This is a genomic window from Thalassospira sp. (assembly GCF_040218635.1).
GTDB lineage: Bacteria > Pseudomonadota > Alphaproteobacteria > Rhodospirillales > Thalassospiraceae > Thalassospira.
Genome location: NZ_JAVJRB010000005.1, coordinates 2501 through 117843, shown reverse-complemented (window position 1 = coordinate 117843; position 115343 = coordinate 2501). Strand labels below are relative to the sequence as shown.

General features: G+C 52.7%; 106 protein-coding genes, 1 tRNA gene, 1 other RNA gene and 1 riboswitch (2 of these 109 running past the window's edge). Of the genes, 55 read left to right on the top strand and 53 right to left on the bottom strand.

The genetic code is table 11. The annotated features are described in order from the left end of the window. The 3 genes from argF to RIC05_RS04000 all read left to right on the top strand — a co-directional run. On the top strand, nt 1-570 hold the 3' portion of the coding sequence (argF, locus tag RIC05_RS04010) for an ornithine carbamoyltransferase (RefSeq protein WP_350045253.1). Its footprint begins 348 nt before the window's first position; the window shows 570 of its 918 coding nt (coding positions 349-918); the start codon falls outside the window, past its left edge; the stop codon is at nt 568-570. Nucleotides 571-718: 148 nt separating this feature from the next. Continuing rightward, nucleotides 719-1702, top strand: coding sequence for an Hsp33 family molecular chaperone HslO (gene hslO, locus RIC05_RS04005; RefSeq protein ID WP_350045254.1), 984 nt, complete (start codon nt 719-721; stop codon nt 1700-1702). A gap of 157 nt (nt 1703-1859) precedes the next feature. Then, entirely contained in the window at nt 1860-2456 is a 597-nt protein-coding gene (locus RIC05_RS04000; protein WP_350045255.1) for a hypothetical protein, read from the top strand. Nucleotides 2457-2542: 86 nt separating this feature from the next. On the opposite strand, the gene RIC05_RS03995 is transcribed toward RIC05_RS04000, so the two are convergent. From RIC05_RS03995 to RIC05_RS03980, 4 genes are all read right to left on the bottom strand, one after another. Beyond that, nucleotides 2543-3397, bottom strand: a complete 855-nt coding sequence (locus RIC05_RS03995) for a universal stress protein (protein WP_350045256.1) — start codon at nt 3395-3397, stop codon at nt 2543-2545. Between the two features lie 32 nt (nt 3398-3429). Beyond that, the gene (locus tag RIC05_RS03990) at nt 3430-4920 is read right to left on the bottom strand and encodes a SulP family inorganic anion transporter (RefSeq protein WP_350045257.1); all 1491 of its coding nucleotides are present in this window, start codon (nt 4918-4920) and stop codon (nt 3430-3432) included. A gap of 286 nt (nt 4921-5206) precedes the next feature. Then, nucleotides 5207-5986 carry an SDR family oxidoreductase gene (locus RIC05_RS03985; RefSeq protein ID WP_350045258.1) on the bottom strand — a complete coding sequence of 260 codons (780 nt, stop codon included), beginning with the start codon at nt 5984-5986 and terminating at the stop codon, nt 5207-5209. Further along, a complete protein-coding gene (locus RIC05_RS03980) occupies nt 5986-6306 on the bottom strand; it encodes a nuclear transport factor 2 family protein (protein ID WP_350045259.1) in 321 nt (106 codons plus the stop codon). The genes RIC05_RS03985 and RIC05_RS03980 overlap by 1 nt, the downstream gene beginning before the upstream one ends. A gap of 102 nt (nt 6307-6408) precedes the next feature. Between RIC05_RS03980 and RIC05_RS03975 the strand changes: the two genes are divergently transcribed. Next, complete coding sequence (locus tag RIC05_RS03975) at nt 6409-7344, top strand: LysR family transcriptional regulator (protein ID WP_350045260.1); 936 nt, start codon at nt 6409-6411, stop codon at nt 7342-7344. A 117-nt stretch (nt 7345-7461) separates the two neighbouring features. Here RIC05_RS03975 and acs read toward each other — a convergent pair whose 3' ends face one another. Then, complete coding sequence (acs, locus tag RIC05_RS03970; protein ID WP_350045261.1) at nt 7462-9405, bottom strand: acetate--CoA ligase; 1944 nt, start codon at nt 9403-9405, stop codon at nt 7462-7464. A 512-nt stretch (nt 9406-9917) separates the two neighbouring features. On the opposite strand from acs, the gene RIC05_RS03965 reads away from it, so the two are divergent. Then, nucleotides 9918-11462 (top strand): DNA recombination protein RmuC, encoded by a 1545-nt coding sequence (locus RIC05_RS03965; RefSeq protein WP_350045262.1) that lies wholly within the window; start codon nt 9918-9920, stop codon nt 11460-11462. A gap of 115 nt (nt 11463-11577) precedes the next feature. After that, nucleotides 11578-12096, top strand: a complete 519-nt coding sequence (gene def / locus RIC05_RS03960) for a peptide deformylase (protein ID WP_350044488.1) — start codon at nt 11578-11580, stop codon at nt 12094-12096. Nucleotides 12097-12277: 181 nt separating this feature from the next. Here def and RIC05_RS03955 read toward each other — a convergent pair whose 3' ends face one another. After that, nucleotides 12278-13207, bottom strand: a complete 930-nt coding sequence (locus tag RIC05_RS03955) for a methyltransferase type 12 (RefSeq protein WP_350045263.1) — start codon at nt 13205-13207, stop codon at nt 12278-12280. 153 nt (nt 13208-13360) lie between these two features. Between RIC05_RS03955 and fmt the strand changes: the two genes are divergently transcribed. After that, complete coding sequence (fmt, locus tag RIC05_RS03950) at nt 13361-14287, top strand: methionyl-tRNA formyltransferase (RefSeq protein ID WP_350045264.1); 927 nt, start codon at nt 13361-13363, stop codon at nt 14285-14287. Then, nucleotides 14287-14844 (top strand): GNAT family N-acetyltransferase, encoded by a 558-nt coding sequence (locus RIC05_RS03945; RefSeq protein WP_350045265.1) that lies wholly within the window; start codon nt 14287-14289, stop codon nt 14842-14844. The genes fmt and RIC05_RS03945 overlap by 1 nt, the downstream gene beginning before the upstream one ends. A gap of 13 nt (nt 14845-14857) precedes the next feature. On the opposite strand, the gene RIC05_RS03940 is transcribed toward RIC05_RS03945, so the two are convergent. Next, nucleotides 14858-15850, bottom strand: a complete 993-nt coding sequence (locus RIC05_RS03940; protein ID WP_350044492.1) for a LysR family transcriptional regulator — start codon at nt 15848-15850, stop codon at nt 14858-14860. A 139-nt stretch (nt 15851-15989) separates the two neighbouring features. Between RIC05_RS03940 and RIC05_RS03935 the strand changes: the two genes are divergently transcribed. Continuing rightward, on the top strand, nt 15990-16172 hold the full coding sequence (locus RIC05_RS03935; RefSeq protein ID WP_350044493.1) for a hypothetical protein: 183 nt from the start codon (nt 15990-15992) through the stop codon (nt 16170-16172). A 187-nt stretch (nt 16173-16359) separates the two neighbouring features. Here the strand turns inward: RIC05_RS03935 and RIC05_RS03930 are convergent, their stop codons facing one another. The 6 genes from RIC05_RS03930 to RIC05_RS03905 all read right to left on the bottom strand — a co-directional run bounded on the left by RIC05_RS03930 (nt 16360) and on the right by RIC05_RS03905 (nt 24959). Beyond that, the gene (locus RIC05_RS03930; RefSeq protein WP_350045266.1) at nt 16360-17667 is read right to left on the bottom strand and encodes an MFS transporter; all 1308 of its coding nucleotides are present in this window, start codon (nt 17665-17667) and stop codon (nt 16360-16362) included. Between the two features lie 181 nt (nt 17668-17848). Beyond that, nucleotides 17849-19864, bottom strand: coding sequence for a TRAP transporter permease (locus tag RIC05_RS03925; protein ID WP_350045267.1), 2016 nt, complete (start codon nt 19862-19864; stop codon nt 17849-17851). Between the two features lie 5 nt (nt 19865-19869). Next, nucleotides 19870-20349, bottom strand: coding sequence for a DUF1850 domain-containing protein (locus tag RIC05_RS03920; RefSeq protein WP_350044241.1), 480 nt, complete (start codon nt 20347-20349; stop codon nt 19870-19872). A gap of 26 nt (nt 20350-20375) precedes the next feature. Continuing rightward, nucleotides 20376-21341, bottom strand: coding sequence for a TAXI family TRAP transporter solute-binding subunit (locus tag RIC05_RS03915; RefSeq protein WP_350045268.1), 966 nt, complete (start codon nt 21339-21341; stop codon nt 20376-20378). 490 nt (nt 21342-21831) lie between these two features. Then, nucleotides 21832-23229, bottom strand: coding sequence for a sigma-54-dependent transcriptional regulator (locus RIC05_RS03910; RefSeq protein ID WP_350045269.1), 1398 nt, complete (start codon nt 23227-23229; stop codon nt 21832-21834). Next, nucleotides 23226-24959: a sensor histidine kinase gene (locus RIC05_RS03905; protein WP_350045270.1), complete on the bottom strand. Its 1734-nt coding sequence runs from the start codon at nt 24957-24959 to the stop codon at nt 23226-23228. The genes RIC05_RS03910 and RIC05_RS03905 overlap by 4 nt, the downstream gene beginning before the upstream one ends. 297 nt (nt 24960-25256) lie before the next feature. Here RIC05_RS03905 and RIC05_RS03900 point away from each other — a divergent pair, with 297 nt between their 5' ends. The 9 genes from RIC05_RS03900 to RIC05_RS03860 all read left to right on the top strand — a co-directional run bounded on the left by RIC05_RS03900 (nt 25257) and on the right by RIC05_RS03860 (nt 33960). After that, nucleotides 25257-25973, top strand: coding sequence for a response regulator transcription factor (locus RIC05_RS03900; protein ID WP_350045271.1), 717 nt, complete (start codon nt 25257-25259; stop codon nt 25971-25973). Nucleotides 25974-26061: 88 nt separating this feature from the next. Continuing rightward, nucleotides 26062-27711 carry a sensor histidine kinase gene (locus RIC05_RS03895; RefSeq protein WP_350045272.1) on the top strand — a complete coding sequence of 550 codons (1650 nt, stop codon included), beginning with the start codon at nt 26062-26064 and terminating at the stop codon, nt 27709-27711. Nucleotides 27712-27822: 111 nt separating this feature from the next. Continuing rightward, nucleotides 27823-28263: an HPr kinase/phosphorylase gene (locus tag RIC05_RS03890; protein ID WP_350045273.1), complete on the top strand. Its 441-nt coding sequence runs from the start codon at nt 27823-27825 to the stop codon at nt 28261-28263. Between the two features lie 16 nt (nt 28264-28279). Beyond that, nucleotides 28280-29224, top strand: coding sequence for an RNase adapter RapZ (gene rapZ, locus RIC05_RS03885; RefSeq protein ID WP_350044249.1), 945 nt, complete (start codon nt 28280-28282; stop codon nt 29222-29224). Nucleotides 29225-29243: 19 nt separating this feature from the next. After that, nucleotides 29244-29648 (top strand): PTS sugar transporter subunit IIA, encoded by a 405-nt coding sequence (locus RIC05_RS03880; protein WP_350044250.1) that lies wholly within the window; start codon nt 29244-29246, stop codon nt 29646-29648. Nucleotides 29649-29711: 63 nt separating this feature from the next. Further along, nucleotides 29712-29987 (top strand): HPr family phosphocarrier protein, encoded by a 276-nt coding sequence (locus RIC05_RS03875; protein WP_350044251.1) that lies wholly within the window; start codon nt 29712-29714, stop codon nt 29985-29987. A gap of 87 nt (nt 29988-30074) precedes the next feature. Beyond that, complete coding sequence (gene ptsP / locus RIC05_RS03870) at nt 30075-31850, top strand: phosphoenolpyruvate--protein phosphotransferase (RefSeq protein WP_350045274.1); 1776 nt, start codon at nt 30075-30077, stop codon at nt 31848-31850. Nucleotides 31851-32173: 323 nt separating this feature from the next. After that, complete coding sequence (gene ahcY, locus RIC05_RS03865) at nt 32174-33469, top strand: adenosylhomocysteinase (protein WP_350045275.1); 1296 nt, start codon at nt 32174-32176, stop codon at nt 33467-33469. 116 nt (nt 33470-33585) lie between these two features. Further along, nucleotides 33586-33960: a 5-carboxymethyl-2-hydroxymuconate Delta-isomerase gene (locus tag RIC05_RS03860; RefSeq protein ID WP_350045276.1), complete on the top strand. Its 375-nt coding sequence runs from the start codon at nt 33586-33588 to the stop codon at nt 33958-33960. 20 nt (nt 33961-33980) lie between these two features. Here RIC05_RS03860 and RIC05_RS03855 read toward each other — a convergent pair whose 3' ends face one another. Further along, entirely contained in the window at nt 33981-34916 is a 936-nt protein-coding gene (locus RIC05_RS03855; protein ID WP_350045277.1) for a DUF294 nucleotidyltransferase-like domain-containing protein, read from the bottom strand. 161 nt (nt 34917-35077) lie between these two features. On the opposite strand from RIC05_RS03855, the gene RIC05_RS03850 reads away from it, so the two are divergent. Then, the gene (locus tag RIC05_RS03850) at nt 35078-35437 is read left to right on the top strand and encodes a DHCW motif cupin fold protein (protein WP_502989535.1); all 360 of its coding nucleotides are present in this window, start codon (nt 35078-35080) and stop codon (nt 35435-35437) included. Between the two features lie 9 nt (nt 35438-35446). Here RIC05_RS03850 and RIC05_RS03845 read toward each other — a convergent pair whose 3' ends face one another. Both RIC05_RS03845 and RIC05_RS03840 read right to left on the bottom strand, forming a co-directional pair. Further along, nucleotides 35447-36703 carry an HD domain-containing protein gene (locus RIC05_RS03845; protein ID WP_350045279.1) on the bottom strand — a complete coding sequence of 419 codons (1257 nt, stop codon included), beginning with the start codon at nt 36701-36703 and terminating at the stop codon, nt 35447-35449. Further along, nucleotides 36700-36888, bottom strand: coding sequence for a hypothetical protein (locus tag RIC05_RS03840; RefSeq protein ID WP_350045280.1), 189 nt, complete (start codon nt 36886-36888; stop codon nt 36700-36702). The genes RIC05_RS03845 and RIC05_RS03840 overlap by 4 nt, the downstream gene beginning before the upstream one ends. A 76-nt stretch (nt 36889-36964) precedes the next feature. Here RIC05_RS03840 and RIC05_RS03835 point away from each other — a divergent pair, with 76 nt between their 5' ends. Then, complete coding sequence (locus RIC05_RS03835; RefSeq protein WP_350045281.1) at nt 36965-39499, top strand: sensor histidine kinase; 2535 nt, start codon at nt 36965-36967, stop codon at nt 39497-39499. A gap of 81 nt (nt 39500-39580) precedes the next feature. Here the strand turns inward: RIC05_RS03835 and RIC05_RS03830 are convergent, their stop codons facing one another. Both RIC05_RS03830 and RIC05_RS03825 read right to left on the bottom strand, forming a co-directional pair. Then, nucleotides 39581-40537, bottom strand: coding sequence for a 2-hydroxyacid dehydrogenase (locus tag RIC05_RS03830; RefSeq protein WP_350045282.1), 957 nt, complete (start codon nt 40535-40537; stop codon nt 39581-39583). Nucleotides 40538-40583: 46 nt separating this feature from the next. Next, nucleotides 40584-41159, bottom strand: coding sequence for a hypothetical protein (locus tag RIC05_RS03825; RefSeq protein WP_350045283.1), 576 nt, complete (start codon nt 41157-41159; stop codon nt 40584-40586). A 214-nt stretch (nt 41160-41373) separates the two neighbouring features. On the opposite strand from RIC05_RS03825, the gene RIC05_RS03820 reads away from it, so the two are divergent. Continuing rightward, complete coding sequence (locus RIC05_RS03820; protein WP_350045284.1) at nt 41374-41991, top strand: DUF2057 domain-containing protein; 618 nt, start codon at nt 41374-41376, stop codon at nt 41989-41991. Between the two features lie 53 nt (nt 41992-42044). On the opposite strand, the gene RIC05_RS03815 is transcribed toward RIC05_RS03820, so the two are convergent. The 4 genes from RIC05_RS03815 to RIC05_RS03800 form a co-directional block, all read right to left on the bottom strand. Further along, the gene (locus RIC05_RS03815; protein ID WP_350045285.1) at nt 42045-43532 is read right to left on the bottom strand and encodes a DUF4139 domain-containing protein; all 1488 of its coding nucleotides are present in this window, start codon (nt 43530-43532) and stop codon (nt 42045-42047) included. A 199-nt stretch (nt 43533-43731) separates the two neighbouring features. Beyond that, nucleotides 43732-44217, bottom strand: coding sequence for a flagellar assembly protein FliW (gene fliW, locus RIC05_RS03810; RefSeq protein ID WP_350044263.1), 486 nt, complete (start codon nt 44215-44217; stop codon nt 43732-43734). Nucleotides 44218-44321: 104 nt separating this feature from the next. Further along, the gene (locus RIC05_RS03805) at nt 44322-45701 is read right to left on the bottom strand and encodes an adenylate/guanylate cyclase domain-containing protein (protein ID WP_350045286.1); all 1380 of its coding nucleotides are present in this window, start codon (nt 45699-45701) and stop codon (nt 44322-44324) included. Further along, entirely contained in the window at nt 45685-46419 is a 735-nt protein-coding gene (locus tag RIC05_RS03800; protein ID WP_350044265.1) for a Crp/Fnr family transcriptional regulator, read from the bottom strand. The genes RIC05_RS03805 and RIC05_RS03800 overlap by 17 nt, the downstream gene beginning before the upstream one ends. Before the next feature lie 449 nt (nt 46420-46868). Between RIC05_RS03800 and RIC05_RS03795 the strand changes: the two genes are divergently transcribed. The 7 genes from RIC05_RS03795 (at nt 46869) to aroQ (ending at nt 53774) form a co-directional block, all read left to right on the top strand. Next, nucleotides 46869-47894, top strand: coding sequence for a DctP family TRAP transporter solute-binding subunit (locus tag RIC05_RS03795; RefSeq protein WP_350044266.1), 1026 nt, complete (start codon nt 46869-46871; stop codon nt 47892-47894). A 103-nt stretch (nt 47895-47997) separates the two neighbouring features. Continuing rightward, the gene (locus tag RIC05_RS03790) at nt 47998-48480 is read left to right on the top strand and encodes a TRAP transporter small permease (protein WP_350044267.1); all 483 of its coding nucleotides are present in this window, start codon (nt 47998-48000) and stop codon (nt 48478-48480) included. Next, nucleotides 48477-49745, top strand: coding sequence for a TRAP transporter large permease (locus RIC05_RS03785; RefSeq protein WP_350044268.1), 1269 nt, complete (start codon nt 48477-48479; stop codon nt 49743-49745). Before RIC05_RS03790 ends, RIC05_RS03785 begins: the two co-directional genes overlap by 4 nt. Nucleotides 49746-49756: 11 nt before the next feature. Continuing rightward, on the top strand, nt 49757-50605 hold the full coding sequence (locus tag RIC05_RS03780; protein WP_350045287.1) for a shikimate dehydrogenase family protein: 849 nt from the start codon (nt 49757-49759) through the stop codon (nt 50603-50605). A 9-nt stretch (nt 50606-50614) separates the two neighbouring features. Beyond that, a complete protein-coding gene (locus RIC05_RS03775; protein ID WP_350044270.1) occupies nt 50615-51271 on the top strand; it encodes a GntR family transcriptional regulator in 657 nt (218 codons plus the stop codon). A 112-nt stretch (nt 51272-51383) separates the two neighbouring features. Further along, complete coding sequence (locus tag RIC05_RS03770) at nt 51384-53261, top strand: bifunctional sugar phosphate isomerase/epimerase/4-hydroxyphenylpyruvate dioxygenase family protein (protein WP_350045288.1); 1878 nt, start codon at nt 51384-51386, stop codon at nt 53259-53261. 66 nt (nt 53262-53327) lie between these two features. Continuing rightward, nucleotides 53328-53774 (top strand): type II 3-dehydroquinate dehydratase, encoded by a 447-nt coding sequence (gene aroQ, locus RIC05_RS03765; RefSeq protein ID WP_350045289.1) that lies wholly within the window; start codon nt 53328-53330, stop codon nt 53772-53774. A gap of 157 nt (nt 53775-53931) precedes the next feature. On the opposite strand, the gene recR is transcribed toward aroQ, so the two are convergent. The 4 genes from recR to ffs form a co-directional block, all read right to left on the bottom strand. Beyond that, entirely contained in the window at nt 53932-54525 is a 594-nt protein-coding gene (gene recR, locus RIC05_RS03760) for a recombination mediator RecR (RefSeq protein ID WP_350045290.1), read from the bottom strand. Between the two features lie 121 nt (nt 54526-54646). Continuing rightward, the gene (locus RIC05_RS03755) at nt 54647-54970 is read right to left on the bottom strand and encodes a YbaB/EbfC family nucleoid-associated protein (protein ID WP_350044274.1); all 324 of its coding nucleotides are present in this window, start codon (nt 54968-54970) and stop codon (nt 54647-54649) included. Beyond that, nucleotides 54967-56847, bottom strand: a complete 1881-nt coding sequence (locus tag RIC05_RS03750; RefSeq protein ID WP_350045291.1) for a DNA polymerase III subunit gamma/tau — start codon at nt 56845-56847, stop codon at nt 54967-54969. The genes RIC05_RS03755 and RIC05_RS03750 overlap by 4 nt, the downstream gene beginning before the upstream one ends. Nucleotides 56848-57004: 157 nt before the next feature. After that, nucleotides 57005-57099: signal recognition particle sRNA small type (gene ffs, locus RIC05_RS03745), an RNA gene on the bottom strand. A gap of 191 nt (nt 57100-57290) precedes the next feature. On the opposite strand from ffs, the gene nudC reads away from it, so the two are divergent. Both nudC and RIC05_RS03735 read left to right on the top strand, forming a co-directional pair. Then, on the top strand, nt 57291-58217 hold the full coding sequence (nudC, locus tag RIC05_RS03740) for an NAD(+) diphosphatase (protein ID WP_350044276.1): 927 nt from the start codon (nt 57291-57293) through the stop codon (nt 58215-58217). Nucleotides 58218-58316: 99 nt separating this feature from the next. After that, the gene (locus tag RIC05_RS03735) at nt 58317-59117 is read left to right on the top strand and encodes a substrate-binding periplasmic protein (RefSeq protein WP_350045292.1); all 801 of its coding nucleotides are present in this window, start codon (nt 58317-58319) and stop codon (nt 59115-59117) included. Between the two features lie 44 nt (nt 59118-59161). Here RIC05_RS03735 and RIC05_RS03730 read toward each other — a convergent pair whose 3' ends face one another. Together RIC05_RS03730 and RIC05_RS03725 are read right to left on the bottom strand one after the other, a co-directional pair. Further along, on the bottom strand, nt 59162-59530 hold the full coding sequence (locus RIC05_RS03730; protein ID WP_350045293.1) for a DUF1636 family protein: 369 nt from the start codon (nt 59528-59530) through the stop codon (nt 59162-59164). Between the two features lie 61 nt (nt 59531-59591). After that, nucleotides 59592-60470, bottom strand: coding sequence for a LysR family transcriptional regulator (locus RIC05_RS03725; RefSeq protein WP_350045294.1), 879 nt, complete (start codon nt 60468-60470; stop codon nt 59592-59594). A gap of 159 nt (nt 60471-60629) precedes the next feature. Between RIC05_RS03725 and RIC05_RS03720 the strand changes: the two genes are divergently transcribed. Continuing rightward, on the top strand, nt 60630-61238 hold the full coding sequence (locus RIC05_RS03720) for a glutathione S-transferase family protein (RefSeq protein ID WP_350044280.1): 609 nt from the start codon (nt 60630-60632) through the stop codon (nt 61236-61238). A gap of 137 nt (nt 61239-61375) precedes the next feature. Here RIC05_RS03720 and RIC05_RS03715 read toward each other — a convergent pair whose 3' ends face one another. After that, nucleotides 61376-62044: a glutathione S-transferase family protein gene (locus RIC05_RS03715; protein ID WP_350045295.1), complete on the bottom strand. Its 669-nt coding sequence runs from the start codon at nt 62042-62044 to the stop codon at nt 61376-61378. Between the two features lie 178 nt (nt 62045-62222). Between RIC05_RS03715 and RIC05_RS03710 the strand changes: the two genes are divergently transcribed. Beyond that, entirely contained in the window at nt 62223-62909 is a 687-nt protein-coding gene (locus RIC05_RS03710) for a TetR/AcrR family transcriptional regulator (RefSeq protein WP_350045296.1), read from the top strand. On the opposite strand, the gene dapE is transcribed toward RIC05_RS03710, so the two are convergent. The 3 genes from dapE to RIC05_RS03695 all read right to left on the bottom strand — a co-directional run bounded on the left by dapE (nt 62910) and on the right by RIC05_RS03695 (nt 65968). Beyond that, a complete protein-coding gene (gene dapE / locus RIC05_RS03705) occupies nt 62910-64049 on the bottom strand; it encodes a succinyl-diaminopimelate desuccinylase (RefSeq protein ID WP_350045297.1) in 1140 nt (379 codons plus the stop codon). 125 nt (nt 64050-64174) lie between these two features. After that, complete coding sequence (gene dapD, locus RIC05_RS03700) at nt 64175-65023, bottom strand: 2,3,4,5-tetrahydropyridine-2,6-dicarboxylate N-succinyltransferase (protein ID WP_350044284.1); 849 nt, start codon at nt 65021-65023, stop codon at nt 64175-64177. A gap of 249 nt (nt 65024-65272) precedes the next feature. Beyond that, entirely contained in the window at nt 65273-65968 is a 696-nt protein-coding gene (locus RIC05_RS03695) for a pyrimidine 5'-nucleotidase (protein ID WP_350045298.1), read from the bottom strand. 381 nt (nt 65969-66349) lie between these two features. Here RIC05_RS03695 and RIC05_RS03690 point away from each other — a divergent pair, with 381 nt between their 5' ends. Continuing rightward, nucleotides 66350-68032 (top strand): EAL domain-containing protein, encoded by a 1683-nt coding sequence (locus tag RIC05_RS03690; RefSeq protein ID WP_350045299.1) that lies wholly within the window; start codon nt 66350-66352, stop codon nt 68030-68032. 170 nt (nt 68033-68202) lie between these two features. On the opposite strand, the gene RIC05_RS03685 is transcribed toward RIC05_RS03690, so the two are convergent. The 3 genes from RIC05_RS03685 to RIC05_RS03675 all read right to left on the bottom strand — a co-directional run bounded on the left by RIC05_RS03685 (nt 68203) and on the right by RIC05_RS03675 (nt 71957). Continuing rightward, nucleotides 68203-68910, bottom strand: coding sequence for a substrate-binding periplasmic protein (locus tag RIC05_RS03685; RefSeq protein ID WP_350045300.1), 708 nt, complete (start codon nt 68908-68910; stop codon nt 68203-68205). Nucleotides 68911-69348: 438 nt separating this feature from the next. Further along, nucleotides 69349-70974: a phosphoenolpyruvate carboxykinase gene (locus RIC05_RS03680; protein ID WP_350045301.1), complete on the bottom strand. Its 1626-nt coding sequence runs from the start codon at nt 70972-70974 to the stop codon at nt 69349-69351. A gap of 218 nt (nt 70975-71192) precedes the next feature. Further along, entirely contained in the window at nt 71193-71957 is a 765-nt protein-coding gene (locus RIC05_RS03675) for a HugZ family pyridoxamine 5'-phosphate oxidase (protein ID WP_350045302.1), read from the bottom strand. Between the two features lie 531 nt (nt 71958-72488). Between RIC05_RS03675 and RIC05_RS03670 the strand changes: the two genes are divergently transcribed. Together RIC05_RS03670 and RIC05_RS03665 are read left to right on the top strand one after the other, a co-directional pair. Next, nucleotides 72489-74753, top strand: coding sequence for an EAL domain-containing protein (locus RIC05_RS03670; protein ID WP_350045303.1), 2265 nt, complete (start codon nt 72489-72491; stop codon nt 74751-74753). Beyond that, complete coding sequence (locus RIC05_RS03665; protein WP_350045304.1) at nt 74740-76698, top strand: sensor histidine kinase; 1959 nt, start codon at nt 74740-74742, stop codon at nt 76696-76698. Before RIC05_RS03670 ends, RIC05_RS03665 begins: the two co-directional genes overlap by 14 nt. Nucleotides 76699-76739: 41 nt before the next feature. On the opposite strand, the gene RIC05_RS03660 is transcribed toward RIC05_RS03665, so the two are convergent. Both RIC05_RS03660 and RIC05_RS03655 read right to left on the bottom strand, forming a co-directional pair. Next, nucleotides 76740-76946 (bottom strand): DUF1289 domain-containing protein, encoded by a 207-nt coding sequence (locus RIC05_RS03660; protein ID WP_350043402.1) that lies wholly within the window; start codon nt 76944-76946, stop codon nt 76740-76742. A gap of 139 nt (nt 76947-77085) precedes the next feature. Beyond that, nucleotides 77086-77283 (bottom strand): CsbD family protein, encoded by a 198-nt coding sequence (locus tag RIC05_RS03655; protein WP_350043401.1) that lies wholly within the window; start codon nt 77281-77283, stop codon nt 77086-77088. 247 nt (nt 77284-77530) lie between these two features. Here RIC05_RS03655 and RIC05_RS03650 point away from each other — a divergent pair, with 247 nt between their 5' ends. Then, nucleotides 77531-78148, top strand: coding sequence for an RNA methyltransferase (locus tag RIC05_RS03650; RefSeq protein WP_350043400.1), 618 nt, complete (start codon nt 77531-77533; stop codon nt 78146-78148). A 159-nt stretch (nt 78149-78307) separates the two neighbouring features. Here RIC05_RS03650 and RIC05_RS03645 read toward each other — a convergent pair whose 3' ends face one another. From RIC05_RS03645 to RIC05_RS03635, 3 genes are all read right to left on the bottom strand, one after another. Continuing rightward, nucleotides 78308-80563: an anthranilate synthase component I gene (locus tag RIC05_RS03645; RefSeq protein ID WP_350045306.1), complete on the bottom strand. Its 2256-nt coding sequence runs from the start codon at nt 80561-80563 to the stop codon at nt 78308-78310. A gap of 245 nt (nt 80564-80808) precedes the next feature. Further along, complete coding sequence (locus RIC05_RS03640; RefSeq protein ID WP_350043398.1) at nt 80809-81780, bottom strand: ion transporter; 972 nt, start codon at nt 81778-81780, stop codon at nt 80809-80811. Between the two features lie 102 nt (nt 81781-81882). Then, a complete protein-coding gene (locus tag RIC05_RS03635; protein WP_350045307.1) occupies nt 81883-82527 on the bottom strand; it encodes a phosphoribosylanthranilate isomerase in 645 nt (214 codons plus the stop codon). Between the two features lie 155 nt (nt 82528-82682). On the opposite strand from RIC05_RS03635, the gene ubiE reads away from it, so the two are divergent. From ubiE to RIC05_RS03620, 3 genes are read left to right on the top strand one after another with little or no spacing between them, the layout of a single operon-like run. Further along, nucleotides 82683-83456, top strand: coding sequence for a bifunctional demethylmenaquinone methyltransferase/2-methoxy-6-polyprenyl-1,4-benzoquinol methylase UbiE (gene ubiE, locus RIC05_RS03630; protein WP_350043396.1), 774 nt, complete (start codon nt 82683-82685; stop codon nt 83454-83456). A gap of 13 nt (nt 83457-83469) precedes the next feature. Continuing rightward, a complete protein-coding gene (ubiB, locus tag RIC05_RS03625; protein ID WP_350045308.1) occupies nt 83470-85032 on the top strand; it encodes a 2-polyprenylphenol 6-hydroxylase in 1563 nt (520 codons plus the stop codon). A 30-nt stretch (nt 85033-85062) separates the two neighbouring features. Next, nucleotides 85063-85503, top strand: a complete 441-nt coding sequence (locus RIC05_RS03620; protein WP_350045309.1) for a GNAT family N-acetyltransferase — start codon at nt 85063-85065, stop codon at nt 85501-85503. Between the two features lie 74 nt (nt 85504-85577). Here the strand turns inward: RIC05_RS03620 and RIC05_RS03615 are convergent, their stop codons facing one another. After that, entirely contained in the window at nt 85578-87236 is a 1659-nt protein-coding gene (locus RIC05_RS03615) for a methyl-accepting chemotaxis protein (RefSeq protein ID WP_350045310.1), read from the bottom strand. Nucleotides 87237-87777: 541 nt separating this feature from the next. Here RIC05_RS03615 and RIC05_RS03610 point away from each other — a divergent pair. From RIC05_RS03610 to RIC05_RS03595, 4 genes are all read left to right on the top strand, one after another. Further along, nucleotides 87778-89328 (top strand): tetratricopeptide repeat protein, encoded by a 1551-nt coding sequence (locus RIC05_RS03610; protein ID WP_350045311.1) that lies wholly within the window; start codon nt 87778-87780, stop codon nt 89326-89328. Between the two features lie 139 nt (nt 89329-89467). Further along, nucleotides 89468-89947: a xanthine phosphoribosyltransferase gene (gpt, locus tag RIC05_RS03605; RefSeq protein ID WP_350043390.1), complete on the top strand. Its 480-nt coding sequence runs from the start codon at nt 89468-89470 to the stop codon at nt 89945-89947. Nucleotides 89948-90008: 61 nt separating this feature from the next. Then, a complete protein-coding gene (locus RIC05_RS03600) occupies nt 90009-91166 on the top strand; it encodes a PQQ-dependent sugar dehydrogenase (protein WP_350045312.1) in 1158 nt (385 codons plus the stop codon). Nucleotides 91167-91259: 93 nt separating this feature from the next. Continuing rightward, nucleotides 91260-91333, top strand: a tRNA-Gly gene (locus RIC05_RS03595). A 34-nt stretch (nt 91334-91367) separates the two neighbouring features. On the opposite strand, the gene RIC05_RS03590 is transcribed toward RIC05_RS03595, so the two are convergent. The 3 genes from RIC05_RS03590 to RIC05_RS03580 all read right to left on the bottom strand — a co-directional run bounded on the left by RIC05_RS03590 (nt 91368) and on the right by RIC05_RS03580 (nt 93289). Next, nucleotides 91368-91949 (bottom strand): sigma-70 family RNA polymerase sigma factor, encoded by a 582-nt coding sequence (locus RIC05_RS03590; protein ID WP_350045313.1) that lies wholly within the window; start codon nt 91947-91949, stop codon nt 91368-91370. Between the two features lie 6 nt (nt 91950-91955). After that, a complete protein-coding gene (locus tag RIC05_RS03585; RefSeq protein WP_350045314.1) occupies nt 91956-92414 on the bottom strand; it encodes an ArsI/CadI family heavy metal resistance metalloenzyme in 459 nt (152 codons plus the stop codon). Nucleotides 92415-92566: 152 nt separating this feature from the next. After that, nucleotides 92567-93289: a thermonuclease family protein gene (locus RIC05_RS03580; protein ID WP_350045315.1), complete on the bottom strand. Its 723-nt coding sequence runs from the start codon at nt 93287-93289 to the stop codon at nt 92567-92569. A gap of 214 nt (nt 93290-93503) precedes the next feature. Here RIC05_RS03580 and RIC05_RS03575 point away from each other — a divergent pair, with 214 nt between their 5' ends. The 3 genes from RIC05_RS03575 to RIC05_RS03565 all read left to right on the top strand — a co-directional run bounded on the left by RIC05_RS03575 (nt 93504) and on the right by RIC05_RS03565 (nt 96618). Further along, a complete protein-coding gene (locus RIC05_RS03575) occupies nt 93504-94961 on the top strand; it encodes a TrkH family potassium uptake protein (protein ID WP_350045316.1) in 1458 nt (485 codons plus the stop codon). A gap of 141 nt (nt 94962-95102) precedes the next feature. Further along, nucleotides 95103-95285 (top strand): DUF3012 domain-containing protein, encoded by a 183-nt coding sequence (locus RIC05_RS03570; protein WP_350045317.1) that lies wholly within the window; start codon nt 95103-95105, stop codon nt 95283-95285. 325 nt (nt 95286-95610) lie between these two features. Then, on the top strand, nt 95611-96618 hold the full coding sequence (locus tag RIC05_RS03565; RefSeq protein WP_350043383.1) for an aspartate-semialdehyde dehydrogenase: 1008 nt from the start codon (nt 95611-95613) through the stop codon (nt 96616-96618). Nucleotides 96619-96712: 94 nt separating this feature from the next. Here the strand turns inward: RIC05_RS03565 and RIC05_RS03560 are convergent, their stop codons facing one another. Further along, nucleotides 96713-98149: a sensor domain-containing diguanylate cyclase gene (locus RIC05_RS03560; RefSeq protein ID WP_350045318.1), complete on the bottom strand. Its 1437-nt coding sequence runs from the start codon at nt 98147-98149 to the stop codon at nt 96713-96715. A 399-nt stretch (nt 98150-98548) separates the two neighbouring features. Here RIC05_RS03560 and RIC05_RS03555 point away from each other — a divergent pair, with 399 nt between their 5' ends. From RIC05_RS03555 to RIC05_RS03540, 4 genes are all read left to right on the top strand, one after another. Beyond that, entirely contained in the window at nt 98549-99997 is a 1449-nt protein-coding gene (locus RIC05_RS03555) for a TrkH family potassium uptake protein (protein WP_350045319.1), read from the top strand. A 151-nt stretch (nt 99998-100148) separates the two neighbouring features. After that, complete coding sequence (locus RIC05_RS03550; RefSeq protein ID WP_350045320.1) at nt 100149-100751, top strand: TetR/AcrR family transcriptional regulator; 603 nt, start codon at nt 100149-100151, stop codon at nt 100749-100751. Between the two features lie 23 nt (nt 100752-100774). After that, entirely contained in the window at nt 100775-101062 is a 288-nt protein-coding gene (locus RIC05_RS03545; RefSeq protein ID WP_350045321.1) for a YciI family protein, read from the top strand. A 3-nt stretch (nt 101063-101065) separates the two neighbouring features. Then, the gene (locus tag RIC05_RS03540; protein ID WP_350045322.1) at nt 101066-101674 is read left to right on the top strand and encodes a DNA-3-methyladenine glycosylase I; all 609 of its coding nucleotides are present in this window, start codon (nt 101066-101068) and stop codon (nt 101672-101674) included. A gap of 376 nt (nt 101675-102050) precedes the next feature. Here the strand turns inward: RIC05_RS03540 and RIC05_RS03535 are convergent, their stop codons facing one another. The 3 genes from RIC05_RS03535 to RIC05_RS03525 form a co-directional block, all read right to left on the bottom strand. Beyond that, the gene (locus RIC05_RS03535; protein ID WP_350045323.1) at nt 102051-103451 is read right to left on the bottom strand and encodes an ATP-binding protein; all 1401 of its coding nucleotides are present in this window, start codon (nt 103449-103451) and stop codon (nt 102051-102053) included. 160 nt (nt 103452-103611) lie between these two features. Beyond that, the gene (locus RIC05_RS03530; RefSeq protein ID WP_350045324.1) at nt 103612-105039 is read right to left on the bottom strand and encodes a dihydrolipoyl dehydrogenase family protein; all 1428 of its coding nucleotides are present in this window, start codon (nt 105037-105039) and stop codon (nt 103612-103614) included. Next, a complete protein-coding gene (locus tag RIC05_RS03525) occupies nt 105032-105826 on the bottom strand; it encodes a TVP38/TMEM64 family protein (protein ID WP_350045325.1) in 795 nt (264 codons plus the stop codon). Before RIC05_RS03525 ends, RIC05_RS03530 begins: the two co-directional genes overlap by 8 nt. Before the next feature lie 226 nt (nt 105827-106052). After that, nucleotides 106053-106127: riboswitch (SAM riboswitch) on the top strand. Between the two features lie 79 nt (nt 106128-106206). Here RIC05_RS03525 and metZ point away from each other — a divergent pair. The 3 genes from metZ to folE all read left to right on the top strand — a co-directional run bounded on the left by metZ (nt 106207) and on the right by folE (nt 108688). Continuing rightward, a complete protein-coding gene (metZ, locus tag RIC05_RS03520) occupies nt 106207-107409 on the top strand; it encodes an O-succinylhomoserine sulfhydrylase (RefSeq protein WP_350045326.1) in 1203 nt (400 codons plus the stop codon). Nucleotides 107410-107634: 225 nt separating this feature from the next. Beyond that, nucleotides 107635-108027: a Co2+/Mg2+ efflux facilitator ApaG/CorD gene (gene apaG, locus RIC05_RS03515; RefSeq protein ID WP_350043373.1), complete on the top strand. Its 393-nt coding sequence runs from the start codon at nt 107635-107637 to the stop codon at nt 108025-108027. Nucleotides 108028-108097: 70 nt separating this feature from the next. Continuing rightward, complete coding sequence (gene folE, locus RIC05_RS03510; RefSeq protein ID WP_350043372.1) at nt 108098-108688, top strand: GTP cyclohydrolase I FolE; 591 nt, start codon at nt 108098-108100, stop codon at nt 108686-108688. 89 nt (nt 108689-108777) lie between these two features. On the opposite strand, the gene RIC05_RS03505 is transcribed toward folE, so the two are convergent. From RIC05_RS03505 to RIC05_RS03495, 3 genes are read right to left on the bottom strand one after another with little or no spacing between them, the layout of a single operon-like run. Continuing rightward, a complete protein-coding gene (locus tag RIC05_RS03505; protein WP_350045327.1) occupies nt 108778-109227 on the bottom strand; it encodes a c-type cytochrome in 450 nt (149 codons plus the stop codon). A gap of 56 nt (nt 109228-109283) precedes the next feature. Continuing rightward, on the bottom strand, nt 109284-110150 hold the full coding sequence (locus tag RIC05_RS03500; protein ID WP_350045328.1) for a fructosamine kinase family protein: 867 nt from the start codon (nt 110148-110150) through the stop codon (nt 109284-109286). A 22-nt stretch (nt 110151-110172) separates the two neighbouring features. After that, nucleotides 110173-110649, bottom strand: coding sequence for a low molecular weight protein-tyrosine-phosphatase (locus RIC05_RS03495; protein WP_350045329.1), 477 nt, complete (start codon nt 110647-110649; stop codon nt 110173-110175). A gap of 214 nt (nt 110650-110863) precedes the next feature. On the opposite strand from RIC05_RS03495, the gene RIC05_RS03490 reads away from it, so the two are divergent. Beyond that, the gene (locus tag RIC05_RS03490; RefSeq protein ID WP_350043368.1) at nt 110864-111823 is read left to right on the top strand and encodes a helix-turn-helix transcriptional regulator; all 960 of its coding nucleotides are present in this window, start codon (nt 110864-110866) and stop codon (nt 111821-111823) included. Nucleotides 111824-111963: 140 nt separating this feature from the next. Further along, on the top strand, nt 111964-113229 hold the full coding sequence (locus RIC05_RS03485) for a hypothetical protein (protein ID WP_350045330.1): 1266 nt from the start codon (nt 111964-111966) through the stop codon (nt 113227-113229). A gap of 81 nt (nt 113230-113310) precedes the next feature. On the opposite strand, the gene RIC05_RS03480 is transcribed toward RIC05_RS03485, so the two are convergent. Next, nucleotides 113311-114738, bottom strand: a complete 1428-nt coding sequence (locus RIC05_RS03480) for an MATE family efflux transporter (RefSeq protein ID WP_350045331.1) — start codon at nt 114736-114738, stop codon at nt 113311-113313. 96 nt (nt 114739-114834) lie between these two features. Further along, nucleotides 114835-115343, bottom strand: partial view of a glycerophosphodiester phosphodiesterase family protein gene (locus tag RIC05_RS03475; RefSeq protein WP_350059738.1) — the 3' portion only. The gene runs 241 nt beyond the window's last position; the window shows 509 of its 750 coding nt (coding positions 242-750); the start codon falls outside the window, past its right edge — the gene reads right to left on this strand; the stop codon is at nt 114835-114837.

Below are 115343 nucleotides of genomic sequence, written 5' to 3'. Positions count from 1 at the left end.
TATGCCACGGTGCCTGTGATCAATGGCCTGACCGATCAAAGCCACCCGTGCCAGATCATGGCCGACCTTATGACGATCAAGGAACATAAGGGGAAGCTTGAAGGCCTTAAGGTTGCCTGGATTGGCGATGGCAATAACGTTTTGACATCCTTTGTCCATGGCGCGCCGAAATTCGGTTTCTCGCTTGATATGGCCTGCCCGGTTGGATATCGCCCGAATCAGGGTTTGATTGAAACCGCCAATGCCGAAGGCGGTAAAGTCCGTTTGACCGATCTTGATAGCGCGCTTGAAGGTGCCGATGTGGTCGTGACCGATTGCTGGGTCTCGATGGGGGATGAAGATTATGATTCCCGCATGGAAGCCTTGGCCCCCTATCAGATCAATGCCAAAACCATGGCACAGGCCAAGAATGATGCGATCTTTATGCATTGCCTGCCCGCACACCGGAACGAAGAAGTCACCGATGAGGTAATTGATGGTCCGCAGTCTGTGGTGTTTGACGAAGCGGAAAACCGTCTGCATGCGCAGAAAGGGGTTCTGCTATACTGCTTTAACGGCTTGCCATCCTGATTGCGCTGCCTAAATAAGGCATATCGAATTTGAAGGGCGGCTTTGGCCGCCCTTTGTTATGCTGTCAGGCACTTGATGAAAGCGCCTCGACAATCCGGGGTTGGTCTTGTTATACGGCCCCAAACACATAAACCATCGGAAGCCGAACATGCAGATCGCTGTCGATTTTTGCCAGCCCTTCACGCTGGATCATTCCAATATCCGTGGCCGCTTTACGCGCCTTGGCCCGACGGTGCAGACCATCATCGGTCAGCACAGTTACCCGTTACTTGCCAACCATCTGTTGGCCGAGATCATTGGTCTTGCTGTTCTTTTGTCGTCGGCCCTGAAATATGAAGGGTTGTTCACCCTTCAGACATCCTCAGACGGCCCGATCAGCATGCTGGTGGTCGATGTGGATAGTGATGGCAATATTCGCGCCTGTCTTCGGGTCGATGAAGAACGCCTCACTGCCATGATCGCGGCTGAAGAAGGCGGGGAAGAAGCCCTTCGTGGGCAGGTTCATAAACTGATGGGCAGCGGGCATATTGCCTTTACCGTCGATCAGGGCGATGAGCATGAACGCTATCAGGGGATTGTTTCGCTTGAGGGCGAGACGCTTGCGGAATGTGCCGAATCTTATTTCCGTCAGTCCGAACAGCTTGAAACCAATTTCAAACTCGAAGTTCACCGGGGTGAAGCCGGCACCGATTGGTGGGTTGGTGGATTGTTCTTACAGCGCATGCCGGTCAGTGCATCGGGCGATGCCGCGACCCCGGAAGAGGCCGAAAAGGTATCTGAGGACTGGAACCGTTCGACCATTCTGATGTCGAGTGCGACCGAGACCGAGCTTGTTGATATTTCGCTTTCGGCGCATGACCTGATCTGGCGTCTGTTCCATGACGAAGAACCGCGTGTCTATGAACAGGCCGCCCTTCAGTTCAAATGCCGCTGTTCGCGTCATAAAATCGAAGGCGCGCTTGCAAGCTATCCGCTTGAAGAATTGCTGGCGATGCGCGAAGCCGATACTGGCGAAGTCGGTGTATCGTGCCAGTTCTGCAACACGCGATATGGCTTTAACGAGGCAGACCTTCGGGCGTTCAAGGCAAGCGAAGCGGATGCTGGAGCCGAGACTGAAGGCAAGAGTTCCTAAAAGTTTCAGGGTCTTAAAACGCTTTTGCGCTGTCATAGCCTTGCCTTAATCATCAAGCAACGTCACCATGGAACCAAAGGGCCGTGGTGGCGTTATTTGTATGGCAAGTCATACACTGTTTTGAATATGGATCTGCGTGGCAGAGGAGTTTGAAGTCATGAAGCTATTGTCCGTCAATGGTTTGCGTACCGCACTGGCCGGAGCTGCGATTGCGCTTTTGGCCGCATGCACAAGCGGGCCGGTCGCGACCTATCCGGATGTGACATGGCGCCATTTGCCGCCGATCGTTTTTGCCGCCGGTCCGATTGAAAAAGTCGCGGCCTGGAACGGGTCGCCGGACGGATCGATTGCATCGGATGTGCCCTTTAGCCTGGGCAAAATGGCAATGAACTGGCCCGATGACCGCCTTCAGACGGCAGGCACCAGCGATATGCTGCGCTATTCGGTGACCGAAGCATCGATCACGTCAGACAGCCTTAAAACCACCAAGGGCATCAAGGGCGTTTTCACCGATGATCAGTCCGACAAGATTGATCTGAAGGTTGCCGCCAAACTTGAACTTCTCGATGCCAACGGTGTTCAGAAGGGCGAAGTTCAGGCCATGGCAGAAAGGTCACGCACCTTATCCGAATCGATGTCGGTATCTGAACGCGAACAAGCGATCTATGAAGAAACATCTGCCATTTTGATGGATCTCGACCGCGAACTTGAACGTCAGATCAACGCCAATCTCGGGCGTTTCATGCTGCGTTAATTACGCATTTCGTATTTGTATGACAAAAGCCCGGCAGGTCATCTGCCGGGCTTTTTATTGTCTGATGATTGCAGAAATGAGCGCTGTTAGCGGAACATCATCACCGGCACCTGACAGGAGCGCACCATTTCGGTGGTGGTGCTGCCAATGATCAGGTTGCGAATGCGCGAATGGCCATAGGCCCCCATGACCAGAAGATCGATATTGTCTGCTTCGATCTTGGCCTTGATGACGTCTTCGGGCTCACCCTGTGCGAACCCGGCATCAACTGTATATCCGGCCTTGCGCAGGATTTCGGCCGCCTGATCAAGCTTTTCCTGCAGGCTGTCGGTCGGTTTGCCAACACATAGCAAGGTGCAGGGCAAATCGGTAAACAGCTTGCCCGATGCGATATGGCGCACGGCCTTCATCGCACTTTCGCCGCCATCAAAGGCGATCAGGAATTTATGGATCGGCTTGAAAGCACGGGATGCCACCAGAACCGGTTTGTGGGCGGCGCGCACCACCCGTTCAAGGTTGGAGCCCAGATGCAGCTTGGCGAAATCGGCGGCTTCACCGCGTTTGCCAATCAGGATCAGATCAGCATCGCCTTCGAACTCGGTCACGCTGTCAATCAGATCACCATGGCGAAGCTTGGTTCCGACCTTGGCAAGGCCTGCATTTTCAAGTCCGGCCTTGGCGTCTTCAAGCAGCAAACGGCCACGTTTGAGTTCAAGCTTGTTCTTCTGTTCATCGAGATCAGCCAGTTCGGCCAGCAAGGCTGAGCGTGCGCCAAGTTTGAGATTGCCACTGAGGTCGGCGGATTCGGAGCCAACGCCCCGACGACCCAGCACATGCATCAAATCAACCGAGGCATCGGTGCGTTCCGCAACCCAACGGGTCAGGTCACAGACACTTTGCGAATAGCTTGATCCGTCTATCAGTGCGATCAGATGTGTCATTGATCGTTTCCCTTTTCCCTTGCCCTGTGGGCTTAGTGGCCCATCAGGCGTTCAAGCGCGCCGGGCTTGTCGTGGATGGCCAGTTTATCGACGATTGTCTCGCTGGCTTCATTGAGACCGATCAATTCGACCTCGGCCCCTTCACGGCGGAATTTGAGCACGACCATATCAAGGGCCGCAACACTTGAAATATCCCAAATGTGCGCGTGGCTGACATCGATGGTGACTTTATCAAGTGCTTCGCGGAAATCGAATGCCTTGGTGAAGTCTTCGACCGATGCAAAGAAAATCTGACCACGAACGTCATAGGTGCGGTGCGTGCTGTCTTCCGATAGTGTGCTGGTGATGCGGAAAATCTGCGCGATCTTCCAGGCAAAGAAGATCCCCGAAAGCAACACACCGACCAGAACACCAATCGCAAGATTGTGCGAGCCAACCACAGTAATCACGGTTGCCAGCATCACGATAGAGGAGCTGCGCGGATGATGTTTGAGATCCTTGATCGATGACCAGCTAAATGTCCCGACAGACACCATAATCATGATGGCAACAAGGGCGGCCATCGGAATGATCGCCACCAGATCGCCCAGAACCACAATCAGGATCAGAAGGAAGATACCGGCAAGGAAGGTCGACAGACGACCACGACCACCTGATTTTATGTTGATCACGGACTGACCAATCATCGCACAGCCTGCCATACCGCCAATGAAGCCGGTAAAGAAGTTGGCAATGCCCTGACCATAGCATTCGCGGGTCCGGTTCGACGTGGTGTCGGTCAGATCATCAACGATCTGGGCGGTCATCAGACTTTCGAGAAGACCGACCGCTGCCACAGCTGCCGAATAGGGCAGAATGATCAGGAAGGTATCAAGGTTCAGCGGAATGTCGGGGAAATAGATCGCCGGGAAGGCATCGGGCAATGCACCCATATCGCCCACTGTGCGTAAATCTGCATCGATAAACAGCGAAAGCCCGGTCAGAACCACGATGCAAATCAACGGTGACGGGATGACCTTGGTGATAATCGGGAACAGATAAATGATGGCAAGACCACCAGCAACCATCACATAGGTCATGTAGCTGACATTGGTCAGTTCAGGCAGCTGGGCCATAAAGATCAGAATGGCGAGCGCGTTGACAAACCCGGTCATGACCGATTTGGACACAAAGCGCATCAGATTGCCAAGGCGCAACGCGCCGGCCAGCATCTGAATGACACCGGCAAGAACGGTTGCGGCCAACAGATAATCAAGCCCGTGTTCACGGACAAGCGATCCCATCAAAACAGCCGTTGCGGCCGTTGCGGCCGAAATCATGCCCGGTCGTCCGCCAAAGATTGCAGTAATCACGGCAATCGAGAAGGAGGCATACAGCCCGACCTTCGGATCAACACCGGCAATGATCGAAAAGGCAATTGCCTCTGGAATAAGGGCGAGTGCCACAACAAGGCCCGAAAGCACATCGCCGCGAATATTGCCAAGCCATTCAGCCCGCAAGCGCGGAAGAAAATCGCTGTTCACAGAAAATCTCCGTATCCGTAAGCCCACTATATTCACGGGGCTGTCCCCGGGGCAGGAATGTCATCAGGTGGTATCTGCAATCCCGTCAGCCGTCATGCATGGCGACCGGGCGCAGATCCATCCTAGAGGGTGCTGCATCGCAGCAGGCTGTACCTATACCAATTTAAGTTTTTACACAACCACGGGGAGGAGCATGGGGGCTTACGGACCGGAGCATCGAGACAAGAAGGTTATGTGATCTAATTGGTTTGCACGGGTGAACGCACGCTCTGCGTCATTTATTCCGTCAAACTGTAGGGACAGTACCCCCATCAATGAGATATTCCGTGCCGGTTATCGCACCGGCGCGATCAGATGCCAAAAACGCAATCAGATTGGCTACTTCGTCGGGTTTTGCCGGGCGACCCAGCGGTATTCCGCCAAGAGCCTCCATGATGATCTTTTTGCCACCGTCATAGTCGGTGCCTGCTTGTTCGGCCAGGCGTTCGGCCAAGTGCACGGCGGCTTCTGTTTCTATCCAGCCCGGTGAGACGCGCACAACACGAACACCTTTGGGTGAGACTTCTTTTGAAAGCGCTTTGCTATAGGTCGACAAAGCAGCCTTTGCGGCGGCATAGGCAGTTGTTGAGTCTGGCAGCGGGAGTTCTCGTTGGATTGAGGTCACATGAATAACTACGCCCTGTCCTTGCGTGATCATCTCAGGAACCAAATGCCGATCAAGTCGAACGGCGGGAAACAGGTTCAAGTTCAGTTCGTGTTGCCAATCTGCATCTGAAAGGGCGCTATATCCACCGGCGGGTGCTGATGAACCGCCAAGCATATGAACGATGATGTCTACGCCACCAAGGCGCTGCCGTGTTGCTTTTGCTAGTGCATTGCAACCGTCTTCAGTTGTCAGATCGGCAGCAACAAAGGCATTCTCGGGGAAAGTTTCGGGGCGAGAGCGTGCTGTCGTTAAAACATCAGCACCAAGGGCGCGAAACAGCTCGAAGGTCGCAAAACCTGCGCCCTTCGTTCCACCCGTGATCAGGACACGTTTTCCAGTCAGTTTAAGAAAGTCTGTCATCATTTCACTCCCATCTCGACGACCTTGCCGCCTTTGACAAGGAAGACATAGTTCAGCGTGACAGGACTGTTCGGGAATTGGCCGCTCACCTTTGCCCGGACGGAAATTTCATCGCCGTTTCTTTCTGTTTCGAAAGGCTCGGCAACATGGTCGTACTTTGCCTTTGCCACCAGCCACCATTTACGGATTGCGCTTGATCCTTGGTGTCGCTCCCCCTCATCGTGGACCACGGCTTCCGGCGAGAATACCTTGGCCAAAAGGTCCGGATCTTTGCCTTTATCGGCGTCGAAATAGGCCTTTACACTTTCGGGCATATCCATCGTCTGTCTCCTTACAGGTGATTTGTAACTCGACAGATAATCCTTATTTATTGTACCAACAATGGGGATAATGTTGGATGACAAGTTGAATGGATCAGGATAATGGATCGCGTTGTACTGAACGATCTGGATGCTGTTATTGCAATTGCCAGGCGGGGAACATTCCGTGCTGCGGCTATTGATATGGGGGTGTCGACAACGGCACTAAGCCATGCAATCGGCAAGCTTGAGGCAGGTCTTGGTGTTCGGCTGTTTAATCGCACAACACGCAGTGTATCGCTTTCAGATGCTGGCAAGTTGTTCGTCGATCAGGTTGGGCCTGCTCTTTTGAACATACATGGTGCCTTGGACGAAGTGCGCTCACAGCGTGAAACACCTTCTGGAACAATACGCATTAATGCGGCTCCGTTTGCGGCGCGCGAAATTATCTCGCCGCTTGTCTTTGAGTATCTCCGACGATTTCCCGAAATGCATATTGATTTGGTCACCGAAGGGCGGCTGGTCGATGTTGTCGCAGAAGGTTTTGACATGGGGGTGCGTGTCGCGGGCTTGATACCCAGTGACATGATCGCGGTACCGCTGGGCAATGTGCAAAAATATGCCATCGTGGCATCACCGGCATATTTCGAGCGTCATGACATGCCAAAGGTCCCGCCTGATCTTTTGAACCATAAATGTGTTCGTGTGAGATTGCCCGATGGGGCCATATTCAGATGGCGGTTTGAAAAGGACGGGGATGCTGTGCAGATTGACGTGCAGGGCCCGGTAACGCTTGACGAAGCAAGTCTGGCCCGGGCCGCTGTTTTGGAAGGTGTGGGGATCGGCTGTTTCTTGGAACGTGATGTGCTGCCTGACATAGGATCAGGGCAACTTGTTCGCGTTCTTGAGGATTGGACGGCCCCTTTATCCGGGCTTTGTCTTTATTATCCGGGACGCCGTAACTTGCCAGCCGGACACAAAGCGTTCGTGGCACTTGCCCGTGAGCTTGGAAGAAAAACTGTTTCGGGAAAAATTGGCGTTAGTCCGATTGCGTTGTGAATAGCGGTGGGCTGTTGCGTCATATCTGGGCCGCCTTTATCAATTCACAGGTTGAGCAATAAAAAAGCCCGCCGGATTCCGGCGGGCTTTCTGTGTCGATCAACTTAGATGATCGTCTTAGCGGTTCTGACGGTTATCGATCAGATCATCGACAACGCCCGGATCGGCAAGGGTCGATGTATCGCCCAGCTGGTCATATTCGTTCGCGGCAATCTTGCGCAGGATACGGCGCATGATTTTGCCCGAGCGGGTTTTCGGAAGACCCGGCGACCATTGCAGGAAGTCGGGGCTGGCGATCGGGCCGATTTCTTTGCGGACCCATTTGACCAGCTCAAGGCGCAGCTCTTCGCTTGGTTCTTCGTCGGCATTCAGCGTGACATAGGCATAGATGCCCTGACCCTTAATGTCGTGCGGCACGCCAACCACGGCGGCCTCGGCGACTTTTGGATGAGCAACAAGTGCGCTTTCGACTTCTGCCGTCCCCATGCGGTGACCCGATACGTTGATCACGTCATCCACACGGCCCGTGATCCAGTAATAGCCATCATCATCACGGCGCGCGCCATCGCCTGTCGTGTAGACATTGGCGAATGTGCTGAAATAGGTCTGGATAAAGCGTTCATGATCGCCGTAAACCGTGCGCATCTGGCCAGGCCAGCTGTCCTTGATCACAAGGTTGCCGTCGGTCGTGCCTTCAAGTTCCTTGCCTTCATTGTCATACAATGCTGGCTGCACACCAAAGAACGGAAGGGTCGCCGAGCCCGGTTTCAAATCGGTCGCACCCGGAAGCGGGGTGATCAAGATGCCGCCGGTTTCGGTCTGCCACCAGGTATCGACAATCGGGCAGGTGCCCTTGCCGACATGCTGGTTATACCATTCCCAGGCTTCGGGGTTGATCGGTTCACCGACCGAGCCAAGGATGCGCAAGCTTGAAAGATCGGCCTTGTTGACCCAGCTTTCGCCTTCACGCATCAGGGCCCGGATGGCGGTTGGGGCGGTGTAGAAAATATTGACCTTGTGCTTTTCACAGACCTGCCAGAAACGCGATGCGTCCGGATAGCTTGGAACACCTTCGAACATCAGGGTCGTGGCACCATTGGCCAGCGGGCCATAGACGATATAGCTGTGACCGGTGACCCAGCCGACATCGGCCGTACACCAGTAAATATCGCCATCATGGTAATCAAAGACATATTCGTGGGTCATCGAGGCATATACAAGGTATCCGCCCGATGTATGCAGAACGCCTTTCGGCTTGCCGGTCGAGCCCGAGGTATAAAGAACGAAAAGCGGGTCTTCGGCATTGACCTCGGTCGGGGGGCAATCAGGCGACGCTGCGGCACAGGCTTCGTGATACCAGACGTCGCGGGCATCATTCCAGGCAACGTCTTTGCCGGTACGTTTGACCACAACCAGTTTTTCAACCGATTTGACACCCGGATGCGACAAAGCTTCGTCGGCATTGCGTTTAAGCGGAACCGCACGACCGCCGCGCAGGCCTTCGTCAGATGTGATGACAACCTTGGCACCACAATCTTCAACGCGACCGGCAAGGGCTTCGGGTGAGAAACCGCCAAACACGATGGAATGGATGGCACCGATACGGGCACAGGCCAGCATGGCAACGGTTGCCTCGGGGATCATCGGCAGATAGATGACAACGCGGTCGCCTTTGCTCACACCCATTGATTTCAGGGCATTGGCAAAGCGGCAGGTGCGCTCATACAGATCGCGATAGGTGATGTGTTCGGAAACGCTGGGATCATCGCCTTCGAAAATGATGGCGGTTTGATCGCCACGTTTTTCCAGATGACGGTCAAGACAGTTGGCCGAAACGTTCAGCGTGCCGTCTTCATACCATTTGATGTACAGGTCTTTGGCGTCATAGCTGACATTTTTGACCTTGGTGTATGGCTTGATCCAGTCGATGCGCTTGCCATGTTCGCCCCAGAAGCCGTCCGGATCTTCGACCGACTGTTTGTACATGGCGTCGTATTTCGACTTGTCGATCAGGGCGCTCTTTGCGATGTCGCCGGGGACGGGATAAACGTTCGCAGACATATGTGGCCTCTTGTTCGTTTCCTGTGGTCTTTCCATTCACATCCGACAGTGGCTTGTTGTTCTGACACAGATCAGAAACGGGCCCTTTGCCGATGCGATATTTCGGTGCGGTTCAGAGATCATACATTTTTCGATGCAAGCAGTTCCGTAGCGGAAACGCAGCACCCTAACGGTAATCCTGTCGCTTGCGCCCTATGCTAGTGCGCAGAAGATGTTCAGGAAATACAACTTAAGACGGGGGCCGCGATGTGGAAACCGGCGGGTTGCTTGCCGAATTTCGGTGTTGTGTGTTGCGATAAGTCAGGTTGATGGGTGTTTTAGAAAAGTTCAACTTTGGCGCGATGGTGGGGCTAATTTCAAGTATCTATTTGATATATAGCGGAAATTTCAGTTCTTGCCAGTCATCACGGACATAAAATCAGACGGGTCTTGCGCGACATTTAGGCTGTTCGGTTGTGGATTTGATGGAACAAAACAGATACAAAGAACGCAAATGATCATGGAATGGTGGGATGATGGATCCGATATATTTGGGCGCAGGGGCTTTGGTGGTTGCTGTGGCGGCGATTATCTATGGTGTGGTGGCGGTAAAGCGCGTCAAGGATGCGGCCGAAAAAGACATAGAGTCGCGCACAGCCCTTTTGGCCGCCCAGCTTGAACAGACCGAAGCCACCCGGCGCGATCTGGCCTCAGAATTGGCCATGACCCGCGACAAGTTGTCCGAGACGTCTGAAAAACGCGCCATTGCCGAAACCACGGCCAACCGTGTCCCGGTTCTTGAAACCGAGATGAAAGAGCTTCGCGTTACGCTTGATCATTGGCGCGAAAAGGGATCGGAGCTTGAAACCGCGTTGGAAAAAGAACGCGAAGCGGCGGCAGAAAAGCTTGCGATGCTGGAAGACGCCAAGATCAAGTTGCTTGATAGTTTCAAGGCCCTGTCATCCGATGCGCTTAAGGTCAATAACGACGAGTTCATGAAGCTGGCACGGGAAAACTTTTCGCGTCTGCAGGAAGGCGCCAAGGGCGATCTTGAAAAACGCCAGCAGGCAATTGACGGGATCGTAAAACCGATCAGAGAACGGCTTGAGGCCTTTGATACCAAGGTTAATGAACTTGAAAAAAACCGCAAAGAGGCCTACGGCGAATTGCGCGAACAGGTCGGGACCCTTGTGCAATCCCAGACCCGCCTGACCAAGGAAACCCAGACGCTTAGTTCTGCCCTTCGGTCGAGTTCATCGGTGTCGGGCAAATGGGGTGAGTTGCAGCTTAAACGTATTGTCGAGCTGGCCGGGATGCTCAAACATTGTGACTTTGACGAACAGGTGCATTTCAACACCGACGAAGGCGTCCAAAAGCCCGACATGGTCATTCACCTTCCGGGCGGAAAAAACATCGTTGTCGATGCCAAGGCGCCGACATCGGCCTATCTCGAAGCAATTGACGAAAAATATGACGATGACCGCCGCGAAGCATTGATGGGAACCTATGTGACCAATGTGCGCAAGGTGATCACGGATCTTTCGAAAAAATCCTATTGGAAATCGGTCGATAGCCCGGAATTCGTTGTGCTGTTCTTGCCGGGTGAGAGCTTCTTCTCGGCCGCCCTTGAACGCGATCCGCGCCTGATTGAAGACAGTTTCCGCGACGGGGTGATCCTTGCGACGCCGACAACCTTGCTTGGTTTGCTTAAGGCCGTTTCGTATGGCTGGCGACAGGAAGCCTTGGCCGAGAATGCGCGCGATATCAGCGAGATTGGCCAGCAATTGTTTGACCGCCTGGGCACGCTTGCCAAAAACTTCAGTTTGATGGGTAAATCCCTTGAAAGCACGGTCAAGAATTACAATAAAACGCTTGGATCGCTTGAAGGATCGGTTCTGGTGTCTGCGCGTAAATTGAAGGAAAAGCATATTGTTGCCGATGATCGCATGATCGAAGAACCAGCCCCTTCTGAAACCCATGTCCGCGATGTGACCAAGCTGGAATTGCTCGCCGGGCCGGACGATGAGGGTACCGATGGTACAGATGATGAAAGCCCGAACGCGATAGAGCATGACTGATATCTCTGTCCGATTGGGCAGTTTGCTTGACTTGGGTGCGGGGAAACCTTATCTCGAAGCGCGAAATTTGCTATTATTGTGTACAGAATTTAGTTCGAAATCGGAATAAAGACCCATGGCCCTGCGTGAAATTCTTATCGTTCCAGACCCGCGCCTGAAAAAGGAATGTGAGCCGGTCACGGACGTGAATGATGAGATCAGACAACTTCTTGATGACATGCTTGAAACCATGTACGCGGCGCCGGGCATTGGTCTGGCCGCACCGCAGATCGGTGTGATGAAGCGCGTTGTGGTCATGGATGTTTCTGATGAAGAAGAAAAGTCAAAACCGCTGAAGATGATCAACCCGGAAATTATCTGGGAATCGGAAGAAATGGCGGTTTATCAGGAAGGTTGTTTGTCGATCCCGGATCAATATGCCGATGTCGAACGCCCGGCCGAAGTTGGCATGCGGTATCTGGATGAAAATGGCAAAGAGCACGAGATCGAAGCAGACGGCTTGCTTGCCACCTGTATCCAGCATGAGATCGATCATCTTGACGGGGTTTTGTTCACCGATTATCTCAGCGCGCTTAAACGCAATATGATCCTGAAAAAAGTCCAGAAGCTGCAGAAAACCAAAAAGTCTGCCTGAGACGTCTGATTTCGGACGGCTCGGTTTGCTCTGACGACGGTTAACATCGTCATTCCGGGCGGAGCGAAGCGCAGACCCGGAATCCATAACTTGTTGAGATGGTAATGGATTCTCGCCTTCGCGGGAATGACGATCCGAATGGACGATCTGAGTATTCGGAGGGGCCGGTTTTCCGGCCCTTTTATTTTGTCTGGTCTTTTGACTGGTGTTTGATCGTGTCGGCATCCATGCCAACGATCCAGCCTTCGCGCTTTGTAATGGTCGGATCGGTCGGTAGATGTTCGGGGCGTTTGCCATCGGCAATCCGGATCAGCCCCATCACCCCCACCAGCGCGTCAAAGGCATCATCCTTGCCCTGTTCCGGACCAAAGCCGGATGCGATGTCGGTTAATACGGCCGGGCTGATTTCAATCGCGTTTTGCGCGGCATAAACACCAAGCTGTTTGACGGCATCTTTCCGGCTTTCCTGATTTGATTTAGTCAACTCACTTATATTAAGCCAGCGATAGATTTCGCCGGGATAAGTTTCAATCAGGGTCACACCGGGGCGTTGTGTGCAGGTGGCAAGGTTGCCGGAAAACGGCCAGATGTGAAAGCCGTCTTGCTGTCCGGGAATGATCAGGTTTTCAAGGCCATGCAACATGCCTTTGCCGACCTGATTGGCACCCAGTGTCCAGAAGGACGGGCAGGCGGCATTGCGATCAATGGTCGCAAGCTCGCAACGGCGATGTAATTCGCGGAAATCGGTAAGGTGGAGGGCGGTTAAAAGATGCTCACGCTTGACGCTGCCCTTTATGCCGGAATTTTGCGGGTAAAAGGGGCGCTGATAGGTGATTTCATCGGGTGTGCTGCAAACATCAAAGAATTTTTGCCAGTTATCGCCGTGAAGCAGGCCAAGCAGTGTCTTAAAGTCTTTAACATTCGCGCCATCATACCAGAAATCGACAAAGCCGATCGGCATATCAAGGCCAAGCCAGATGGTCTGATCACGGCCAAGATCGGATAGGGATTGGCGAAATTGATTGAGCATCCCGACGGGTTCAATCGCGTGGATTACCCAGCCGTGATCGGATCGCCGGGCCTTGGCGACCCAGCGGCCTTTGGCCGACATGCTCCAATCGGCGTGCCAGATGTGGTCTACGTTGTATTTGCTCGAATTGCTGGTTTGGGTGCAGGCTTGGCTTGTCATTTGATCAAGATAGCGCCAAATTGCCGGCAGAAGATCAAAAATCACCGCCGACCTGATGATGAATGGACCAAAATCATGACCAAGCTGCGCATTGCCTTTATGGGAACCCCGGATTTTGCCCTTGTGGCGTTAAAGGATCTGGTCGCAGGCGGGCATGATGTTGTGTGCGTTTATTCCCAACCGCCGCGTCCTGCCGGGCGTGGGCAAAAGGAAACACCAAGTCCGGTGCATGCATGGGCGCAAGATCACGGCATTGAAGTCAGAACGCCGGTGTCGCTTAAGTCGGATGCGGAAAAGCAGGCGTTTGCTGATCTTGATCTGGATGTTGCGGTGGTTGCGGCCTATGGCCTGATCCTGCCCAAGGCGATTTTGGATGCGCCGAAATATGGTTGTCTGAACATTCACGCATCGCTTTTGCCGCGTTGGCGCGGGGCGGCCCCGATCCAGCGGGCGATTTTGGCCGGGGATGACGCAACGGGTGTGACGATTATGCAGATGGATGTCGGGCTCGATACCGGCGATATGTTGCTGATCGGTGAAATCCCGATTACGGCGGAAACCTATGCCAATGCCCTGCATGATGATTTGGCTGCACTTGGCGGGAAAATGATTGTCGAGGCCTTGGAAAAATTGCCCAAGGGTGCGTTGGTTGCAACCAAGCAGCCAGAAGATGGGGTGACCTATGCCGCCAAGCTGGAACGGTCCGAAGCCAAGCTTGATTTTAGCGATGATGCAGAAGCGTTGGAGCGCAAAATTCGCGCCTTTACCCCCTGGCCGGGGGCCTATTTCGAACTGGGCAAGGAACGGATCAAGGTGCAGGCCGCCCTTGTAACCGATCAATCCGGCCCGGTTGGCGAGATCCTTGATGATGCGCTTAGCATTGGCTGTGGCAGTGGGGCCTTGCGCCCAACCCGCATTCAACGCCCCGGCAAATCGGTGATGGATGCCGATGCGGTGTTGCGCGGCTATGACAAGCTTGCCAAGGGTGTGGTTCTGGGCTGATGAGCGGATCGAACGTCGTAAGACCAAATTCGGGAAGCAGTAACGGTCTGACCATTCGGCCGGCCTTTAACCCCGATGGCGACGGGATTGCGGCCCTGATTGACGCAGTGTTTGGCGAATATCCGGGGTGCGTGTTTGACCGCAACGGCGAATTTCCCGAACTTGATGCCATTGCTGATGATTTCAAAAATGCCAATGGCCGGATTTGGGTCGCCGTGAATGATGCGGATTGCATTGTTGGTTGTTTCGGCGTGAAATATGACGACCAGTCTGCGGAAGCCGAACTTCACAAAGTTTATCTTTATAAAGATACCCGCGGGCAGGGGATGGCCCAGCGCATGATGGCCAAGGCCTTGGCGTGGCTTGGGCAAAATCATCCAGATTGCGCAACTGTGATGCTGTGGACCGATACACGGTTTGAGGCCGGGCATCGATTTTATGAAAAATGCGGCTTCGCCCGGACTGGCGAAAGCCGCATTCTTGATGATCTTAGCAAGTCATCCGAATATCAGTTCCGGTTTGATTTCAGCGCCTATCAAAAGGCACTTCGTTTCTAAGGGGCAAACCCTATCAAGTCGCGTTACGTTCGGCGTCTCTGGCCGTGGTCCGGGTATCGGTCGAGCCATCCGGGTTTCGTTTGACTGCACGGGCATCGCGGAAGCCAAGCTCCCACGGCGGGACCGGGGTGAATTTTTCAGCCAGAAAATCAACAAAGGCGCGGACCTTGGGCGACAGGTGGCGTTTATGCGGATACACCGCTGAAATCCACGCCTGATCATGGACATATTCGGTCAGAACCGGGGTCAGGCGACCTGTGCGGATATCTTCATGGACAAGATATTCCGCCAACCGCGCCATGCCCAGACCGGCCAGAACGGCTTCGTGCAGAACGTCCCCGTCATTGGCGGAAAACGATCCTTGTGCCCGGAAGGCAACGTGACCGTTCGGGGTTTCAAAGTGCCAGTCATTGAAGCTTTCGCGAGATGACAGATGCAGACAGTTATGGTTTTCCAATTCCTGCGGTTCGCGGGGAATACCATTTTTTTCGAGATATTCCGGCGATGCGACGATCATGCGGCGGTTGACGGCATATTTACGCGCAATCAGCGATGAATCTTCAAGTGCGGACAGGCGAATGGCCAGATCATAGCCATCGTTGACCAGATCGGTGAATTTATCATCGAGTGTGAGCTCGATCCGTACATCGGGGTAACGGGCAAGAAATTCCGGGATCAGCGGCACCACCTGCATTTTGGTAAAGGCCACCGATGCGTTAATGCGCAGCGTCCCACGCGGGGCGGCATAAAGCTGGGTGACGACTTCTTCGGCTTCTTCGATCTCGGTCAGGATCGTGCGCGCCCGTTCGTAAAAGGCGCGGCCTTCTTCCGTCAGGCTGAGCTGACGGGTGGTGCGCATTAAGAGACGGGCGCCAAGGCGATCTTCCAGTCGGGAAATGTATTTTGACACCGCAGAGGGTGACAGACGCATGGTCCGGGCAGCTGCGGAGAAGCTTCCTTCTTCAACAGCATGGACAAAGATTTCCATTTCCGCGGCGCGATCCATATCTCGGCATCCTATTTATGACGTTACTTCACAAGTAATGTGCATATTGAGGTAATTCTCTTTCCCCGTAAAGAAAATTAGATTGGGTTCATCGAGAGCGACGAGGTTGTCGCAAACACCGAAATTTAAGGAGGTCATCATGGCCACTTACGAAGAAATCGCTACCCGTTACATCTCCACCACCGAAATCGAAGCTGGTGTGCGTAAAGGTCAGCAGCTCCGCGCTGAGTTCGTAGGTTCCTTCATCCGCAGCCTGTTCAAAGGTTCGGACAAGGTTTCCGACATCAAACATCCGGCCGGTACCGTTGGCGGTGCTGCCTGATCAGCTTTGATAGCCGGTTGAGCGCCGATTGATTTTCCTCCCCAAGAGGTGCTCCCGCGAGCTGATTGAACTGTTTCTATCTAGCGTCTTCCTCCCAAGTTTTGACGCTGTTTTCCCGACTGGCCCGGACACTTTTGTGTTCCGGGCCATTTTTTTGCGCGGGTGGCAGGATAGATCGCGATCTGATCTATTGCGCGTCCTGCGGGGTCACACCCGGCGGGACATAAAAGCCCGGCCGTTCCGAAACCCAGGACATCAACGTGATCACGGCCATGACAATCAAGGTTATGATCAGTATCATCTCGATGCGAATGTCAGCGGCAAACATCCAGCCATACATCGCCGGACCCATGGCCGATGCCAGGACCATGACGGCGGTGAGTGTGCTGCGCGCAGCACCGATTTCATCCAAGGGCACCAGTTCCGGAATGATGGCGGTGCGCAAGGTGGTTGCGAATCCAACCGTAATGCCGACCAAGCCCATATAGATCAAAATCACATAGGGCTGGTGGGTGGTGGCAAGGACAGCTATCCCGGCCATCATCGGGATTAAATGCCAGGGGAAAAGACGTCGGGCGGAATGTTTGTCAATTAAAGGTCCACTGCCAAATGCACCCAGGACCGATGTAATGGCAAAGACGGTAAAGCCCGCGGCAAACCAGCCAAGTTCAATGCCCTTATGGGTGGAAATGGCACCCTGATGGAAGAAAAGCGCGGTCATGATCAGGGGCGGTGCGGCCAACATCGGCAAGCAAAGCCAGACATAAAACGATTTAAACAGGCGCGGATGGTCGGTTGCGGGGTGGGGTGTGTCGGTTTGATCGGTGTTGCCGGTGGAGTCTTCGGCCGTGCCGGTCTGGCTTGCGGCTGATGTTTTTGCCGACTCGCCTGATCTGGTCGGGGCGTTGCGGAATTTAGAATCCCCGCGGATCAACAAGATCGCCAAGGGGATAAGAACAAGCAGGATAAAGACCCCTGATCCGGCATAGGTATATCGCCAGCCAAAAGCCGCAATCAGCGCCAGAAGGGTGGCGGGCATGATGGCTTCGGCCAAAGGAAAACCAAAACTGGCAATCGCCAATGCGCGCCCGCGATTGCGGCTGAAATACCGGGCAATGCCGGTCATGCTGACATGGGTCATCAGGCCTTGCCCGGCCAGACGCAGGATAAACAGCGCGCCAATCAGCATCCAGACATTGGTGGCAAATGAAATCAGCAAACAGCCAACGGCGAGCAAGACCATTGTCGCCAAGCTGTAAGACAGAATATCGACCTTATCGATCCAGCGGCCGACGATGGGCAGACAAAGGGCACTTCCGATTGTGATCCCGGCATAGATATTGGCGAACTCGGTTTCATTCAGCGCCAAGCTTGCCGAGATGAACGGCACAAACAGCGCGACCAAAAAGGTCTGCCCGAAGGACGACCCGAAACTGTGCAATACGCCAAAGGCAAGCTGCCTTGGGGCTTGGCGCAACAAATGAATAAACTGCATGGGGAATGACGTATCCAGATTTGAATGGCGTCGTTAAATGTATCGATTCAATTGCTGTTGGTCTACTGCCCGCCCGGATAGGGAAAACTGGTCGGTAAAGGTTCGTGATCAAACGCGAATCGGCAAAGAAAAAAGCCCGCAACCAATGCTGCGGGCTTTTGAAAGTGTTGGGCAAGGGTGCCTAGCTGGCGGCGACGGCCGGGGTTGGGCCGTTGCTTTTGCCTTTCCACCAGTTAAAGCCAAGAATAACCAGTAGGACGACGGTGCCTGCGATTTCGGCTGTCAGGTCCGGATAGAACACACCGATTGTCGCCGGAACGATCAGAACCCGTGATAGAATGTCCATATGGGCAAACAGATACCCTTCAAGGGCAGCTGCAAAGGCCACCAGACATAGGATGGCGGTAAAGCCGGTCCAGAGAACAATCTCGATCGAGCCACCTTCGATGATTTCCGGATTGAACACCATGAATGCCGGGATCAGATACAGGCCCTTGGCAAATTTCCAGGCCTGGAAACTTGTTTCCATGGGACTGGCCCCGGCTATTGCGGCCCCGGCAAAGCCGGCCAGTGCAATGGGCGGTGTAACGTTACTATCCTGCGAGTACCAGAACACCACCAGATGGGCGATCAGAAGCGGAATGCCAAATTCGTTTGAAAGGGCTGGACCAACCAGAACGATCAGAACGATATAGGACGCGGTGACCGGAAGGCCCATGCCAAGGATCAGGCTGGCGATCAGGACCAGCACGAGTGCCAGAACAATGTTGCCACCCGAAAACGCGATCATCATTGACGAGAATTTCAGTCCAAGACCGGTCAGGCCGACAACACCAACAATGATGCCGGCAACCGCACAGGCCATCGACACGGCAACGGCGTTTTTCGCACCAAGTTCAAGGGCGGCGATGGTGATGTGGATGCCCTTGAAGATTGCTTGTTTAAGGGCATCGTGGCTTGGCTTTTGACCATTTTGCGGTGCGACGATGAAGAACCACAACGCATAGCGCAGGGCGGCAACCGCCATCACCGATATGATCGCCCAGAAACCAACGCGCATGGGCGAGATATTAAGGACAAGCAGATAAATCAGAATGCCAAGCGGCAAGATGAACTGCCAGCCTTCTTTGAGAACTTCGCGCCAATTTGGCAGTTCTTCAATTGGCATGCCCTTCATGCCGTTTTTCAGGGCAACGATGTGGACAAACAGGTAAACCGTGCCGAGATACAAGATCGCCGGGAAGATCGAAACCATGACGATTTCGAGATACGGCACCTGGGTATATTCGGAAATCAGAAACGCACCTGCACCCATCAATGGCGGGGTAATCTGGCCACCGGTTGACGCGGCAGCTTCAATGCCACCGGCCTGTGCCGGGCGATAGCCAAGGCGTTTCATCAGCGGAATGGTAAAGGCACCTGTGGTCACCACATTGGCGATGGCCGATCCACTGATCGATCCCATGCCAGCGGATGCCAAAACTGCGGCCTTTGCCGGGCCGCCGGGTTTTCTACCCGTGGCGGCATAGGCCATGTCGATAAAGAACTTGCCAGCACCGGTGACTTCAAGGAACGCACCAAACAGCACGAACATGAAGATATAGGTCGCAGCAACCCCCATCGGTAGGCCATAGATGCCTTCCTGACCAAGGTAAAGTTGACCAACAAGACGATCCACATCTGCACCGCGATGGGCCAGAATACCGGGCAACCATTCGCCAATCCAGGGCAGCGCACCGCGCGGACCCGACAGGGCATAAAGGATGGCGACAATGCCAATCACGGTCATGCCAAGGCCAACTGCACGACGGCTTGCCTCAAGCACGGTGACGGTGGCGATGATGCCAATGATCAGGTCGGCCTCGCTCCAGAAACCGGCACGGTTGATAATCGCGTCGAGATAGAATGTCAGATAGAACCCTGTGGTAAAGGCACCGGCAAGGAAGGCGATATCAATCAGCCACCCCAAAGCACCGCGCTTTTTGCTGCTTCCGAAGGCCGGGAACATCAAAAAGGTCAGGAACATAATGAACGCAAGATGGATGCTGCGTTGATAGAACAAACCAAGTGGTTCGATCCCTGCGCCATACATCTGGAAAAGCGACAGGGCGACAGCAACAATCGAAATCGCCCAGACAACCATTTTTGGCTGTGGCAGTTTGTCCACCATGGACGGTAGCGGTGCCGGTTCAGACATTTAACTTATTCCCCGGTATCAAGGCGGATGGTGACACGGGTGTGTTCAGCCATCTTTGAAAGATAGATTTCGTCACCATCGGTTGTGACGATACGATGGTCAACGGCAAGACTCCCGACGCGCAAGACATAGGCATTGCCGCGAACGGGTTCATCAATATCTTCGATCCAGTATCCACCCCCTTCTGCGCTGGTCAAAATTCCGCGGCCGGGAAAATGGCCAAGACCTGCTGCAAAGTCGGGTTGATAGGCGCGATGGAGAACCATTTTGCCAAGATCGTCTACATAACAGTCGATCACTCCGTCGCCGGTTACCGAGTGGTTCCAATACAGGCACCAGCCAGTTTGGCGCGGAATATCGGTTCTGGCCAGAACCGACCCGTTGGCGGCAATCACCTCTAGATGATCGACCACTGTTCCGGGTTTTGTTTCGTGATGGCCGTTCGGGCCAGCACAGGCCGTGATCGAGAGAAGAAGGGCGGCCATAATAGGCCGCCCAAATTCACGTAAAATCATGGATAAAGCTTCGGCGGGATCGGTGAACCCGTTTCTTCGTAATAACGAAGCGCACCCGGATGCATCGGAATCGGGGTGGAGTTCAGCGCGAAGTCAACGGTGGTGTCGTTGGCTGCCGGGTGAATGGCGATCAGTTCGTCAACCTTGTCAAACAGGGTCTTGGTGATCTGATACGCCAGTTCGTCGTCCATTTCTGCGCTTACGAACAGAACGTTCGGGGTCGAAATGGTGTTAACCGGTGCCGTAACGCCGTCATAGATACCGGTGCGCAGGGCATAAGGTGCAAAGGTCGGTTCTGCATCAAGTGCGGCAACGATTTCTTCGTCGGTCAGTGCGATCAGCTTGATCTCGCGGGTTGTTGCAAGGTTAAGGATCGAGCTGGTCGGTGGGCCAACACTCCAGAAACCGGCATCGATGTCGCCATCGCGCAGCGCATCAGCGGTTTCGTTGAAGTTCAGGCGCTGTTCTTCGATGTCATCATAGGTGATGCCATTGGCAGCAAGCAGGGTCTGCGCTGAAACTTCGGTACCCGAACCCGGTGCACCAACAGAAACGCGTTTGCCTTTAAGATCGGAAAGGCTGTTGATGCCGCTGTCGGCCATGGTCACGATCTGAACCGCATTCGGATAGATCGATGCCAGTGCGCGTACGTTATCAAGGGTGCGGCCTTCGAATTTGCCCGTGCCGGTGTAACCGGCATAGACAGTGTCAGCCAGACCAATTGCAATGTCGCTGTCGCCACGGGCAACAAGGCCCATGTTTTCAACAGATGCGCCGGTAACTTCGGCAACGGCGCTTGAACCGTCAATATATTTGGAAATCAGTTCCGCAAGGCCACCGCCATACGGATAATAAACGCCACCGGTACCACCGGTTGCAATTGAAAGCTGCTGTGCCGAAACAGGTGCGGCGGTCAGCATCATGGCTGCGGCTGCTGCTGTAAGCAGAGTACGAAGCTTCATGGTAGTCCTCCCTAGGGTTAACAGTCTTTAAATCGAGATGATCAAAAGATCGTTCAAGAAAACGGTCTTAAGGGTCTGTATCGGCCATTTGTCATGACCTGTTGTTTTTGGATTTCATGCGCAATGCTAAAACGGAGCCGTCTGTAAGATCGGCGAAAGTTTCAGAACCCTGCTGGCGCGACATGCAAAATACAGTCAGCGACCAGCAGATTGATGAAATCTTATTTCGTTAAAGGTGAATTGCAATACAGCCATATCGAGCAGCCCGGATGGGCCGGCTGATTGGTATCCTCCCTTAGTTTTTTCATTTTATCATTTTGGGATTCGAATGTGCAATGAGTATGCCAGAATGAAAATAAAAAAGAGTGTTAAAAATCAAATGCTTAACAAGTTCTAATTTGGCAAATCAGCATAATCTTGCCGATTTACCGAAATTGATCGGCGGATTTCCGCCGATTGAGGCCGCATAATGGATGCCAAGGTGGCGGCGTTAGACCGGTTTGTCGCGGCGGATATTCAGCTTTTTCATTTTTTCATTGAGTGTCCGGCGCGGAATGTCGAGTTCTTCCATCACGGATTTGACATTGCCGTCATGGCGGTCAAGGGCATCGCGAATGACGCGTTCTTCAAAACCACGGACCTGATCGGCAAGGGCAAGATCGGCGGGGCCGGATGTTGTGGAATCAAACCCACCTTTAAACAGACGTTTGAACCGTTCTTCGGGGCTTCCGACCAGCAGAACATAGCGTTCAGCCATGTTTTTAAGTTCGCGCACATTACCCGGCCAGTCGTGGGTTTTGATTTGGGCGGTCAATGCCGGGGTGACCCGTTCATAGGGACGCTCAAACCGTTCAGCCGCCCGTTCGGCAAAGATATCAAACAGCAATGCCACATCATCCTTGCGATCACGCAAGGGGGCGATGGCCAGTTCAAAGGTGTTGATGCGAAATAGCAGGTCTTCGCGGAAACGACGTGCGGTGACGGCCTCGCTCAGGTCTTCGTTGGTCGCACAGATCAGCCGGAAATCGACTTTGACCGGTGCATTTGATCCGACCCGAACCACTTCGCGCTGTTCAATCACACGCAGCATTTTGGCCTGCAGAGCAAGCGGCATGCTGGAAATTTCATCCAGGAACAATGTGCCGCCAATGGCATGTTCGATCCAGCCGACGCGCTGTCCTGCAGCCCCGGTAAAGGCGCCCTTTTCGTGGCCAAACAGTTCACTTTCGGCAGTACCTTCGGGAATGGCGGCACAATTGACGGCAACGAATTTGTCGTTGCGGCGATCACTTAGATCGTGGATGGCGCGCGCGACAAGTTCCTTGCCCGTGCCGGTTTCCCCGGAGATCAGAACCGGGACTTCGGTCGGGGCAATATTGGCGATTTCGTCCTTAAGGGCGCGCATCGGCAAAGAGTTGCCGATCAGGCGGCTGTCCAAGCTGCCGCGATGGGCGATTTGCCGACGCAAATTGCGGTTTTCAATGACCAGACGGCGTTTTTCAATCGCACGTTCGAGGCTTTCGACAATGTCGGTGGGCTCAAACGGCTTTTCGACGAAATCATAGGCGCCACTTTTCATCGCCTCGACCGCCATGGGCACATCCCCATGACCGGTCATAAGGATGATGGGGATATCAGGGTCGGCGGCCAGAACCGATTTGGTGAAGGTGATGCCATCAAGGCGGGGCATTTTCACATCGGTCAGGATCACACCGGCAAAATCGGGATTGATATCGCGCAGGGCCTCGCGGGCATCTTCATAAACTGTGACGGCAAAGTCAGACAGCTCCAGCCATTGTGACAGGGCGATGCGCATTGCTTCGTCATCATCGACAATGATGATGTGGGCCTTGTGATCGGGTTCGTTGGTCTGGCTACTGGTCGTCACGTTGTCTTACCTTTAAGCAGCGGCAGGCGAACTTCAAAACAGGCGCCACCAGATGCACTGTTATAGGCTTTGATGGTGCCGCCGAAGTCCCGCACAATGCCATAAGTTACCGAAAGTCCCAATCCCACACCCTGCCCCGGGTCTTTGGTGGTGAAGAACGGATCAAACAGAAGCGCAAGCGTTTCGTCATTCATGCCTTGTCCTGTATCGGCAATGCGCATGATAACGTCATCGTCGCTTGTGGTCAGATCAATTCGAATGCGTTTGGTCGGGCTGCTTTCCATGGCATCAAGCGCATTGCGGATGATGTTGACGCAAATCTGTTCAATCCGCACCAGATCGGCATGAACGATCAGGGGCGTGTTTAGTTCATGGCGTTCAACGGTGCATTCTTCGGCATCCAGTTGCGGGCTGAGCAACTGAAGGGCGTTATCAAGGGCGACTTTCAAATCAACCGGTTCAAGCACGCCGGTTGATTTGCGCGAGAATGTTTTCAGTTGGCCGGTAATCGCGCCCATGCGTTCGGTCAGCGATGAAATCTGGCGGATATTCTGATCGAGTTGTTCGGTTTTGCCGCGTTCGATCATAAGCTTTGCACTGGCGCAAAATGTTCTGATGGCGGTAATCGGCTGATTGATTTCGTGCGCAATCGCGGCCGACATTTGCCCAAGGGCGGCAAGTTTCCCGGCCTGCACCAGTTCATTTTGGGTGCCGCGCAATTCGTCTTCGGTTTTGCGGCGTTCGGTGATTTCTTCTTCCAGGCGGGTATTAAGGGCCTGAATGTGGGCGAATTCGCGGGCTTCGCGTTGGGATGCCAGTTTCAATTCACGTTCGCGCAAGAACAGAATGACCAAAATGATCATGCCGCCGCCAATGATCGCGATCAGCATGACCGCCCCTTGACGGTCGGTGACCTGATCCATCGAGGTCAGATAGTAAATGCGCCAGTCGCTGCCGCGGATTGGCTTGCTGTCAAACAGGAAGCGTTGGGAGCTGATGGTGACGATCCCCGATCCCTTTGCCAATTGACGCCCGACATCAAGGGATGTCAGCTCGCGGCCGGAATATTGGCGGTTGCGGACAATGCGATCACGATCAGAATCAGAAAGGGGTGAAACCGTCCGGTATTTCCAGTCGCCCCGACTGGTCAGGGTAATGACACCATCGGCATCGGCGACAAAGACGGTTTCCCCACCTTCTTGCCAGTTCTGTTCAAGTTCATCGAGTTCAAGTTTGACAACGACAACCCCGATGGCCTCGCCGTCCTGACGAATGGGATTGGAAATAAACAAACCAGCCCGCCCGGTGGTGACACCGATGCCAAAAAAGAACCCTTCGCTTCCGGCAATCGATTGGCTGAAATAAGGTCGGAAAGAATAATCTTCGCCCACGAAGCTATCGGGCGTGTTCCAGTTGCTTGAAGCGACGGTTTGCCCGGTTCGGTCGAGAATATAAAGCGCGGCCGCACCGGATCGTTCATTGACCCGTTGAAGATACAGATTGGCGATGTGGGCAGTACCCTGTTTCAGGATGGCCTCGATGACCTGATGATGGCGGGCAACGACATAGGGCAGATAGCGATAGCGATCAATTGCGGCCCGCAAGGAGCTGTCATAGAGGGCCAGGCGCGCCTGTCCGGTATTTTCAAGCTCGCGGATGGTCAGATTGCCGGTCGAACTGACGGCTAGCCAGACGAGCAATGCTGAAATCAGCGTGCCGACAAAGGTCAAACTTGCGCGGCTGAAATTGCGTAACCAGTAAAAAATCGCGGCCTCCCGTATGATCAGGGATCAATTTCGCATCCCGCGCGTTTCGATTGGATTGGGTGATTTACCTGATCAAGGTGATTGTTATTGGGCGAGGTGGCGGAAAGTCAACACATTGAGCGAAGTCGGGCAAAAGCCGTCCGTGTATTCGCTTAGCCTTAATTATGACGCAAGTGGTTATTTTTTCGCCACATTGGAATGTAAATTGTATAGTCACCAAACTTTAGAACAAATTGTATCTGTCCAGATGACGAGGTCCAGGTGAGTAAAATCGCACTTGTAGATGACGACCGGAATATCCTGACGTCCGTATCCATGGCGTTGGAAGAAGAAGGATATGAAGTTCTGACCTATTCTGATGGTTCAGAGGCGCTACACGCCCTGACCAAAGAAGAGCCGGATCTAGCGGTGCTCGATATCAAGATGCCACGCATGGACGGACTGGAACTTCTGACCCATCTGCGCAAAAAGACCGAAATGCCGGTCATTTTCCTGACATCGAAAGATGACGAGGTTGATGAGCTGACCGGGCTTCGGTTGGGTGCAGATGATTATATCAAGAAGCCGTTTTCCCAGCGTCTGCTGATCGAACGTATTCGCACATTGCTGCGCCGTTCTGAAATCATGCGGGCCGGTGGTGTACGGCCCAGTGGATCCGATGATGTCGTGCAGCGTGGGGATCTTGTTTTGGATCCATCGCGCCATATGTGCAGCTGGAAAGGTCAGCATGTTAACCTGACCGTGACCGAGTTCCTGTTGATTCAGGCACTGGCAAAGCATCCGGGCCATGTGAAAAATCGTGACCAGTTGATTGATGCGGCGTATGGCGAGCATATCTATGTTGATGACCGTACGATTGACAGCCACATCAAACGCCTGCGCAAAAAGTTCCGTGAATCCGATAAGGAATTCAAGGAAATCGAAACCCTGTATGGTGTCGGATATCGTTATCGCGATACGGCCACTGTCGCGGGCTAAGGGGTGGAGTTTTAGTGCCGGGGCGGATACGTTCCGGCACATTTCGTTTTTGCAGACCCCTTTCAAAGGGTCAGTTACGCAGGTTTGAATGAGCGATCTAAGTGCTGGCGACAATGACCAGACAACCGGCCAGTCCGAAACACGGACAGCACGGATAGAGGAACGCCACGGGCTGTTTTCCCCTTTGACCTGGCGCATTCTGGCAGTGAATGCGCTGGCTTTGTTCGTGCTGGTGGCCGGTATTTTGTATCTTGGCCGCTACAAACAGGAACTAATTCATTCCGAACTTGAAGCAATGGCGGTGCAGGCGGAAATGTATTCTGCCGCCCTTTCGACGTCTGCGGTGAGTTCCGGTGATGATGCGACCAATCAGGTCAAACTTGAAGTCGCCCGCGAAATGGTGCGGCGACTTGTCGGCATTACCGGTGCGCGCACACGTTTGTTTGCCACCAATGGCAAACTGATGGCCGATAGCCGCAATATCCAGTCCTTTGGCGCGGGAACCATTCAGGCCGAAGAACTTCCCGCACCCGGCGATGAAGATGCCTTTGCCGATATCATGCGCGCGCTTACCGACGGGTTGCTGACCCTGTTTGAGGGCGAACAGCCCTTACCCTTATATGTTGACCCACCCGTGGCCAGTGCGGCTGATTACCCGGAAGTCCGCGCGGCCTTGGCCGGCTATTCGCGGGGCGTTGTTCGCGTTGATAGTCAGGGACGTCGGGTTTTGTCGGTTTCGGTTCCGGTAGCGCGGTTCAAACAGGTTCTGGCATCGGTGATGTTGACCAAAAACGGCGATGCGATTGAAAATGCACTGCATGCGGTGCGGCTTGATATCCTGAAAATCTTTGTCTTTGCCTTTGGCATTACCGTGTTGCTGTCGATTTATCTGGCCGGGGTGATAACCCGCCCGCTTAACCGGCTGGCACGGGCGGCAGAACGGGTTCGACGCAGCAAAAACCGCCAGTTTACCATTCCTGATTTGTCGGGTCGCCGCGACGAGATTGGCGATCTTTCGACCACCTTGCGCGATATGACCGAAACGTTGTGGGACCGGATGGATGCGATTGAACGGTTTGCCGCCGATGTTGCCCATGAAATCAAAAACCCGCTGACGTCGCTGCGCAGTGCGGTGGAAACCGCAACACGGCTTAAAGACCCGGAACGTCAGCGCCGTCTGATGGAAATCATTGCCGAAGACGTGCAGCGACTGGACCGGTTGATCAGTGATATTTCCGATTATTCGCGGATGGATGCTGAATTGTCGCGGGCCGAAAGCGAAGAAGTCGACTTGTCGATTTTGCTTCGGACCTTGGGCGAGCTTTACAATGCCGACCCCAAAGGCCCGCGCATCCGGGTTTCGGCATCGGAAGATCTTAATGTTCCTGCCCTTGAAAGCCGTTTGACGCAGGTCTTTAGAAACCTGATTTCAAATGCGATCACGTTCAGCCCGGAAGGCGGGGAAGTACGTGTCCGGGCTTGGCGCGACAAGGACTGGGCCGTGATCACGATTGAAGATGACGGGCCGGGGATTCCGCCGGGCAAGGAAGAAGATATCTTTAACCGGTTCTATACAGAACGTCCGGCGAGTGAAAAGTTTGGTCAGCATTCCGGGCTTGGCCTGTCGATTTCCAAACGGATTATCTCGGCCCATAATGGTGAGCTTTCGGCACAGAATCGGACGGTTGATGACGCGGTAAAAGGGGCGGTCTTTACCATTCGTCTGCCGCTGGATTAAGATTTCATACGGTGCAAATCGGCGAAACGCCTATGCGTGAGGTTAGGTCTTTGCGCATGGGGACGTTTCGGATTTGACAAGAAACCTTCTGCCAAGCATCGTTTTCCCATTATGTCCCAACTTCATGCAAACTGTGTCCAGATCGGCGCCCATGCGGTGTTGCTGCGCGGGCCATCTGGATCCGGAAAATCCAGCCTGTTGCTGCGCCTGATCCATGCGGGTGGTTTTCTGATTTCAGATGACCGCACCGATCTTGTTGCGCGTGGTGCGGACCTGATTGCCACAGCACCGCAACCGATTGCCGGTTTGTGCGAAGTGCGCGGGATCGGGATTGTGCATGGTTTACCCGTTCGCCAGGAAGGTCTGGTCAAGGTTTTGATCGATCTTGTCGATGATGCCGAACTGGTTGAGCGGATGCCCGAGCCGGAATACGAAGAGATTTGTGGCATTCCCATTCCACGTTGGACATTATGTGCATCCGATTTGGCGCTTGAGGCAAAAATCAGCGTCACCTTGGCGCTTGCCACTGGTGAGATGCGACTTGAATCTTAATCTACAGGACCCTGTTTTGCAGAAAAAATCCGTCACATCCGCAGATAAACCCGCCGATAATCCAACGCCGGCACTTGGTGCTTTTGATGGCAAAAGCGGCCTTGTTCTTGTGACGGGTGTTTCAGGGGCCGGTCGGACAACGACGTTGAAAATTCTTGAAGATTTCGGGTTTGATGCGGTTGATAATTTACCACTTCGCATGCTTTCAGCCTTGGTGCCCAGTGATTGCCGCCCGGAACAGCCGATTGCCATCGGGGTTGATATCCGCACCCGGGATTTTGGCATTGACCAGTTTGTCGAGATTGTTGGCAAGTTACGCACCCAGACCGGCATGGACCCGTTGATGATCTATGTCGATGCGGACACAACCGTTTTGCAGCGCCGGTTTACCGAGACGCGCCGCCCCCATCCGTTAAGCCATGATCGACCTTTGGTTGATGCGATCGAGCATGAAAAACGCCTGATGGCGCCGATTGCGGCCACGGCAGACATGCGGATTGATACATCGCGTTTGAAGTCAGCCGAGCTTCGCAAGATCCTTCAGGACCAGTTTGATATTGGCGAAAACGAAGGCATGGCGATTTTCGTTAAAAGCTTTTCCTTCCGCCAAGGTGTGCCGGCAGAAGCCGATCTTGTTTTTGACGTTCGCTTTCTGCGCAACCCGCACTATGATCCCGAGCTTCGCATTTTGACCGGCATGAATGCGAAGGTGGGCCAATATATAGAAGAAGACCCGGATTATGCGGGGTTCATCACCCGGCTTAAGGCGATGTTGGAACCTGTTTTGCCGCGATATGCGCAAGAAGGAAAAAGTTATCTGACCATCGCCATTGGCTGTACGGGTGGACAACACCGTTCGGTTTATACCGCACGGATACTCAATGACTGGATTGCCGAACTGGGATATGACACTCATCTCAGTCATCGGGATAAGCCAGACGAACCGACCTCGGGGGAGTGAATAAAATGGAGAAAACTGCATGATCGGAATGGTGCTTGTCACCCATGGCGATCTCGCGAAAGAGTTCGTTTCTGCCTTGCAGCACGTCGTTGGCGAGCAGGAAAATGTCGCAGCGGTCTGTATCGGGCCGGATGACGACATGGAACAACGTCGCGCAGACATTCTTGCCAGCGTTGAAAAAGTCGATAGCGGCAAGGGTGTAATCCTGCTGACCGACATGTTCGGCGGAACGCCGTCCAATCTGGCGATTTCCATTATGGAACAGGCAAATGTCGAAGTGATCGCAGGGGTTAATTTACCTTTGTTGATCAAACTGGCATCTGTCCGCATTGACGGGACCTTGGCCGAGACGGTCAATGCTGCCCAGGATGCGGGGCGCAAATATATCAACGTTGCGTCGCGTTTGCTGAGTGGCGAAGAATAAGACAGAAACAAGAAAAACAGGCCGGATGCACGGAGACTGCGTATCCGGCTGGCGGGGACATAGATGGCGCAGAAGGAAAAACGCATTTTAACAATCAGCAACCAACGCGGATTGCACGCGCGGGCGGCGGCGAAATTTGTTAAACTTGCAGGCGAATTTGAATCCAGCATCATGGTGCGCAATCGCGGTACCGAAGTATCTGGTGTTTCCATCATGGGATTGATGATGCTGGCAGCATCTATCGGCACCGAGATTGAAGTTGAAGCAACCGGACCGGATGCCAAAAAGGCGATAGAAGCCCTGAACGAACTGGTCGATGACAAGTTCGACGAAGAATAATCAAGGCGCTTAGCGCGCTGACTGATCGCTTTCGGGAAACAACAAGAATAGGTCCTGACCCCAGGTTTGCAAGTTCCTCCAAAAACAATGACCACATCAGATGAAGATTCCGCGGGCGTTCGCCGGGTGATAACCGGGTTGGGCGCATCGGGCGGGATTGTGATTGGTCGGGCTTTTGTGATGGACCGGCAATATATCCAGATCAGCCGCAAACCCATTGCCGAGGACGCGGTTGGTGCCGAAACCAAGCGTCTGCATGACGGTGTTGCCGAAAGTATTGACCAACTCAGACGTCTGAAATCCCAATCATCAACAGCCGACAGTGCCGCATCCGAGGAGCTTGGCTTCCTTTTGGATGCCTATATCCACATGCTGACCCAATCGCGGTTGGTGCGCGGCGCCGAAGATTTGATTGTAACGCGCAAACTCAATGCGGTGCATGCGGTAAGCGACGTGATTGACGCCATTGCCGAGCAGTTTTCCGGCATGGATGATCGTTATATTGCCGCACGTGCGACCGATATCCGCGAGGTTGGTTTGCGCCTGATGCGCTGTTTGATGGGGGAAACCGACCGGGTTGTCGATAAGGCCCCCAAGGGTGCGATCCTGATTGCCGAAGATGTCAGTCCGGCCGATATGGCCCGGTTCCAGCCGGGACAGCTAACGGCATTTGTTACCGCCCTTGGCGGGGCAGAAGGCCATACTGCGATTATGGCAAGATCGCTTGGCATTCCGGCAGTTCTGGGGGCTGCGGATATTATTCGCGGCGTTGCAGGTGGCGATCAGATCATTGTTGATGGTGGTCGCGGTGAAGTCATCCTGTCGCCGACTGACGCCGATATTGCCCATTACACCCAGCGCCGCGCAGATTGGCTGGCGGCACGCGATAAACTGGCAAGTTTGCGCGATGTGCCATCGGCCACGCGCGACGGGGTCGATATTGACCTTCATGCCAATATTGAATTGCCGATCGAGCTTTCAGCCGCCCTTGAAAACGGTGCCGGTGGTATAGGTCTTTTGCGCAGTGAATTCATGTTTATGAACAAGGATTACCTGCCCGATGAAGACGAACAATATGGTGAGCTTGCCGACATCGTAAAACGGATGGGCGGCAAACCCGTGACCATTCGTACCCTTGATATCGGCGGGGAAAAGCTTGCCGTTGCCTTGCAGGCGGATATGGGGACCGGACCAAACCCGGCCCTGGGCCTGCGTGGTGTTCGGTTGTCCTTGCGCAAACCGGAATTGCTTGAAGCCCAGTTCGGGGCGATTTTGCGGGCATCCTTACATGGGCCGGTCCGGGTTTTGATCCCGATGGTGGTTGGCGTTCACGAAATGACCCGTGCGCGGCATATCTATGAGGCGGTGGCAAAACGGTTGCGCAAAGAAGGCCATGCCATTCCCGAAACATTGCCCCCCCTTGGCGCGATGATCGAAATTCCGGCGGCAGCCATTGCGATAGATACCCTTGCGCGGGAATGTGATTTCTTTGCGATCGGGACCAATGATCTGACCCAATACACATTGGCGATTGACCGGACAGATGATCAGGTGGCGGGGCTTTATGATCCGTTGCATCCCGCTGTTTTGCGGTTGATCCGCGATGTTATCCGGGTGGCGGGCGAGCGTGGCATACCCGTCAGTGTTTGCGGCGAGATGGCCGGTGATCCGCGCTATGTGCCGCTATTCATCGGATTTGGCCTGCGCAATTTGTCGATGTCGCCGGTTAATCTGTTGTTGGTCAAGCAACGGCTGCGCCGACTTGATACCCGTAATTCCGAACATCAGGCCAACCGGGTGATGGAGCAATGGGATTCCGCACGGATCGCCATGATGCTTGACGATTTCAACGACCTTGCCTGACGGGTCTTGCCGCAAGCGGCAATCATCCCGACATAAAGCATGCTGAATTTAATGGACAGCCTTTGTCCCGAATTTTTCTCTGACCTTCGTTGCGGGTGATATCCGCGTGGAAACCTTTGGGAATTCAAAGCTATCAGGCTTTGGAGCGTGATTTGAAATGCCCGCTTGGCAAAATTGCGCAAGAAAAGACTTGAAATCCATATAAAGAAATCTTTATATGTGTCCCATCGCGGTCAGACGCATGACCGCAACAGAATTTATCGGCGTATCGGCAAGGCAGATGTCTTTGGCGGATGCGCCATTCCTGTTTGATTGGAGACGACATGTCGAACTTTACCGATTGCAAGGTCGCTGACATCTCGCTGGCCGCTTGGGGCCGCAAGGAAATCGCGATTGCCGAAACCGAAATGCCGGGCCTGATGGCGCTGCGCGAAGAATACGGCGCAGCCCAGCCGCTTGCTGGTGCGCGTATCGTTGGTTGCCTGCATATGACCATTCAGACCGCAGTTCTGATTGAAACATTGACGGCACTTGGTGCGGAAGTTCGTTGGTCTTCATGCAACATCTTCTCGACTCAGGATCAGGCTGCTGCGGCGATGGCTGCTGCTGAAATTCCTGTTTTCGCTTGGAAAGGCGAGACCGAGGAAGAATTCTGGTGGTGCATCGAGCAGACCATTACCGGCCCGAACGGCTGGAAGCCGAACCTTATTCTTGATGATGGCGGCGACGTTACCCAGCTGATCCACGAAAAATACCCGGAACTTCTTGAAGACATCAAAGGTCTGTCGGAAGAAACCACGACCGGTGTGCATCGCCTGTATGAAATGGCGAAAAAAGGCACCCTTAAGGTTCCGGCGATCAACGTCAATGACTCGGTCACCAAGTCGAAATTCGACAACCTGTATGGTTGCCGTGAATCACTGGTTGACGGCATCAAACGCGCAACCGACGTAATGGTTGCCGGTAAAATCGGTGTTGTTGCCGGTTTTGGTGATGTTGGCAAAGGTTCGGCTGCATCGCTTCGCAGTCAGGGTGCCCGCGTTCTGGTAACCGAAATCGATCCGATCTGCGCATTGCAGGCCGCGATGGAAGGTTACGAAGTCACCACCATGGAAGACGCAGCACCGGTTGGCGATATCTTTGTAACCACCACGGGCAACATCGACATCATCACGCTTGACCATATGCGTGCGATGAAAGACCGCGCCATTGTGTGCAACATCGGTCACTTTGATTCCGAAATTCAGATCGGTTCGCTTAAGAACTTCAAATGGGACAATGTTAAGCCGCAGGTCGACGAAGTCGAATTCCCGGATGGCAAACGTCTGATCGTTCTGGCCGAAGGTCGTCTGGTGAACCTTGGTTGCGCAACCGGTCACCCGAGCTTTGTGATGTCAGCTTCCTTCACCAACCAGGTGCTGGCACAGATCGAACTTTGGAAAAACTTCGCCAACTACAAAAACGAAGTTTATGTCCTGCCGAAACACCTTGATGAAAAAGTTGCAGCCCTGCACCTTGACCGTCTTGGTGTGAAACTGACCAAGCTGTCGAAAGAACAGGCTGATTACATCAGCGTCCCGCAGGCTGGTCCGTTCAAACCGGATCATTATCGCTACTAATCGACAATCATCGATTTTCATCAAAGCCGGCCCGATTAAACGGGCCGGCTTTTTTGTGTTCAGAGATTGGCAATTGCTGGTAAAACGGATCGCCATCCCCAACCGGACCAAAACAAATGCCCCAAATTGAAATCGAATATTCCGCCAAACTTCCGATCCGTGATGAATTGTCCAAGCTTGCAGTCGATCTGCATTATGTCATCGCCCGGCAGGCCGATGCCGAACTGGCATCGTTCAAAACCCGCATTTCGCCGTTGGAAAATGTTGTGATTGCCGATGGGGATGACAAAAATGCCATGGTGCATCTTGATATTCGATTGTTATCGGGCCGCGGTGATGCGGTGAAATTTGCGACAGGCGAGGCTGCCCTTGCGGTGCTACGCGATCGGTTGGAATGGCTTGTCGGGGACTATGCTGTGCAGTTCACGGTCGAGGTTCATGACCTTGATCGGGCCAATTACCATAAGCATGTGACGGATGCTTCTTCGTAACTGCGACGGATGGACGTTCGTTACATCAAAAGGGCTTCGTGGATCGGATGATCCGGGCCGTAACGGTCATTCAGCAGTTTGATCAATTCGCGTGAGAAACCTTTGCCCGCATCCAGAAGAGATCGTAATTCGGCATCGTTGCGATCATGGGGACCGACACCTTCAAGCCGTTTGCGCACATCCGGATCGGATAATTCACGCAAGAAACGATCATAAAGTTCCAGTGCAGGCAGGCTTTTTTCACCAAACACAGTTTGTAATCGTGTTATGGGAGGCAGCTGTAAAAGTTCCGATAATTGTTCGCGTTTACCAGCATAATCGTGGCCCGCGGTTTCTGCAGCCGCGATAATGCCGCCAAAATAAAGCATCTTCCGCGAAAACACGAGTTTCAGACGGCGCGGTGCCCAAGCCTTGCTGGCGTCGCCTTCGCGGGTTTTGATTTCAAAATCGACACTAATGGTGCGGTAATAGCGGATCACGTCATTGACCAGGAACCGTGCGATTGATTCACGGGTGACGGATGTTGTGACGTAATTGGCAATCAGATCGTCAAAGAATTTGCGTTTACCCGCCTCGTTATAAAGCCATTCACATTCAAGCAAGAACAGCAACCGGCGGGTTGTGATGGAATTGGTATCGCCATCAAGCCCGATGCGGTTCACCAGTTCTTCGGCGGTGACATAGGATGAAAACGGGCCGTTTTCGGCAGGTTTCTTTGTCACCATCTTGCCAAGGATTTCGGCGACTTGTTGGTGTGGTGCCTGCCTGCGTTCGGCTTCGCGCCCGATGATGAAGTAATCAAGATCGGACTGATCGGATGCTTCGTGACGGCCATAAGACCCGGTGACCACCACACAAAACGTATCGCCGCTCAGGCGTTTACCCAATGCATCACGCATCTCGGCCAGACGGGCGGCCGAGTATTGCTGATTGATGGCGATGGTTTTCGGTAACAAGATGGATCAGTCCTTTGGCGCGACTCGTTGATCATCAAGTATCTGCCTATAGGGTAAAGATTAATACCGCGTTTATCTGATATGGGTGATCGCCAATGCGAAGCAATTGACCAGCGTTTGAGCGGGGCATAGTTTGGTCTGGTTATCCGGCCCCGGATTACATGCCCCACATTTCATCGAAAGCAATCTTTATGGATATTGCCAATTTACCGTTCGGGACGACGGACTGGTCCGCAATTGAGCCAACCGAACATCGTGGCGAAACCGGGATGGCCACCTGGCGGACACAACAGTTTGGTCCGATCCGGGTCCGGATGGTGACATATTCACCGGGTTATCTTGCCGATCACTGGTGCAGTAAGGGCCATATCCTGTTTTGCCTTGAAGGCGAATTGGAGACCGAGCTTGAGGATGGCCGGACGTATGCGCTGCGCTCAGGGATGAGTTATCAAGTGGCAGACAATGCCGAAGCCCATCGTTCATCGACGAAAGCCGGGGCGACGCTGTTTGTCGTGGATTAAGGATCAGCCCTAGTCAAACAGACTTGCCGCAGCCGCCTGTTGGGCCGGGTCGGTCAGGCTGCCGACACGGCGCAGGAACGAATTTTTTTCTTCGTAATAGCGTTTTGACAGGTCGGCAAAACAGCGGACTTCGACATCTTTGTTGATGTGAAACTCGCGTCTGGGCACCTTGGCTTCGTTCAGATCAAGGGTGCTGGCCGATGCGCTGATATGGGTGTCGACGGCATCGGCAACGCCGTCCAGCTCAATGCGGTTTTTGAGGCTGTGGAGGAATTTCTTGAAGGCCGGATGGCTGTTCAAGAACGCCTTTTCGGTTAGCAGGAAATCATCGGCGGCAAAGTCCGGGGCATTTTTGACAACGAATTCGCGGCACAGATGGTCGGTGGCAAAGCACATCGGACCAAAGATGAAATTGCGATAGATGTCTTCTTTCAACTGCCAGAACTTATCGAGCCGTTTGAGCGAGTCGGCATCAAGCTTTACCGCAGCTTCAAGCAACAGACGCGGGTGACAATGAACATGGTTGGGATGGACATATGTCTTGGTGCGGCTGATGCCCTCTAGCGTGTCGATATTGACCGGGCCGGAAAACAGGCTGGCATGCGGATGGGTCGATTTTTTTGACAGAAGTGCAATCACTTCATCAGGGTCAACATCATGTTTGACCAAAAGATGATTAACCGACAGATCAAGCTGGACTTCGCCGGTGATGATCTGATTGGTCAGTTGATGGTGATTGCGGTTAAACCGTCGGGCAAATTCCGGTTCCAGCGTATGGGAAAAAGGCCCGTGACCGATATCGTGCAAAAGGGCTGCAGCACCAAGCAAATCGCAATCGGCATCCGATAACCCCATCAGGCGGCAATAGCGCTGTGAAAGCAAGGCAACGCCGATGGTGTGATCATAACGCGAATGACGGATATTGGCGGGCTTGCCATTGGGATGGAACAGATAGTCGATCGCGCCAAGGAACGATATTTCACGCAGGCGTTCAAACGCATGCGAGGCAATCAGCTTTTTATGCAGCGGACGGTCAAAGGCGGATGCGATCTGGGCGCGTTTGAAATGGTAGTTATATTGCGGGACATCGCGAAACAGCAGTTCCCATTCGGCGATATCAGCGGCATTGAAATTGGTATCAAACAGATCGCCGATTTCAGGTGATTCGTTCTGGGCGGCCTTGAGCGCGGCAGACTCCTTTTGCGGCGCGGCGGGCTTGGTCGCTGCGCGGGGGGCAAAAAGATCTAGCTGCGGTTTGGGGCTCATCTTCGGACAGGTACGCTGTATCGGTTGTTAATGACAGAACCGCAGGCATAGCCCGATTCAAGGGCTGTGTCATCGCGGTTTTTCCACAGGCGTGCCCCGTGAAACGCGGCTTTAGACAAGGCTGTTGCCGAGATGATGCGAAACGGTGGTAAAAGCGCACCGTTTTCACCATAATAATAGCTCATAAACACAAACGGTTAACAACACGTGACACGGCGCACATCCGAGCAAGCTTCAAAGCAGGGTAAGGGAAAGAAACAGGTGGGGGCATTTTTGTCCAAATTGCCCAAAATTCGGCTGTCCGCGTTCCTCCAGGGCAGCGTTGCGACCTGTGCCACGTTGATTCTTGGTACCAGCTTGCATGCACAGGAAAAGTTTCGCGTTAATCAGGCGCCCGAGGCAACCGGACCTGATGGCATTGGTGCGACCATTTTTGGAAGTCTGGCCGGGTTAAGTGATCGTGATTGGCTGGTTGTTGGATTGGCCGCGATTGGTGGCGCGGCGATTGCGGGGTGGGTTGGATGGCGATTGTCGTTGCGGATGAAGCGCCATCTTGAGGAAGTCGAAGATCACGAACATGAACTGGCCGGTGAAACCGAACTTTTCACCCATCTTTTGTTTGCCGGTCCTGATCCGGTTTATTATTGGAGCCAGAAGGGCTTTGCCGAGGGGGCGAGCCCGTCTTTGCGGCGCGCCTTTCAATTGGGCAATGATGGACGTTTTCCTGATCTTCTTGATCTTTTGCGCGATGACGATGCCAAGGCGCTTCAAGACCGCGTGCGCAACCTTAAATCCGGCCATGACCGGTTTGAATTGTGGATTACCACCCTTGATGAACGCAAATTCCATGTGACCGGCATGGTGGCGCGCAAGGATCGTTCCGCAGCGGTTCTCGCCCATGCATTATGGTTCCGCGATGAAACCCGCCATACCCGAGAACGCGAAAGCCAGTTTGGTGATTTTCAGGCTTTAAAGCATGAAGTGTCCGGGCTTCGGGCGTTACTTGATAGTCTGCCTTTCCCGGTATGGCGCCGTGATGGTGAATTGCGCCTGATTGATTGTAATGCGGCCTATGCCGATGCGGTGGAACAGGACAGCATCGAAGATGCCCTTGCCAGCCAATCGGAAATCGGGGCGGGGATAATCCCCGATCAGGGTCGGTCCCTGGCGGCATCCGTGCAGCGCAACGGGGAACGGTTGACGCGCGATTATCATGTGGTCATTCGTGGTGATCGCAAGTTAATGCGCATTACCGAGATGCCATCGCGTCAGATTGACGGGGCCGACGGGCTGTTCGGGTTTGCCATTGATTGCACACCGGTCGAAGAATTGCAGTCCGATCTGTCGCGCCATATTCGCGCCCATGCCGAGGTTCTTGAAAACCTTGGCACGGCGATTGCGATTTATGGTGGGGATAAGGGGCTTATTTTCTTTAACACCGCCTTCACCAAGCTTTGGGATCTTGATGACGAATGGCTGTGGACCGAACCGGCACATGATGATGTGTTGCGGCGGTTGCGCGATGAACGCAAATTGCCCGAGGTCACCGATTTTGCCCAATTCCGCAATACAGAAAATCAGCGTTTTACCGATCTTCTGAAATCTGAAGAAGATTTGATGCATCTGCCCAATGGCATGACATTGCGGCGCTTTATCTCGCCGCATCCGTTTGGCGGGTTGATGTTTGTTTATGAAGACGTCACCGACAAGCTTGTGCTTGAAAGTTCCTATAACACCCTGATTGCCGTGCAGCGTGAGACGCTTGAAAGCCTGCATGAGGCGGTTGGCGTGATCAGTGGCGATGGGCGTTTGCGGCTTTATAATCATGGGTTTGCCGATCTGTGGGGGCTTGATGCGGCCTTCCTTGATGCCGCACCGCATTTGGCGGAAGTGGTTGAAAAATCCAAGGATTATTGGCGCGACCGGGAAGACTGGGACAAGTTCAAAAGCCGGATGGTGGCGCGTATCACCAATCATGAGCCGATGAATGGCCGGTTGGAGCGATCTGATAACACCATCATTGATTTTGCCATTGTGCCACTGCCCGATGGGGCGGTGATGATGTCTTATATTGATGTGACCGATACGATCCGGGTTGAACGCGCCCTTCGTGAACGCAATGAAGCATTGCGCACCGCCGATCAAATGAAGTCGGATTTTATTTCGACTGTGTCGCGTGAACTGACCAAGCCGCTTGATCATATCAATGGTGAGTCTGATCGATTGATCCCGCATCTGACTGGCAATGTTGCGCGCTCGGTCGAAACCATCCGGGCAGAAGCACAAAGCATGCTGGCCCTTGTTGACGATATGCGCGATCTTGCCACCCTTGGATCAGGGCAGGTCGCCCTTGAGCTTGATACGGTTGATCCACGGCGGTTGTTAAGATCGCTTGAAGCATTGACCCGTGCACGTCTGGCCGAATTGAATGTGTCGCTGCGGCTTTATTGTTCGCGCAATATTGGCTGGATGGTGGCGGACGAGCGCCGCCTGAAACAGGCCTTGTTCATTCTTGTGACCAATGTTTTGCGCACAGCACCGGAAGGCAGCGAGGTTTCTGTTGTTGCCAGAAGGCGGGGTGAGAATATCGAAATTTCCATCTCGCTTTCAGATGAAGCCCCGCAACCGATGTTGTTTGAAGGATTGCGCGATGGCGAATCCCCATCGGCACGCCGTGCCCTTGGCATGGCGATGGTGCGTGCCGTGGTCGAAATCCATGGCGGGCGGGTCAAGATCAGCCGCGATGGCCGCGAGATTACCTGCATCCTGCCTGCGGGCGAAGAAAGCGATCTGTAAGAAGCATCCCGAGACGTCTGAACACGAAAAAGGCGCCAATTGCGGCGCCTTTTGTTTTGATTGGCTATGTAAGACGCGTTTTTAGACGGTAAAGGGCACGTCTTTGCCCGCGACAAAGGCATCAATGTTATCAAGAGCGCGAAAACCCATGGCATTGCGGGATTCAACTGTTGCCGAGCCGAGATGCGGCAACAAGAACGTGTTGGTAAGGTCCCGGTAATCCGGTTCGATATTGGGTTCACCGGCAAAAACATCGAGGCCCGCTGCGGTCAGGCGACCTGATTTAAGGGCGGCAATCAGATCGGTGTCATTGACCACATCGCCGCGTGCGGTGTTTACAATGATCGCGCCTTTGGGCAGCTTGGAAATGAAGTCGCTATTGACCATGCCGCGCGTTTCCGGGGTTGATGGGCAATGAAGCGACAGGAAATCACAGTGGGGCAGTAGGCCGTCGATGCTGTCATGGTAGGTCGCCCCAAGTTCCTGATCGGCGGGCAACTGACGGCGGTTGTAGTAATGGATATCCATATCAAACCCGCGCGCGCGTTTGGCAACCGCCTGACCAATCCGGCCCATGCCGATAATGCCCAGTTTTTTGCCGGTAACCTGTGTGCCCATCAGATGGGTGGGCCGCCAGCTTGACCATGTGGCGTTGCGGACTTCGGCCTCGCCTTCGCTGGCGCGGCGTGCGGCACCTAGGATCAAAAGCCATGCGATATCGGCCGTCGCATCTGTTAAAACACCCGGCGTGTTACCAATGATAACGCCCTTTTTCCTGGCCGCAGCCAGATCAATATGATCTGTCCCGACCGAGAAGGTGGCAACTATTTTGACACTGTCGGGCAATTCTTCAAAGAAGGTCGCATCAATCGGATCACCAACCGAGACAAGGGCGGCATCCGCGCCATGGCACAGGGTCAGGATTTCATTGCGCGACAGCGGATCGTCACCTTCCTGGGTTTTGATATCATAGCTTTGGGCAGCGCGTTTCGCGACGGCATCTGGTAGTCGGCGGGTCACGACAAGGACAGGTTTCATGATGTGTTTCTCCCTGATAAGGATGCGTTTTTTATGGTTTCTAGGCTTAGAAAAGCTGGCCGATTGCGAGACGGATACCAATTGATGTGATCACCATGGATAGCAGGAAATCGGCCATGACAATGGCACTTGCCGTTGGCAGCGGTACAGAAAGGGTCAGCCGCGCAATATAGACGCCGTAAACCAGCATCGCGATGACGGCGACCATAACAAATCCGCCCGCCCCAAGGGATGGAAACAGAACCCCGAATGTGAGGGCAACCAGATAGACAGCCATTTGCAGAACGCTTGACCAGTTATAGACCGTGATAAAATTGATATAGCGTTCGGCGCGGCCCAGCATGGGCAGGATGTGAAGCATCACAAGGGGAAAGGCGACCCATTTGATGACATACGCAATCACCTCGACCGTCATATAGCGCCCGACCGGGAAGTCTTGCGGTGCCTCGCCCAGATCATGCCAGCGCAAGAAGGCGAAGGCCGGAAAAACGATCACGGCGGCAAAGAAGGATCGCCAGAATCCGTTGATCGAAAATTCAAAAAATCCAAGCCCGTTTGCATCGCCACGGGCAATACGCCAGGTGCCGTAAAGGGCGCGCAGGGTTTCGGTTTGTATGCTCATGCGGGGCTGATGTCCGGGCTGTGGGGCAAATACGATTGGGGTTTGACCCATTTTAAACATTCTATTGGGTCCCGAACCTAGCAGGCTGGTCGGTGCCGGGAAACAGCTTATCCTTGATTGTCCATCCTTCACAAGACACCCGCAAGGAACGTCTTTCTGTGCATGGCTGAAACAGTCATGTGCGGTCATGGTGTAAAAGAGGTGCAGGATCAGGATGGGTGACAAATCGGACGAATATGCGTTGCGTTTGTCCTATCTTGAACAGACAGATGCCGATTCTTTGGCGGTGGCGCGGCTGTATCTGGAAATGGCCAGCAATCAGCATTACAGCGAACGCGACTATGCGCTGAGCCTGTTTGACAAGGCCGATGCGCTGTTTGCCCTTCATCTGCCAACGGCACGCGATGCGGCGGTGGCGGGATTGGCACTTAGCCTGAACAATCGGGCAGCCCTTGAGATTGAAGCACAAGAATGGGATTGGGCGATTGATGCAGCCAGTCAGGCGGTGTCATTGCGCCAGGACAGGTTGCGTAACTGTGTCGGGCGCAAGGATGATACCGAACGGCTTGATCTTGGATATTCTCTTGCGGCCTTGGTCCTGGCCACCCGGGGAGCCGGGAAATATGACCTTGCCTGTGCGGCGGCCAGCGATGGGATCAAAGTGCTGGGCAAGTTTGCCGGGATGGGCAATCAGGAAGCATTTGTTTTGCTGACCAAGCTGATTTGTATTTATGCCGATCTTTGTAGCGAAACCGATCAGTTGCCAGATGCGAGTTTGTTGCTGCCTTTGGCCAAGGCGTTTTACAGCACGCGTTCAAACGGGAAATCGTAAAACGGCTATAAAACAGTGTGCTTTATAGCCGTTTTAAACAATGGGCATGTGGTTTAGCGGGTGCTGTCGACGGACCAGGTCAGGGTCACTTCGCTCTTGGCGGGAACGTCGATTTCCCATGTGATCAGGCCAGGTTGCGGGCGTTCATGTTTATGACTTTCCGACGTTACCGACCAATCACTTGGTACATTTTCTCGGATGGTGATGGTTTCCGCGCGTGAACTGGTGTTTTCAACCGTCCATTTCAAATCGGCACTGACGTCATCGGGAAGGTTTGGCCGGGCTTTGCGCGAGAAAGACGTCACTTCGCGGATGCCAGACATCTCGCTGGCTTTGCCGAGGCGTAATGTTGCATCCCGTCCGACCGGGGTCAGAGAAAGATTGTCTTCGGCAAGGAAGCCGGTGTTACCATCTGGTGTTTGGGCAAAAATGCGAACGATGCCATCGGGCCAGGGGCTTTTGCTATCTTTGCCACCGTCATTGGTGATTTTGATTTCCAGATCCGGGCGAACAAAATCAGGTTCGCCACTTGCATTCATGCCATAGGGATTGCTGAGCCCGTTAAAGATCAAATGGCGGGTAACAGGCAATGTTTGCGCATCAATCAATGGCAGAATGACCGTATCGCCATCCTTCATGCTCAGGCCGTCAAACGGGCCATAGACATGCAGGTTTTCGAAATTTGCCCGATCTGGTCCGCTGGCGGCCGACCCTGCAGAATCGGCCATTGCCGACATCATCATTTCAGTGCGCGCAGCCTTGACCATGGGGGCGTTCTGCACGCGGTTTTGGTCCCCTGCGATCAGACGCAATTGTGCGCCGTCATATGCACTGCCGGAATGATTGGTGATCCGCGCAATGGCGGAAAGATTCAATTTATTTTCAACGCTGTCGTAAGCGGCAAGATAAGATGTGCTCCAATCAATTCCGCCGAACAAATATGCCATGGAGATATGATCAAGCGGGGTGCCGGTTGCGATGTCCGCATCAATGAAGGGCATCGCGCTGAAACCTTCGGGAAGGTCGGAAATAATGATCTGATCGACCGGTACCTGTTCAATCCCGGCACCGGTTTGAACCAAGGCAAAGTGGGTCAAGGCGATAAGTGTACCTTCAATCAGGTCATTATCATCGCGCCGGATGGTAACCGTTTTACCAATCTGGTCTTGCAGCAAAGCTTCCAGTGCGTTGTAGCCATTGGCCCGGTTGCGCAAGGATGACCATACGAGATCGCTTTCCCTGGCCGTGCCAATCAGAAGCGAATCGTCAATCAGGGTACTTGGCAGTCCGGCAATGCGAAGCGTGCTTTGGCCGTCTGGAATGGCAATATTGCGTTGCTCGGCGATCATGGCGAGATTGCCGGGATAGACGGTTAATTGCAGCTTGCTGCGGGCATCCGCCGAGAGCGGGATGACAGGATTGGCATTGTTGCGGTCTTCAACCGAACTTTGCGCAACGGCAGTTTCAATATCCGGTCCAAAAAATACCGCTGTTCCCAACAGTGCTGCCAGTGCAAAACGGTTTCGCAATGCTGCAGTCATGCCCGATCCCTTATTTGGTTTTCAAAATACGCTGATGCTACTCTCACGCGAAAAAGTGGCAGGATCAAGGACGTAGCAGGACGATTTCAAGGGAGGAAGGATTGCGCGGCAAATCGCGCATAAATGCAGCAAACCTGGACCGGAAGGGATCCACATTTTTTGCTTTGCCAGTCTCGCGGCGAATAGCTGAAGAGTGACCCTAGCTTACGACGTGATGGTAGGAATAGCCACCAGCTTCGGGCAGATGATGCTGATAGGCCGACTGACGGGCGGTATCGATAATGATCGGCGCACGTAGATTGACCGACATAATGACATCGCCATCATCTGGTTTATGCAATGTGACAATCAACAGAACCGCGCCATCATTCTTTCCGATACCATGAATGTTAAAGGCTTGTTCAAGATGTTCCGGATTGATCGTATCGCTTTCAAGATTGTAGGGGGCAACGATAAAGGCCAGTTCCGGCTCGGTCAGGCATTGCATCAGGATGAAGGCGCTTTGATCTTCGCTGGGGAAGCTGGCAAGGGCAAAGACATTGTGATCAGGAAAGCCTTTAAGCCCTGCGGGGAAATAGATCGCCTTGTCCCAGGCAAATTCACGTTCGCCAAACAAGGTAGATAACTTTACGGCGGTCGGGACGGTACCCGCGGCCGGTGGGTTTGAGTCTGACGTCGTTACCATCGCTTCCTCCTGTTAGCTCTCATGTTAGAGCGTAGTAGCAATTATGGAAAGCATTTTGGATTGGTATGCCCAAATTTCAAGGGTTTGTCAGACTGGTTCGGGTTTTATAACCGGTTTTGTGTCTCTTTATGGAACAGGACCGCAACCGGCTCGCTAAACCCTTTGACTTGAATGGTTTGCGTTTGCGCATATCGTGCCAACAATATCGCCGCACCTACCGGCGTTTCGAGATGCATTTTCTGGGCAAATTGTCCGCTCATGACGGTATCGCTATCAAGTTCGCGGGTGGCTTGTTCAAGGCGGGCTGCCAGATTGACACTTGCGCCAATGACCGCAGATGTCACCGCCTCGCGTTGGCCGATGTCACCGACAACGGCGGGGCCAAAATTCAACCCAACCCCGATTTGAAGCGGCCTATCCCCATCGGCCGGATCACGTTCCTGCCATTCGGCGACATGGGCAATGATTGCCTGTGCTGCGCAAAAGGCATTTGCCGCAGGTCGGTCAAGATCGTCAAAGGCAGCAAAACTGGCCATGACCGCATCACCGATATATTTCTCGACAATCCCGCCATAAGCACCGATTTGCGATGTTGCAATTTGGTGGAAATGATTGAGAAAGCGCATGACTTCCTGAGGATCACGTTTTTCGGCAAAACGCGAAAAGCCGATGATATCAGCAAATAAAATGACGCATTCGCGCCGTTCGCCAACCCGGATCGGTTCATCACGATCGGCAAGTTGATCGGCAAGGACGGTGGGGAAATAGCGTGCCAGATTGCCATGCGCACGTTCGGCGGCGGCAAATTGATTGATCAGAACACGTAGTCGCGACACCATCACGGCACAGGCAAGTGTGAAGACAATGACGATGACGACCTGTTCGGCCAATGCCGAGATATCGACAAATTCGGGCAGGTTATAGGTATCGATCGATTCTTGCTGGGTCGGGTTCCACTCATCACCAAAATGTTGCGAGACAATCACACCCGGTCGGGTCATCAGCCACCAGATTGCCCCGCACCATGCAGTAAACAGCCAAAAGCCAAACCACAAGATCAGGCGCGGTGAAAACGTCATGATCACAAGGGCCATCATGATCATGGAAAACACAACGCCGCGGTCACGCACGACAAAACCATAAAGCCATGCCGGATGATCGATCAGGGGATTAAGCGGATCAGGAACGACGGAGACATAGACAATCAATCCGGCATCAATCACAGCAAGGAGATAGATCATCCAGTAGGATTTTTTACCGCGCATCGCGACAAACAGCTGGATGAAAACACCGGGAATGAACCAGCCAAGGACTTCCAAAAGCGTATAAAGCTTGCCCGTCGGGGAATCCGGTTTGCTAAACAGCAACAGGATGAAGGCCAACATGCATATGCGTAAAAACGCAACGACGATCAGCCCACGCTTTTCTTCGCGCGCGACAAGGCGGTCAAATAATGAATCCGAAGGTTCAGTTTTTGATGGCATCAGCAAGAAGTTGTTTGAGCCCGTCGCTATTTTTGATGACCAGACGACCGTCACGACGCGTGATCATGTCCTGTTTTTCAAGTTCACGCAGTTTCTTGTTTACCGCTTCGCGGGTCACGCCAAGCATCAAGCCAAGTTCCTGCTGTGACAGGGGAAGTGCGATACGAATGCCTTCGGGATCCGGTCCACCATGACGTTCGGCAAGCCATAGAATGCGTTTGATCAAACGTGCAGTCAGATCAAGGAAGTTGGCATCTTCCAAAAGATCACTGACCCAACGCAGGCGACGGCACAAAAGGGCGGTGATGTGACGGCGCAGCGGTGCTTCGCGGTCAAAGATTTCAAAGAAATCATCGCGTGAAATAAACAGGGTCCGGGTCGGACCAACGGCACGCGCGGTTGCGGTGCGCGGTTCGCCATCAAGCAGGGCAATTTCGCCAAACACAGCACCCGGTGCCAGAACATTCAGCACGATTTCCTTGCCGGTTTCAGAAACGGACGAAATGCGGATTTTGCCCGCCTCTACCGCATAGAGCCCGTCGGCAGCCGCACCTTTTTCAAACAGCAATTGACCATCTTCAAACCGACGCACGGTTGCCTGATTTGATAGCTGTTCAAGCAGTTCGGGATCGAGATCCTCAAACAGGAAGCTGCCTGCTAAAATGCGCGACGCGATTTTTGCGAGCTGTGGGGATGTTGGGCCGTTGACACTGTTCACGGGATTCACTTTGGAAATAGCGTTATTTCAAGGGTCGAATCGATAAATTTCACAGTTAAAGTAGCACAAATAACCAGATTTACAGCAAGCTGTTTTCGCATCCTCGGTTATCGCGGCTAGATGCAACCGATCTGGTACTTATTATGGGATTCTCGCATTCTACACGGCGTTCTAGGGATCGCATCTGATGGGACGCGTACCAATGTTCATTTTGTGAATTGATCGAACTTTACGACCTGTTTTGGGTTTTTGAGGCGCAAAAACAGATGGTGCGCATTTTGGTTGGTGGTCAAATGGCGCATAAACTGCTGATTTCCCCAAAAATATAGAATGTTTGACAAAATCTCCTATGTTTTTTAAATTATCCTAATTCCGGGCACAGACTGCTCAAGAACAAGAGTGCTTCATGCAACCACGGTCTGCGGAATTCGTTCAATCGGGAGGAAGTAATGAAGATGATTTCTAAAGGCGCCTTGTTCGGTGCCGTTTCTATCGCTGCTGCATCGTTTGGTTTTTCCGCGCATGCTGCTGATGTGACCTTGAACTTTGCTCATGTTGATCCGGCAGAGTGGACCACCTCGAAAAAAGGTGCAGCATCGCAGGTCTTTAAAAATATTGTCGAAGCAGAATCGGCCGGCCGTATTGAGGTCGCCCTTTTCCCGGCTGGCTCGCTGGGTGGGGAAACTGATCTGCTTCAGAATACCCAGGACGGAACCCTGGCCATGTCCATGGTTTCAGGTCCGTTTTCGAAAGTCTGCCCTGAGGCAGCTGTTCTTGATATCCCGTATGTTTTCCCGAATGCCAACGTCGCGTGGAGCGTTCTGGACGGTGATTTCGGTAAAGAACTTGCCGCACATTGTCAGGAAAAAACCGGCCTGCGTACGCTGGCTTATGGTGAAACCGGTTTCCGTAATTTCACCAACTCCAAACGCGCTGTTGCCGAACCAAAAGACATGGAAGGTCTGAAAATCCGTGTCATGACCGTTCCGCTTTTCGTGGAAATGGTCAAAGCGCTTGGTGGCGATCCGACCCCGATTCCTTGGCCGGAAGTTCCGACCGCCCTTACCACAGGTACGGTCGATGGTCAGGAAAACCCGATCAGTGTGATCTATGCCAACAAATTTTATGAAATGCAGAAATACCTGACCCTTGATCGTCACGTATATGGCACCGATTTCATCGTGATCAACGAGGCCATCTATCAGGATCTTTCGGATGCTGATCAGGCGCTTCTGCGCCGCGCAGCAGGCATTGCTTCGAATGTCGGCCGTGCCATTCAGCAGTTCAATTCTGCAGAAGGCGTTGCCAAGCTGGCAGAGGAAGGCATGGAAGTCACCACGCCGACCGCCGAACAGCTTAAGGCCTTCCGCGACGCTGCACAGCCAGCTGTCATCAACTGGCTTTCCGGTCAGATTGATGCCGAGTGGATTGAAAAACTGCAGGCAGCCGTATCGAAAGCTGAAGCTTCGATGTAATCGGCATTGGCAGGCCGGGTGCTCCTCCTTGCATCTGGCCTGCTCTTTTTCCCGCCACCGTGCTTGTCAAAGCACTTGAATTTTCCGCGATCCGGGGGAACCCATGCAACGCGCCGAGAATGCTTTTAAGCGTTTGCTCGCCGGACTTTCGGGGCTCAGTATCCTCGTTGTCTTTGGTGTTGTTTTTGCTGGCAGTGTCAGCCGCTATCTCTTTTCTGCCCCGCTGCAATGGAGCGAAGAAGTCGCAAAATACGCGATGATCTATGGCTGCATGTTTGGTGTGGCATATGCCTACCTGCAGGGTACCCAGATTACGTTTAGCATCGTGATTGATACTGTTCCGGCAGCCATGCGCCGCAAGCTTGCCGTGCTGGTTGATGCTGCGACACTGATCCTTGGCGGTGTTCTTGCCTATGCGGGTTGGATTTTTGCGGCAAAGCGCGGCGGCATTGTTGCATCGGGCATCGGCATTCAGATGTATTGGGCCCAGATCGCCATTACAATTGGCGGGGTGTGCCTTGTGATTGCGGCGATCCTGCGGCTTGTTTCCTATTTCAAAACCGATCCGAGCGAGGGTGAAGCATGATTACCGGCGTGACCCTTGTTGTGCTGCTTGCCATTGGCGCACCGGTTGCCTTTGCGATTGCACTTGGCATTGTTGCCTATATCTCGACCGGGACGTTTGGCATTGATCTTTTGCCGCAACGTATTTTTGCCGGGATGGACAGCTTTACCATTTTGGCGATCCCGCTGTTTGTTCTGGCAGGTGAATTGATGAATGCCAGCGGCATTACATCGCGCGTCATCAATCTGGCCAATGCGCTTGTCGGGCATGCAAAGGCCGGTCTGGCACAGGTCAATATCTGGTCATCCGTGATCTTTGCCGGTCTGTCAGGATCGGCTGTTGCCGATACATCGGCCATTGGTCGTATCTTTATTCCATCGATGGAAAAAGAAGGCTATCCGCGTGATTTTGCCGCTGCCTTGACTGCGGCATCGTCGGTTATTGGTCCGATCATTCCGCCCAGCATTCCAGTTATCATCTATGCGCTGATCACCACCAACGTATCGGTGCCTGCCCTGTTCCTTGCCGGGATAGTGCCGGGGGTTTTGTTGGCGATTGCCTTGTCGGTTTATGTGCGGTTCTTTGTGAAGAACTACGCAAAACCGCGTGAACGCATGAATATGGCGGAAAAGCTTAAAGCGGTCTGGAATGGGTTGATCCCGCTATTTATGCCGGTCTTTGTCATTGGATCGATCCTAGCGGGGATCGTGACACCAACAGAGGCCGCAAGCTTTGCGGTATTTTATGCGCTGGTTGTTGGTCTGTTTGTCTTTCGCGAATTAAAACCGGGCGACCTTCCGGGTATTTTTTCCGGTGCGATGCGTGATTCTTCAAGTATCCTGATCATTATGGCAACGGTTGCAGCGGCCAACTGGTTCATGACTTTTGCCGGAATTCCACAGGCGGTCAGCCAATTTGTTCTGGGCTATGTCGACAGCCCGGTCACCTTCCTGCTTTTGATCAATGTGATGCTTCTGGCGGTTGGTCTTGTGCTTGAAGGCATCGCAGCGATGCTGGTTCTGGTTCCAATCCTGCACCCGATTGCAATCAGCCTCGGGATCGACCCGACGCATTTTGGCATCATTGTTATCTTTAACCTGATGATCGGGTTGATTACGCCGCCAATGGGCTTGTGCCTGTTTGTTGCGGATGCGGTTGCCGGTGTCGGGATGGCGCGCATGATCCGGGCAATTATGCCGTTCTTCTTTGTCGAACTGCTGGTGCTTTTGATCATTACGTTTGTTCCGAGCATCGTCACCTTCTTGCCTAACCTGTTTGGATTTTAGGATACCATTCCATGTTGAAACTTGGTCTTATCGGTAAAGGCATTTCACGCAGCCAGTCAGCACGACTGCACGTGTTGCTGGGCCGTATGTGCGGAATGGATGTGACATACGATTATCTCGACAGTGAACAGATCGCTGATTTTGATCTGATCAGACAGCTAACGACATGTTCGGAAACCGGCTATGCCGGGGTCAATGTTACCCATCCTTATAAAACCAGTGCCCGCAAACTGATCACGCCGCGTAAACGCCTGCCAAGTGCGCTTGGTTCGGTGAATACGGTGGTTTTCCGTGAAGATGGTTGGCGGGGTGATAACACTGATTTTGTCGGGTTTATGCGGGGCTACGGCCAGCAATTTGGCGATGCCAAGCCCGGGACTGTTTTACAACTGGGGGCTGGTGGTGTTGGTCTTGCAACGGCCTTTGGCCTGCGTGGGCTTGGTGCGGACAAGATCCTGATTCATGACAAGGATATTGCGCGTGGCGAAGAGCTGGTTGCGACCCTTGTTGCGGCGGATGCCAATGCGGCATTTGTTGGTGAAGATGATCTTTCCGATGCGGTGCGCACTGCAGATGGTTTGATCAATTGCACACCGGTCGGCATGAACCAGTATCCGGGCAGCCCGTTTGATGACAGCCTTCTTGGCGGGCAAAGGTGGGCCTTTGATGCCGTTTACACCCCGGTTGAAACCGCATTCCTGAGATCTGCTGCGAAATCAGGGATTGAAGTCATGACTGGCTTTGAACTCTTCTTCTTTCAGGGTATTGAAGCATTCGAGGTTTTCAGTGCGGCAGAGATTGATGCCGATGCTGCAAGAAAAGAATATTTCAATGCCTATCCCGAGGCATTGACAGGCTAGGGGAACGTCATGAGTAGCAGCAGTACAGTCGCCGAGACAGTCTATAACGAAATTCGCGATGATGTTTTGTATGGCGAATTGCAGCCGGGCTCCAAGCTTAAGCTTGAAGTGCTGCGCGAACGTTATAGCGTTGGCGTCAATACGCTGCGCGAAGTGTTAAACCGCCTTGTCGCATCCGGATTTGTTTTTGTCGAAGGGCAGAAAGGTTTTCGTGTCGTCGAAACATCGTCGTCCAATTTCATGGAATTGACGTCGATGCGGCTTTTGCTGGAACGCGATGGGTTAAGCGCATCAATCAGGCATGGTGATGTGGAATGGGAAGCCCGCGTTGCAGGCGCCCACCACAAACTGGCGGCGACCGAAAAGAAAATGATTGCCGAAAACAGCCGCGAATTGACCGCGCGTTGGAGCCAGTATGACCGTGAATTCCATCAAGCGCTGATTTCGGCATGCGGTTCGGACCTTCATCTCCGCCTTCACCGCGAGATTTTTGATCAGTTCCGACGCTATGTCGTGATCGAATTGAAAACCCATGGATTCCGTGGTCAGGAAATCATCGATGAGCATCGTGAGCTTTGTGAGCTTGCGCTTGCCCGCGATGTTGACAATGCGATTGCAAGATTGACGGACCATATCGAAACATATCGGCATCGTTCACAGGATTGAGCTTCTGACGCGGGCGAATATCGCTTTGTCCAATGCTTCTGGCATTTGGCACGTCGCAGCATCTTTTCCCTGAAGTGCCGGTGATCTATTTTGAACGCCCCGGAGGGATAAAATGCTGACCTCGATTGCCACAGTTTCACTGTCTGGCGACCTTCAGGAAAAACTCGACGCCATCGCCGCTGCTGGCTTTGACGGTGTCGAGATTTTTGAAAACGATCTTTTGTCCTTTGACGGATCACCCGCTGATGTCGGCAAGACGATCCGCGATCTTGGCTTGAAACTTGTGACGTTTCAGCCATTCCGCGATTTCGAAGGCATGCCAGAACCGCAGCGTACCCGCGCGTTTGAACGGGCAGAGCGAAAATTCGATCTGATGGAACAGCTTGGAACCGACCTTTTGATGGTTTGTTCGAACGTTTCCCCACACTCGTTGGGCGGGCTTGATCGAGCGGCCAAGGATTTGGCGGAACTTGGTGATCGCGCGGCAAAACGCGGATTGCGGATTGCGTTCGAGGCCCTGTCCTGGGGCAAGCATATCAGCGACTATCGCGATAGCTGGGAAGTTGTGCGCCGGGCCAATCATCCGAATGTTGGTTTGGTTCTTGATACTTTCCACATCATTGCGCGCAAGGTGCCGCTTGATGCGATTTCATCGATTCCGGGCGACAAGATTTTTCTGGTTCAGGTTGCCGATGCACCGACGTTAGAAATGGATGCGCTTTCCTGGAGCCGCCATTTCCGATGTTTCCCGGGGCAGGGTGATTTCCCGCTTGATGACTTCATGCGCAATCTTGCGATGACCGGATATGACGGACCGCTGTCACTTGAAATTTTCAACGATCAATTCCGGTCCAGCTCCACCAAGAACGTTGCCAAGGATGGTTTACGGTCGTTGATTTATCTCGGCGATGGCATCGACGGTGTCAAAGTTGGCGAAAAGGCAACCGTTCTTCCGCCCAAGGCGCATGCGCAGGATGTCGGCTTTGTCGAGTTTGCGGTTGAAGAAGAAACAGCTGAAAAGCTGGGTAAACTGTTTGCCGGTTTGGGGTTTGAAAAGCGCGGCAGTCACAAATCCAAGGCCGTGACATGGTGGAAGCAGGGTGACATTAACCTTGTGATCAACTGCGACAAGGATGGTTTTGCCCATTCCTATAACATCGTCCATGGGCCGTCGGTTTGTGCGGTGGGGCTGAAGGTCGAAAATGCCAAGGCAACCCTTGATCGTGCGCAATCATTATTGGCTGCACCGTTTAGCCAGGCGGTTGGCGAAGGCGAAATTGAAATGCCGGCCATTCGTGGCGTTGGTGGCAGTCTGGTTTATTTCCTGGACGATCACAGCGAGTTGTCGCGCATTTGGGATGTTGAATTTGATCTGACCAAGAATGCTGATGCGGGGGCAGCCAAGGCCAAGCTTCGGTCGGTCGATCACGTTTCCTATTCGATGCAGTATGAGGAAATGCTGACCTGGCTTTTGTATTTCACGTCGATCTTTGATCTGACCAAGATGCCGACCCTTGATATTCCCGATCCGGGCGGGCTTGTGCAAAGTCAAGTGGTGCAAAGTGGTGCGGTGCGTTTGATCCTGAATGGTTCACAAAGCCCGCATACCCAGCATTCCCAGTTCTTGAACGAGTTTTTCGGCAGTGGGGTTCAGCATCTGGCATTTTCAAGCGATGATATCTTTGCGTCCCTTGATTATTGTGCCGAAAACGGGGTCGAGATCCTGCCGATCCCGGAAAACTATTATGACGATATCGAAGCCCGTTTCGATTTGGCGCCGGAACTGCTTGATCGTTTGCGTGCACGTAATATTCTTTATGATCGCGACGATGAAGGTGAATATTATCAGGCCTATACGCGCACCTTTGCCAACCGTTTCTTCTTTGAACTGGTGGAGCGTCGGGCGTATCGTGGGTTCGGGGCGGCGAATGCACCGATCCGACTGGCATCGCAAACGCGGATGAACCGCCGCGGTGATGCCGCGAAATAGACTGACGACATAAACCAGACGATGTAACCAGACCTTCTAAATACTGGGCTTCAGGGGAAAAAAGAAATGAGTGCGCCGGAAATTCTTGTCATCAATGGTCCGAACCTGAACCTGCTTGGACAGCGTCAGCCGGAAATTTATGGCTATGACACGCTGCAAACCATCGAAGCAAAGTGTGCCGAACTGGCCAAGGATTTGAATGTTACCGTTCGGTTCGGTCAGTCCAACCATGAAGGTGCGATCATTGATCTGATCCATGAAGCCCGCGAAAAGTCTGCGGCGATCATTATCAATGCCGGTGCTTATACCCATACATCAGCTGCGATCCATGACGCGCTTAAGACGTTTGATGGCTATATCATCGAGTTGCATATTTCCAATCCGCATGCCCGAGAAGAATTCCGCCATAAAAGCTGGATCAGTCCTGTCGCGGATGCGGTGATGGCCGGGGCGGGTGCCTATGGCTATGAACTGGCAACGCGTTTGGCATCCGAGAAAATCAAAAGCAGCTGAAATCAGGCTGAAATTATTCAATCCTATTTCCATTTTTCGATGTAAATTGTGCAGAAAATGGTTTGAATAATAGCGACAAATGAAATTCCAAAAACCAAGAAGGGCAGCACAAGCTGCCCTTTTTCAATTGGATCGAAGTCATGCCAAACGTCTGGATTTAGACCGAGCTACGTGATCGCAGGGCTGCGGCCAGAGTTCCATCATCAAGGTAATCCAGTTCGCCCCCGACCGGGACACCGTGAGCAAGTCGGGTGACCTTTACCCCGGTTTCGATCAACCGTTCGGTGATGTAGTGGGCTGTGGTTTGGCCATCGACCGTGGCATTGGTGGCAAGGATGACTTCAATCACGGTTTTATCGCGGGCGCGATTGATCAATTGATCAATTTTCAGATCATCCGGGCCGACACCATCAAGCGGGGACAGGGTGCCGCCCAGAACATGATACTGGCCCTTGTAAGATGCACCGCGTTCGAGTGCCCAAAGGTCCTGAACTTCTTCGACGACGCAGATGATATCGATCCCGCGGTTCTGATCGGCACAGATATGGCAAGGGTCGGTCACATCAATATTGCCGCAATTGGCGCATGTGGTCATGGCTTCGGCGGTTTCGTGCAGGGAATTTGCCAACGGGATCATCAGGGTTTCGGGTTTTTTGAGCATCTGTAAAACCGCGCGGCGTGCCGAACGCGGGCCAAGACCCGGAAGGCGCGACAGAAGCTTGATCAGATTTTCGATTTCCCGTCCGGTCATTATAATCCCGTCCCTGATGATGGCGTCTTGTTAGCTTGTATCAAAAACAAAGGGCGGCGCAATGCCACCCTTTGTTCGGCACTTTGGACAAGTGCAAAATTTTTAACGGCGTGTGGCCAGATCAGAATGGAAGCTTGAAGCCTTCCGGCAGGTTCATACCGCCGGTGACGTCTTTCATTTTGTCCTGAACAGCGGCCTCTACCTTGACCTTGGCGTCGTTATAAGCCGCCACGATCAGGTCTTCGAGAACCTCGGTATCGTTGGGGTCAACGATGCCTTTATCCAGCGAAAGGCCGCGCATTTCGCCTTTGCCGTTCAGCAAAACTTTGACCATGCCCGCACCGGACTGGCCTTCGATTTCAAGTTCAAGCAGACCTTCTTGCATTTCCTGCATTTTGGTTTGCATTTGCTGGGCCTGTTTCAGCATCCCTGCGAGATTCTTCATAGCTCGTCGTCTCCTTCGAGATAAAATGCGTCGTCATATACTGAACCGCTTTCGTCTTCTTCGCCCTCAGTAAGTTCCTGACCGGGTGGCAGATGGACGGCAACGATTTTGGCTTTGGGTAATCCATCAAGAATGGCCTTGACCAGCGGGTCTAGCGAGGCATCTGCCTTGCGCTGTTCAAGGGCTTCAAGTTCCTGTTCTTTAAGGGTCGGCGCCCCTTCTTCGCGTTCGGAAACACTGACCAGCCAGCGATGTCCGGTAAGGCCGTTCATTGCTTTGATCAGTTGGGTGGAAAGATCCGAACGTGCACCGCGTGCCGGACGGAATTCGATCCGGCCCGGTTCGTATTTCACAAGGTGCATATAGTTTTTAACCTGCATCGCAATGCCGGTGGTTTCGCGGTCCTTGCTTAGAAGCTCGGCCATTTCGGCAAAGCTTTCCGGCATTTTGGCATAGACCGTCTGTTCAACCTGTTCCGGTTCGCCAAGCGGGTCGGGCCGCCGTTGTGCTACGGCGGATGCACCGCCACCACCGCCACTGACAACCTGCATGCGTGGGCCGGGTCCGTTTCCGCCCCCATTGCCACCACCTTGCGGGGCATTTCCGCCATTTCCACTGCTGGCGTTGGCCATGTGCTGACGTAGCTTTTTGATCAGATCGCCTGGGGGCGGCATTTCTGCTGCATATGCCAGACGGATCAAAATCATTTCAGCTGCCTGAATCGGGGATGGCGCAATCCGGGTTTCTTCCAATCCCTTAAGCAACATCTGCCACGACCGGGTAAGCTGCGGCATGGCGAGTTTGGCAGCAATTTCCTTGCCGCGTTCGCGTTCGATTTGCGACACGCTGGGATCGTTGGCGGCATCGGGTGAGAGTTTCACACGGGTCAGCCAGTGGGTCAGATCAAGCATGTCTTGCAGCATTACGGCCGGATCGCCGCCAAGTGCATATTGGGCGCTTAGAAGTTCAAGTGCCTCGTTGATTTCGCCTTTCATGGTGAAATCAAACAGATCGAAAATGCGTGATCGATCCGACAGGCCGAGCATGTCACGGACCTGTTGGGTGGTGACTTTGCCCGCACCATGCGAAATCGCCTGATCAAGCAAACTCATGCCATCGCGCACCGAACCATCGGCGGCACGGGAAATCAGGGTGACGGCTTCTTCTTCGATCTCGGCCTTTTCCAGCCCGGCAATGCGGGTGTAATGGGCATTGAGTTCTTCGGTCTGGACACGGCGCAGGTCAAATCGCTGACAGCGTGACAGAACCGTGATTGGGATTTTGCGAATTTCGGTGGTGGCAAAGATGAATTTCACATGCTCTGGCGGTTCTTCGAGCGTTTTGAGAAGCGCGTTAAACGCGCTTTTCGACAGCATGTGCACTTCATCGATGATGTAGATCTTGTAACGCGCTGATGTCGGGCGATAGCGCACCCCTTCGATCAGTTCGCGAATGTCATCCACACCGGTGCGCGACGCGGCATCCATTTCAAGAACATCAACATGGCGGTCTTCGGCGATTGCCCGGCAATGTTCGCAAACACCACACGGATCGATGGTCGCGCCACCTTTGCCGTCGGCCCCAATACAGTTCAGCGCACGGGCAATGATACGGGCCGTGGTGGTTTTACCAATCCCGCGCACCCCGGTCAGAACAAACGCATGGGCCAAACGACCGCTTTCAAGCGCGTTTGACAGCGTTTTGACCATCGGGCCATGACCGATCAGTTCATCAAAGGTTTTCGGGCGGTATTTCCGCGCAAGTACCTGATATTCGCTTTTCGGTGTTGCTGCAGCGACGGCTGTTTCGGGCGCAGGCGCACCTGATGCGTCACCTTCGGGCGTATCTTGGCTGGCGGTCTCGATCTGATCCGTCATTCATCCGGTCCGACATGTTATAATCTGGTTAGGTTTTAACAGCTTCGCGCCCGCATGGGAAAGGCCAAGTGGGAAATTTCCCACACAAAACCATATCATGCCCGACGATGTCGATTGCATGGTGGAAAACGGCAATTTCAAGGGGGAATGTAAAAGGGTGAGAGACTGAACCGTGACCCGGAAAAACTCGTTACGGCTGCTACCTTCCGGTCCTGACCGGGTTGGCGAGCGGTCCGTCCACGGCCAGCCTCTCGCCCCCTATATCGCGCAAGGTGCGATAAAACGCAAGCCTTGGCTGGGAATTTTTCAATCATCGCGCAATCGTGGCTTTTGGCATCGCTTCATGCGCGTTAATGTCTTGGCCCGCCACCACAGAAAACCCCGGCGTCTCAGTGAGTTGATACCGCCCGAAACCTGGAATGAATTTAAGGAAGCCCACCACCATGAACAGGCAGTTCTTTGAGGCCATCGACCTTGATCGCGATGCTTTGCTGCGCAAGACTGAGAATTGGCAACAGATTCTGTTGGCTGAGGAGTCGTTGCGCATCCTGATTTGTCATGCAGGCGATCCGCTTTTTGCATGGCCCGAAGATATCGATGCCCATGAATTGGTGGTGATGGGCGCACCGGCTGTGCCCCATCTGGACGTTGATTTAAATGGCGGGCACTGGATTTATCTTGGCCGTGATGCAAATGGACCGGTGATTGCAGTTGATATTGCACCGGTTGTTTCAGATCGGGATGATGCGGTCCGGCGGCTGGGTGGTGGGTTTGGCGATATGCGCACTCGCATGGCCGCCCTTTCAAGTGATGAAGCAGCCTTGGCGGCACAGGCACGTGCGATATTTAACTGGCATCGCGGGCATCAATTTTGCGGGGCGTGCGGGCATGCCAACAAAATTGTCGAAGCCGGGTATCGATTGCACTGCACCAACCCCGATTGTGGCAAGTCCCATTTCCCGCGCACGGATCCGGCTGTGATTATGTTGATCCATCATCAGGACCATGTGTTGCTGGCCAGATCACCGCAATTCTTGCCCGGAACGGTGTCGGTTCTTGCCGGTTTTGTTGAACCCGGAGAAACGTTGGAGCAGGCCGTCGCGCGAGAGGTTTATGAGGAAGTCGGGGTTAAAATCAAACGGGCGCAATATGTCGCGTCACAACCTTGGCCGTTTCCGGGGTCACTTATGTTGGGGTTCATTGCAGAGGCCGAAACGACCGAGCTTTCCCCTGATAATGAAGAAATTGAATATGCCATGTGGGTACATCGTGATGAGGTTGCGGGCCTGCCTGAAAAGGGTATAAACCTGCCGCGTCCGATCTCAATTGCACGCTTCCTTCTGGAAAATTGGTGCGCGGGTCGCATATAGAAAGAAGGTGCATGTGATGCGCTTCCTGCTGATTAGGTAAGGAATATCTTTTGATGTTCGATCTGTTGGGGGGAGTGGTCTGGAAGGAGAGTTTTGCCGATGCCCAAAACGTTTGCGCGACGATATCGCTGTTTTGTGACGATACTGGCAACACTGGCGGTTTCGGTGTGTTTTTTGGGGGCCGGTGCGCAGGCAGAAGAACGGACCCGTATCAAGGTCGCATCCTATGAATTCGGGGTGGTGTTTTTCTACGATGAAGATGCGCGGGCCGGCATGGCACCGTATCTTGTGTCTGTACTTAACGAGATGCAGGACAAGTATGTTTTTGAATTTCATGAAACATCTTCACGCCGTCGCTATCTCGACCTGACGTCGGGTGAAGTGGACATCGTTTTGCTGGAAAGTCCGACCTGGGAATGGCCGGACTATAATGTGAAATTCTCTGATCCGATTGTAAGCGAACGTGATTTGTATGTTGCCCGCAAAGGGCAAAGCAATGTTGCCTCGATGTTTGCCAATGTGACGGATCATTCGCTGCTGGCTGTTCTTGGTTTCCATTATGCATTCGGGGATTTTAATTCCGACCCGCAATATCTAAATGAAAACTTTGATGTTTTGCTGCGCTATAACGAAAAAGAAGTCCTCAATGACTTGCTGGCCGGGCAAGGGGATCTGGGTGTGATATCTGCGGGGTTTCTCGCCCGCGAATTTGAACGAAACCCGGATTTACGTGAGCAGCTGATTCTTGGTCCGGCGGATTCGACCTATGACCTTGTATCGATCATTTCTGATGATGCCCCCATTTCGCTTTCCGAGTTCAATGAATTTGTCGCAAAGCTGAAAAAGGATGCGAAGATCGAACGATATTGGCGCCAGTTGCATGGCGATGTGTCGGGTTAACGAACCTTCCCACTGAATGATCCAATCTTGGGCCGTAGCCGTTCTTAATCCAGTGGCGGTATGCGGGCAATGACGTTGCGGCGTAAGGTTTCCGGGCGTTCACGCCATGCAACGATGCCCTGTTCGCTATCGGCATAGCGGATCGCAAGATCGCAAAGATCATCGATCATGCTTTGCGGATCGACATTGCCGTAAACATATCCCCATTTTCCGGCACCGCTCAGCGCAACCGAACAGCCCGATTTGCAATTGGTCAGACATTCGGCGGGATGCAGATCAAAAGGCAGATCACGCTCAGCACAGATTTCCTGCATACGATCAAAAAGCTGTTTTCCGTGGCGGGGATCGGTTTGGCCGTCGGCGGTGGACGCGGTGCAGGTAATGCAAATGTTCAGGCGGGACTTGGTGGTCATAAGGTCGATCTTTGTTTGCGAAGGTTGATAGGACAACCATGATTACGGGGTGCGCATCCAATCAGCTTGCGACCTGTCGGGTCAAGGCATCATCGAGATTTTGACTGACATATTCCTGAATTTGGCTTGCCAATTGGCGGGAAACCAGCGGATGGCTGTTTTCCGTCAGCATCAAGGCAACGCCGACGGCGGGCAAAGGCGGGAAGCCATCATGGCTGTCTAGAATTTGAAATTCATCTGTGACACTGGCCGCCGCCAAGGCCGCAACGCCCAGACCATCGCGCACCAGATGTAAAAGTGATGCGGCCTGCCGGGTTGTTGCAAACAGGGTGAAGGGGCGATCGGACTTTGAAATAGCATCAATTGCCCATGCATGAAATTTGCAATCTTCGGCAGGTAGAACCAAAGGCAATGGATCAAGTTTATGTTGCTTGTGGATGGGGGATGTGACCCAAACGCCGGGTTCGTGGCGAAGAAAATAGCCTTCTTCGCCCATGGCAGAACGACTGACGAGCGAGATATCAAGCTCCCCCTGATCGAGCATACGTTGCAGCAAGATGGTCGGGTTTATTGAAATGAAAAACTTGGCATCCGGGATGACCTTGCGGATGGCGCGCAGAACAACGGGCAGGATTTTGTGCGCATAGTCATCCGGGCAGCCAATGCGGATCGGGCGGGATGCATCCTGTGTGCGCAATTTGTACATTGCTTCGTCCTGAAGCGATAAAATGCGCCGGGCATAGCCGACAAAGGTGATGCCATCATTGGTCAAAAGGACATTACGACCGTCCCGTTCAAACAGCTTGTTATCAACAAGTTCTTCCAGCCGTTTCATCTGCATTGAAAAGGCAGACGGTGTGCGACCAATACGGTCAGCAGCACGGTTGAAGCTGCCACATTCGGCAAAGGCGACGAAGCTTCGCAACAGATCGGAATCCATGGGCATCCCCTTTGATCAGAAATTATGATCAATTATATTGAACAATGGGGTCAAAACTATTCGATTGTTTGAAAATCATCCAGCGGCAAATATCACCCCCGGCCGGCCAATGCTTATAACGCCAATGCTTTTGATGCATGTGCCACAAGGATACTGAAGATGATTTTGAACGACTATTTGCTTTCCGGGAACGGATATAAAATCCGTTTGCTGCTGTCTATGATGGGTCAACCGTTTGAATATATCGAACGTGACATCATGAAGGGCGAAACCCGCACCCCGGAATATATTGCAAAGATCAACCCGAACGGAAAAATTCCGGCACTTGTGCTTGATGACGGGCGGGTATTGGCCGAAAGCAACGCCATTTTGACCTATTTGGCGGAGGATACAAATTTCATCCCGGTTGATCGGTTCGAGCGGGCTGAAATGATGGGTTGGTTGTTCTTTGAACAATATGACCATGAACCGAATATCGCGGTTCTGATTTCATGGCATGCCTTTAAGGGATTGCCGGAAAACGCAGATATTTTTGTTCCGATGAAAGAAGCAGCCGGCAAGCGTGCGCTTGATCTGATGGAAAAACGTCTGTCTGGGCATAACTGGCTGGTGGGCGAGTCTTTGACCATCGCTGACATCTCGCTTTATGCCTACACGCATCGGGCAGAGCTGGGAAAAATCAGTCTGGAACCCTATCCCGGTATTCGTGCGTGGCTTGATCGGTTTGCGGCCCTTCCCGGCTATGTGCCGATCACTTGGACGCCGTAATCAGAATTAAAAAAGCAGCCACCACAGGCAAGAAACCCGCCGTTCACATTGGGGATGGGGGAGGGCGAATTCCCGACCTGTGGTGGCGAAAGACCCTTGTGCGATTAAGGGGAACACAAGGGAAGCGGTTAACGCGATCAAGCAGATTTTAGAACCTGTTCGGGCAATAGCGGATCGGTTTGGGATGCGGAGCTCCGCGCTTTAAACCGTTGATAGGCACCCAATACATTTGGCGCGTCGCCCAACATTTCCGGACCACCGGGCATGGCATTTAGGTAATGCAACATTGGCATGATCATCATGTCGGGGATGGTGAAGCGTTCGCCAAAGAGCCAGCCTTCATCATAAGCCGGGTTTAGAACCGACAAATCATGCCGGATCACATCGGCCAGTTGGTTCATATGGATCGAAAAACCCGGATCATGGCGTTGCTGAGAATCGGCAAATACCATCGGGATGACGAATTTTCGAATGATGTTTTGATCAAGCCGCGTCATCGCAAGGCTGATCCATTGGTTCATCCGGGCAATCTTTTTTCCCGCGACCGGGCGCAAAAGGGGACCGGGGAAACTGTCATCAATGTAGCGGCAAATCGCAGCGGTTTCATAGAGAACGAAGGATCCATGCTTTAGGACCGGCACCTTGCCGAACGGGTTGTGTTTCAGGACCGCTGATGTGGGTTCTTGCCCGGGGTTTTGCACATTCCGGCTGCTGAAATCAAAGCGGATTTCTTTTTCGATACAGGCAATTCGAACGGTGCGCGTCAGGTTGCTGCGCGGCATTCCGACAATGGTGACATCCGACATGGCGGGGTCCTTTGCTGCATGACTTCCGATCCCTGTTTGCCTGCTCCGGTGTGGTGCAGGTTGGGTAGTCGATCTGCAGCTAGAATTACGTGCATCATAATATGTTCAAGAACATATTATAAAGATGTGTCATATTTTCCGAAACGACAGTCCAAAACACCGCCTGGCGGAGTAGAAAATGCCCTATAGCGCCGACCATAAAGCCAAAACCCGCATTCGTGTCATCAATGCCGCAACCGCCTTGTTCAAGAAGGAGGGGTTTGAAAACATCACGATTGATCAGGTGATGGCCGCAGCCGGATTAACCCGCGGCGGGTTTTATGCCCATTTCAAAAACAAGGAAGACTTGTTTGTTGCCTGTGTTGAAAATGGCATGTCGCTTTTGTCATCGCCGCTTCTGGCAGAATTGCGTAAGGCCGAGCGTGGTGGCAATGACTGGATAACGTCCTTTGCCGAGCTTTATCTATCGCGCATCCATATCGAAAACCCCGAAATGGGATGTGCCTTGCCGACATTGTCGACGGAAGTGGCGCGATCCGGGGATAAGGCACGGGTGGCCTTTTCCAAGCTGATTAATCAGGCTACTGAAAAGCTGGCATGGAAACTGGCGAAAGAAGACGCCATTCCGGGCATTGATCGCCATATCAATGTTGATGGCGACCAAAAACCCCGCAATGTCCCTGCGGAATATGAACGGGACTCAACGGCGATGCTGGCAATGATGGTCGGGGCGGTGGTGTTAAGCCGTGCAGTTGATGACGACACAGCCGACCGTATCCTTAAATCAACCCGCGACAGCATTCTCGACGGATGGGAAAAAGGATCGGGAAATACCAACATCCCCGGGATCAAAAAGACCGGTTAATCAGTCAAAAAAGCCGCTAAGGACTTCGGCATAGATGCTGACAAGGTTTTCGATGTCATCGACCATGGCATGTTCATCGACCTTGTGCATGCTCTGCCCGACAAGCCCGAATTCGGCGACTTCGGTATATTTCTGGATAAAGCGTGCATCGGATGTGCCGCCGGTCGTGCTCATTTCCGGGCGCTTGCCGGTTACTTTTTCCGAAGCATCGGCAATCAGGCCGGCAAGTTTTCCGGGCGTGGACAGGAATGCCTCGCCGGAGATTTTGACTTTAAGATCATGTGCGCCTGCGTGATCAGAACAAACATCTTCGATCCATTTTTTCAGATCCGCCCCGGTGTGCTGATCGTTAAAGCGGATGTTAAAAGCGGCACTGACTTTGGCGGGAACCACGTTGGTTGCGGTATTGCCGGCATCAATCGTGGTGACTTCAAGGTTGCTGGGCTGGAAGTGGTCTGTGCCGTGGTCAAGTTCGCAAGCGTTTAACACATCAAGCGTTTTGATCATGCGCGGAACCGGGTTATCCGCCAGATGGGGATAGGCGACATGGCCTTGTGCGCCATAGACTGTTAGCCAGCCAGTGATCGATCCGCGACGGCCGACTTTCATCATCTCGCCCAGATATTTCGGGTTGGTGGGTTCACCGACAAGGCAACAATCGAACTTCTCACCTTCCTGATCGCACCATTCGACCAGTTTGACCGTGCCATTGATCGCATCGGCTTCTTCATCGCCGGTAATCAGGAACGAAATGGATTCGTCGAAATTCGGATGTGCTGCCAAAAACGCATCAACCCCACCCACAAAGCAGGCAATACCGGTTTTCATATCAACCGCACCACGGCCAAACAGACGACCATCAATGACTTCGCCGCCAAATGGATCAACAGTCCATGCCGCACTGTCACCGGCCGGGACAACATCGGTATGTCCGGCAAAACAGAAATTGCGGCCCTTGATCCCAAGGCGGGCATAAAGGTTATCGATGGCGTCACTGTCATCGCCGTCAAAGACCTTGCGCTTACACTCAAATCCACGGGCTTCCAGTGCCTTTTGCAAGACATCAAGCGCGCCTGCATCTGCTGGTGTGACAGACGGGCAACGGATCAGGGATTGGGCAAGTTCAAGGGCGGCAGACATCGGCAATCTCTTGTTTGGTTGGCGGATGGGCACGGTGCCCTTCTGCACAAAGAATGTATGGAAAAGGGCAAAACAGCCATGCCGTTTTGCCCTTTATAAATCAGGATCAACTTTGGTGACAGAAATCAGTCACGCAGCAATTCGTTGATCGAAGTTTTCGAACGGGTGCGTTCATCAACACGTTTGATGATGACAGCGCAATACAGGCTTGGTCCTGGCGTCCCATTGGGAAGCGGTTTGCCCGGAATGCTGCCCGGAACGACAACCGAATATGCCGGAACGCGACCGATAAAGGTCTCGCCGGTGGTGCGGTCAATGATCTTGGTCGATGCGCCAATGAAGACACCCATCGAAATGACGGCACCTTCTTCGACGATAACGCCTTCGACGATTTCCGAACGTGCCCCGATAAAGGCATTGTCTTCGATGATGACCGGACCGGCCTGAAGCGGTTCAAGAACACCACCGATGCCAGCGCCACCTGAAAGGTGAACGTTCTTACCGATCTGTGCGCAGGACCCAACAGTTGCCCACGTATCCACCATAACGCCGGTATCAACATAAGCGCCAAGGTTCACAAAGCTTGGCATCAAAACGGTGCCCGGTGCGACATATGCCGAACGGCGCACGATGCTGCCTGGAACGGCACGGAAACCGGCGGTTTTAAACTCGGCTTCACCCCAACCTTCGAATTTTGACGGGACCTTATCCCACCAGTTGGTGTTTTCGCCCGGACCACCTGCAATGGTGGTCATGTCATTGAGGCGGAAAGACAGCAGAACCGCCTTTTTGGCCCACTGATTGACAACCCATTTGCCATCAGTCTTTTCGGCAACACGCAATTCGCCGCGATCCATGGCGTTCAGCGTCTGGTCAACGGCCTTGCGGATTTCGCCCTGTGTGGTGGCGGCGCTGATTTCGTCGCGGTTTTCCCAAGCGACGTTAATCACGCCTTCAAGTTCAGTTTTGTTCATGTTCGAAGGTCCTTGCGGTCAGCCTTAAATCTGTCGGGCGGAGAATGGTCAATGCAGACCATGAAGTCAACTCCGCCAGTTTGCGTAGAAATGCCCATTTCAGGCAGTTCCCGTTCCTGATCCCTTAGCGGGCTAGACATAGCGGATCGGGCGGCAAAGCTCAATCGTGGAACCATGACAAATCAATCATGTGGGGGCATTACCCAATCGGCGGGGGCCAGCATTTTGCGGGCAGGGAAGTTCACGATGTCAGGATGCGGCAGCAAGGCTGCGTAAAAAACCAATGATATCATTGGTTTCATGATCGATGCGCGGGTCATCCCGGCCGTTTCGCGCCCATTCAAGATCGGTATTAATCCACACCGTGGTCATGCCCATATCCTTGGCCGGTAGCAGATTCTTGGCCATGTCTTCAAAATAAACCGCACGGGTTGGATCAATTCCGTCACGGCGCAGCAGCAGGTCATAGGGTTGTTGCTGTGGCTTGGGAATATAATCAGCATCGACAATGTCAAAGATGGTTTCAAAGCGATCAGCAATGCCAAGCTGATCCATAACCCGTTCCGCATGGCCACGCGAGGCATTGGTGAAAATCAGTTTCCGTCCGGGCAGGTCATCAAGGGCCCGTGCCAAGTCAGGTGCCGGTGCGACCACCGAAACATCGATATCATGCACCTTGGCAAGATAATCGGCCGGGTCGATATCATGTTCGGTCATCAAGCCGCGCAAGGTCGTGCCATAACGATGGAAGTAGTCTTTTTGGACCCGATGGGCGGCATCGGGTTCAAGTTTCAGCATGTCGCGGACATATTTCCCGATCAGATCGGACACCTGTGAAAACAGATCGCAGGTCGATGGATAAAGCGTGTTGTCGAGATCAAAGATCAGGACAGAATTCGGATCAATCTGGGGCAGCGCAGAACGCTTTATCGAAGACGTGGTCATGGTGATGGCCTTATCGCGTGAAACTTTGAGTAAATGGCTGCATTCAGTTGTAAGCGATCAGCACGTGCTTGCAAACATCTGAGCGTGGGTGAGGCGCGAATAGATAAAGTATCGCGCTCAGGGGTTTAAAAAACTTATCCACAACAAAGATATTATCCTAGGACCTGTACGAAAAACGCCGATTTCGATGAGGATAACCGGACAATTTCCTGCGAAGTTGCCTGTCAGTGAACGCGTCAGGCCATGAATTATTGACGTTGTAAAAGCCTTGTTAAGCAAAAAGAGCAGATTATGAAGAAAAGCAGAAACGACTAAGACGACAATTTTCTTGTTCGGGGGAAGTGGAAATTGTCGGGATCATGGGCAGCTTGAGAGGGCGCTTTGAATAAACTTATACAAGCTCGAACAACTGAATTGCGAAACGAACGTAACCGTTTTGCAGCACTGGCCTTCGTATGGGGGGACCTTCTTCTGGAGCTGGATGGCGATTTGCGGATCGTCTTTGCATCAGGGGCAGCCGACGGGATCATTGGACGACGGCAGCAGGATCTTGCGGGGCATCTGTTTACAAGTTTTCTGGCCAAACAATTCAAGCCATTGGTCACCGAGATGTTGCAAGTCGCACGCCGGCGCGGCCGAATGGACAATATTCAGGTCCGATTTTCTCAGGAAGACGATCAGCTTAGCCCGCCTGTCTCCATGAGCGGTTATTTCCTGCCTGATCTTGGCGATCACTTTTTTGTCGCACTTCGTGTTGCGATCAATGCCTTGCCGCCGGAAATTGTGGCCTCCATCAGACGTGACAATGCCAGTGGGCTTCTCGATGAAGAAAGCCTGTCAAAGGTGGTTACCGAACGGCTGGTTGCGCAACGTGAAACCGGGGTAGAGCACAAATTCACCCTGATGACGCTGAACGCCTTTGATCCGTTGTGCAAGCGCATGGGACAGATTGAACGGGCTGAGCTGATGGCAAGTGTGGGGGCGTTTTTGCGGGCCCATTCGGTTGCCGGTGATACCGCCGGGCGCCTTAGTTCCGAACAGTTTGGCATGTTGCATAAACCCGACATCCCGATCGGGGCGCTTGAAAAGCGGATCGAGGAATGTATTCGCGATGCTGACCCCAAGGGTATCGGAGTTGAAGTCAGCTCGACCGCAACCGATTTCACCGCCGAGGTCATTCCGCCGGGCGACTTGACCCGTGGCGTGTTGTATTCCATCCGCCGGTTTTGTGACCGTCAGGACCACGGGTTCACATTCTCGCGGTTGATGGGGCAGGCCAATAATCTGGTGAACAGCACTTTTTCGGCGATGCAGGATTTTGGAACACGGGTCGATGAGCTGAAATTTGATGTGGTGTATCAACCCATTGTCCGTCTGCCGACGGCGGAAATTCATCATTTTGAAGTTTTGGTGCGGTTCAATGATGATGATGGAAAGCTGATCCCGACCCAGGAGCTGATTGCCTTTGCCGAGCAGGTCAATATGGTCCATCGGCTTGATTTGGCGATGTTGCGACGGACCCTTAAATGGATCAAATCGCAACTAGAAACCGGGATTACGGTGCGGGTTGCAGTGAATGTTTCCGGTCATTCGCTTGAAAATCCGGACTTTTGCCGTTCAGCCATCGCTTTGTTTGAACGTAATCGTGAAACACTTGGTCAATTGATGCTTGAAGTCACCGAGACGTCCGAGATCAAGGATGTCGAAACAGCGGCCAAATGGATCAGCCGGTTCCGTGAATTCGGGATCGAGATTTGTCTGGATGACTTTGGCACGGGGGCGTCGAACTTCCGATATCTGAGTGCGATGGAAGTCGATTATGTCAAGATCGACGGGATATCTATTCGTCAATCCATGAAGACCGGCAAAGGCAAGGCCTTCATGCGATCGCTTGTTGATCTGTGCCATGAAATTGGCGTCGAGGTTGTCGGTGAGATGGTTGAAAACGATGCCATGCGCGATCTGATTACCAAAGCAGGGTTTGATTACGCACAAGGCTATCTGTTTGGCAAACCCGAAGCCGACATTACCCTTTATTGGCGGGATGCCCCGACGCATCGGTAGACATTAAGCAAGGGTTCGAAGCAAAAGTCCGCCATTGAGCGGGCTTTTGTTCTGGCCGCATTGAAACCTTGTCGATCCAACATGAAGCGTCCTGTTCAGTAACGTCGGAAATTACAGGCATGTCACTGTTTGAATATTTACGCTGATCTGGTGGGTGGGACCTGTCGGCGTTACTGGTTCTTATCTGGGGATATAGTGTCGGTTTCCGGGGACGTCCCGTATTTCGCAAGAATGTTTTCATAAAGGCCATTGTTGCGGATTGTCTGCAAACCAAGATTAAATTGCGCCATAAGCTCCTCGGATCCATCAATATTCTTGGTAATGCAGGAATAATACGGATTGTTGGCAATTATTTTGGTTTTTAGCGATGATATGTCCGGCATCGTGTTGCTGCCATGCTTGATCAGGTAATCTATTGGTGACTTGAATGACAGCACCGCATCCAAGCGCCGCGATAGCAGCAAGTTGACCAAGGTTGCTTCGCTATTGGCCATGATGATGTCAAGACCGGCATCCCGGGCGGTGGCTTCCAGGCTGTAGCCGTTGACGACACCAACCGTCATGTTGCGGGCATCTTCAACCGTGTTAACGCTATCAAGTATTTCTTGTTGGGTCGCGTAAACAGCGACCCGGACATGGCCGAGCAGATCGGAAAAAAGAAAGTCCTTTTCACGTTCCGGCAAATAGCTGCACGAACACAGCCCGTCGACTTGCCCCGTCCGGGCAAGGAAGTAGGCCCGTTTCCACGGATAGAACGGGGTGATCAGGGTGATGTTGCGTGTGGCAAATGCGGCCCTTAGAATTTCAACATCATAGCCCGGTTCAGGAGCGGTGCCTTCGATCTTTGAGGGCGGAAACGGGTTGCAGGCAAGTGTCACTGTTGTGTGCTTACCTGCCGGTGACATCAGAGAGTTTTGGGCATGTGCCGGTGACTGTATTGCGACGAGTATCGCAAAACACAGACAACAGAGTGCGAAGACCCATTCTCTGAGGCGTGTCGTGCCCAGAAAGCATCCTTTGTCTGTCGCGCCTTTTGCAGGTGGCCGCAAAGAAGCATCAGGAAAATGAGCCGTCACGCGCATTGATTTTCCCAGATTAAAGGGTCGTTATTTTTCAACAAGATCAGCATGCTATCACGATTCGCAGCGTTATGTATTCAATCTATCGTATGAGGGATCCATCACCCTTGCCTGACAGTGCTTGGAGCATGATCAGGAGAGATACGGGATGTGGTGATGTGTAATATGACTGACGATCAGGACATAAAAAAAGGCCGGTGCAAAACACCGGCCTCTTCGGATCGTTTGGTGAGCAGATTACTCTGCAGCTTTGACTTCTGCGCTGCTGCGGATTGCTGATTCGCGCACATCGTCGGTGACATGTTCTTCGAACTTGGTGAAGTTCTTTTCAAACAGGCCGGTCAGGTTGGCAGCCGCCTTGTCATAGGCTGCTTTGTCTTTCCAGCTATCACGCGGGTTCAGAACTTCTGCCGGAATGTCGCCACATGCGGTCGGGTATGCCAGACCGAAATACGGATCGGTAGCAAACTCGGTATTTTCAAGTTCACCATTCAGGGCTGCATTCAGCAGACCACGGGTGTAACCGATCTTCATGCGCGAACCCGTACCATAGCCACCACCGGACCAACCGGTATTGACCAGCCAGCAATTGGCTTGGTGTTTTTCCATCAATTCACCAAGAAGCTTGGCATAGACGGACGGGTGACGCGGCATGAAAGGTGCACCAAAGCAGGCAGAAAATGCTGCGGTTGGTTCTTTAACACCTTTCTCGGTGCCAGCAACCTTTGCGGTGTAACCCGACAGGAAGTGATACATCGCCTGTGCCGAGGTCAGTTTGGCAATCGGCGGCAAAACACCAAAGGCATCACAAGTCAGCATGATGATGTTTTTCGGATGCGCACCACGGCCATCGGCCGATGCATTCGGAATGAATTCGATCGGATAGCTTGAACGGGTGTTTTCGGTGTGACGGGCATCGTCGAGATCAAGCTCGCGCGATTGTTTGTTCATCACAACGTTTTCAAGAACGGTACCGAAACGCTCAGTGGTCGCGTAAATTTCCGGTTCTGCTTCTTTGGAAAGTTTGATGACTTTCGCGTAGCAGCCGCCTTCAAAGTTAAACACGCCATCTTCGCCCCAGCCATGCTCATCATCACCGATCAGGGTGCGTGATGCGTCAGCAGACAAGGTGGTTTTACCGGTGCCCGACAGGCCAAAGAATACAGCCGTGTCGCCGTCTTTGCCCATATTGGCCGAGCAATGCATCGGCATGACGCCTTTGGCCGGAAGGATGTGGTTGAGAACCGAAAAGATCGATTTCTTCATTTCGCCGGCATACCAGGTGCCGCCGATGATGACCATTTTACGCTCGAAGCTGACCATTACGAAAACTTCGGAACGGGTGCCATCGACTTCCGGGTCTGCCTGAAGGCCCGGCGCGTGCAGAATGGTGAATTCCGGTGCGAAATCGCGCAGTTCTTCTTTTTGCGGCTGGATAAACATGTTGCGCGCAAAAAGGTTATGCCATGCATTTTCGTTGATCACGCGCACCGGCAGGCGGAAGCGCGGGTCAGAACCGGCAAAGCAATCTTGAACGAAAAGTTCGGTGCCCTGGAAATATGCGCGCACTTTCTGATACAGGCGCTCAAATACTTCCGGGCTGACCGGGCGATTTACGTCGCCCCAATCAATGTCTGCCTTGGTGCTGTCTTCTTCGACAACAAAACGGTCCAACGGGGAACGGCCGGTATGTTCGCCGGTCAGTGCGACGAAAGCACCACCTTTGGCGATTTTGCCTTCGTTGCGACGGATCGCGTGTTCGTAAAGGCCGGCAGCGTCAAGGTTCCAGTGAACGGCGCCAAGGTTTTTGAGGCCATGAGTTTCAAGGCCTACACGGCTGACAACGGGTCCTGATTGCAGCACGAATCTCTCCTGGTGGGAATTAAAAGTTGGGGGTTAAATCTTAATTCTACACAGTAAATTGTGGGAAACTCACTGCGTTGAGACATATTGTTACAAAGGTGTCTTAAAAGCAACCGGTCCTTTTGCCTAATACCAAGGAAAACGTAGGGTATTTTGCGATTGTGAAAATTCTATGTTCATGGCTGAGGATTAAATTTTCAGAATACAAATAGTGTGATTTATGCGCGCGAAATTTTGCTCATTTCGACCAAAATTTGACGCGCGTCAGATGGATTCAGCACCGTTTGTGGAAACTCGATTCTGAGGACCGAAGAATCAGGCAAACCGGTCCCTAAAACCATGCCATCGCAATCAATTGACATCATCTTCCAGCCGGGCTGTTTGGGTTGGCCGGTGTGGTGGGCGACAATGTCAGCAATAGCGTCCAGATGGTCTGTATTCATATGACCCACGATATGATCGTGACTTGCTGCGAGTGCGTGACAGTCATCAACAGTGAATTGTGTGCCAGACAGACGACGTTGTTTGCCAAATCCACCAACCCAATAGGCGGCCTCCACGGCGACACGGTAAAAACCGAAATCGCCAAAGTCGACATATTGTGCCGCATCAGGGTTGATCAGAAGATAACGTTCCCGTATGTCGGCGGACGTGGTCGGCATGGCGCGGCCAAACAGGGTAAGGCGGGGATGATCGGTTTCGATCGGGCGCGTGTCGTCGCGGGAAGGATCAACCCCCGTGAAAAGCATCGAAAGTCTGGCATCTGCCTTTAAATGACGGGTGTGATCGGCCAGATCGGAAATCAATAGGATCGGGGCGCCATCAAGATCGATTGCCGGAACAACCATGGATGCGACCGGCCACCCGTCGGCAACCTGCTTATGCCCGATGGCCGTGGTGGCAAGAACGGCCGAGGATGATCGTCGACAGATGCGACGAAGATCAGATGCGGATGCGGCTGGATTGGTTTGGTCTTCGGCCATTGTTCACTGCCTTGTTCTCGAGTGCGTTCATTTTTCCCGCATAGTCTTAAGCAGACAGTCTAGGTGCTGACCCTAAAGAGGCAAACTGCAAATGCATTGATGCACAATGATGCGTCATTTCAAATTTCATGGCGTCATTTGCAGATCATCCGTAATAGGAACATTCACGTAGGAGCCGACAATACATGTGTCCGGATGCAGTGATGTTGACGGTCGAAATCTTTAGAATATTTCACTTTTCCGGTTTTGGGGTGATCAACCTTTGGTGGTGAGCGAATGGTTTCTTGCATTGTGATACCAGTGGCAATCCCCTGATTCTTTAAAAACAGAATTTACAGGGTGGATAAGGAGGAATTCATAAGCATACATGAATGTGCTGACGCGTTGTAAGAGTACGGTCTTGGTATAGTTGTAATAGCGGGATCAAAGCATATATCTCACAAAGGGGACAATTTCTTCGATCTGTAAAAGATGAGGAAGGGTCAAAAAATAACAGTCATGCCGTGACGTGTTTTTTGGAGACAATTTCGTATGCGCGAGCATTTTGAAACGGCTGATGGCAAACATCACGCGCCGGATTCGCATGCAACAAATTCTCGGATAGAGGGTGCTGAATCTCATCCCGGTTTGTCGGACAAGGTATGGAAAATTCTGGTCGTCGATGATGATATTGACGTCCATGAAGCAACTGAATTTTCACTCAATAAGGTCACTATCCTTGGCCGTGACTTGCAGCTTTTGCATGCAACACGTGGTGAAGAAGTACTTGGTTATCTAAAATCCACCCCAAATATCGCCGTGATCATGCTTGACGTCGTTATGGAAGAACCCGACACGGGGTTGCGTCTGGTAGGGAAAATTCGCGACCTTGGTTACAACGAGCCGCGCATTATTCTGCGTACCGGCTATTCAGGACAGGCACCCGAAGATGACGTCATCAAAAATTATGACATCAATGATTATCGCACCAAGGATGAATTGAGCCGCACGCGACTGATCACCTCGCTGACGACGGCGATCCGGTCATACGATCATATCCGCAGTCTGAGCGACACGCGTGCTGGTCTTGAGATGGTTATCGAAAGCACGCAACGTCTTTACAGCAACAAAAATCTTGCCCTGTTTGCTGAGGGCGTCCTGACGCAGGTTGCCGCCATTCTGCGACTTCGGTTCGAAGGTGCCGTGTGTGCCGTGGGCGGGACCACAGGTGATGACCAAGATAGCATGGTCGTTATGGCTGGACTTGGACGTTTTGCGGAAAACGTAGGGACCGAATTGCGGGATGTTCCCGATGTCGATTTGACCATGGTGCAAGATGTTGCGTTTGACAATGTGACGCCTGAACTGAGTGATAACAAAATTGGGTTGCGTTTTCGCACCAAAACCGGCCGCGAATTGGTGATCTATTTTGAGCATAATGGCGCGCTGCCCAATACCGATATTGTGTTGTTGCAGGTTTTTGCCAGCAATCTTGCGATCTGTTTCGAAAATCTGGACTTGATCAATCATTTGGGCGAATTGGCCTTTGTCGATCAACGCTTGGGATTGCCCAATCACAATGCGTTTAGTAGGGAACTTGGCGGACTGGTTTCCGGAAAAACAGATAGTGCGACTGTTGCGCTTATTTCGTTAGAGGAAGCCCCGCAACTTGCCGTGGCCTTTGGCCTGTCCTTTGCTGAAAACGTCATGTCGGCAGTTCATGACCGTATGCGGGGAATGCTTGGAGAACCAGTTCTGATTGCCCGTGTCGGTGACTACATATTTGGTGTTGTCGATAGTACCGGTACGCTGGATCCGGCGATTATTTCAGGCGCCTTTGATGAAACATTTTCGATCATGGGCAACCGGATTTCGATTGCTGCATCAATCGGGATTGTTTCGTGCGATCCAAACGGCCAACAGGCATCGGATATTGACCGTGCTGCACGGAGCACGTTACTGCGTGTGATGCAGGACCATCCGGGCACAACCTTGTTGTTCACCCCTGAAATTGGCAACGAGATTGAAAATACAGTTCGGATAAAGTCGGCCTTACAGGGTGCCGTGCTATCCAAAGAGTTTCGGTTCGTTTTCCAACCCAAAATCGACATCACGACAGGAGCTGTGTCCGGAGCGGAAATGCTGTGTCGTTGGGAAATGAACGGCGAGAATATTCCACCATCTACCTTTATCCCAATTGCCGAGCGGGCCGGGTTTAGCGCCGACATTGCCTTACAAAGCCTGATGACCATTCCGGTTTTTTGGGCAAAGCTTGAGAATGCAGGACTTCCCAGACTGCCCGTTGCGATCAATCTTGCAGTGCCTGACATCTGCAATCCCGATTTTATCGAGGCACTTGGTCGGCAATGCGAAGAAACGGGTCTTGCGCCCGAACTGATCTCGTTTGAGATCACGGAAACGCAAGCGATTGCAGTTGACGCAGATGCATCGCGCGGGGTTATCGCGCTTAAACGTCGGGGCTTTAAGCTATGGCTTGATGACTTTGGCACTGGGTATTCGTCGCTAAGCCACCTTGATACCCTTCCTGTTGATGGCATCAAAATCGATAAGTCGTTTGTTTCGACCCTGACGCGTGAAGCAGCACGCGGCAGTTTGGCAGCCACCGCAAAGACGATGGCAGATAATCTTGGATTAAAATCGATTGCAGAAGGCGTTGAGACTTTTGAACAGCATCAGATTGCCCGTCTTCTTGGCATCGAATGTGTACAGGGGTTTTATTATGCCAAGCCAATGGACCCTGATGCCTTTATCGAATGGCTAAAACGCTGGGATATGTCGGCGCATGTCGGAGATTAAAGCATCAGGCGCATCGGGTTCTGCCAGTGCGCGTTCACGTGCGTTTAAATTATTGTCGCCAGCCGGGGTCGTTTGGTATCGAAACAAGGCGTTTTGGCGCACGACCGTGATTTCGTTCATCGTCGGCACGGTGTTCATGTGTGCCAGTTGGGCCGGTTGGCAGTTCCTTGAGGCAAAACGACAGAACGACATCGCATCCCGACAAGTGTTACTTGATGCAGTGATACACGAAAATACACTTCGCCGCTGGTTTGAAGCGGCATCGCAGATTTTAAGGATCGCTGCACAGAATACATCCATCCGCAACTTTGATCAGGATCCTGATGCGGCAATTGAGCAGCTGCGTGTTATTGCCAACGAAGCGGACCGGTTTAGCCAGTTGCGAATTCTTGGTAATGATGGATTTGAGCAAATACGACTGGACCGTAAATTAAATGGACTGGAAGTCGCCCCGGCGGACATTTTGCAAGACAAATCATCGCGATATTACTTCAGCGCGACAGCGGAGCTTGCGTCGGGCGACGTTTATATCAGTCCGATTGACCTTAACGTCGAACGCGGCGTGATTGAAACGCCTTGGCGTCCAACGGCCCGTTTGGCAACGCCGATCAGTACAGTGGATGGTGATCGGCGCGGCTATATTGTGTTTAATCTTGATATGGCGGTGCCGCTTGCGGAATTTGGACGCGATGAGGATCATGCGACAAGGACCGAGCTTCTGAACAAAGATGGCTATTGGTTGGCGGGGGTTGGAAACGACAATCTTTGGGCATTTATGACAGAAGCCACTGCCAATATGGCGCTTGATCAGGATGCACTTTGGCAGAAAGTTATACGAAATGTCGGTGCTGACGATGTGTTTAAGCATGGTCAGAGATTTTATCATGCACGTTTGATCACGCCGGTTGCCTTGGCAGGATTGCGACAAGTTGACATGGCCGAGGACGGTTATGGACAACTTTTTATCCTTGCCAGTGCGCCAGAAAATAACAGGTTTTTAGATCCGCGGCTGTCAGACATCGCGGTATTGCTCGTCGGGACAATACTGATTGCGGCCCTGTCATTTGTGATCGGCATTTTCAATTTACATCGCCAACAGTCGCAAGCGGCGCAAGAGCGCATAGCAAGCCATCTTGTCGGTATGCGCCGCATGGCATCGTTGGGTCGTATCGTCGCAGGTGTTACCCATGAAATGCGCACACCGATTGGCAATGCGATTACAGTTACTTCGACGCTGGGAGAACATCTTGATGATCTTTCGACAAAACTTGGCGGTCAGGAAATCGATCCGCAGTCGGTGCGCGACGATGTCAGTTATCTTCAGAACGGTGTGCGGATCGTTCAGAAAAACCTTGAACGTACCGTGACCCTTGTCGGGCATTTCCGCCAGACGGCAGCAGACCAGTCGAACCACAACCTTCGTGAATTTGATCTTTGCCAGTTGCTAGGTGATCTGGTTGCAACATTGCGAAATCAGCTTAAAAAGTCCGGGATCAAGATCGTTTTTGAAGGACCGGAAGATGCCCGGATTGAACACTATTCCGATGCAATTGATCAGGTGGTTCTCAGTCTGATTACCAACGCGGAACGCCATGCTTTCGTTGATCGTTCCGACGCCAAAATCACTCTTCGACTTGTTGATATCGACGCGCATTTTTATCAAATCGATGTTGAGGATAACGGGGTGGGTATTGATCCGGCCTTGCATGATCGGGTGTTTGAGCCGTTCTGGACTGCCAATGCGGCCAATCCGGGCAGTGGTCTTGGCATGGCGATTGTCGGGAATGTTGTCGAAACCGTTTTGGGCGGGAGCATCCAGATGCAATCAGTTGTCGGCGAGGGGACGATATTTTCAATCATACTCCCGAAAACTGTTCGGAAAGCCGCCAACGGCCGCAAAAGTGCGTTTGACGTTTCAGGTGACAATGAAGATGACGGCGCTTAGCGGTGCCGTCATGTTTGGGTAAAGACGCCTGTAACGGTTGTTTAGACGGCGTGACTTTTCGTCGTTTCACGTGATTGGGTCTTTGCCACAGCGCGCCGTTTACCAATTTGGGCGAGGATGCGTTTTTTGCCCCCGTCACTTAAACCCGTCCATGATCCGATTTCATCGCCAGTGCGAAAACAACCCGAACAAAATCCGGATTTGGCATCAAGCACACAGACGCCAGTGCAGGGTGATTTAACGGCCATAGGGTTTTTGATCTTTGCTAGCGGATGACAAATTAAGCGCGCCCGCCATACAAAACAGTTTCGCCCCCATGGATCAAGTCTGAACAAGTCCATGGGGGCGAAATAAGATCTGCAATTTGTCGTGTCGCGCGCGCGTGCGCTACATACGGTCGAACCAGGCGCTTACCTGACGTTCGGCTTCTTCGCGCTCGATGCCGTATTTTTCCTGAACAAGGCCGACAAGTTTTTCCTGCTTGCCTTCAACTTGGTCAACTTCATCATCCGTCAGGCGACCCCATTCGCTTTTGACATCACCAGTGATTTGTTTCCAGCGCCCGGCGATTTGATCCCAATTCATTTGGTTCTCCTGCTTTGGTGGAAGTTTGCTTGTGTCTTACTTTGTGTAAGTGTCTTTGGTGTTTTCACCTTCCGTTATTCAAACGGTCCGCTAGGGCATATGTTCCAAACCCTGTCTGTGTGCGTGGTCGTGGCGCGCGTTTTGGGGCGGTTGGCTTGCCTTATTTGGCGCGGGCGGGTATAGCCCGTTTCATTGTTTTGATCGGAGTTATCATCGTGCGGGGCCACCGTGCGGCACGGAGGAAGATATGCGCGGCTATTTCGGGATTGGAATTGAAGGGGCAAGCAAGCCTTTGAATGTGGGCACCCTGTTTCGTTCTGCCCATGCTTTTGGTGCAAGCTTTGCGTTTACGGTTGATGCGGATTTCCGAGAGGAACGTTCAAACATCACCGATACGTCAAAGTCCGCTGAACAAATGCCGTACTATCATTTCCCCAGTCACGATAATTTTTTCCTGCCGTCGGGATGCCGGATGGTCGGGATTGAATTAACGCCCGATGCGATTGAACTGCCCAGTTTCAAACATCCATCGCAAGCGGCCTATATCCTTGGTCCGGAACGTGGAAACCTGTCACAGGGCATGCAGGATAAATGTGATTTCATCATCAAAATCCCCATGAGCTTTTGCGTCAATGTCGCGATTGCCGCCAATATTGTGATGTACGATCGTTTGATCAGTCTGGGCCGATTTGCCCCGCGCCCGGTGCGTGCCGGTGCCCCGACCGAACCAAAACCCGAAGGCCAGTATGGCGGCTGGATTTCGCGCACCCGCGAAAAACGCATCGGCAATCCGGAAAAGTTCCGCAAGGCCCCACCACCCGACTATAGCGTGATCGATGGCGATCTGGATGACGAAGACGCTTAAGGCATTGGTCGGATAAGTATCTTTCCAGAACTGAAAGATCGCAAAAAAAAGCAACGGCCGCGAGGGAGGAGCGCGGCCGCTGCTGTGTATGATCTGTGCTTTGTTGTGCCATTCACAGGGGGGCTTTGGCACAGCACAGATCAGGTGCAAATGTAATCGTCAGGCTGCCTTTGCGTCAGTTGGCTGCGATTTATTAGGGTCATTGTCGGCTTCCTCATCTGGCAGCCGTCCATGCGGATTGCGGAGCAAGTTCGCGATCATGCGCATTCCAACATCGCCTTGCAGGGTTAAAAGGCTTTCCGGATGGAATTGTACCGCACTGATCGGAAGACTGCTGTGACGAATGCCCATGATCACGCCATCATCACTACGTGCGGTGACGGTTAAATCGGCGGGCAGTTCGGCGGCCTTGGCAAACAGTGAATGATAACGCCCGACAACAATGTCTTCAGGCAGACCTTCAAACAGCGGATCGCTTGTATCGAGTTTCACCTTTGACGGTTTGCCATGCATCGGTGTGACAAGTTGTCCAAGGGTGCCGCCGAAAAATTCGACAATCCCCTGCAAGCCAAGGCACACCCCAAACACCGGTAAACCAGCGGCCAACGCACGTTCAATGCTGTCGCGCAGATGATAGTCATCTGGCCGTCCGGGGCCGGGGGATAGAAACACAAGATCAGGTTTGAAATCATCAAAGGCTTCATCCGGGAAACCCGGACGCAGTGTTAGTGTTTCAGCACCCGTCGCGCGGATATAGCTTGCCAGATTCTGAACAAAGCTGTCTTCGTGATCGATCAGAAGCACCCGTTTGCCGAGCCCTGAACTTGCCGGATCAATGGTGATTTCATCCTTGGCATCGCGGGTTACTGCATCAATCATTGCTGATGCCTTCAGCACGGTTTCGGCTTCTTCGGCCTCAGACACACTATCAAAAAGCAATGTCGCGCCAGCGCGGACTTCGGCGACACCCTGTTTCAGGCGGACAGTGCGCAATGTCAGGCCGGTATTCAGATCGCCATTGCAGAGAACAGCACCAATCGCTCCGCCATACCATGCGCGCGAACTGCGTTCGACGGCTTCGATATGTTTCATGGCAGCCCGTTTTGGCGCGCCGGTAACAGTCACGGCCCAGCAATGGGTCAGGAAGGCATCAAGCGCATCAAACCCGTCGCGCAGGCGGCCTTCGACGTGATCAACTGTGTGGATCAGGCGGGAATACATTTCGATCTGACGACGGCCGAGAATGCGGATGCTGCCCGGTTTGCAGACCCGTGCCTTGTCGTTGCGGTCAACATCTGTGCACATGGTCAGTTCCGACTCATCCTTGGTCGAGTTGAGCAATATACGGATGTTTTCGGCATCCTCGATCGCATCACGGCCACGCGCAATCGTGCCCGAAATCGGACAGGTTTCGATCCGCTGTCCTTTGACCCGGACATACATTTCCGGTGACGCACCAATCAGATGTTCACCGTCGCCTAGGTTGATCAGAAAACCATACGGGGCAGGGTTGCGGCGTTTCAGACGGCGGAAAATTTCCGAGGGTGCGGTGGCACAAGGGGTTCGGAAAACGCGGCTGGGGACGACTTCAAATAATTCACCACGGGCAAAGCGCGGCTTGGTTTCATCGACGATGGCGGCGTATTCACCGGTTTCCATATCGTTTTCAACCACGGCATTGTTGCCGCGTGATGGCGGGTGGGGTTGCGATATCCGTTCACACCCAACCGTGCTGCGTCCGTCGGGGGCGATGAATTCATAGTCGATTTTGGTCGCAACCCGGGATGCATGATCGACCGTGACCAATTGATCCGGCAGGAACAGATGGATGTCTTTGTGGTCCGACGGGCGGTCTTGGGTCAGATTGATCTGTTCGAAATGAAGGGCGATGTCATATCCAAACGCCCCATACAGACCAAGGCGTTCATCGCCCTTATGCCCAAACAGATCCCGCAGTGCGCGGACAACTGAAAACAGGCTTGGCTGTTGGCTGCGTTCTTCTTCAGGGAACCAGGAAGCCGGGGTTTTAACCAGGCCGTAAAGGCCATCTTCACCGTTGGTGAGGCTTTCGATATGCGGATGATTGCCCAATGTATCGGCGATGATATCAAGCAAGACCCGCCCGCGATCATTTAAGGCCCGGACGGTAAAGCCGCGTTCGCGTCCGACAATTTCAAGCGGTGGCGCATCAAATCCCATATCCCAGCGTGAATAGCGACCCGGAAACTCGTAACTTGATGACAGCAAAACACCCTTGGTCTGATCAAGGGCATCAATCAGGCTTTCGGTTGCGTCTTCGTAAGTGACGGTCGTCATACGGCGAATGACGGAAATGCCGCCATCGGTGGTGTAGCGATATTCGCTACTTTCATTGCCGTCTTTGGAAATGCCGGTTTCCTGATGTGGGGTCGTCACGTCTGTTCCTCCTGTGTGCGCCGTGCCGCAGGAGGATTGTGATCATCAGGAAGAAAAGAAGGTCTGAAAACACAAAGCCGCCTGCAAGAATGAGGCGGCCGGTATGTTTAGGGCATGTGTTTTGGCCACCCGCTTATGCGAGCCACCACCAACGATTGCAAATGTGAATTGGGTTCATGCCGTGTGTTTTCATGCCCAAACCATGGCCGTAAAAAATTCGGGCGTCAAGGCTTTTACCATGCGGTTCAGGTTTCTGCGTCTTTCAGCGTAAGATGAAGAGGCTGATGGCAATGCGGGCAGCTTAGCGCATCTTCGCTTTCGGATTTGTGGACATCACGGATATCGGCGACGATGGATAGGGCCTGTTCATCGCTCAGACCGAGTTCTTCCTGATGGGATTTCAGTTTGTTGCGGACGCGTTCTGTCAGTCTTTTACCTGCCAGTTGGTGGCTGACTTGATGGCGGTAGGCGGTTTCGCGTCGGCGCAATTCACTGTTAAAGGCCGAGGCCAGAATACCGGCGGGAACGGCAACAATCCCGATGCCGGTCAATGAAATGATGCTGGCAAGGAATTTACCAAATGGTGTGACCGGGACAACGTCGCCATAGCCAACAGTTGCGAGTGTAATGACGCTCCAGTACAGCGCATCAAGCAGGTTGGCGAATTTATCAGGCTGGGCTTCGTGTTCGGCCATGTAAATGGCCCCGGCACTAAAGACCAGCATGCAGGCAAGGGCGGCTGATGCGGCACCAAAAATGCCCAGCTGCTGGCGAAACACCATCAGCATCAGTTCAAGCCCGGTAGAATATCGGGTGAATTTCAACAGCCGCAGCAGTCGGACAATCCGGACGAACCGAAGATCGATGGATGTAAAGAGCCACAAAATGATTGGCAAAATCGCCAGAAGGTCGATCAAGGCCATCGGGGTTGCCATATAGCGCAACCGCGACCAACGCCCGGCAAAGCGCGGGTTGTCTGGTGCGGACCAGACACGCAGCAGATATTCGATGGTGAAAATCAGCGTGCAGACAACTTCAATTGTCGCAAACAGGATGTAATGGCGCTCTGCAAGAACCGCGACCGAGTCAAAAACAACCGCGACCACATTGATAATGATGGCACTGGCCAGAACCAGATGAACGATCAGTGACAGGCGCGATTTCCTGTCCACGCCATGAAGCAGGGCCTGAGTTTTTGATCGTAAAGTGGGCGTCATCGGCGCGTGTCCATCGGGCAACTTTCAATCGGTGTGCCCGTGATCTTCGCGCCAATCGTTTCAGAAAAGGTTAACCTGCAAACCCAAGGGGTTAATAACGGGTTAGTACCCCTTGGCCGCCTGAATGAAATTGGCAATCTTGCGAGCATCCTTAACGCCCTTGGCCTTTTCCACACCAGAAGACACATCGACCCACGGTGCTTGGGAAATCTCGACGGCCTTAGCAACATTATCGGGATCAAGGCCACCGGCCAGCATCCAGTCGCTTTTAAAGCTTTGTCCGCTCAGAAGCGTCCAATCAAAGGAAACGGCATTGCCGCCCGGAAGAATGCTGTCTTTGGGTGGTTTGGCATCAAAAAGCAAAAAGTCCGCAACGCCGTCGTAGTTCACTTTGGCGGCTTTGATATCCGCAGCCGTGCTGACCGAGATTGCCTTCATGACTTTCAGGCCAAACCGTTCCTTGACCGCGATCACGCGATCCGGGCTTTCTTTGCCATGAAGCTGGATCACATCAAGGTTTCCCGCGGTAATGGCGGTTTCAAGCGCCTCATCCCCGGCTTCAACAAACAGGCCAACTTTCAGGATGCTGTTGGGAACCCGTTCGGTCAGGGTTTTGGCACCCTTAAGCGAGATGTGGCGTGGGCTTGGTGGGAAAAAGACATAGCCCAATGCGTCTGCCCCGGCACTCATGGCCGCGATTAGGGCATCTTCGCTATTGATTCCACAGATTTTCACCATGCAGGTCATCGGGGTATCCTGTCTTGTCGTCACGCAATTGATCGCGGCAGATGGTTGCCGCAAGCCATTGGCTTAGCAGAAAGCTCCGTGATCCAACAGGATATTTGCGATTTTGCGTGGCTTTCCACTGGCAGGATAACCATTGCTGCGCTATTTTCCCGACCATGAGCAAGAATACAGACCCTGCCGCGGGCGAAAACGGCGAAAACACAACCCACTTCGGGTTTCGGGATGTTCCTGAAAGTCAGAAGGCATCGATGGTGCGCGAGGTTTTCGACACTGTCGCGTCCAAATATGACTTGATGAATGACCTGATGAGCGGTGGTGTTCACCGCCTGTGGAAAGACAGTTTTATCAATGAACTAAAGCCGCGTCCGGGCATGAAGCTTCTCGACGTTGCCGGTGGCACGGGTGACATTGCTTTTCGTTTTTTGAAAAATGGCGGTGGGTCGGTCACGGTTTGTGACATCAACTATGAGATGTTGCATGTGGGACGTGACCGCGCGGCGGATCATGGGTTGCTTAAAAACATCAACTGGACGGTTGGCGATGCGCAGAAATTGCCGCTGCCTGATCATTCGGTCGATGCCTATACCATTGCCTTTGGGATCCGCAACGTGACCCGCATTGAAGAAGCCCTTTCCGAAGCGTTTCGCGTTTTGCGTCCGGGCGGAAAGTTTCAGTGTCTTGAATTTTCCAAGGTGGTCGTTCCGGGTTTTGATAAGCTTTACGATACCTATTCGTTCAAGTTGTTGCCCGAAATCGGTCGAATGATCGCAGGTAACCGCGAAGCGTATCAGTACCTTGCCGAAAGCATTCGCCAGTTCCCCGATCAGGAAACGTTTGCATCGATGATCCGGGCAGCCGGGTTTGAACGGGTGAAATACCGAAATCTGTCGGGTGGAATTGCCGCTATTCATTCCGGCTGGCGGGTTTGAGGGGCTTGGACGAATGATCCGTTTTGTTCGCAACAGCTTTCGCCTGCTTGCCATGGCGCGGACCCTTGCGCGCCATGATGCGCTGTTTCCATTGGCACTTGTGCCGGGCGGTAAGCTGCTTGCTTTCTTCGCACGCCTGACCGCACCGTTTTCGCGCCGTTCGGATTTGCCACCGGGGCGACGTTTGGCACGCGCACTCGAAGAACTTGGCCCAGCCTTCATCAAACTTGGTCAGACACTGGCAACACGTTCGGATTTGATCGGTGACGATGTTGCGGCCGATCTTTCGACATTGCAGGATCGCTTGCCGCCGTTTTCGGCCAAGATTGCCAAACGCATCATTACCGAACAGCTGGCTGAGCCGTTTGACGTTTTGTTTGCCGATTTCGATGAAGAACCGGTTGCGGCGGCCTCTATCGCGCAGGTGCATTTTGCCACCACGCCAGACGGGCGCGAAGTTGCGGTCAAGGTGCTGCGGCCTGACATTCGCTATCGGTTTGCCCGTGATCTTGATCTGTTTTACTGGGTTGCCGAGATTGTCGAACTGACCCAGCCGCGCCTGCGTCGGCTTAAGCCGATTGAAACCGTCAAGGCCCTTGAAGACAGCGTCCATCTTGAAATGGATTTGCGGTTTGAAGCGGCTGCAGCATCGGAATTTCGCGATAATTTCGAAAGTGATCCGACCTATTACATTCCCCAAATTGATTGGGAACGCACCGCCGAACATGTGATGACCATGGAACGGGTCAAAGGAGTTCGGATTGATAATGTCGAGGCACTTGAACGTATGGGCGTTGATCGCTCGGCCCTGCTTGCCAAGGCTGCAGGTGCGTTTTTCCAACAGGTGTTTCGCGACGGGTTTTTCCATGCCGATATGCATCCGGGCAACCTGTTTGTCGATGAAACCGGTCGGGTCAGCCTAGTTGATTTCGGCATCATGGGACGTGTGGATAAACAGACCCGTCTTTATCTGGCCGAAATGCTGTTGGGCTTTTTGACCCGGGATTATCACCGGGTTGCTGAAATCCATTTCGAAGCGGGTTATGTGCCCCGCAACCAGTCGCTTGAAAACTTCCAGCAGGCCTGCCGTTCAATCGGCGAGCCGATCCTTGGCAAGGAACTGGCAGATATTTCGGTCGGGCGTTTGTTGGGGCAGTTGTTCCAGATTACCGAACAGTTCGGAATGGAAACCCAGCCACAACTTCTGATGTTACAGAAAACCATGATCGTTGCCGAAGGGCTTTCGCGGATTCTCAGCCCGAATGAAAATATGTGGGAATTGTCGCGTCCATTGATCGAAGACTGGATGCGTGAAACGCTTGGCCCGGAAGCCAAAATCAAGGAAGCCACCCTACAGGCGGGAACCATGTTGCGCCGGTTGCCACGTGTTCTTGAGGCTGCCGAACAGGCATCATCGGTTTTCACCGATCAGGGCTTGCGTCTTCATCCCGATACGGTTGCGGCCATGCGCGGCAAATCGTCAAATGGATCACGCACGTCAGGGGGCGTTTCGCGCCAGACACTGGTTCTTTGGGTGGCGATTGTCGCACTGGCCGTTGCGGTTTACCTGAAATAGAACGCAGGTCTGAGGGACGGGAATTTCATAATGGGTGATGGTGCGAAAACAGTTGAAATCAGCACGGATCGCGACCGTCTTGATTTGTCTTACTGTTATGACTTTATCGCCAATTCCTATTGGGCAGCGGGTCGCACACGCGGCGAGTTTGACAGATCGGTCGAACTGTCTTTTCCGGTTGGTGCCTATTGCGATGGCAGACAGGTCGGTTTTGCCCGCGTGGTCAGCGACCAGATCGCGATTGCCTATGTGGCGGATGTGTTTGTTGATCCCGATTTCCGCCGGCTTGGCATAGCGTCAAAGTTAATCGATGGGTTGCATGCTCATCCGGATTTGGCTCGCGTCAAACGCTGGATGCTGGCGACCCATGACATGCAGCCGCTTTATCGTTTGCATGGCTATGACGATCTTAATGATCTGATGATGATGCGGGTCGATGACCAAGCACAAAAGCGCGACCCGCTGCGTTAATCTGGCGGAAATTCAGATATAAAAAACGCCGCCACGGATAACCGGGCGGCGTTTTTATTTAAGTTGCTTGGGGCTTAGCTTGCGCGGACTTCATCAAGGAAGTTGCCGACTTCGCTTCGCAAGGTGCCAGATTGGCTGTTGAGTTTTTCAGAAGCCCCAAGAACCTGATGGGCTGCTTCGCCGGTTTGGCGGGCGGCTTCATTCATTTCGTGGATATGGTTGGTGACTTCCTGCGTGCTTTGAACAGCCTGCTGGACCGAATTGGAAATCTCGGAGGTGGCTTGTCCCTGTTCTTCGACAGCGGCTGCAACCTCGGCTGCGATTTCGTTCAGGTTGCTAATAATTCCGGTAATACCGTCAATTGCCCCAACAGCTTCCTGTGTTGAACCCTGAATGCCAGAAATCTGTGCCGAGATATCTTCGGTCGCGCGGGCAGTTTGATTGGCAAGGTTTTTGACCTCGTTGGCAACCACGGCAAAGCCTTTGCCGGCATCACCTGCACGGGCGGCCTCGATCGTTGCGTTCAGGGCCAGAAGATTGGTCTGTTCGGCAATCGCCTGAATGATCTGTACGACTTCACCGACTTTCTGTGCCGATACATCAAGCCCCTGAACCATCTCGTTGACACGGGTGGCTTCGGTGGTGGCATTGGCGGTGATGTTGGATGTTTGATTCACACGTGCGCTGATGTCGCGGATCGAAACGGCGAGTTGTTCGGCCGCACTGGCGACAGTTTCGACGCTATGATTTGCCTGTTCAACAGCGGCAACCACGGCCTGAGATCCAGCTTCGTTTTGCTGAACAGCGGCAACCATGGTTTGGGCAACTTCCTGCATTTCGCCAGAAGCACCCGATACACCATCAACAACCCCCATCACGGTTTGTTCAAACCGACCGGCAAGACCGTGCATGGCTTCGCGGCGATTGGCGTCAGCCCGTTCGCGTTCCTGTTCGCGTTCACGATCAAGCTGGCCGACGCGTTTGGCGTTTTCCTTGAAAATTTCGACTGACGATGCCATTTCACCGATTTCGTCATTCCGGTTCAGGCCGGGAATGTCGACATCAAGATTACCATCCACAAGGGCACGCATTGCGGCGTTGATCTTAACCATCGGTGTCAGGATCTGCTGGCGCAGCAAAACCCAGGTCGTTCCAAGCAGAACCACAAGAATGGCCGCAGCAAGTGCGACCTGCACAATGACGGCTTGCTTCACTTCGGAATGGACACGGTCAAGCGACCAGGCCGTAACCAGCATGCCACGGTACTGATCTTCATCGCGACGTTTGGAATATTTCGTGATCGGTGCGGCGACGATTACAGCGTCATCTGAGATGAAACTGACGACTTCCTTATTCTCGATTTGCTCAAGATAGGGTTCAATCAGAGCAGCAAGATCATGTTTCGTTAGTGTTTCTGACTGATAGGTCCCGATGGCATCGCCACCCGGATTGGCTGCGACCAGAGTTGCAAGCTGGGAGCCTTCCTTATCGGTGATTTTGCGGAATTCTTTTTCGACGGATGCACCGTCCATCGCAATAAAACCGGGCTGTACAGCGGTTGACAGCATTTCCGTTTTTTCGACCGATTCATTATACATGATCTCGATCATGGCATTGCGCTGTGAAACGGTTTGAATGGTCATCATCGCACCAAATCCGACAACCAGAAGTGCAACGATAACAAAGATAACTTTACGTCCGACAGAGGCGCCGGATCTTTTTGGTTCGGCCATTTACGGTCTCCCAGTCCTTTAAAGGCTTTGTACCAAATTCCCTAGAGCGTCCGCCAAACCATTCACGTTTGAACGTGAAAAATGGTCGGGCAGCCTGTGGCAGATTGTTTTCCTGATTTTTGCCATCAGGACCAATCGGCGCATTTAATTTTTATCCACTTTTGGCGGTCATAATCGCCGCAGTTGAAGTGGGTGTGTTTCTCACCATCAACGAAGCTACTCCATGCGGTGGGATTATCGAAATAAGAAACGACCCTCTTGCCGAATATTCTGATTCAGTGAAATCAAATGATAAATCCGCCTATTCGTGAGGTAATTTTTGGCAAATTATACTACTGTGCTTATCTAAAGATGGGCGGGTGACTTGAATCAAAAGACCGATACGCTGTGAAATTGAGTCTTGCCGTTGACGGGACGGTAGCCTCCATTCAGTCAAGTTTGGGGGCGCGGGGGGATAAAGATGGCTAAATCTGCGACAACGACAAAAAAGCGACCGGCAAAAAAGGCGTCGACGTCTTCTCGGGCCAAGAAAACGGCGAAGTTGGACAAGACTGAAAAACCGAACTTAGCAGAACACACTGAAATGGCGGCAGATGGCGCATCGACTGATGCGGCGAAAGCGACGCTAGAAACTGTGGAACGGGAAACTGTCGATGCGACGGCTGAAAAAATTGCAGAATTGGAGGCTGAGGGCGCGGCAACGCGCGTTGCCCAGAAGCGCCGCGTGACCAATGACCTTTTCCAACGTGGTCTGGCCGCCCATCAGGCTGGTCAGATTGACGAAGCCATCCGTCTTTACGGCACGGCGCTTCGCCAAAATCCGCAACAGCCAGATGTCTGGAACAATCTTGGTGTGGCGTTACGCCGCAGCAAAAAGTTTGAGGCAGCCCTGATTGCCTATCGCCGGGCAGCAGATCTGCGCCCGGAAAATGCCGGGCTATGGTCAAATATGGGCAACTGCCTGCGCGAAATGATGCGCTTTGAAGAGGCACTGGTTGCCCATAAAAAGGCGCTTGAACTTGATGATACGATCAAGTCGCATACGTTCAATGCCGGGCTTGTTTATCGCGATATGAATCGCTTTGGCGATGCAGTTGAATATTTCGACCGCGCATTGGCGATTGATCCTGATTATATCGATGCGAATTGGGACAAGGCATTGGCGCATCTGGCATTGGGGAATTATGCCGATGGCTGGGCCGGATATGAAACGCGTCGCAAACTGGCCGACAATCCGATCCGTCCGCTTGATGCCGCCCCGGAATGGGATGGCAAAGCCAGTCTGCGGGGTAAACGCATTTTACTGCGCGCCGAGCAGGGCTTTGGCGACATGATCCAGTTTGCCCGCTTTGTCCCGTTGGTGGCAAAGAAGGCCGGGCATGTGATTCTGGAATGTCGCAAGGAACTTATCCCGATTATGCGAACGGTTACCGGTGTTGGAACATTGGTGGAAAAAGGCCGTCCTTTGCCGGAGTTCGATCTGCATGTTCCGTTGTTAAGTTTGCCGCATGTCTTGGGGGTTGGGGAAAGTGACCTTCAAAAAATATCGGCTGATCCTTACATAACGCCGCCTGTGGGCAAAAGTGTCCGTCTGGCCCCACCACCGGGTACGGTGCTTAAGGTCGGATTGATTTGGGCAGGTAAATTGAATCCGCGTGATCGGTCCTGCGCGCTTGAAAACCTGCTTCCGATTTTGTCGGCCAAGGGGGCCGCATTTTATAGTTTCCAGATTGATGAGAGACGGTCTGATCTTGATAAACTTGGCCTGAATGCGTTTGTCACAGACCTTGGTGATCATATTCATGATTTTGGCGACAGTGCCGCATTGATGCAGGCGATGGATCTGGTGATTTCAATCGATAGCTCGCCCGCCCATCTGGCTGGTGCGTTGGGCGTTCCGGTCTGGATGCTACAGCTTTATACAACGGATTGGCGTTGGTTGGTCGATCGGGCTGATAGTCCGTGGTATCCGACCATGCGCATCTATCGCCAACAAAAACCGGCAGACTGGTCCCTTCCAGTCAATAAACTGGCGGGTGACTTTTCAACCTTCCTTCAGGCACGGATAAAGGCGTCAAAAGGTGGCGAATGAGCGAAACCTTGCCATTGCTGTAAACAAGGCGTAGTTAAGCGCCTTAAATTTTGTAGATAACGGACCTTGACGGTGCGTCATCGGTTAAGATGTGACAACAACCCGTTTTGGCCAATTGATCTGGCGCAGGAGAATTCTTGTGAGCGAAGCTGCTTATAACAAAGGTTTCCCGGTTTCATGGGAACAGATGCATCGCGACGCACGCGCATTGGCGTGGCGTCTTTTGGAACTGGGCCCATACAAGGGCATTATCGCAATTACCCGTGGCGGCCTTGTGCCGGCGGCGATTATTGCGCGTGAACTTGACATTCGTTTGATCGATACCGTTTGTATCCGCAGTTATTCGGACAAAAGCCGCGGTGATCTGGAATGGCTTAAGGGCATCGAAGGCGACGGTACGGACATGCTGATCATTGATGATCTGGTCGATACCGGTAAAACGGCCAAGGCCGTTCGTGAAAAACTTCCGCATGCCCATTTTGCGACCGTCTATGCCAAGCCGCTTGGTCGTGAGATTGTTGATAGCTTTGTGACCGAAGTATCCCAGGATACGTGGATTTACTTCCCGTGGGATATGGAGCTGTCGGTTAACGCGCCGATTTCCGAACGCGCCCGTTAATCCGCAAGGGAATTGTATCCGTATCCCTTGTAAGGCCGATTTGCCAGACAAGGAGACTGAGATGCGCACAGATTTTCGCCCGGACTTCCATCGTACACCGCAAACCGCGCGCCGATGGGCCGGGCGTTTGTGTTTTTCCGTCCTGACAGCGGCCATGGCAGCGATGGCAAGCGCGCCTGCGGTTGCCCAAAACGTGTCAGAACGTGTTGCCAAAACCCAAGCGCTGCTCAGCACTGAGACAGGCTATCGGCTTTCGGTCTTTGCCGAGGTGCGCAATGCCCGGACCATGGCGGTGGCGCCAGAACTCGGCGGCGTGTTTGTTGGCACACGTGGACCAAACCTTTATTTTGTACGCGATGAAAATGGCGATGGTGTTGCCGAGGACGTCAATCTGATCGCGGATGATTTCAAATTGGCCAACGGGATTGCCTATAAACCCGGAACGCTTTTTGTTGCAGATCAGCACCGTATTGTCTCCTATGACCTCAGCAATTTTGACGGCGAAAGCCTTGGTCGGCCGCGCATATTGTTTACCAACCTGCCCGATAAGCGCCATCATGGCTGGCGGTATGCGGCACTGTCGCCAGATGGAAACCGGCTGTTTGTTGCGGTTGGGGCACCTTGCAATATTTGCAAGGTAAGTGGCCTTGAAGGCACGATCATCTCGATCCCGATCAATGGCGGCGCGCCCAAGATTTACGCCAGCGGCATTCGCAATTCAGTCGGGCTGACATTCCATCCCGCAACCGACGAGCTATGGTTCACCGATAACGGTGGGGACAGCTTGGGCGATGACATCCCGCGCGAAGAATTTAACCGTGCCAGCACGCCCGGTCAGTTCTTTGGCTATCCATGGTATGCGGGAAGCGACACACGAAGCCCGCAATTTTCCGATGAAGAAGTTCCCGATCAGTTAACTTTCCCGGAATTTACCTTTAATGCCCATAATGCACCGCTTGGTTTTACCTTTGACGGTGAGGATGCGTTGGTTGCGCTGCATGGGTCGTGGAACCGAACAATTCCTGATGGTTATGAGGTTGTTCGGGTTGAATTCATCAATGGCAAGCCGGTCACATCCAATCCATTCTTAAGTGGATTTTTGCGCAGCAACGGCGAGGTGATCGGACGCCCGGTTGATGTGAAACATTATATCGATGGGTCGATCCTGATTTCCGATGACAATGCCAGCGCGATCTGGCGCATGGTGCCCGACAGCTAATTTACTGGGGCAAAAGCCGGTCGAATTAATTGATCGGGCTTGATGTGATCTGCTTGCGCTGCCCCTAAAAGCGGGCTATAAAACGCGCGCTTCGCGGGTGTAGTTCAATGGCAGAACGGCAGCTTCCCAAGCTGCATACGAGGGTTCGATTCCCTTCACCCGCTCCAGCTTTTCCCAAATACCCCATTTGCACTTTTGATATCAGTTTGTTGTGCAGGACGCAGTGCTTTGGCATGTGTCGCCGCAGCCATCCGACGTTCCATCGGGACAGCACGCGATCAGTCGATTTCTTAATCGTTTGCGGGCGCGTTGAATGCGCGATTTAACTGATGGAAGGCCGATATTGTGACGTGCAGCAAACTCTGTTTGCCGGGTTCGTTTCAGGTCTATCTCGGTCAGGATGTTTTGATCATTCTCTTCCATACCGGAAATAAGATCAGACAGGCAGGCACTTAGCCCGGCTGCTTCGGACTGTTCGTTGTTTGAGGTCATTTCAGAAAATTCGTGAAATGTCGGATCGTTTTGAAGGTCGTGGGTTGTGACGCGTGCGCGGCTTTGGCGGCGATAAAAATCAACGATTTTACTGCGCGCAACCGCATAGATCCAAGCCGACGGATTGCTTGCGGTGCCAAGGGTTGATTGGTTGCGAATGATCGCTTCAAGAATGTCGGAAACGATATCCTCGACCTCATTCATAGGCGCACGCGTTTGCACAAACCGGTGCAGGCCCCGTTGAAGGGCCTGCCAGTCGGCGGAACTTTGGTGTGAGGACGCGAATGTCATAGGTCTTTACGCACAACATACCTGATCAGGGTTCGAAGATTTGTCTGGCTGTTGACCGCAGCAACCAGCCTTTGATGGATCGGTGTTACCTGTTTCGCCTTTGGGGGCATCATCAAGGATACGATACCATTCCCACGCCAATCCGTCTGGTTCTGTTGTCCAGAATTTATCTTGTTTGGCATGGCAACACCCGGTTTGTGCGACGTCGCTTGTCATAAGGTCACTGATGGTCAGACGCGTTGCTGCCTGATCAAATTCATCTGCTGTCGTGCATTCGACCCCGATGTGGTTGAGGTCTTCTGATGCCTTGGGGTTTTCAAACAAAACAAGTTTAAGCGGCGGCTGGTTGATTTCGAAATTCGCATAGCCGTCACGTTGTTTGTGGACCGGGGTCGCGAACATCTCGCTGTAAAACGCGATTGCACGATCAAGATTTTTGACATTCAGGGCAAGTTGCAGGCGCATTGTGTGTCTCCTGTGACATCGATGTGATGTTCAGGAAGACGCCGGTACCAGCAAAAGGATGCAGGCGACCGTCAAATTCGTCCGAAAAATTTGAAATGGTGCAATTGAAGGCATAGCACCCTTAAAACTCAAGTTATGAGAAAAGGTGCCGCTTATGGTGCTGGTGCCAGATAGACAAGTTTCTTGTCACGCGCTTCTTCATCACTGCAAATTTTGGCGCTGTCGGCTGTGGCGGTATCAGCGAAGCGTGGGTCAAGGGTGCCGATATAGTGGCCGGTCCCGGCAGTCCGAAAAAGACAGCGCCCGGTTTCACCCTCAAGGCGCTGTCCGTTGCGCCATTGGTCGGGGGCAATCATATCGCCACCATGAATGCCGATGGCGGCGTTGTCTGCCTCGGTCGAAAGGCTGTCATAGCGATGCGAATACCCGGCAATCGGAAGGGCTTCACCGTCCGTGATCATGGCCGCTGCCACATCGCGTTCGCCAACGCCACATTCGACAATCGGGAAATCGCCGGGTTTGTTTGAGCGTTCCTGATCACCCGCCCAGCAATGGACGGCAAACGGTGCCATGGCGAAATATTTGCGAAGCTGCATGGCCGATGACATGCCGCAATCCCAAAAACTGCCATTATGCAGGCATTGTTGACCAAGTTCGGGCGCATCTATTCCGGCAAGATCAACAACTTCGCCATTGATCATGATGGTATCACCATCAATGACCTGAATGTCGCGTCCCTGTGATTCAATCAAGGGTGTTCCGGAATCAGCGATGGCACTACCGGCGGCGTGGACCGGACCGTCTTGTAGATAAACAGCGGCAGAAAACAGGGCAATAACAGCAAGGACCAGTATCAGACGGGTTGCGTGTTTCAATTGGGCCTCGGCTGTTTGTCATTAGGGAAGGATCAAAGATCTCATCGGATTGTGTCTGAGAACAAGCGAAAAGAACGGCAAAATAATGACGTAGATCGATAGGCTGCGGGTGAGTTCTAAACTCTATGTCGGGAGCCATGCGCAATAACCGGATGCATTGATTGTCATTTGGCGCTAAAAGCGGATTTGTCATTATGCTGTCAGGGACGCGTTTTTGTTTCGTCTGCAACCCATCTTTTTCGTTGTCGGGGTTATGGTCATTATCATCGGAATTGCGATGATGGTGCCCTCTGCCGTGGATTTGTATTACGGCAATCCGGATTGGAAAATTTTTGCTCAGGCCTCGGTCACAACGATCGGGCTTGGCGGGATGGCGTGTCTTGCCTGTCGTTCTGACATTGGACCGCGAGTCACCGCCCGTCAGGGGTATGTTCTGACCGTCGTGTCCTGGATCGCCGTAAGTGTCACGGGGGCCTTGCCGCTTTGGTATTCATCGCTTGATATCAGTTTTTGTGATGCGGTGTTTGAAACGGTATCAGGCCTGACCACCACCGGATCTACCGTTTTGTCCGGGCTTGATCAGATGCCGCCGGGGTTGCTGGTCTGGCGTTCGATCACGCAGTGGCTGGGCGGGATCGGGATCATCGTAACGGCCTTGGCATTGTTACCGATGATGCGGGTCGGCGGCATGCAGCTTTTCCAGATGGAAAGTTCGGATCGATCCGAAAAGCTGAGCGGGCGCATGCGCGATATGTGTCTGCAGATCGTGATCATCTATAGCGGTCTTACCTTGATCTGTATTGTGCTGTATCGGGTGTGCGGCATGCGGTGGTTTGATGCCATCAATTACGGCATGACCACACTTTCGACAGGTGGGTATGCGACGTCTGATTTGTCCTTTGCCAAATTTGATAGCAGCCTGTCGCTGCACTGGGTTGCGATCCTGTTTATGTTTGCCGGCGGGTTGCCGTTTACGGCCTATGCCCTGCTGCTGCGGAAACAAAGTTTGAAGGCGATTACCGGCAATCAGCAGATCAAGCTTTTCTGTATGATCATTGCGGGTTTCACCCTGCTGTTGACCTGGCGATTGGTGCATATTTCCGATGACAGCATTTTCCGGTCACTGACCATGGCGGCATTTAACCTTGTGTCGGTGATTACCACCACGGGCTTTGCGTCGGGGGACTATTTGTTGTGGGGACCAGCAGCGGTCATGCTGTTCTTCTTTGCGACATTCATCGGCGGGTGTTCCGGATCGACGTCCGGCGGGTTCAAGATGTTTCGGTTCTATGTCGTCTTTACCGGATTGCGGGCGCATTTCATGCGACTGCGCAGCCCGTCTGCCGTGGTGGTCAGCCGGATTGACCGGCATGAAATCACATCGGACATTTATAATGCGGTCACGGTCTATGTGTTCTTGCTGACGATCAGTTATATCGTGGTGACCATTGCACTTGGGCTGACGGGGCTTGATCTGATTACGTCCATGAGTGCGGCTGCGACGTCGCTTGCCAATGTCGGGCCGGGGCTTGGTAACATCATTGGTCCGGCCGGTAATTTCCAATCCTTGCCGGATTCGGCCAAGTGGATTTTGGATGTGGCAATGGTTCTGGGGCGGCTTGAATTTGAAACCTTGCTTGTCCTTTTGATGCCGTCTTTCTGGCGGGACTAAATAATTCTGGAATTGCGATCCTGTTTGATCTGGCTGTGACGAGTACCACAGACCAAGTCTTTGTTATGCGCCAAGATCAGCCAAATTCAAAAATCTTGGTGACCCGGAATAAACAATCAAAATTTGGACGGGGATAGGGCAATGCAGAAAAAGATCATGCGCACAGCAGTTGGCATCGTTTCGGTTCTGATGATGACCACAATTGTTTCGGCCTGTTCACCTGAAGTGGGCAGTGAAGAATGGTGTGCCGATCTGAAAGAAAAGCCGAAAGGCGACTGGACCGCAAACGAGGCGGCTGATTTCACCAAACATTGCATTTTCTGATCATGTGATTGTGCGATCCCAGTCTTACTGCGGGATCGGTTCTTCTTGCTGTTTTGAGAATGCCGTCCTTGTGGCGGTTGAATCCGTCCTTCGACACCTGCTTGGCGGTGGTATTGTCGAAGGGCGGATTTTTGCGTTTTTTGCTTAAAAAACGCCATGGAACAATCCTTTGATGGGGGCGTTCTATTCACAACATTGCCGCGCATAAGTGCGATGCAGCAAGGTGCATTTGCGTTCGCTTGATAAATCCCTATAATGCGCGGCCCGCGAAAGATCGCGGTAGTCGAATATGACCACAATTTTTATACGAGGTTAGACAATTATTATGAGTGCCGAAAATCTCCATGTCGGTGTAATTGGCGCAACCGGTGCGGTTGGCGTCGAGCTGATCAACGTGATGTTTGATCGTAACTTCCCTGTAGGTGAACTCACCCTGTTCGCGTCCGAGCGTTCAGCAGGCAAGACCGTGGAGACTAAATTCGGCACTAAGACCGTCGCGCTGTTTTCTGTTGAAGAAGCCAAGCAGTGCGACATTGTCTTCCTTGCTGTTTCTGGTGACTTTGCCAAGGAATATGGTCCGAAGATCGCCGAAGGCGCTTTGGTCATTGATAACTCCTCGGCATTCCGCCTGAATGACGATGTTCCGCTGATCGTGCCTGAAATCAATGGTCACCTTGCCAAGACCGCAAAGCTGATCGCGAACCCGAATTGCACCACGGCGATTGCCGCAGTTGCACTTTGGCCGCTGCATCAGGCCTTTGGCCTGAAGAAAGTCATTGTGTCGACCTATCAGGCGGCTTCTGGTGCCGGTCAACCGGGCATGAACGAACTGCGTGAAGGTCTTGCTGCGGGTCTTGCAGGCAAGCCGGTTCCGGCTGAGGTTTTCTCATCGCCGCTTGCGTTCAACGTCATTCCGCATATCGATAGCTTCCAGGAAAATGGCTATACCCGCGAAGAAATGAAGGTGACCTGGGAAACCCGGAAAATCTTCGGCGCGCCGGATCTGGCGATTTCGTGCACTGCGGTGCGTATCCCGACAGAACGTACCCATTCGGAATCCATCGTGATTGAAACCGAAAAGGTTGTGACCCCGGATGCCGCACGTGCAGTTCTGGCCAAAGCCAAGGGTGTGAAACTTGTCGATGATCCGGCAAACAACAAATACCCGATGCCGTTGACCGCGACCGAACAGTATGACGTCGAAGTTGGCCGTATCCGTACCAACCTGATCTTTGGTGATCATGGTCTGGAACTGTTTGTGGCGGGTGATCAGCTTCTTAAAGGGGCTGCATTGAACGCGGTCCAGATCGCAGAAGCATCGATTGCCGACTAATTCCTGTTGGAACTAGTAACACCGCATAATAAACGGCCCCGTCAGTTGATCTGACGGGGCCGTTTTATTTTGAGCTTTGCGGAGCTGCGGGCAATTACGCCAGCGAGATATGGTCGCGTCCTGCTGCCTTGGCGGTATAAAGCGCGTTATCAACCCGTGACATCAATGTATCGAGGTCTTCGGCGTCACGATATTCGGTGACGCCGGCGCTGATCGTGATCGGAATTTCATCGCGCCCGAACCTTACCGGTGTTTCACGGATTTGATCGGCAAGCTGCCGGGCCTTTGTCATGGCTTCTTGACGATTGGTTTCAGGGAACATCACAACAAATTCGTCCCCGCCCCAACGGCAGATCAAATCAGATTCTCGAACATTCATCCGAATGGCCATCAGCGCTTCGCGCAGGACAGCATCGCCGCCGGGATGACCGTAAGTATCGTTGATGGTCTTAAAACCATCCAAATCGAAACACATCACCGAAAGCGCCGTTTTTTGGCGCTTGGCCGTTTTGGTTGCCTGATCAAACAGCATGTCAAACACTTGCCGGTTAAAGCTTCCGGTCAGTTTGTCCCGCGATGCCAGTTCTTCAAGGCGGTGTTGGTAATTTCGGACGGTCAGATAGGCGACGAATCCGACAATCACCGTAATCAAAAGCGAGATGCCGATATTGATGAACAACGTATTCTGAATGCGGTTGTTTGATGAAAAGTCGCTTTGTTCCACAATCAGGAGCCAACCGAATTCCGGCACCAACCGACTGTTGACGAAATAGGTATGGCCATCTTCTTCGTATGTAATTGATGCGCCCGGCGATGTCAGGATTTGGGTTGCATGATGGCGCATGCCCGGACGTTCATGCAGGCTGTGTGCGGTGCCAAAGCCACTGCCGCGCAGGGTGACGTGGCCTTGGGTGTCAACGAAGTAAATCGTTCGACCATAGCGGTTCTGATAGGTTTCGATCAGGTTGGTAACCGAACTTACCGACAGCCCGACACCGGTGATGCCAATGACATTGCCGTCATAGTCGCGGACCTGATAATTGACGAAAATTGACATCCGCGAACGATCGACCGTGTCGTGATCGATATTGATCTCGTAACTTTTCTTGTCATCACGCGCGCGGAAATACCAATTGTCGGCAGTGTCATCTTCGCTGATCTGTTTGATCACGCCGGACGGGTGATAGTAATTGCGGGTCTTTTCCGAGATGAAATAGGACGTGATCGTGTCGTAGCGCGATTGGATTTCGCTAAGATATTTAATGATCTGTTGCTGATCATTTTCACCGGCCAAAGCCCAGTCGCGGACAAAAGTGTCATGCGCCATCAAGGATGAAATGAAAATCGGCTGCAGAAGGTCGCGCTGTATTTCCGAATATATATTGTCGCTGGTAAGCGGCAGGGTTGTCTCAGAAATTTGTTCTTCAAGCGAATCACGTGCGACGTAAAAGCTGACAAAGCTGGTGGTTAAAAAACCGACCGCGAGAAGAATACATAAAATGACAGCGAAGTATAACTTCTTCCCCTGCACGGAAAGCTCCCCAAAAACAAAGTCTTAAATCGCTGGCGATCCATCTATCCAGCATTTCCGACTTCTGTAATCTACGGGAAAGGAGCGACAATTGCACAGACCAAAATTGTCATGCAGCCAGTTTGTCCTGTTTAAGTAAATTGTGAGGCAGTAAAAGAAACCGCCAATTATCAACTGGATGGTTTCTGCCCGTATAAAACCTGCCAGATCGAAAATACAGGGCCGATAAAGGTCTGGACATTATTGCGGCTTGTGCCAAGAATTCCGCTGCTTGTCATGAAGGGGCTACATGTCGGCTGTGAATTCGGTTATGCAATGCCCTGAGAAACTAGAACAGCAAATAGCATAAGGCTGCATTGCCCCGGGGATTGTGCGGGACATATGCCAAGAGGCGTTTCATTGATCGATTTCCGTCCCATTCTTTTCATTGTCGGCATTCTGCTGTGCACCTTGTCCGTGGGCATGTTTGTCCCGGCACTGGTTGACCTTTATTATGATCAATTAGACTGGATTGTGTTTTCAGCAGCGTCATGCGTCTCGCTGTTTGTTGGCGGTGCATTGATCATGATGAACCGCATGGACAATCTGAAAATCAATTCGCGGCAGGCCTTTATCCTGACGACGCTCAGCTGGTTGGTTTTGACCGCCGCATCCGCCCTGCCATTCGCCTTTTCCGATCTTGATATGTCCTATACCGACGCGTTCTTTGAAGCGATGTCGGGGATATCGACCACTGGGTCAACTGTGATTGTCGGGCTTGATAGTGCGCCGCAGGGCATATTGTTGTGGCGGGCTTTGTTACAATGGCTTGGCGGTATCGGGATCATTGTGATGGCGATTGCGGTCATGCCGATGTTGCGCGTTGGTGGGATGCAGCTTTTCCGGATGGAAAATTCCGATAAATCGGACAAGGCTTTTCCACGTGCAACCCAGATCGCGATGGGCATTGCCTTACTGTATTTAAGTTTTACCGGCCTTTGGGCGATGATGTTGTGGTGGGCGGGCATGACCCCGTTTGATGCAATTGCCCATGCCATGACGACAATTGCGACCGGCGGGTTTTCGACCAAGGATGCCTCGATCGGGCATTATGACAGTGCAACGATTGACGTCATCATCACGCTGGGCATGGCGACCGGGGCCTTACCGTTCATTTTGTATCTGCAGATGCTGCGCGGGCAGGGACGTGCCCTGTTTCGCGACAGTCAGGTCCGCTGGTTTCTGACCATTGCCATATCAATCATTGTCGGGTTGGCATTCTGGCATTCGGAAACCAACAATGTCGCCTTCCTGCATGCGCTTCGCTATACGTCGTTTAACATCGTCTCGGTGATGACCGGGACGGGCTATGCCACCACCGATTATGGTCTTTGGGGACCATTTGCCGTCACTGTCTTTTTCTTTGTCATGTTCATTGGTGGCTGTGCCGGTTCGACGACCTGCGGGGTGAAGATATTCCGTCTGCAGGTGCTGTATGAAATCGCCAAGATTCAGCTGTCACACATGCTGCGCCCGCATGGTGTCTTCATTGCCTACTATAACCGTAAGCCGCTGTCAGAAGACGTTACCGAATCGGTTTTGAGCTTCTTCTTCCTGTTTGTGTTCTGCTTTATCATTTTGGCCGCCGGGCTTGGCGCGATGGGGCTTGATTTCATCACCGCAGTTTCAAGTGCCGGTACGGCGATTGCCAATGTCGGGCCGGGACTTGGGCCGATTGTTGGGCCATCGGGCAATTTTGCGACCTTACCTGACGGGGCGAAATGGCTGATGTCAATCGGCATGCTGATTGGCCGGCTTGAGGTCTTTACCGTGCTGGTTCTTCTTTTCCCGGCGTTCTGGCGCGACTAAAACGCCCGATCAAAGCTGTCTGATTATTTTAAACACTCGCTGGCAGACCGCTTGGCGGGTGTTTTGATTCCGGGTCGTTGACAAAATAGGACGATTGACCTAATTATTGAGTAGGACAATTATCCTACCTTCGGATCGGCAGAGACAGAAAATGGCAGCTTCAACACGTGAGCGAATTATCGAAACAGCAGATTTGTTGTTTTATCAGCAAGGGTATGAAGCAACATCCTTTGCCGATATCGCGACGTCGGTCGGGATTTCGCGGGGCAATTTCTATCACCATTTCAAAACAAAGGATGACATCCTTGACGGTGTGATTAACCGCCGTCTGGCCAACACCGAACAGATGCTTGATCGTTGGGAGATTGACGGAAATGACCCGGCTGAGCGCATTCGAAGCTTCATCCATATCCTGATCGTCAATGGCGAGAAAATCCGCAAATTCGGCTGCCCGGTCGGAACATTGTCATCGGAACTGGCCAAGCTCAACCATTCAGCACAAAGCGATGCGGCAGGGCTTTTCACATTGTTTCGAAGCTGGCTGTGCCGACAGTTCGAGCGCCTTGGTTTTGGCGAAAAGTCAGACAGCCTTGCCATGCATATTCTTGGCCGAAGCCAAGGTGTCGCAACACTTGCCAATGCCTTTGATGATGACGGGTTCTTGATACGCGAAGTCGATGTGATGTGTGATTGGCTTGATGCGCAGATGGCATCCTTGGGCGATCCATCTGATGAGACAGCCAAAAGCGTCTAAGCACTTAAAACAGGGAGGAAACCATGTTCACCGTCTTATTGAAATTTGCGAAAAACCGCGCAAAAGCACCGGATTTCATGGAGGGGCACAAAGCATGGATCAAACAGGGGTTTGACGATGGTGTGTTCCTGATGGTCGGCAGTTTGCAGCCCAATATGGGCGGTGCAATTTTTGCCCATGGGATGACACGGGATGCGTTGGAAACATTCGTGAATGCGGACCCGTTCGTGGTCGAGGGCATTGTGGATGCAGAAATTCTTGAAATTACGCCTGCCCGTGTTGACCCGCAGCTTGAATTTCTGATGGCCTGATCCATGAGCAAAACAACAATCAGCCAAGATGGCAAATGTCGGTGTTCATGGTGTGATTCAGCACCGGAATTTAACGCCTATCACGACACGGAATGGGGTTTCCCGGTTTCCGATGATCAGCGATTGTTTGAAAAGGTGTGTCTGGAAGGTTTCCAATCAGGGCTAAGCTGGCGAACCATTTTGGCGAAACGTGAGAACTTCCGGGCGGCATTTAAGGGATTTGATTTCTATAAGGTTGCCGCATTTGATGAGGCAGATGTCGAACGCCTTGTGAGTGATGCCGGGATCATCCGCCATCGCGGCAAGATTGAAGCGGCAATTAACAATGCCAAACGGGCCTGCGAAATGGTCGAATGCGAAGGATCACTGGCAGCTTATTTCTGGGGATTTGAACCCGACCTGTCAGAAGTCCAAACACCACAATCCATGTCGACGTCACCAACATCTGTTGCCTTGTCCAAAGACCTTAAGAAACGCGGTTGGAAATTTGTCGGACCGACCACAGTGTTTGCCTTTATGCAGGCGATGGGGCTGATCAATGATCACGCAGATGGCTGTTTCCTGCGCCCGAAGATCGATGACATCCGGAAATCGTTTGTACGGCCACAGTGATTAACTGGAACCGGAAAAAAGACACCCCTTGCCCGAAGGCAAGGGGTTGAGGGTCGGGGGCCGATTACAGTCCCCTCGATGATAATCCGGCAAGGATTATGCCTGTGTTGTCTTCAATCATGCATCAACCGTAAAGCGTGCCGCCGTTGTTTGCATCGGGGCGCTGGTGTTGATATTTCGGATCATGATTAGAAGGTAAATCAGTTTGGCGATGCCGAACCTTGGGTCAGGAGCGGATCGGGGATCGGGATTTGGCCCGGCATCGCCTTGAGTCCAAGGTGCCAAATCTTGGTAAAAAGATAAAATTGAATATTAAATAAAAATCGATAGATAAAAACTATCAATTAGGTGCGCTGCGATAAAATTTGGCCCGAAATCAGGCGAGATATGGCAGTTTTACACAGAAAACAGCACCGTTCGGCCCGGTCGAGACGAGGTGAAGGTCGCCATTATGTGTGCTTATCAACTCCCGCGCGATGGCAAGGCCAAGCCCGGTTCCCCCGGTGCGACCGCTTCCGGCGAAAGGTACAAACAGGTTCTTGATCGCCTTTTCGGGCAATCCGGGACCGTTATCATTGATGAAAACATCAATCAAATTGGGCTGCTTATCCGATTCGCCCGTCTGGTTTTTTGCTGCGACCAGTTTGTAGGTGATGGTCACTTCATCAGCACCAGCTTCTAGCGGATTGCGCATCAGGTTGCTGAACGCACGAAACAGCATGTCATAATCGGCTTCAAGCATGATGTCATCGGGCAGATCAATTTGAATGCGCGCACTGCACGGAAGCGCATCTTTTACCGTTTCTGGCGCATGACCATCCAGAAGGGGTTCGGATTTTTGCAGCAATATCTGATCGCGGACTTCTTCAATCAACTCGATCAGGGTGAACTTTGCCAAATCCCGTGGTGGTGGCGTGTCACGGGCAAAGGACAGGGTTTGTTCGCTGATATAAACCGCACGCTCCATCGACGATAAAAGACGCGGGACGACAGCACGGACTTCGTCATCTTCACTTTTGGCAAGCTGTTCGGTCATCAGCATCGATGTTGCCAAGGCATTGCGCAGATCGTGGCTGATCTTGGTTGCGGCTGTGCCAAGGGCGGCAAGACGACGGCGCTGATTTAGCATTGCCTGAATATCTTGCTGCATGATTGCCAGTTCCTGGCGTGCGACGCCAATTTCGTCATCGCGCAGACCCGGCGTAATCACCGATGCCTTATCCTGCGGGTTCTCGCGGAACCGGATCATGTCACGGGTGAGGGTGCGCATCGGACGGACCATCAGACGGTTCAGTGCGAAGTAAACCAGCCCGGCGGTAAAGAACGAAATCATCAATGACAGACCAAACACCCGCCAGCCGAAATTACGCATCGCATCGGTCAGGGTCTTTTCATGGACCAGCACTTCGATCTCAAAGTCCGGGGCCATCGACGGCATGCCAACCACACGCAACATACGATCTTCGCTTTGCGACAGGGTCGATAAGCCTTCCATCAAGGCCATGATGATGGAAAATTCTGTCAGATCGATATCCTTGTCGACCTTGGCGGGCATGTCGTCGCGTTGCAGCAGCAATTTACGATCTTCACGGCGCAGGATAACTGCCTCAAGCCCGGCGTTTGAAAGAAGTTCTTTTTCAAGATCATCCGGGATCATTTGATCGGGCGTGGCTTCAAGCGCAAGCGCAGCGAGATAGCCGGAATCGAGATGCGCCTTAAGCCAATCAATGCGAAAACGTGCAACAGAGGGCGCAAAGACAAAGATCTCTGCAAGCATGATAAAGCTTACCGTAAGCACCAAAAGGCGAGCGGAAAGCGATTTGGCCCATGGGGGCAATTTCAGATGCGGGCGTTCCATCGGTAATGTTAGTCAGAGACCATCAAAAAAGTACAGCGCTACAGATGCTTGATTGCTTATGGGGCTCGTGTCGTTGGCTTTACGCGAATTTCAACAGGAACCGGACAAGTTTGCGGGTCTTGTCGCTAAACAGGCTGGGTGTATACCACGCCCCTGCGGCACGTTTGGAAATCTCGCCCAAGGTTGGATAGGGCGTGATCATTCCGGCAATTGCGCCGATTTTCATTTTCTTGGAAATGGCCAAGGACCAGACACCGATCAATTCACCCGCCTGACGCCCGACAATCCCGGCCCCCAGAATGCGGCCCTTTTTGGTCGTGATGACCTTGATGAAGCCCGTTGTGTCACCCTCGGCACGGGCACGGTCGTTTTCGGCGTAATCCCATTTCACAACACGGATGTCGTCGCCAATTTCTCGGCGGGCGGTGGCCTCGTTCATGCCGACCTGTGCCAGTTCCGGATTGGTATATGTCACCCATGGAACGGCAGTATGATTAACCTTGGAAGGCAAGCGGAACAGCGCATTGCGAATAACGATACCCGCGTCATACCCCGCCATATGGGTAAATTGCAGACCGCCTGTGACATCACCAATGGCAAAGATTTTATGGTTTGACGTGCGTAAGCGCGGATCGACGGCAATCCCGCTGCGGTCATATTTCACACCGGCTTTATCAAGGCCAAGATTTTCAACATTGGCTTTACGCCCGGTGGCCAGCAAAAGGTGGCTGCCTTCAAGGGTGATTTCGATGCCATTATGCTCGACGACGACCTGAATTTGATCGCCAGTTTTACGGACTTCTTTGGTTTTGGTTTGTTCGTAAAGTGTGATGCCACCAGCCGTGATGTTGTCGCGTACGACTGCGACCATTTCCCGATCATCTTTAGGCAGGATATTCATCATCTCGATCACGGTGACTTTCGCGCCGAGTTGCTGATGTGCCTGCGCCATTTCAAGGCCAATCGGACCACCACCAATAATGATCAGATGATCCGGGCAGGTGCGGTTTTCAAAGATGGTCTCATTGGTAAAATAACCAACATTTTCCAGCCCCGGAATCGGCGGAACTGCCGCACGTGATCCCGTGGCAATGACGAACCGTTTGGCGTGAATGATGGTGTCCCCGGCAATGACTTCTGTTGGGGATGTGAACTGGGCTTCTGCCTGAATGACGGTGCAGCCAAGTTCTTCGAAACGTTCAACCGAATCATGTGGCGCAATGCCTGCAATCACGGAATGCACGTGATCTATTGACTTGGAGAAATCGACTTCGACCGGGTTTGCAAAAACACCAAATCGTGCAGCTGTGCGGGCATTTTCAGCCGCATGCCCGGCTGCCAGCAATGCCTTGGAGGGAACGCAGCCGGTATTAAGGCAATCGCCACCCATTTTGTCCTTTTCGATCAGGACAACATCAGCCCCCATTTGCACAGCCCCGGCCGCAACGGAAAGACCGCCCGATCCCGCGCCAATGACGCAAATATCTGTCTTGATGGTTTTAGGCATCAAACGATCCACCGTTTTTTGCCCTGCGCAGTTTTTTATAGGCAACCGGCAGAAGTGCCAATACGGCAAGCCCGATGATCGGGGTCAGAATACGGGGTTCGAAAATGATGCCAAGATCGGGTGTCTTTCCCTGATCAAACAGGGCACCCAAGCCATCGCCGATAGAGGCAAAAACAAATGTTCCGGGAATGATGCCAAGCATGGTGCCAAAGATAAAAGAACGAAGCTTAACACCCAGCAAAGCCGGAACGAGATTAACCAGCCAGAACGGGAAAATCGGGATCAAACGCAAAACCATCAGATAGCTAAAGGCGTTTTCAGCAAAGCCTTCCTCCATCTTGCGAATGGCAGTGCCTGCCTTGGCATGCATCAGATCATAAAAGGCATAGCGGGCTGCGAGATAAATGATCACAGCACCAAGTGTTGCTGCGATGACGACATAGGCTGTCCCGAACCATGCGCCAAACATAAAGCCGCCCGATATGGTCAGAATCGCGCCAATCGGCAGTGATAAGGCGACGGAAAACATGTAAATCGCGCTAAAGACCAAAACGCTTAATGCTGGATTCTCGGCGACATAGCTTTGCAAGACGTCGCGGTTTTCACGCAACGTGTCAAAAGACAACAGATCAAGAACCCCACTTGCCCAAGCAATGACCAAACCAAGAACCAGCACCACCAACGGTAATATTCTGCGCCAAAGTGGTTTTGCCGCGGTCGGGGATTTTGGACTGATCTCTGGGTCCTGATTGGGCACGTCTGACGCCATTGAACTGGTCTTTGTCATTGATTTTACGCTCTTACATAGGCCTTTAGATGGAACCAAGAGCAGATCCCGATAAACAGGATTGCATTAATTGCCCGAAGATTAGAGCGAAATTTCCAAAGATGCTTATGAACTGCTTTCACCATTGCGTGAGGATGTGAAATCAGACGAAGGGTATATTCAGGGATGACAGGAGCCGAATTCCTGATTGGGAGATGCTTGACGTCACAGAAAACTGGACGTATCGTCTGCCAATCGTGGGATTTGTCGACCGGCTTGCGGCCACGTAAAAAATCGCTAAAGAGGGGAAAGAAGGCTTCGGCCCTGACCCAATTCATGCCGGTCAGGGTTTTTTTGTGCCCGGAACACACCATATGCGGGCATGTAGGAGCAAGACGACGATGACGACCGAAAAAAAGGCTTCCGATAATTGGCGCGCCGCCACCCGTTCCGTACGCGGTGGGACAGTTCGCAGCGGATTTTGTGAGACATCCGAAGCCATCTTTATGAATTCCGGATATGTGTATGACACCGCAGCCGAGGCAGAAGCCTCCTTTGATGGTAGCGGCCCGGAACGTTATGTCTATTCCCGTTTTGCCAATCCGACGGTCGGCATGTTTGAAGAACGCCTTGCTTTGCTTGAAGGTGCCAAATATTGCCGTGCGACAGCATCGGGAATGTCAGCTGTTTGGAATGCGCTGGCGGCTTGTACCAAGGCCGGTGGTCGTGTTGTTGGTTCACGCGCCTTGTTTGGGTCGTGCGAGTTTATTCTGACGACACTTCTGCCGCGTTTTGGCGTTGAAACCGAACTGGTTGACGGAACCGATAAAGCTGCTTGGGAAAAGGCACTTTCAAAACCGGCCAATGCCGTTTTCCTTGAAACCCCATCTAACCCGACACTTGAAGTTCTCGACATCGCGTTTGTTTCCGAGCTGGCGCATAAGGCCGGTGCAAAAGTCGTTGTTGATAACGTCTTTGCGACCCCGATCCTGCAAAAGCCGATGGAACTGGGGGCCGATATCGTTGTCTATTCCGCGACCAAACATATCGATGGTCAGGGGCGTTGTCTTGGCGGGGCGATCCTGTTTAACGACAAGGAATGGCATGACGATCATTTGACCACTTTCTTGCGTCATACCGGGCCAAGCATGAGCCCGTTCAACGCATGGGTTCTGCTCAAAGGTCTTGAAACGCTGAGCCTGCGTTTGGATCAACATATTCGCAACGCAACTACCTTGGCCGAATTCCTGTCGGAACAGCCACAGGTGTCGCGCGTTATATATCCAGGGCTGAAAAGTCACCCGCAGCATGATTTGGCAATGAAACAGATGTCTGGCCGTGGTGGTGGATTGATTGCGATTGAGCTTGCCGGTGGTAAGAAATCAGCCTTCTCGCTGCTTGATAACCTTAAGCTGATCGATATTTCCAATAACCTTGGCGATGCAAAAAGCCTGGCAACCCATCCTTGGACCACGACTCACCAGCGTGTGCCCGGCGAAGACAAAATCACGATGGGCATTACCGAAGGCATGCTGCGTCTTTCTGTCGGTCTGGAAGACATTGATGATCTTAAGGAAGATCTGTTGGCAGCCCTTGCCGTTTAACGGTTTGGAAAACAGTAATCCTGATCTTGATACGGCCCGTACAAAGTGCGGGCCGTTTGATTAGGCGGCATCGGCAAACGGAAGGTCCGTTAATGATGGGACATTGTTTCAAAGCAATTGTCACAGGCCACTGGTACTTCGGCTGCGGACTGTCTACATATGGGCCATCAATCGTAGTCTTGGCTGATGCAAAATGATTGGAACACACTTGGCCTGGAGACGTGCATGTATTCGAGCGTAACCAACGACATCAAGGTTTCGGTGCAACCCGTATTCCTTGAAGACGAATCTGATCCTGATACCCATCGCTATGTTTGGGCCTATCGGATCGAGATCGAGAATCTTGGGTCAAAAACTGTTCAGTTGCTGAACCGTTATTGGCGCATAACCGATTCACGCGGTGAAACTCAGGAAGTTAAAGGTGCCGGTGTTATTGGCGAGCAACCTGTATTGGCAGGCGGCGAGAGTTTCAACTACACCAGTGGTGCACCACTGGCGACACCAAGTGGCTTTATGGTCGGGACCTATGAGATGACGGATATGGATGGAAATCATTTTGATATCGCCATTCCGGCATTTTCTTTGGATAGTCCCCATGGGCAACATACAGTGAATTGAGATAAAAGCGGGTCAGGAGCCCCACCAAGCCGGGACGTAATCCCGCAAAAGACATGATAAAGGATTGAGTATGTGCAGCGAACATAGTGCGGTAAAACGTCCGACACGTGAGGAAGCCGAAGAAGCTGTTCGAACCCTTCTTCGTTGGGCCGGTGATGATCCCGACCGCGAAGGTTTACGCGGAACGCCCGATCGTGTCGCGCGTTCGTATGGCGAATTCTTTGCCGGTTATCAGCAGGACCCGGCAGAAATTCTGCGCCGTACGTTCGAAGAAACCGACGGGTATGATGAAATGGTCGTTCTGCGCGATATTCGCGTTGAATCCTATTGCGAACATCATATGGTGCCGATCATTGGTGTCGCCCATGTTGCCTATTTGCCGCGCAAACGTGTTGTGGGCATTTCCAAACTTGCCCGCGTCGTCGAAGTCTATTCCAAGCGCCTGCAAATTCAGGAAAAAATGACCTCACAGGTTGCCAACACCATTCAGGAAGAACTTGATCCGCTTGGTGTTGCGGTGGTGATTGATGCCAATCATCAATGCATGAGCACCCGTGGCGTGCATCAAACCGGTGTTTCGATGGTGACCAGCCGTATGCTGGGTGCCTTCCGCGATGACCCGATTACACGGCGTGAATTCTTTGCCATGATTGGTCGCTAAGACAATCAGATAGCAGATTGAAATGATCAAGGCCGCAGCATAAAACTGCGGCCTTTTGAATGTTTAGAACCCGGTATCGGGTTGGCAGCCTATTCGCGGAAATTGCTGTGGCAGGATTTGCAGGTTTGCAGCATGTTGCCAAGCGCACCTTTGAAATCACCCTCTGATCCGCCATTTGCCGCAACCGTTTTCAAGGCACTGGCACGTGATTGAAGGTCCGATGCAATATCATTGAATTTTGCCCAATCATCCCAGATTGCCGGCAGGGCTTCGGACGGGTGCCCGTCGCTGTCCTCTGGGAAAAGCTTGGTAAAGTTTTCGCCCGCGTGGCTTTCAATGATGCCTGCTGATTCTGCGACCTTTGCCGGGTCATAGGGCAAAGTCCCCTTAAGCATCGGCACCATGATCTTGACCTGTTGGCCAATGGATTTCATGCCGTCCATGCGTTCCTTAACCACACCGGTTGCACCTTCATGGGCGATGGCGGAAATGCTCACAGACATGGCAAGTGCGACAGCTACTCCAACGATAAATTTCAAATCTCTTGTCCCCTGATTTTTTAAAAGCGGCTTTGTGTTGGCCTGTGTGGGTGGTCTTAATGACCAAACCGCGAAAGGATTTGATCAACAGAACCAATATAGGACCCGCCAAACAGGCGAACATGGACCAATAACGGGTATAGATTATACAAATATCGGCGTTCTTCAAAGAATCCCGGTGCAATCGGTATAATTTCACAATATCGACTGAAAAAATCCGGAGTCAGATCGCCAAATAGCGTTCCAAAGGCCAGTTCGATCTCGTGATCTCCGTAATAAAGTGCCGGATCGATGAGTGCAGCGAGTTTGCCATCCTGACACAGGATGTTTCCACCCCATAAATCCCCGTGCAACAAGGATGCGTTTGGCGTATCGCCAATCAAATCACCAAGGCGGTCGATCAGATGATCTATCCGTCTGGTCATCGATGGCGAAAGTTTTCCTTCAAAAAGGCTCGCATGGGCCATATGGCGCAATCTCTGCTCGCCAAAGAACGTCACCCAACTGGGTGTTTGATTGTTTGGTTGGTGTAACCCGCCGATCAACGTATCGAAATTCAGTCCATAGGCATCAGCCGTGACGTTGTGCTGCGCTGCAAGTTGTTCCGCCAGATCAAGTTGAACGGCATTGCCCATGCGATTGTCATTGGCAATGAAATCCATAATCAGGCAATCGGGATCGGCATACAGAACGTCGGGGCAGGTGATGGGGGAATGTTGGGCAAAATGGCGCAACATATTGGCTTCGATCTCAAGACCGCCCGTCGTATCGCCGTCCGTGCTGTGCTTAACGACAAGCGCCCGACCGTTATCAAGAACAATCTGGAAAACACTGGCGACAGAACCACCCCCAAGCGGGGATTTGGCCGAGATATCCGAACCGGTCAGTTCTTTGACCAAATTGTTCAGGGATATGGTGTTCATGCCGCTTATCCCGGATCGTAGGCTAGATGCCGTGCTTCTGGCGAATGTGATCAAGTAGTTTGTTGGACGTCTGCTCAATCATATCAAACACGTGAGAAAAGCCGTTTTCACCGCCGTAATAGGGATCGGGCACGCTTTGCCCGACCATGTCGGGATGATAATCCAAAAACAGTTCGATCTTGTTTTGATTTGCGGCCGGGGCCTGACGGCGCATATCGCGCAAATGCCCGTCATCCATGGCAAGGATGTAATCAAACTGGACATAGTCGCCGGGTTTGATTTTTCGGGATCGAATATCGTCTAAATCATATCCGCGTCTTTGGGCCATTTCGCGGGATCGTGGATCTGCAAGCTCGCCAACGTGATAGGCCGATAAACCGCAACTATCGACACTGATCTGATCAGAAAGACCGGCAGCATCAACAATTTTACGAAACACGCCATCAGCGGTGGGGGACCGACAAATATTGCCGGTACAGACAAAAAGAACCTTGATCACTTTGATTATCCGCGTTGGATTTTGAACCGGATGTCAGACTGCCATGGTGATGCATTTCGGGCAATGGCCGGTATCTTCGCCCATCATCTTGATGACTGTCTTACCGCTTGATATCGGTTCATTGTAACAGCTTCGTGACATTTTGAATCGTCCACTGACAGTCTGGTTAATAATTTGTATGATCGCGCCACGATTTGATTTTTGGCGGGTATTGATGCAGGAATTTGTCTCTTTTGGATTGCATGTTGCCCTGATCCGGCAACTGGCTTGGCTGCCGCGGGGCTATGACCTTGTGCCGGCAGGGACAGTTGTGACCTCTGCCAAGTTACGCAGCATCATGCTTGCTCTTGAAAAGGTCAACGGCCCGGCCGTTCTGGTGCGCCTTGGACGACATCTTGCTGCCAAGGAACAGGAACCGATCCTGACCATGTTGCGCCATTCGGCTACGCCGGAAATGATCGCAGATCGTTGGCGCCGGTTAGAAGGCTATTCCCATGCCCGTGCACGCAGTGATTTTACGGTGACCGGAAAATCCATGACCATCCATCGTGGCGTCGTGCGTGGACAGCCGCCCGCCCGTGTGGAAAATCTGTTGTTGCAGGGGTTCCTGATTGGCTTGCTCGAAGCAGTCGGTGCAGAAAATATTGATGGCACGATTTTGCCAAGCCACGGTCCATCGGTTCGGGTCGTGCGCAATGATCGCATTAATAACAAACTGGACTTTGCCGGGCGTGGGTTGCGTTTTCGGATAAACTGGACCAGCTTTGAACCGGTTTCATCGTCCTATCCGTTCTTGGCCAATATGCCCGGAACGGCCCCGCCGATCGGGGCACAACGCCCGATTGTTCAGCAGCTTTGCACGATCCTTGAACAGGATGTCGGGCGCAGCTGGACCATTGACGAAGTCGCCAATGCGCTCGAGACATCAGGCCGGACATTGCAGCGCCGTCTGCAACAGGCCAATACCCGTTTTTCCGATTTGCTGCGCCTTGTCCGCGTACGTGAAGCATGCCGTTTGTTATACGGTACCGGATTGTCGGTTGGAGAAATCGGCTTTTGGTGTGGCTTTACCGATAATGCCCATTTCTCCCGCGATTTCAGACGGTTGATTTCCATGCCGCCATCGGTTTACCGCGAAGCCAGCATTGGTCATGCCGGATTGACCCGGGTCTAAACCGGGCCTTGCTGTGCCGGAACTGGCATCCATCATGGATTTGCATGCACCCGGTGTGATTGACCTGATCGGAAACCTTGTTTATCAGCAGGTCGCAGATCCTGCACCCTACGTGCGCCATTTGCTTAGACGAGGCTGCCATGACTAACAATTCCAATGCTTCCGGCCAGTATTCGGGGTTCCTGCCGCCACGTTTCAAGGATCGGCCTGATGCCGATGACGTGATGGTCAAAACCTGGCTGGTTGGGGATGCCTTGGCCGACCATACGGTTTCGGAAATGCCAGCTCCGTTGTCTTTGTTCTTTGATCTGGTTGCGCCATCGGCACAACGTGCCGGCGCATCGGGATTTGCCATGTTATGGCTTGATCATCACCCGCATGAACAGCCGGGCTGGCGCCTTTCGGTCGGGCATCTGGGGTCGGTTGATGATCTTGAAGGTGCGGTGGCAAAGCCGCTTGCCCGTCTGGTTGATGCGATGGCTTTGGCCGAGTTTGAAACAGAAAACTGGCACATGACCCGACCGCTTTGGCGCAAACGGGCAGAACCGGTAAAGCTTGTTTTCTGGGGGGCGTTTGCAAAACATGCCCGTGCGATCTTTGATCATGGCGATGGTGCATCGTTCTATCAACCGCTGGGGGCGGGGCTTCGCGCCGATCACGTTGCCGCATCGCTACCTTTGCTCGAAGACATGCTGGGGGATCCGTTCCTGATGGGGGGGATGGGTTTTGAAGATGCCATGCGTCTTGGCATGGCACTGGGCCGTGCGCATTTGATCGAAAGCTGGATCGAAGCAGGCGGTTCTGAAAAAGAACCTTATTTCCGGCCAATGCGCATTTGGCATCAGGCGTGGCTTTCCAATGCGCTGATCGATCCGGCGGTGGCAAGCCTTGCGATGTCGGGCAAACCGGCAATGCCGGCCCTTGATTTCGCACCCGACAGCACCCCTGATACCCGGCGCAAATCGCTTGATGACCTTTCTACTTGGCTGACAACGGTGTTCTTTACCGATGAACAGCCCGCCTTGCGCAATGCCTTTGTTGCCGGTGTGCAAAATGCCGTCTGGCTTGATAGCGACCTTCAGCAATATTTACAGCCGCAACAACGCGGCGAAATTCTTCAGGGCCTGATGCCGTATTGTCGCTGGTTCCTTGCCATGGCGCTTTATAATCATTTGGGCAATCTGGCATCTGGTACGGCCCGCGATGATCAGATTGAATTTTACGCAACATTGGTTGATGCGCTGCCGGAACTTGCCCCGCTTGGGGATTTGGCAACCCAGCGTGATATCGAACAGCACATTATTCGTATTGATGCCGCCCGTGCGGCATCTGCTTTTGACACATTGGTTCTGCCGTTCTGTGATTTGCTGATGCCGCGTCGTCAGTTTGATGCCACGCGCTCCTGATCCAGCGGGTCAAGGTCGAAAACATAAAAGGTCCGCCAGATTAATCCGGCGGACCTTTTTGATTTCAAGCGGAGGCTTGGTTCAGGTGCGTCTGACATATGCCGGGATTTCCCGGCCCGAGACAACTTTAAACCGGATCGCAAGGCCACACACGGCGACAAGGCTTGCAATCACGATGCCCCAGAACAATCCGGGCACGCCCATTTCCATAACGAAGGTCAGGTAATAGCCCGCCGGGATCATCACAAAGATATAAGACACCAGATGCAAGATTGTCGGCGCCCATTTATCCCCGGCACCGCGAAGCGCACTGATCGCGGCATTTTGCCCGCCATCGGTCGGGAAAATGATCGGCATCAGAACAAGGACTGAAACCGTTGTGGCAATCACGCTCAGATCTTGGGTGAACAGATGCGATACCGCACTTGGAAACAGATAAATCGGAATGCTTAAACACAGCATCACCGCCATGGTTGTCAAAAGCCCGATCCACCCGGCCAAAGCCATATCGGGTCGATCGCGACGACCATAGGCAATACCGACCCGAACCGATGTTGCCGATGCCAAACCAAGAGCAACCATAAACATCAAGGCGAGCATCGTCATGGCAATGCCATAGCTTGCAGCGGCAACAACACCCAGCCGACCGGCAAAAAGCTGCATGGCGGCAAAGGCACTTGTTTCCATGCCTTGGCTGGCACCTGCGGCATAGCCTAGATGGCGTGCCTCACGCGATCCACGCCACCAACCGGAAAACCCGGTGCGAATGCCATAAAGATGATGGCTTTTCATCAACAGGACATAGCCCAAAAGGCTCAGCGCCATGAACCAGCGAATGACACTTGATGTCCATGCTGCGCCCTCGGCACCCAGTTCGGGCAATCCAAACGCCCCATAGACAAGACCGTAATCAAGAACAAGATTGATCAGGTTGGCACCGATCATCATCACCATGCCGGGCAAGGGGCGCTGCAATCCTTCAAGGAAAAACGCACAGGTAATATAGATCATGGCGGCAGGCATCCCGATCGACAGGATCACCGCAAGTTCCCCGGCATTTTTGGTAATCTCGGCTGGTTGGCCGGTCGCTGCAAACAACCAGTCTGACTGCCAAGTCAGGATGGTAAATAAGATGCCGATCAAAAGGCAATACGGCATGGCATTGCGCCACACGGCCCCGGCCGCCATAAGGTCACCACGCCCTTTGGCGTGCGACGTTATGATCATGACCCCGGTAAGCAAACCGATGCCCGTCACCATAAGGGACGTAAACGGCGCATGCGCGACATTTAAATATGCCAGTCCCGCACTGTCATAGTTGCCAACAACGATCGTATCGACAACCGACATGATTAACATGCCAAGTCTTGCGATGGTGACCGGCAGGGCAAGGCGAAACAGTTCGCTTAAGTGACGCTTGAACCGGTTATTGGGATAAAGCGGTGTTGGCGAAACGGGTGGATCGGGCAGTGGCGGGGCCACGGTCCCATCCTGTGGGGCGATTGTCATTGGAACGTTCCCTGTATTTTTCTTTATCGGCAACATGTTCGAACGATGATGGTGGCACTGCCGAACTGTTGCGTTTTGTGTCCCCGGTATGGGGCCTTATCTGTTGGCGGCGAACGGACGGCGTGGAATAGACGTCAGTAATTTGGCCGGATCATCGGTAATTACGGATGTCACCCCCCACGAAAATAGCTCTTTCGCCCGGTCAACATCATTGATGGTATAACAAACCAACGGCACCCCGGCATCGACAATCTCAGCCGCACTCACCGGGGTCAATGCCGTATGGTCGATATGGATGGCCGATGCGCCAAGTCGGTCATATTCCGATTTCCAGTCTTTCGGCAGCGTTTCAAGCAACCAGCCACACGGGATCTCTGGTGCGTGGGTGCGCATTTCAGAAACCGCGACATCATCAAAACTCGAAATGAGGATCGGCAGCTTCTTGGCAGCTTTAAGCTCGGTGATGACTTCGTGACACAATCGAACGGGATCGCACCCAGATGGCTTGATCTCAAGATTTGCGCCCATATCCATGAAATACAGCGTTTCCAGCGTATCGGTCAGGGTCGGAATTCGCTCACCTTTATATATGTCTGAAAACCACC

Excerpts from the sequence above, each read along its gene's own strand:
- hslO (WP_350045254.1), top strand. The coding sequence starts at position 719 with ATGCAGATCGCTGTCGATTTTTGCCAGCCCTTCACGCTGGATCATTCC.
- RIC05_RS04000 (WP_350045255.1), top strand. The coding sequence starts at position 1,860 with ATGAAGCTATTGTCCGTCAATGGTTTGCGTACCGCACTGGCCGGAGCT.
- RIC05_RS03995 (WP_350045256.1), bottom strand. The coding sequence starts at position 3,397 with ATGACACATCTGATCGCACTGATAGACGGATCAAGCTATTCGCAAAGT.
- RIC05_RS03985 (WP_350045258.1), bottom strand. The coding sequence starts at position 5,986 with ATGACAGACTTTCTTAAACTGACTGGAAAACGTGTCCTGATCACGGGT.
- RIC05_RS03980 (WP_350045259.1), bottom strand. The coding sequence starts at position 6,306 with ATGGATATGCCCGAAAGTGTAAAGGCCTATTTCGACGCCGATAAAGGC.
- RIC05_RS03975 (WP_350045260.1), top strand. The coding sequence starts at position 6,409 with ATGGATCGCGTTGTACTGAACGATCTGGATGCTGTTATTGCAATTGCC.
- acs (WP_350045261.1), bottom strand. The coding sequence starts at position 9,405 with ATGTCTGCGAACGTTTATCCCGTCCCCGGCGACATCGCAAAGAGCGCC.
- RIC05_RS03965 (WP_350045262.1), top strand. The coding sequence starts at position 9,918 with ATGATGGATCCGATATATTTGGGCGCAGGGGCTTTGGTGGTTGCTGTG.
- def (WP_350044488.1), top strand. The coding sequence starts at position 11,578 with ATGGCCCTGCGTGAAATTCTTATCGTTCCAGACCCGCGCCTGAAAAAG.
- RIC05_RS03955 (WP_350045263.1), bottom strand. The coding sequence starts at position 13,207 with ATGTCGGCCAAAGGCCGCTGGGTCGCCAAGGCCCGGCGATCCGATCAC.
- fmt (WP_350045264.1), top strand. The coding sequence starts at position 13,361 with ATGACCAAGCTGCGCATTGCCTTTATGGGAACCCCGGATTTTGCCCTT.
- RIC05_RS03945 (WP_350045265.1), top strand. The coding sequence starts at position 14,287 with ATGAGCGGATCGAACGTCGTAAGACCAAATTCGGGAAGCAGTAACGGT.
- RIC05_RS03940 (WP_350044492.1), bottom strand. The coding sequence starts at position 15,850 with ATGGATCGCGCCGCGGAAATGGAAATCTTTGTCCATGCTGTTGAAGAA.
- RIC05_RS03935 (WP_350044493.1), top strand. The coding sequence starts at position 15,990 with ATGGCCACTTACGAAGAAATCGCTACCCGTTACATCTCCACCACCGAA.
- RIC05_RS03930 (WP_350045266.1), bottom strand. The coding sequence starts at position 17,667 with ATGCAGTTTATTCATTTGTTGCGCCAAGCCCCAAGGCAGCTTGCCTTT.
- RIC05_RS03925 (WP_350045267.1), bottom strand. The coding sequence starts at position 19,864 with ATGTCTGAACCGGCACCGCTACCGTCCATGGTGGACAAACTGCCACAG.
- RIC05_RS03920 (WP_350044241.1), bottom strand. The coding sequence starts at position 20,349 with ATGGCCGCCCTTCTTCTCTCGATCACGGCCTGTGCTGGCCCGAACGGC.
- RIC05_RS03915 (WP_350045268.1), bottom strand. The coding sequence starts at position 21,341 with ATGAAGCTTCGTACTCTGCTTACAGCAGCAGCCGCAGCCATGATGCTG.
- RIC05_RS03895 (WP_350045272.1), top strand. The coding sequence starts at position 26,062 with ATGAGCGATCTAAGTGCTGGCGACAATGACCAGACAACCGGCCAGTCC.
- RIC05_RS03890 (WP_350045273.1), top strand. The coding sequence starts at position 27,823 with ATGTCCCAACTTCATGCAAACTGTGTCCAGATCGGCGCCCATGCGGTG.
- RIC05_RS03880 (WP_350044250.1), top strand. The coding sequence starts at position 29,244 with ATGATCGGAATGGTGCTTGTCACCCATGGCGATCTCGCGAAAGAGTTC.
- RIC05_RS03875 (WP_350044251.1), top strand. The coding sequence starts at position 29,712 with ATGGCGCAGAAGGAAAAACGCATTTTAACAATCAGCAACCAACGCGGA.
- ptsP (WP_350045274.1), top strand. The coding sequence starts at position 30,075 with ATGACCACATCAGATGAAGATTCCGCGGGCGTTCGCCGGGTGATAACC.
- ahcY (WP_350045275.1), top strand. The coding sequence starts at position 32,174 with ATGTCGAACTTTACCGATTGCAAGGTCGCTGACATCTCGCTGGCCGCT.
- RIC05_RS03860 (WP_350045276.1), top strand. The coding sequence starts at position 33,586 with ATGCCCCAAATTGAAATCGAATATTCCGCCAAACTTCCGATCCGTGAT.
- RIC05_RS03850 (WP_502989535.1), top strand. The coding sequence starts at position 35,078 with ATGCCCCACATTTCATCGAAAGCAATCTTTATGGATATTGCCAATTTA.
- RIC05_RS03845 (WP_350045279.1), bottom strand. The coding sequence starts at position 36,703 with ATGAGCCCCAAACCGCAGCTAGATCTTTTTGCCCCCCGCGCAGCGACC.
- RIC05_RS03840 (WP_350045280.1), bottom strand. The coding sequence starts at position 36,888 with ATGAGCTATTATTATGGTGAAAACGGTGCGCTTTTACCACCGTTTCGC.
- RIC05_RS03830 (WP_350045282.1), bottom strand. The coding sequence starts at position 40,537 with ATGAAACCTGTCCTTGTCGTGACCCGCCGACTACCAGATGCCGTCGCG.
- RIC05_RS03825 (WP_350045283.1), bottom strand. The coding sequence starts at position 41,159 with ATGAGCATACAAACCGAAACCCTGCGCGCCCTTTACGGCACCTGGCGT.
- RIC05_RS03820 (WP_350045284.1), top strand. The coding sequence starts at position 41,374 with ATGGGTGACAAATCGGACGAATATGCGTTGCGTTTGTCCTATCTTGAA.
- RIC05_RS03815 (WP_350045285.1), bottom strand. The coding sequence starts at position 43,532 with ATGACTGCAGCATTGCGAAACCGTTTTGCACTGGCAGCACTGTTGGGA.
- fliW (WP_350044263.1), bottom strand. The coding sequence starts at position 44,217 with ATGGTAACGACGTCAGACTCAAACCCACCGGCCGCGGGTACCGTCCCG.
- RIC05_RS03805 (WP_350045286.1), bottom strand. The coding sequence starts at position 45,701 with ATGCCATCAAAAACTGAACCTTCGGATTCATTATTTGACCGCCTTGTC.
- RIC05_RS03795 (WP_350044266.1), top strand. The coding sequence starts at position 46,869 with ATGAAGATGATTTCTAAAGGCGCCTTGTTCGGTGCCGTTTCTATCGCT.
- RIC05_RS03790 (WP_350044267.1), top strand. The coding sequence starts at position 47,998 with ATGCAACGCGCCGAGAATGCTTTTAAGCGTTTGCTCGCCGGACTTTCG.
- RIC05_RS03785 (WP_350044268.1), top strand. The coding sequence starts at position 48,477 with ATGATTACCGGCGTGACCCTTGTTGTGCTGCTTGCCATTGGCGCACCG.
- RIC05_RS03780 (WP_350045287.1), top strand. The coding sequence starts at position 49,757 with ATGTTGAAACTTGGTCTTATCGGTAAAGGCATTTCACGCAGCCAGTCA.
- RIC05_RS03775 (WP_350044270.1), top strand. The coding sequence starts at position 50,615 with ATGAGTAGCAGCAGTACAGTCGCCGAGACAGTCTATAACGAAATTCGC.
- RIC05_RS03770 (WP_350045288.1), top strand. The coding sequence starts at position 51,384 with ATGCTGACCTCGATTGCCACAGTTTCACTGTCTGGCGACCTTCAGGAA.
- aroQ (WP_350045289.1), top strand. The coding sequence starts at position 53,328 with ATGAGTGCGCCGGAAATTCTTGTCATCAATGGTCCGAACCTGAACCTG.
- recR (WP_350045290.1), bottom strand. The coding sequence starts at position 54,525 with ATGACCGGACGGGAAATCGAAAATCTGATCAAGCTTCTGTCGCGCCTT.
- RIC05_RS03755 (WP_350044274.1), bottom strand. The coding sequence starts at position 54,970 with ATGAAGAATCTCGCAGGGATGCTGAAACAGGCCCAGCAAATGCAAACC.
- RIC05_RS03750 (WP_350045291.1), bottom strand. The coding sequence starts at position 56,847 with ATGACGGATCAGATCGAGACCGCCAGCCAAGATACGCCCGAAGGTGAC.
- nudC (WP_350044276.1), top strand. The coding sequence starts at position 57,291 with ATGAACAGGCAGTTCTTTGAGGCCATCGACCTTGATCGCGATGCTTTG.
- RIC05_RS03735 (WP_350045292.1), top strand. The coding sequence starts at position 58,317 with ATGCCCAAAACGTTTGCGCGACGATATCGCTGTTTTGTGACGATACTG.
- RIC05_RS03730 (WP_350045293.1), bottom strand. The coding sequence starts at position 59,530 with ATGACCACCAAGTCCCGCCTGAACATTTGCATTACCTGCACCGCGTCC.
- RIC05_RS03725 (WP_350045294.1), bottom strand. The coding sequence starts at position 60,470 with ATGGATTCCGATCTGTTGCGAAGCTTCGTCGCCTTTGCCGAATGTGGC.
- RIC05_RS03720 (WP_350044280.1), top strand. The coding sequence starts at position 60,630 with ATGATTTTGAACGACTATTTGCTTTCCGGGAACGGATATAAAATCCGT.
- RIC05_RS03715 (WP_350045295.1), bottom strand. The coding sequence starts at position 62,044 with ATGTCGGATGTCACCATTGTCGGAATGCCGCGCAGCAACCTGACGCGC.
- RIC05_RS03710 (WP_350045296.1), top strand. The coding sequence starts at position 62,223 with ATGCCCTATAGCGCCGACCATAAAGCCAAAACCCGCATTCGTGTCATC.
- dapE (WP_350045297.1), bottom strand. The coding sequence starts at position 64,049 with ATGTCTGCCGCCCTTGAACTTGCCCAATCCCTGATCCGTTGCCCGTCT.
- dapD (WP_350044284.1), bottom strand. The coding sequence starts at position 65,023 with ATGAACAAAACTGAACTTGAAGGCGTGATTAACGTCGCTTGGGAAAAC.
- RIC05_RS03695 (WP_350045298.1), bottom strand. The coding sequence starts at position 65,968 with ATGACCACGTCTTCGATAAAGCGTTCTGCGCTGCCCCAGATTGATCCG.
- RIC05_RS03675 (WP_350045302.1), bottom strand. The coding sequence starts at position 71,957 with ATGGCCGAAGACCAAACCAATCCAGCCGCATCCGCATCTGATCTTCGT.
- RIC05_RS03670 (WP_350045303.1), top strand. The coding sequence starts at position 72,489 with ATGCGCGAGCATTTTGAAACGGCTGATGGCAAACATCACGCGCCGGAT.
- RIC05_RS03665 (WP_350045304.1), top strand. The coding sequence starts at position 74,740 with ATGTCGGAGATTAAAGCATCAGGCGCATCGGGTTCTGCCAGTGCGCGT.
- RIC05_RS03660 (WP_350043402.1), bottom strand. The coding sequence starts at position 76,946 with ATGGCCGTTAAATCACCCTGCACTGGCGTCTGTGTGCTTGATGCCAAA.
- RIC05_RS03655 (WP_350043401.1), bottom strand. The coding sequence starts at position 77,283 with ATGAATTGGGATCAAATCGCCGGGCGCTGGAAACAAATCACTGGTGAT.
- RIC05_RS03650 (WP_350043400.1), top strand. The coding sequence starts at position 77,531 with ATGCGCGGCTATTTCGGGATTGGAATTGAAGGGGCAAGCAAGCCTTTG.
- RIC05_RS03640 (WP_350043398.1), bottom strand. The coding sequence starts at position 81,780 with ATGACGCCCACTTTACGATCAAAAACTCAGGCCCTGCTTCATGGCGTG.
- RIC05_RS03635 (WP_350045307.1), bottom strand. The coding sequence starts at position 82,527 with ATGACCTGCATGGTGAAAATCTGTGGAATCAATAGCGAAGATGCCCTA.
- ubiE (WP_350043396.1), top strand. The coding sequence starts at position 82,683 with ATGAGCAAGAATACAGACCCTGCCGCGGGCGAAAACGGCGAAAACACA.
- ubiB (WP_350045308.1), top strand. The coding sequence starts at position 83,470 with ATGATCCGTTTTGTTCGCAACAGCTTTCGCCTGCTTGCCATGGCGCGG.
- RIC05_RS03620 (WP_350045309.1), top strand. The coding sequence starts at position 85,063 with ATGGGTGATGGTGCGAAAACAGTTGAAATCAGCACGGATCGCGACCGT.
- RIC05_RS03615 (WP_350045310.1), bottom strand. The coding sequence starts at position 87,236 with ATGGCCGAACCAAAAAGATCCGGCGCCTCTGTCGGACGTAAAGTTATC.
- RIC05_RS03600 (WP_350045312.1), top strand. The coding sequence starts at position 90,009 with ATGCGCACAGATTTTCGCCCGGACTTCCATCGTACACCGCAAACCGCG.
- RIC05_RS03590 (WP_350045313.1), bottom strand. The coding sequence starts at position 91,949 with ATGACATTCGCGTCCTCACACCAAAGTTCCGCCGACTGGCAGGCCCTT.
- RIC05_RS03585 (WP_350045314.1), bottom strand. The coding sequence starts at position 92,414 with ATGCGCCTGCAACTTGCCCTGAATGTCAAAAATCTTGATCGTGCAATC.
- RIC05_RS03570 (WP_350045317.1), top strand. The coding sequence starts at position 95,103 with ATGCAGAAAAAGATCATGCGCACAGCAGTTGGCATCGTTTCGGTTCTG.
- RIC05_RS03565 (WP_350043383.1), top strand. The coding sequence starts at position 95,611 with ATGAGTGCCGAAAATCTCCATGTCGGTGTAATTGGCGCAACCGGTGCG.
- RIC05_RS03550 (WP_350045320.1), top strand. The coding sequence starts at position 100,149 with ATGGCAGCTTCAACACGTGAGCGAATTATCGAAACAGCAGATTTGTTG.
- RIC05_RS03545 (WP_350045321.1), top strand. The coding sequence starts at position 100,775 with ATGTTCACCGTCTTATTGAAATTTGCGAAAAACCGCGCAAAAGCACCG.
- RIC05_RS03540 (WP_350045322.1), top strand. The coding sequence starts at position 101,066 with ATGAGCAAAACAACAATCAGCCAAGATGGCAAATGTCGGTGTTCATGG.
- RIC05_RS03535 (WP_350045323.1), bottom strand. The coding sequence starts at position 103,451 with ATGCTTGCAGAGATCTTTGTCTTTGCGCCCTCTGTTGCACGTTTTCGC.
- RIC05_RS03530 (WP_350045324.1), bottom strand. The coding sequence starts at position 105,039 with ATGCCTAAAACCATCAAGACAGATATTTGCGTCATTGGCGCGGGATCG.
- RIC05_RS03525 (WP_350045325.1), bottom strand. The coding sequence starts at position 105,826 with ATGACAAAGACCAGTTCAATGGCGTCAGACGTGCCCAATCAGGACCCA.
- metZ (WP_350045326.1), top strand. The coding sequence starts at position 106,207 with ATGACGACCGAAAAAAAGGCTTCCGATAATTGGCGCGCCGCCACCCGT.
- apaG (WP_350043373.1), top strand. The coding sequence starts at position 107,635 with ATGTATTCGAGCGTAACCAACGACATCAAGGTTTCGGTGCAACCCGTA.
- folE (WP_350043372.1), top strand. The coding sequence starts at position 108,098 with ATGTGCAGCGAACATAGTGCGGTAAAACGTCCGACACGTGAGGAAGCC.
- RIC05_RS03500 (WP_350045328.1), bottom strand. The coding sequence starts at position 110,150 with ATGAACACCATATCCCTGAACAATTTGGTCAAAGAACTGACCGGTTCG.
- RIC05_RS03490 (WP_350043368.1), top strand. The coding sequence starts at position 110,864 with ATGCAGGAATTTGTCTCTTTTGGATTGCATGTTGCCCTGATCCGGCAA.
- RIC05_RS03485 (WP_350045330.1), top strand. The coding sequence starts at position 111,964 with ATGACTAACAATTCCAATGCTTCCGGCCAGTATTCGGGGTTCCTGCCG.
- RIC05_RS03480 (WP_350045331.1), bottom strand. The coding sequence starts at position 114,738 with ATGACAATCGCCCCACAGGATGGGACCGTGGCCCCGCCACTGCCCGAT.